This is a genomic window from Leisingera aquaemixtae (assembly GCF_001458395.1).
Taxonomy (GTDB): Bacteria; Pseudomonadota; Alphaproteobacteria; order Rhodobacterales; family Rhodobacteraceae; genus Leisingera; species Leisingera aquaemixtae.
On sequence record NZ_CYSR01000030.1, the window covers coordinates 224,567 to 334,943 of the forward strand.

General features: G+C 63.3%; 106 protein-coding genes and 4 tRNA genes (2 of these 110 cut by a window edge). 64 read left to right on the plus strand and 46 right to left on the minus strand.

The features are described 5' to 3' along the window. Positions 1-267: the final stretch of a cysteine desulfurase gene (locus PHA8399_RS14665; RefSeq protein ID WP_058286866.1), read on the plus strand. The gene continues 954 nt to the left of window position 1, outside the view; 267 of the gene's 1,221 nt are visible here — the last part of the coding sequence; its start codon lies off the left edge, out of view; its stop codon occupies positions 265-267. A 100-nt stretch (positions 268-367) separates the two neighbouring features. On the opposite strand, the gene tmpB is transcribed toward PHA8399_RS14665, so the two are convergent. Together tmpB and tmpA are read right to left on the minus strand one after the other, a co-directional pair. Beyond that, positions 368-973: a (R)-1-hydroxy-2-trimethylaminoethylphosphonate oxygenase gene (tmpB, locus tag PHA8399_RS14670; protein ID WP_058286867.1), complete on the minus strand. Its 606-nt coding sequence runs from the start codon at positions 971-973 to the stop codon at positions 368-370. Between the two features lie 3 nt (positions 974-976). After that, positions 977-2,110, minus strand: a complete 1,134-nt coding sequence (gene tmpA, locus PHA8399_RS14675) for a 2-trimethylaminoethylphosphonate dioxygenase (RefSeq protein ID WP_058286868.1) — start codon at positions 2,108-2,110, stop codon at positions 977-979. A gap of 98 nt (positions 2,111-2,208) precedes the next feature. Between tmpA and PHA8399_RS14680 the strand changes: the two genes are divergently transcribed. Next, complete coding sequence (locus PHA8399_RS14680) at positions 2,209-3,078, plus strand: LysR family transcriptional regulator (RefSeq protein ID WP_058286869.1); 870 nt, start codon at positions 2,209-2,211, stop codon at positions 3,076-3,078. Between the two features lie 36 nt (positions 3,079-3,114). On the opposite strand, the gene PHA8399_RS14685 is transcribed toward PHA8399_RS14680, so the two are convergent. The 3 genes from PHA8399_RS14685 to mepK all read right to left on the minus strand — a co-directional run bounded on the left by PHA8399_RS14685 (position 3,115) and on the right by mepK (position 4,366). Then, positions 3,115-3,447 (minus strand): PilZ domain-containing protein, encoded by a 333-nt coding sequence (locus PHA8399_RS14685; RefSeq protein WP_208856314.1) that lies wholly within the window; start codon positions 3,445-3,447, stop codon positions 3,115-3,117. Between the two features lie 103 nt (positions 3,448-3,550). Further along, positions 3,551-3,627, minus strand: a tRNA-Arg gene (locus PHA8399_RS14690). A 169-nt stretch (positions 3,628-3,796) separates the two neighbouring features. Beyond that, entirely contained in the window at positions 3,797-4,366 is a 570-nt protein-coding gene (mepK, locus tag PHA8399_RS14695) for a peptidoglycan L,D-endopeptidase MepK (RefSeq protein ID WP_058286871.1), read from the minus strand. 348 nt (positions 4,367-4,714) lie between these two features. Between mepK and PHA8399_RS14700 the strand changes: the two genes are divergently transcribed. From PHA8399_RS14700 to PHA8399_RS14715, 4 genes are read left to right on the plus strand one after another with little or no spacing between them, the layout of a single operon-like run. Further along, positions 4,715-6,340 (plus strand): L,D-transpeptidase family protein, encoded by a 1,626-nt coding sequence (locus PHA8399_RS14700; RefSeq protein ID WP_058286872.1) that lies wholly within the window; start codon positions 4,715-4,717, stop codon positions 6,338-6,340. A 39-nt stretch (positions 6,341-6,379) separates the two neighbouring features. Beyond that, a complete protein-coding gene (gene lpxD, locus PHA8399_RS14705; protein ID WP_058286873.1) occupies positions 6,380-7,453 on the plus strand; it encodes a UDP-3-O-(3-hydroxymyristoyl)glucosamine N-acyltransferase in 1,074 nt (357 codons plus the stop codon). A gap of 48 nt (positions 7,454-7,501) precedes the next feature. Next, positions 7,502-7,759: an acyl carrier protein gene (locus tag PHA8399_RS14710; RefSeq protein ID WP_008556312.1), complete on the plus strand. Its 258-nt coding sequence runs from the start codon at positions 7,502-7,504 to the stop codon at positions 7,757-7,759. Between the two features lie 8 nt (positions 7,760-7,767). Beyond that, positions 7,768-8,976, plus strand: a complete 1,209-nt coding sequence (locus PHA8399_RS14715) for a beta-ketoacyl-[acyl-carrier-protein] synthase family protein (RefSeq protein ID WP_058286874.1) — start codon at positions 7,768-7,770, stop codon at positions 8,974-8,976. A 70-nt stretch (positions 8,977-9,046) separates the two neighbouring features. Here the strand turns inward: PHA8399_RS14715 and PHA8399_RS14720 are convergent, their stop codons facing one another. Continuing rightward, positions 9,047-9,721, minus strand: coding sequence for an invasion associated locus B family protein (locus PHA8399_RS14720; RefSeq protein WP_058286875.1), 675 nt, complete (start codon positions 9,719-9,721; stop codon positions 9,047-9,049). Between the two features lie 500 nt (positions 9,722-10,221). Here PHA8399_RS14720 and PHA8399_RS14725 point away from each other — a divergent pair, with 500 nt between their 5' ends. Further along, on the plus strand, positions 10,222-11,766 hold the full coding sequence (locus tag PHA8399_RS14725; RefSeq protein WP_058286876.1) for a helicase HerA-like domain-containing protein: 1,545 nt from the start codon (positions 10,222-10,224) through the stop codon (positions 11,764-11,766). Here the strand turns inward: PHA8399_RS14725 and PHA8399_RS14730 are convergent. The 7 genes from PHA8399_RS14730 to PHA8399_RS14755 form a co-directional block, all read right to left on the minus strand. Continuing rightward, positions 11,753-12,325 carry a DUF2306 domain-containing protein gene (locus tag PHA8399_RS14730; RefSeq protein WP_244270233.1) on the minus strand — a complete coding sequence of 191 codons (573 nt, stop codon included), beginning with the start codon at positions 12,323-12,325 and terminating at the stop codon, positions 11,753-11,755. The two genes, PHA8399_RS14725 and PHA8399_RS14730, sit on opposite strands and share 14 nt — an antisense overlap. Positions 12,326-12,453: 128 nt before the next feature. Then, the gene (locus PHA8399_RS14735; protein WP_058286878.1) at positions 12,454-13,776 is read right to left on the minus strand and encodes a branched-chain amino acid ABC transporter permease; all 1,323 of its coding nucleotides are present in this window, start codon (positions 13,774-13,776) and stop codon (positions 12,454-12,456) included. Further along, positions 13,773-14,783 (minus strand): branched-chain amino acid ABC transporter permease, encoded by a 1,011-nt coding sequence (locus PHA8399_RS14740; protein WP_058286879.1) that lies wholly within the window; start codon positions 14,781-14,783, stop codon positions 13,773-13,775. Before PHA8399_RS14740 ends, PHA8399_RS14735 begins: the two co-directional genes overlap by 4 nt. Then, positions 14,783-15,202 carry a hypothetical protein gene (locus PHA8399_RS22360; protein ID WP_145977045.1) on the minus strand — a complete coding sequence of 140 codons (420 nt, stop codon included), beginning with the start codon at positions 15,200-15,202 and terminating at the stop codon, positions 14,783-14,785. The genes PHA8399_RS14740 and PHA8399_RS22360 overlap by 1 nt, the downstream gene beginning before the upstream one ends. A gap of 3 nt (positions 15,203-15,205) precedes the next feature. After that, positions 15,206-16,036 (minus strand): ABC transporter ATP-binding protein, encoded by an 831-nt coding sequence (locus PHA8399_RS14745; protein ID WP_082649554.1) that lies wholly within the window; start codon positions 16,034-16,036, stop codon positions 15,206-15,208. After that, complete coding sequence (locus PHA8399_RS14750; protein WP_058286880.1) at positions 16,033-16,821, minus strand: ABC transporter ATP-binding protein; 789 nt, start codon at positions 16,819-16,821, stop codon at positions 16,033-16,035. Before PHA8399_RS14750 ends, PHA8399_RS14745 begins: the two co-directional genes overlap by 4 nt. 99 nt (positions 16,822-16,920) lie before the next feature. Continuing rightward, the gene (locus PHA8399_RS14755) at positions 16,921-18,114 is read right to left on the minus strand and encodes an ABC transporter substrate-binding protein (protein ID WP_058286881.1); all 1,194 of its coding nucleotides are present in this window, start codon (positions 18,112-18,114) and stop codon (positions 16,921-16,923) included. Between the two features lie 189 nt (positions 18,115-18,303). Between PHA8399_RS14755 and PHA8399_RS14760 the strand changes: the two genes are divergently transcribed. Further along, positions 18,304-19,407 carry a PQQ-dependent sugar dehydrogenase gene (locus PHA8399_RS14760; protein ID WP_058286882.1) on the plus strand — a complete coding sequence of 368 codons (1,104 nt, stop codon included), beginning with the start codon at positions 18,304-18,306 and terminating at the stop codon, positions 19,405-19,407. Between the two features lie 20 nt (positions 19,408-19,427). On the opposite strand, the gene PHA8399_RS14765 is transcribed toward PHA8399_RS14760, so the two are convergent. Then, positions 19,428-20,432: a GlxA family transcriptional regulator gene (locus tag PHA8399_RS14765; protein ID WP_058286883.1), complete on the minus strand. Its 1,005-nt coding sequence runs from the start codon at positions 20,430-20,432 to the stop codon at positions 19,428-19,430. Positions 20,433-20,612: 180 nt separating this feature from the next. Between PHA8399_RS14765 and PHA8399_RS14770 the strand changes: the two genes are divergently transcribed. Next, on the plus strand, positions 20,613-21,983 hold the full coding sequence (locus tag PHA8399_RS14770; protein ID WP_058286884.1) for a class II 3-deoxy-7-phosphoheptulonate synthase: 1,371 nt from the start codon (positions 20,613-20,615) through the stop codon (positions 21,981-21,983). A gap of 141 nt (positions 21,984-22,124) precedes the next feature. Here the strand turns inward: PHA8399_RS14770 and PHA8399_RS14775 are convergent, their stop codons facing one another. Then, positions 22,125-22,964 carry a PAS domain-containing protein gene (locus PHA8399_RS14775; RefSeq protein WP_058286885.1) on the minus strand — a complete coding sequence of 280 codons (840 nt, stop codon included), beginning with the start codon at positions 22,962-22,964 and terminating at the stop codon, positions 22,125-22,127. A 238-nt stretch (positions 22,965-23,202) separates the two neighbouring features. Here PHA8399_RS14775 and PHA8399_RS14780 point away from each other — a divergent pair, with 238 nt between their 5' ends. The 10 genes from PHA8399_RS14780 (at position 23,203) to phoB (ending at position 32,834) form a co-directional block, all read left to right on the plus strand. Then, a complete protein-coding gene (locus PHA8399_RS14780; RefSeq protein ID WP_058286886.1) occupies positions 23,203-24,099 on the plus strand; it encodes a YicC/YloC family endoribonuclease in 897 nt (298 codons plus the stop codon). Positions 24,100-24,115: 16 nt separating this feature from the next. After that, complete coding sequence (gene gmk / locus PHA8399_RS14785) at positions 24,116-24,757, plus strand: guanylate kinase (protein WP_058286887.1); 642 nt, start codon at positions 24,116-24,118, stop codon at positions 24,755-24,757. Continuing rightward, positions 24,754-25,275, plus strand: a complete 522-nt coding sequence (locus PHA8399_RS14790; RefSeq protein WP_058286888.1) for a gamma carbonic anhydrase family protein — start codon at positions 24,754-24,756, stop codon at positions 25,273-25,275. The genes gmk and PHA8399_RS14790 overlap by 4 nt, the downstream gene beginning before the upstream one ends. Positions 25,276-25,376: 101 nt before the next feature. Then, positions 25,377-26,417 carry a sensor histidine kinase gene (locus PHA8399_RS14795; protein WP_058286889.1) on the plus strand — a complete coding sequence of 347 codons (1,041 nt, stop codon included), beginning with the start codon at positions 25,377-25,379 and terminating at the stop codon, positions 26,415-26,417. A 206-nt stretch (positions 26,418-26,623) separates the two neighbouring features. Further along, positions 26,624-27,664 carry a substrate-binding domain-containing protein gene (locus tag PHA8399_RS14800; RefSeq protein ID WP_058287278.1) on the plus strand — a complete coding sequence of 347 codons (1,041 nt, stop codon included), beginning with the start codon at positions 26,624-26,626 and terminating at the stop codon, positions 27,662-27,664. Between the two features lie 109 nt (positions 27,665-27,773). Further along, positions 27,774-29,243, plus strand: coding sequence for a phosphate ABC transporter permease subunit PstC (gene pstC, locus PHA8399_RS14805; RefSeq protein WP_058286890.1), 1,470 nt, complete (start codon positions 27,774-27,776; stop codon positions 29,241-29,243). Next, a complete protein-coding gene (pstA, locus tag PHA8399_RS14810; RefSeq protein WP_058286891.1) occupies positions 29,243-30,601 on the plus strand; it encodes a phosphate ABC transporter permease PstA in 1,359 nt (452 codons plus the stop codon). The genes pstC and pstA overlap by 1 nt, the downstream gene beginning before the upstream one ends. Before the next feature lie 14 nt (positions 30,602-30,615). Next, on the plus strand, positions 30,616-31,413 hold the full coding sequence (gene pstB / locus PHA8399_RS14815; RefSeq protein ID WP_058286892.1) for a phosphate ABC transporter ATP-binding protein PstB: 798 nt from the start codon (positions 30,616-30,618) through the stop codon (positions 31,411-31,413). A gap of 17 nt (positions 31,414-31,430) precedes the next feature. Further along, positions 31,431-32,141 carry a phosphate signaling complex protein PhoU gene (phoU, locus tag PHA8399_RS14820; RefSeq protein ID WP_058286893.1) on the plus strand — a complete coding sequence of 237 codons (711 nt, stop codon included), beginning with the start codon at positions 31,431-31,433 and terminating at the stop codon, positions 32,139-32,141. Between the two features lie 3 nt (positions 32,142-32,144). Then, a complete protein-coding gene (gene phoB, locus PHA8399_RS14825; protein WP_058286894.1) occupies positions 32,145-32,834 on the plus strand; it encodes a phosphate regulon transcriptional regulator PhoB in 690 nt (229 codons plus the stop codon). A 72-nt stretch (positions 32,835-32,906) separates the two neighbouring features. On the opposite strand, the gene PHA8399_RS14830 is transcribed toward phoB, so the two are convergent. Further along, a complete protein-coding gene (locus PHA8399_RS14830; RefSeq protein WP_058286895.1) occupies positions 32,907-33,818 on the minus strand; it encodes a LysR family transcriptional regulator in 912 nt (303 codons plus the stop codon). Between the two features lie 99 nt (positions 33,819-33,917). Here PHA8399_RS14830 and PHA8399_RS14835 point away from each other — a divergent pair, with 99 nt between their 5' ends. Next, positions 33,918-35,138: an acyl-CoA dehydrogenase gene (locus PHA8399_RS14835; RefSeq protein ID WP_058286896.1), complete on the plus strand. Its 1,221-nt coding sequence runs from the start codon at positions 33,918-33,920 to the stop codon at positions 35,136-35,138. 679 nt (positions 35,139-35,817) lie between these two features. On the opposite strand, the gene PHA8399_RS14840 is transcribed toward PHA8399_RS14835, so the two are convergent. Next, positions 35,818-37,368: a trimethylamine methyltransferase family protein gene (locus PHA8399_RS14840; RefSeq protein ID WP_058286897.1), complete on the minus strand. Its 1,551-nt coding sequence runs from the start codon at positions 37,366-37,368 to the stop codon at positions 35,818-35,820. Positions 37,369-37,862: 494 nt separating this feature from the next. Between PHA8399_RS14840 and PHA8399_RS14845 the strand changes: the two genes are divergently transcribed. The 5 genes from PHA8399_RS14845 to PHA8399_RS14865 all read left to right on the plus strand — a co-directional run bounded on the left by PHA8399_RS14845 (position 37,863) and on the right by PHA8399_RS14865 (position 43,260). After that, on the plus strand, positions 37,863-38,336 hold the full coding sequence (locus tag PHA8399_RS14845; RefSeq protein WP_244270234.1) for a hypothetical protein: 474 nt from the start codon (positions 37,863-37,865) through the stop codon (positions 38,334-38,336). 261 nt (positions 38,337-38,597) lie between these two features. Beyond that, positions 38,598-39,179: an outer membrane protein gene (locus PHA8399_RS14850; protein WP_058286899.1), complete on the plus strand. Its 582-nt coding sequence runs from the start codon at positions 38,598-38,600 to the stop codon at positions 39,177-39,179. Positions 39,180-39,477: 298 nt separating this feature from the next. Then, entirely contained in the window at positions 39,478-40,860 is a 1,383-nt protein-coding gene (cysS, locus tag PHA8399_RS14855) for a cysteine--tRNA ligase (RefSeq protein ID WP_058286900.1), read from the plus strand. Beyond that, positions 40,860-42,494 carry a citramalate synthase gene (cimA, locus tag PHA8399_RS14860; protein ID WP_058286901.1) on the plus strand — a complete coding sequence of 545 codons (1,635 nt, stop codon included), beginning with the start codon at positions 40,860-40,862 and terminating at the stop codon, positions 42,492-42,494. Before cysS ends, cimA begins: the two co-directional genes overlap by 1 nt. After that, positions 42,484-43,260 (plus strand): squalene/phytoene synthase family protein, encoded by a 777-nt coding sequence (locus PHA8399_RS14865; protein WP_058286902.1) that lies wholly within the window; start codon positions 42,484-42,486, stop codon positions 43,258-43,260. The genes cimA and PHA8399_RS14865 overlap by 11 nt, the downstream gene beginning before the upstream one ends. 64 nt (positions 43,261-43,324) lie before the next feature. Here PHA8399_RS14865 and PHA8399_RS14870 read toward each other — a convergent pair whose 3' ends face one another. Beyond that, entirely contained in the window at positions 43,325-44,542 is a 1,218-nt protein-coding gene (locus PHA8399_RS14870; protein WP_058286903.1) for an MFS transporter, read from the minus strand. A 107-nt stretch (positions 44,543-44,649) separates the two neighbouring features. Here PHA8399_RS14870 and PHA8399_RS14875 point away from each other — a divergent pair, with 107 nt between their 5' ends. Together PHA8399_RS14875 and PHA8399_RS14880 are read left to right on the plus strand one after the other, a co-directional pair. Beyond that, complete coding sequence (locus PHA8399_RS14875) at positions 44,650-45,297, plus strand: DNA-3-methyladenine glycosylase family protein (RefSeq protein ID WP_058286904.1); 648 nt, start codon at positions 44,650-44,652, stop codon at positions 45,295-45,297. Then, positions 45,294-45,959 carry an alpha/beta hydrolase gene (locus tag PHA8399_RS14880; protein WP_058286905.1) on the plus strand — a complete coding sequence of 222 codons (666 nt, stop codon included), beginning with the start codon at positions 45,294-45,296 and terminating at the stop codon, positions 45,957-45,959. Before PHA8399_RS14875 ends, PHA8399_RS14880 begins: the two co-directional genes overlap by 4 nt. A 36-nt stretch (positions 45,960-45,995) precedes the next feature. On the opposite strand, the gene PHA8399_RS14885 is transcribed toward PHA8399_RS14880, so the two are convergent. Continuing rightward, positions 45,996-46,418, minus strand: coding sequence for a VOC family protein (locus PHA8399_RS14885; protein WP_058287279.1), 423 nt, complete (start codon positions 46,416-46,418; stop codon positions 45,996-45,998). A gap of 13 nt (positions 46,419-46,431) precedes the next feature. Continuing rightward, positions 46,432-47,085 (minus strand): pseudouridine synthase, encoded by a 654-nt coding sequence (locus tag PHA8399_RS14890; protein WP_058286906.1) that lies wholly within the window; start codon positions 47,083-47,085, stop codon positions 46,432-46,434. A 229-nt stretch (positions 47,086-47,314) separates the two neighbouring features. Here PHA8399_RS14890 and PHA8399_RS14895 point away from each other — a divergent pair, with 229 nt between their 5' ends. Then, complete coding sequence (locus PHA8399_RS14895; RefSeq protein WP_008557943.1) at positions 47,315-47,899, plus strand: HNH endonuclease; 585 nt, start codon at positions 47,315-47,317, stop codon at positions 47,897-47,899. Positions 47,900-48,095: 196 nt separating this feature from the next. Here the strand turns inward: PHA8399_RS14895 and ocd are convergent, their stop codons facing one another. Genes ocd through rocF form a run of 3 tightly spaced genes read right to left on the minus strand, consistent with a single transcriptional unit; the run spans position 48,096 to position 50,991 of the window. Next, a complete protein-coding gene (ocd, locus tag PHA8399_RS14900; RefSeq protein ID WP_058286907.1) occupies positions 48,096-49,142 on the minus strand; it encodes an ornithine cyclodeaminase in 1,047 nt (348 codons plus the stop codon). Beyond that, entirely contained in the window at positions 49,139-50,068 is a 930-nt protein-coding gene (gene ctlX / locus PHA8399_RS14905; protein WP_058286908.1) for a citrulline utilization hydrolase CtlX, read from the minus strand. The genes ocd and ctlX overlap by 4 nt, the downstream gene beginning before the upstream one ends. Further along, positions 50,065-50,991: an arginase gene (gene rocF / locus PHA8399_RS14910; RefSeq protein ID WP_058286909.1), complete on the minus strand. Its 927-nt coding sequence runs from the start codon at positions 50,989-50,991 to the stop codon at positions 50,065-50,067. Before rocF ends, ctlX begins: the two co-directional genes overlap by 4 nt. A gap of 112 nt (positions 50,992-51,103) precedes the next feature. Here rocF and PHA8399_RS14915 point away from each other — a divergent pair, with 112 nt between their 5' ends. Continuing rightward, positions 51,104-51,529, plus strand: a complete 426-nt coding sequence (locus PHA8399_RS14915) for an Lrp/AsnC family transcriptional regulator (protein ID WP_058286910.1) — start codon at positions 51,104-51,106, stop codon at positions 51,527-51,529. 60 nt (positions 51,530-51,589) lie between these two features. Here the strand turns inward: PHA8399_RS14915 and PHA8399_RS14920 are convergent, their stop codons facing one another. Together PHA8399_RS14920 and PHA8399_RS14925 are read right to left on the minus strand one after the other, a co-directional pair. Next, positions 51,590-52,057, minus strand: coding sequence for a disulfide bond formation protein B (locus PHA8399_RS14920; protein ID WP_058286911.1), 468 nt, complete (start codon positions 52,055-52,057; stop codon positions 51,590-51,592). A gap of 2 nt (positions 52,058-52,059) precedes the next feature. Beyond that, positions 52,060-52,638, minus strand: coding sequence for a YqaA family protein (locus PHA8399_RS14925; protein WP_058286912.1), 579 nt, complete (start codon positions 52,636-52,638; stop codon positions 52,060-52,062). A gap of 164 nt (positions 52,639-52,802) precedes the next feature. On the opposite strand from PHA8399_RS14925, the gene PHA8399_RS14930 reads away from it, so the two are divergent. Beyond that, positions 52,803-52,888 (plus strand) — tRNA-Leu (locus PHA8399_RS14930). A gap of 115 nt (positions 52,889-53,003) precedes the next feature. On the opposite strand, the gene PHA8399_RS14935 is transcribed toward PHA8399_RS14930, so the two are convergent. The 3 genes from PHA8399_RS14935 to ypfJ form a co-directional block, all read right to left on the minus strand. Next, on the minus strand, positions 53,004-53,687 hold the full coding sequence (locus tag PHA8399_RS14935; protein WP_058286913.1) for a class II aldolase/adducin family protein: 684 nt from the start codon (positions 53,685-53,687) through the stop codon (positions 53,004-53,006). Beyond that, positions 53,684-54,790: an S-methyl-5-thioribose-1-phosphate isomerase gene (gene mtnA / locus PHA8399_RS14940; RefSeq protein WP_058286914.1), complete on the minus strand. Its 1,107-nt coding sequence runs from the start codon at positions 54,788-54,790 to the stop codon at positions 53,684-53,686. The genes PHA8399_RS14935 and mtnA overlap by 4 nt, the downstream gene beginning before the upstream one ends. A gap of 135 nt (positions 54,791-54,925) precedes the next feature. Then, the gene (gene ypfJ / locus PHA8399_RS14945; RefSeq protein ID WP_058286915.1) at positions 54,926-55,771 is read right to left on the minus strand and encodes a KPN_02809 family neutral zinc metallopeptidase; all 846 of its coding nucleotides are present in this window, start codon (positions 55,769-55,771) and stop codon (positions 54,926-54,928) included. 349 nt (positions 55,772-56,120) lie between these two features. Here ypfJ and PHA8399_RS14950 point away from each other — a divergent pair, with 349 nt between their 5' ends. Both PHA8399_RS14950 and PHA8399_RS14955 read left to right on the plus strand, forming a co-directional pair. Then, complete coding sequence (locus PHA8399_RS14950) at positions 56,121-57,269, plus strand: efflux RND transporter periplasmic adaptor subunit (RefSeq protein WP_058286916.1); 1,149 nt, start codon at positions 56,121-56,123, stop codon at positions 57,267-57,269. Positions 57,270-57,272: 3 nt separating this feature from the next. After that, positions 57,273-60,398 carry an efflux RND transporter permease subunit gene (locus PHA8399_RS14955; protein ID WP_058286917.1) on the plus strand — a complete coding sequence of 1,042 codons (3,126 nt, stop codon included), beginning with the start codon at positions 57,273-57,275 and terminating at the stop codon, positions 60,396-60,398. A 68-nt stretch (positions 60,399-60,466) separates the two neighbouring features. Here the strand turns inward: PHA8399_RS14955 and PHA8399_RS22830 are convergent, their stop codons facing one another. Further along, positions 60,467-60,904: a hypothetical protein gene (locus tag PHA8399_RS22830; RefSeq protein ID WP_244270235.1), complete on the minus strand. Its 438-nt coding sequence runs from the start codon at positions 60,902-60,904 to the stop codon at positions 60,467-60,469. 282 nt (positions 60,905-61,186) lie between these two features. On the opposite strand from PHA8399_RS22830, the gene PHA8399_RS14965 reads away from it, so the two are divergent. The 3 genes from PHA8399_RS14965 to PHA8399_RS14975 all read left to right on the plus strand — a co-directional run bounded on the left by PHA8399_RS14965 (position 61,187) and on the right by PHA8399_RS14975 (position 65,299). After that, positions 61,187-62,152: a TAXI family TRAP transporter solute-binding subunit gene (locus PHA8399_RS14965; RefSeq protein WP_058286919.1), complete on the plus strand. Its 966-nt coding sequence runs from the start codon at positions 61,187-61,189 to the stop codon at positions 62,150-62,152. Between the two features lie 109 nt (positions 62,153-62,261). Beyond that, positions 62,262-64,871 (plus strand): TRAP transporter permease, encoded by a 2,610-nt coding sequence (locus PHA8399_RS14970; RefSeq protein WP_058286920.1) that lies wholly within the window; start codon positions 62,262-62,264, stop codon positions 64,869-64,871. Next, complete coding sequence (locus tag PHA8399_RS14975; RefSeq protein ID WP_058286921.1) at positions 64,868-65,299, plus strand: universal stress protein; 432 nt, start codon at positions 64,868-64,870, stop codon at positions 65,297-65,299. The genes PHA8399_RS14970 and PHA8399_RS14975 overlap by 4 nt, the downstream gene beginning before the upstream one ends. A 27-nt stretch (positions 65,300-65,326) precedes the next feature. Here the strand turns inward: PHA8399_RS14975 and PHA8399_RS14980 are convergent, their stop codons facing one another. The 3 genes from PHA8399_RS14980 to PHA8399_RS14990 are packed head-to-tail and all read right to left on the minus strand — an operon-like array spanning position 65,327 to position 69,436. After that, positions 65,327-66,376: a lipocalin-like domain-containing protein gene (locus tag PHA8399_RS14980; protein WP_058286922.1), complete on the minus strand. Its 1,050-nt coding sequence runs from the start codon at positions 66,374-66,376 to the stop codon at positions 65,327-65,329. After that, entirely contained in the window at positions 66,366-68,783 is a 2,418-nt protein-coding gene (locus PHA8399_RS14985) for an ABC transporter permease (protein ID WP_058286923.1), read from the minus strand. Before PHA8399_RS14985 ends, PHA8399_RS14980 begins: the two co-directional genes overlap by 11 nt. Continuing rightward, complete coding sequence (locus tag PHA8399_RS14990; protein WP_058286924.1) at positions 68,780-69,436, minus strand: ABC transporter ATP-binding protein; 657 nt, start codon at positions 69,434-69,436, stop codon at positions 68,780-68,782. Before PHA8399_RS14990 ends, PHA8399_RS14985 begins: the two co-directional genes overlap by 4 nt. Before the next feature lie 204 nt (positions 69,437-69,640). Between PHA8399_RS14990 and PHA8399_RS14995 the strand changes: the two genes are divergently transcribed. Then, a complete protein-coding gene (locus PHA8399_RS14995) occupies positions 69,641-70,090 on the plus strand; it encodes a potassium channel family protein (RefSeq protein ID WP_058286925.1) in 450 nt (149 codons plus the stop codon). On the opposite strand, the gene cls is transcribed toward PHA8399_RS14995, so the two are convergent. After that, the gene (gene cls / locus PHA8399_RS15000) at positions 70,087-71,502 is read right to left on the minus strand and encodes a cardiolipin synthase (RefSeq protein WP_058286926.1); all 1,416 of its coding nucleotides are present in this window, start codon (positions 71,500-71,502) and stop codon (positions 70,087-70,089) included. The two genes, PHA8399_RS14995 and cls, sit on opposite strands and share 4 nt — an antisense overlap. Before the next feature lie 146 nt (positions 71,503-71,648). Between cls and PHA8399_RS15005 the strand changes: the two genes are divergently transcribed. Together PHA8399_RS15005 and PHA8399_RS15010 are read left to right on the plus strand one after the other, a co-directional pair. Beyond that, positions 71,649-72,515: a YihY/virulence factor BrkB family protein gene (locus PHA8399_RS15005; protein ID WP_058286927.1), complete on the plus strand. Its 867-nt coding sequence runs from the start codon at positions 71,649-71,651 to the stop codon at positions 72,513-72,515. Positions 72,516-72,645: 130 nt separating this feature from the next. Then, on the plus strand, positions 72,646-72,834 hold the full coding sequence (locus tag PHA8399_RS15010) for a hypothetical protein (RefSeq protein WP_058287280.1): 189 nt from the start codon (positions 72,646-72,648) through the stop codon (positions 72,832-72,834). Between the two features lie 6 nt (positions 72,835-72,840). On the opposite strand, the gene PHA8399_RS15015 is transcribed toward PHA8399_RS15010, so the two are convergent. The 3 genes from PHA8399_RS15015 to PHA8399_RS15025 are packed head-to-tail and all read right to left on the minus strand — an operon-like array spanning position 72,841 to position 75,133. Next, positions 72,841-73,557: an RlmE family RNA methyltransferase gene (locus PHA8399_RS15015; RefSeq protein ID WP_058286928.1), complete on the minus strand. Its 717-nt coding sequence runs from the start codon at positions 73,555-73,557 to the stop codon at positions 72,841-72,843. 52 nt (positions 73,558-73,609) lie between these two features. Next, positions 73,610-73,990, minus strand: coding sequence for a hypothetical protein (locus tag PHA8399_RS15020; protein ID WP_058286929.1), 381 nt, complete (start codon positions 73,988-73,990; stop codon positions 73,610-73,612). Positions 73,991-74,020: 30 nt separating this feature from the next. Beyond that, positions 74,021-75,133 (minus strand): Ppx/GppA phosphatase family protein, encoded by a 1,113-nt coding sequence (locus PHA8399_RS15025; RefSeq protein ID WP_058286930.1) that lies wholly within the window; start codon positions 75,131-75,133, stop codon positions 74,021-74,023. Positions 75,134-75,417: 284 nt separating this feature from the next. On the opposite strand from PHA8399_RS15025, the gene PHA8399_RS15030 reads away from it, so the two are divergent. Genes PHA8399_RS15030 through PHA8399_RS15040 form a run of 3 tightly spaced genes read left to right on the plus strand, consistent with a single transcriptional unit; the run spans position 75,418 to position 77,739 of the window. Then, positions 75,418-75,714 (plus strand): virulence factor, encoded by a 297-nt coding sequence (locus tag PHA8399_RS15030; protein ID WP_058286931.1) that lies wholly within the window; start codon positions 75,418-75,420, stop codon positions 75,712-75,714. Between the two features lie 27 nt (positions 75,715-75,741). Next, entirely contained in the window at positions 75,742-76,668 is a 927-nt protein-coding gene (locus PHA8399_RS15035; RefSeq protein WP_058286932.1) for a methylenetetrahydrofolate reductase, read from the plus strand. Between the two features lie 9 nt (positions 76,669-76,677). Beyond that, a complete protein-coding gene (locus PHA8399_RS15040; RefSeq protein ID WP_058286933.1) occupies positions 76,678-77,739 on the plus strand; it encodes a methyltetrahydrofolate cobalamin methyltransferase in 1,062 nt (353 codons plus the stop codon). A 205-nt stretch (positions 77,740-77,944) separates the two neighbouring features. Here the strand turns inward: PHA8399_RS15040 and PHA8399_RS15045 are convergent. After that, positions 77,945-78,034: transfer RNA gene (locus tag PHA8399_RS15045), tRNA-Ser, on the minus strand. A gap of 119 nt (positions 78,035-78,153) precedes the next feature. Between PHA8399_RS15045 and PHA8399_RS15050 the strand changes: the two genes are divergently transcribed. The 7 genes from PHA8399_RS15050 (at position 78,154) to PHA8399_RS15080 (ending at position 84,455) form a co-directional block, all read left to right on the plus strand. Beyond that, on the plus strand, positions 78,154-79,005 hold the full coding sequence (locus tag PHA8399_RS15050) for a DUF2059 domain-containing protein (RefSeq protein ID WP_058286934.1): 852 nt from the start codon (positions 78,154-78,156) through the stop codon (positions 79,003-79,005). A gap of 202 nt (positions 79,006-79,207) precedes the next feature. Beyond that, positions 79,208-79,762 (plus strand): 50S ribosomal protein L21, encoded by a 555-nt coding sequence (gene rplU / locus PHA8399_RS15055; protein WP_058286935.1) that lies wholly within the window; start codon positions 79,208-79,210, stop codon positions 79,760-79,762. Positions 79,763-79,773: 11 nt separating this feature from the next. Then, on the plus strand, positions 79,774-80,043 hold the full coding sequence (rpmA, locus tag PHA8399_RS15060) for a 50S ribosomal protein L27 (RefSeq protein ID WP_008553710.1): 270 nt from the start codon (positions 79,774-79,776) through the stop codon (positions 80,041-80,043). A gap of 284 nt (positions 80,044-80,327) precedes the next feature. Next, positions 80,328-80,864, plus strand: coding sequence for a GNAT family N-acetyltransferase (locus PHA8399_RS15065; RefSeq protein ID WP_058286936.1), 537 nt, complete (start codon positions 80,328-80,330; stop codon positions 80,862-80,864). 121 nt (positions 80,865-80,985) lie between these two features. Beyond that, positions 80,986-82,020 (plus strand): GTPase ObgE, encoded by a 1,035-nt coding sequence (gene obgE, locus PHA8399_RS15070; RefSeq protein ID WP_027243945.1) that lies wholly within the window; start codon positions 80,986-80,988, stop codon positions 82,018-82,020. Next, entirely contained in the window at positions 82,008-83,114 is a 1,107-nt protein-coding gene (gene proB, locus PHA8399_RS15075; RefSeq protein WP_058286937.1) for a glutamate 5-kinase, read from the plus strand. Before obgE ends, proB begins: the two co-directional genes overlap by 13 nt. Positions 83,115-83,189: 75 nt before the next feature. Further along, on the plus strand, positions 83,190-84,455 hold the full coding sequence (locus PHA8399_RS15080; RefSeq protein ID WP_058286938.1) for a glutamate-5-semialdehyde dehydrogenase: 1,266 nt from the start codon (positions 83,190-83,192) through the stop codon (positions 84,453-84,455). 64 nt (positions 84,456-84,519) lie between these two features. Here the strand turns inward: PHA8399_RS15080 and PHA8399_RS15085 are convergent, their stop codons facing one another. Then, on the minus strand, positions 84,520-85,116 hold the full coding sequence (locus tag PHA8399_RS15085; RefSeq protein WP_058286939.1) for a histidine phosphotransferase family protein: 597 nt from the start codon (positions 85,114-85,116) through the stop codon (positions 84,520-84,522). Between the two features lie 34 nt (positions 85,117-85,150). Here PHA8399_RS15085 and PHA8399_RS15090 point away from each other — a divergent pair, with 34 nt between their 5' ends. From PHA8399_RS15090 to tsf, 5 genes are all read left to right on the plus strand, one after another. Then, positions 85,151-85,333, plus strand: coding sequence for a DUF3553 domain-containing protein (locus tag PHA8399_RS15090; RefSeq protein WP_027237671.1), 183 nt, complete (start codon positions 85,151-85,153; stop codon positions 85,331-85,333). A gap of 106 nt (positions 85,334-85,439) precedes the next feature. Continuing rightward, complete coding sequence (gene olsB, locus PHA8399_RS15095) at positions 85,440-86,201, plus strand: L-ornithine N(alpha)-acyltransferase (protein ID WP_058286940.1); 762 nt, start codon at positions 85,440-85,442, stop codon at positions 86,199-86,201. After that, a complete protein-coding gene (olsA, locus tag PHA8399_RS15100) occupies positions 86,198-87,028 on the plus strand; it encodes a lyso-ornithine lipid O-acyltransferase (protein ID WP_058286941.1) in 831 nt (276 codons plus the stop codon). Before olsB ends, olsA begins: the two co-directional genes overlap by 4 nt. Positions 87,029-87,216: 188 nt before the next feature. After that, a complete protein-coding gene (gene rpsB, locus PHA8399_RS15105; RefSeq protein ID WP_058286942.1) occupies positions 87,217-87,990 on the plus strand; it encodes a 30S ribosomal protein S2 in 774 nt (257 codons plus the stop codon). Between the two features lie 78 nt (positions 87,991-88,068). Further along, positions 88,069-88,944, plus strand: coding sequence for a translation elongation factor Ts (gene tsf / locus PHA8399_RS15110; RefSeq protein WP_058286943.1), 876 nt, complete (start codon positions 88,069-88,071; stop codon positions 88,942-88,944). A gap of 477 nt (positions 88,945-89,421) precedes the next feature. Here tsf and PHA8399_RS15115 read toward each other — a convergent pair whose 3' ends face one another. Continuing rightward, positions 89,422-90,177: a helix-turn-helix transcriptional regulator gene (locus tag PHA8399_RS15115; protein ID WP_058286944.1), complete on the minus strand. Its 756-nt coding sequence runs from the start codon at positions 90,175-90,177 to the stop codon at positions 89,422-89,424. After that, entirely contained in the window at positions 90,174-90,623 is a 450-nt protein-coding gene (gene aroQ, locus PHA8399_RS15120) for a type II 3-dehydroquinate dehydratase (protein ID WP_058286945.1), read from the minus strand. The genes PHA8399_RS15115 and aroQ overlap by 4 nt, the downstream gene beginning before the upstream one ends. A gap of 269 nt (positions 90,624-90,892) precedes the next feature. Between aroQ and PHA8399_RS15125 the strand changes: the two genes are divergently transcribed. Both PHA8399_RS15125 and PHA8399_RS15130 read left to right on the plus strand, forming a co-directional pair. Next, entirely contained in the window at positions 90,893-92,104 is a 1,212-nt protein-coding gene (locus PHA8399_RS15125) for a serine hydrolase domain-containing protein (protein ID WP_058286946.1), read from the plus strand. 70 nt (positions 92,105-92,174) lie between these two features. Continuing rightward, complete coding sequence (locus PHA8399_RS15130) at positions 92,175-93,038, plus strand: acyl-CoA thioesterase (protein WP_058286947.1); 864 nt, start codon at positions 92,175-92,177, stop codon at positions 93,036-93,038. 330 nt (positions 93,039-93,368) lie between these two features. On the opposite strand, the gene PHA8399_RS15135 is transcribed toward PHA8399_RS15130, so the two are convergent. From PHA8399_RS15135 to pdxH, 5 genes are all read right to left on the minus strand, one after another. Then, positions 93,369-97,013 (minus strand): vitamin B12-dependent ribonucleotide reductase, encoded by a 3,645-nt coding sequence (locus tag PHA8399_RS15135; RefSeq protein ID WP_058286948.1) that lies wholly within the window; start codon positions 97,011-97,013, stop codon positions 93,369-93,371. A 723-nt stretch (positions 97,014-97,736) separates the two neighbouring features. Then, positions 97,737-97,813 (minus strand) — tRNA-Pro (locus PHA8399_RS15140). A gap of 43 nt (positions 97,814-97,856) precedes the next feature. Then, a complete protein-coding gene (locus PHA8399_RS15145) occupies positions 97,857-98,333 on the minus strand; it encodes a DUF192 domain-containing protein (RefSeq protein ID WP_058286949.1) in 477 nt (158 codons plus the stop codon). 4 nt (positions 98,334-98,337) lie between these two features. Then, complete coding sequence (locus tag PHA8399_RS15150) at positions 98,338-98,877, minus strand: cold-shock protein (RefSeq protein WP_058286950.1); 540 nt, start codon at positions 98,875-98,877, stop codon at positions 98,338-98,340. 133 nt (positions 98,878-99,010) lie between these two features. Next, entirely contained in the window at positions 99,011-99,616 is a 606-nt protein-coding gene (pdxH, locus tag PHA8399_RS15155) for a pyridoxamine 5'-phosphate oxidase (protein ID WP_058286951.1), read from the minus strand. A 135-nt stretch (positions 99,617-99,751) separates the two neighbouring features. On the opposite strand from pdxH, the gene fabI reads away from it, so the two are divergent. The 5 genes from fabI (at position 99,752) to trpE (ending at position 105,961) form a co-directional block, all read left to right on the plus strand. Beyond that, entirely contained in the window at positions 99,752-100,555 is an 804-nt protein-coding gene (fabI, locus tag PHA8399_RS15160; protein ID WP_027237684.1) for an enoyl-ACP reductase FabI, read from the plus strand. Between the two features lie 71 nt (positions 100,556-100,626). After that, a complete protein-coding gene (gene gpt / locus PHA8399_RS15165; RefSeq protein WP_058286952.1) occupies positions 100,627-101,130 on the plus strand; it encodes a xanthine phosphoribosyltransferase in 504 nt (167 codons plus the stop codon). A gap of 168 nt (positions 101,131-101,298) precedes the next feature. Then, entirely contained in the window at positions 101,299-102,474 is a 1,176-nt protein-coding gene (locus PHA8399_RS15170; RefSeq protein ID WP_058286953.1) for an aminotransferase, read from the plus strand. A 118-nt stretch (positions 102,475-102,592) separates the two neighbouring features. Then, entirely contained in the window at positions 102,593-104,434 is a 1,842-nt protein-coding gene (locus PHA8399_RS15175; protein WP_058286954.1) for a peptidyl-prolyl cis-trans isomerase, read from the plus strand. A 15-nt stretch (positions 104,435-104,449) separates the two neighbouring features. Then, positions 104,450-105,961: an anthranilate synthase component I gene (gene trpE / locus PHA8399_RS15180; RefSeq protein WP_058286955.1), complete on the plus strand. Its 1,512-nt coding sequence runs from the start codon at positions 104,450-104,452 to the stop codon at positions 105,959-105,961. Positions 105,962-106,041: 80 nt separating this feature from the next. Here trpE and PHA8399_RS15185 read toward each other — a convergent pair whose 3' ends face one another. After that, positions 106,042-107,619 carry a divergent polysaccharide deacteylase family protein gene (locus PHA8399_RS15185; protein WP_058286956.1) on the minus strand — a complete coding sequence of 526 codons (1,578 nt, stop codon included), beginning with the start codon at positions 107,617-107,619 and terminating at the stop codon, positions 106,042-106,044. Between the two features lie 191 nt (positions 107,620-107,810). Here PHA8399_RS15185 and PHA8399_RS15190 point away from each other — a divergent pair, with 191 nt between their 5' ends. The 4 genes in view from PHA8399_RS15190 to trpC are tightly spaced (each overlapping or abutting the next) and all read left to right on the plus strand, a layout consistent with a single transcriptional unit that may run on beyond the window. After that, positions 107,811-108,392 carry an anthranilate synthase component II gene (locus PHA8399_RS15190; protein ID WP_058286957.1) on the plus strand — a complete coding sequence of 194 codons (582 nt, stop codon included), beginning with the start codon at positions 107,811-107,813 and terminating at the stop codon, positions 108,390-108,392. Further along, positions 108,389-109,408: an anthranilate phosphoribosyltransferase gene (trpD, locus tag PHA8399_RS15195; protein WP_058286958.1), complete on the plus strand. Its 1,020-nt coding sequence runs from the start codon at positions 108,389-108,391 to the stop codon at positions 109,406-109,408. The genes PHA8399_RS15190 and trpD overlap by 4 nt, the downstream gene beginning before the upstream one ends. Beyond that, a complete protein-coding gene (locus PHA8399_RS15200) occupies positions 109,405-110,076 on the plus strand; it encodes a uracil-DNA glycosylase (RefSeq protein ID WP_058286959.1) in 672 nt (223 codons plus the stop codon). The genes trpD and PHA8399_RS15200 overlap by 4 nt, the downstream gene beginning before the upstream one ends. Further along, a protein-coding gene (gene trpC, locus PHA8399_RS15205; RefSeq protein WP_058286960.1) for an indole-3-glycerol phosphate synthase TrpC crosses the window boundary here: on the plus strand, positions 110,073-110,377 show its 5' portion. The gene runs 508 nt beyond the window's last position; the window shows 305 of its 813 coding nt (coding positions 1-305); the start codon lies at positions 110,073-110,075; its stop codon lies off the right edge, out of view. Before PHA8399_RS15200 ends, trpC begins: the two co-directional genes overlap by 4 nt.

Here is a 110,377-nt window from a genome sequence, read left to right on the forward strand (position 1 = left end):
AATTGGATCAACATTCAGGGGCAAGCGCCTGGAAAGGCTGCGATTTTCAGCTTTACTATGGAAGGTGCCGCACACGCCCACGACATCTCCACCATCCTCGACAAGAAAGGCGTGGCGGTGCGTGCCGGCCATCACTGCGCCGGACCGCTGATGGATCATCTGGGGGTCTCTGCGACCTGCCGCGCGTCGTTCGGCCTGTATAACACCAAGGAAGAAGTCGACACGCTGATCAGCGCGCTGGAACTTGCCCACGACCTGTTTGCTTGATCAATACCTCTGATCAACCGGAAACGGCGCCCGATTGGGCGCCGTTTTGCGTTTTCCCGACGGGTGGCAGCCTTGGAACCCCAGGCACCTCAAGACTTGCTCACTTTGCGGACTCTCCCGCGCCCATGTGCTTGTCGACCATTCGTTGCACCATCGGCGCAAAGTGCCAGTAATCCGGGGTCTCCATATCCGCCCGCTTCCCAGCCTCATCCAGATAGCGCACCGCGATGATCTGCTTGAGGTTCGGGTTCTTTTCGAACTCGGTCGCTTCTTGCGGTGTCATCGGCCCGCCTTGCAGGTTCAGCGAATGGATGGAGGCCTCTGACAGCCGATTGAAATATTCCGGTTTAGTGGCGCAGAGGTACCGCTTGGCGGCCACGTGATAGCGCACGCAGTCGGTGATCACTGACGGGAAGAACTGCTCCAGCACTTCGGCGCCGGCCTCTTCATGAAAGCGGTCTTCGGTGTCGTCCATGGAGAACGTCCCGAACTCGCTGGTGAAATGCCCGATGTCATGCAGGAGCGCGCCCACGATGATCTCCTCAGGCTGGCCGTTCTGCTCGGCAATTGCGGCGCCTTGAAGCATGTGTTCCGCCATGGTGACAGGTTCCCCCAGATACTCCTCGCCGCCGCGGCGGTCGAAGATGCCGCCGATGAATTCAACGATAGTATCGCGGGTCAGCTTGCTGGCGTCCGGCTTGCTCATGGCTCAGCCCTCCAGTTGTGCGTTCAGCACGTTCAGGGATGACAGCAGCCCGTCCTTGTCGGCGTAGCAGCCCTGCAGCCAGCGCGTCCCCGCCCCGGAATAGCCTAGCCGCGCGTGCAGGACACGGGTGTTGTCGACGATAAAGCTTTCCCCCGGCTCCAGCTTGAACGAAACGCCCATCGACGGATCGTCGATGATTTCACCCAGACGGCGGTAGGCGGCGTAATAGCCTTCCATCTTCTCAAACGGGATGTCCGTGAAGGGTGCCGAAGACCGGTTATTGAACCGTACCGCAATCAACTCTCCGTCGGGTGACAGCTCAATCATCGGACGGCGCGCGTGCAGATGCACACCGTCAGACCCTTTGTATTCAAACCGCGCAGAGTAGCCTGCCAGCAGCGCAAACCCTTCCGGATTTTCGTCACGCAGACGCCCGGCGGCGCGGAAACCGTCCACCACGATGCTATCGCCGCCCTCAGCCGAGTTTTCGAGGCAATAGAGGATCTGAAGGGAGGGCACCGGATCACGGTAGGGGTTGTCGGTATGCGCCTGCAGGCCCAGGCCGGTATAGGCGAGGTTGGTGGGATTCACCTCGGTGCGCACTTCGAAATACTTGCCGTAATTGGTCTCGCGGACAAAACCGAACATCTCGGCGCAGTCAATCAGCGCGCCTTCCTTGACCGGACCGTTCACCAGCTTGGCAAAGCCGAGCCGGGCAATCGCGTCCAGCCAGCCGCGTTTCGCCTTGGGGTCCGATTGCACGCTGTTCCAGTCAAACGTCGGGGCTGGCTGGCTGCTGTTCCAAGTCTCGACGCCCGGCGCCGTGCGGCCAAATTCAAACTCTTTATCAACGTCATAGGCGTTTGACTTCAACCAATCCCCAGGGAAGGTCACAGTCTTGCCCTCGGGCGCGAACGTCACCGTCAGGCTGCCGTCTTCGACCAGCGCGGTGCTGATCCTGGTGTCATCCGGAATGTCGCCAATGGTGATCAGCCGCTGGCCGTTTCCAGGGGCGCGGGTTTCGGGGTCCAGCGCGTTGTCGCGCAGCCAGATCGCATGAAAACGGCACAACTGGCCGTCGTCGAATGTCAGGGTCAGAAAGCTGCCGGACGCGTCAGCAGTCACGGAACGGGGCATGGGGGTTCTCCGGTTGGCCTTGTTCTCCCTTGTTCTGGTAGCGCGGTTGAGCCATCAAGAGAACGACGGAAACAAGGGTTTTAGAGTTAGGTTTTCTAATGGCTAAGAAAGTCACCAAACAAGGGCTGCCGCCGCTTGATTGGCTCAAGGTGTTTGAGGCAGCGGGGCGGCATGGCAGTTTCACCGCCGCAGCAGAGGAATTCGGCGCCACCCAGGCCGCGGTCAGCCAGCGGATCCGCAATCTCGAGTCCTGGCTGGGCCGTCAGCTCTTCATCCGGTCTGCGCGCGGGGTGTCGCTGACCGTGGACGGCGAAAGCTACCTGCCGCTGGTGCATGAGTCCCTGCGCGCGCTGGAGCAGGGAACCGAGAACCTGTTTGGCCAAACAGTCCGGGAGCTGCGGATTGCGGGCTTGCCGTCGCACCTGGAAATGCTTTTGCTGCCGCGGCTTGCAGCCTTTTCTAAAACCTTTCCGGATTTGCGGCTGGTCACTGAAACCGTGCCCCGGCGGCTGGACTTCGAGGCCGCGGACGGCGCCCTGCAGATCCGCTATGGCCGCGGCGGCTGGGAGGGCCGGCAGGAAGCGCTTCTGGCAAGCGAGGTGCTGCAGCCGATGACCGCGCCGGGCCAGGCCGGGCACTGGCGGCAGCTGCCCGCGATCGAGCTGCGCGGCGAGCGGCCGGGCTGGGCGGAATGGTCGCGTGTGACGGGCGAGGCTGCGCCGGAGGCCGGGTCACTGTCCGTTGATTCCATGGCCCATGCCCTGCGGGCGGCGCGCCTGGGCCTGGGGGTTGTACTGGGGTCCAGGGTGCTGGCGGCAAACTTGCTGCAAACCGGTCAGCTGGACTGCGCCCGGGCGCCGGAACTGCCGACAATCGACGGTTACTGGCTGACCTGGCCGCCCAGCCTGGGCAAGTCCAAGCGTCAAAGCGAAATACTGACCGCTTTGACCTTTGTCTTGCAGGGGTGATTGGCCCGCCGCCTCTGGTGCGGCACGGTCCCCCTTTCAGATCGGGTATTCTCCGGTTCTGGCGAAATAGGCATCCAGCAAAGGTCTCGCCCCGCGTTTGCTGAGAAACGCGAGGCCGATCTTGCCATCTCTGCGCCAGCGCGCTGTTACGGCAAACTCGCCAATTCCGGTAATCGTGACGGATTGCATCTGGGCCAGTTCAAATGGGTCCTGTCCCTCCAGGAGGCGAACGGCAAATCCCTGGTAGCTGATGTTGCAAAGCTGCGCCTCGACCTGTGTGTCCGTCAGATTGATCACGCAGGGCAGGTCAAGCCGTAGACGAGGTGCCGTTGCAATCGCGGGCTGTGAATAAGAACAGATTGTTGCCATGCCATCCTGCCGTAAAATTACCATCAATTTCTTAGGCAGATAGGCAGCTTCCCTTACGAAAGCGTGAAAGGTCCGTGAAAATCAGGCAGCGGAATAAGGGAAATGGCGCACCTGAGAGGATTCGAACCTCTGGCCTCTGCCTTCGGAGGGCAGCGCTCTATCCAGCTGAGCTACAGGTGCGTTGTTACGGCGGGGTATACCCGTGCTTTGCTGCCTCTGCAACGGGAAAAACCGCCTGTTTCCAATTTCATGAGGTTGAGGTGCAATGCCGCGGGCAGTGCCGCTCGCAGAAAATTAAAAAGCCTGCCCCGGGACGGGCAGGCTTGCATTCTTGCAATACCAGCTGCGGTCAGCCGCGCCAGGTGCGGACAACGCCGCAATCCATATGCACAAAATTCGAACGCTGATACTTGCCCACACCGCCGGCCCGGCAGGCTTCGGCGGCTTTGGCCATCTGCGACACCGAACGCGATGCCAGCCGCAGGTCGGCGGCTTGGCCGCGCATGTGCAGCGAATTTTTGGCCACACCGCGCGAGCGGCTGCGCAGCATCGCGTTGGTTTTGGGGCTGCGGTAGCCCGACAGCAGCATGTAGGGCTCGTTCACATCCAGAAGATTGTGCGAGGCCGCCATGATGTCGATGGTGCGAAGGTCGATTTCCTTAACATCATCGGTGCGCCAGTCGCGCATGAAGTGATTGATTTCCTTGACCGCGTCTTTGATGTATTGGCCGTCGATCCAGTAGACCATGTCCACACGCTCGCCGGTGCGGCCGGAGTACATGCGGATGCGCCGGATGTCACCGCCGCCGCGCAGGAAGCCTGCTGCATTTGAGAAAGTTGGGGCTGCTGTTACTGCGGTTGCAGCAAAAACACCCAAAAGAGAACGCCGGGAGATCCCCGTGCCCGTGGTTTCTGCCATTGATACTGCGCCGTCCCGTACGCTGTTAGTCCTGCCTAAATGCCCGATGTTACGGGCTCGTCAACGCTCGTAGTTAACGTGCGGCATGTATGGCACAGTGAGAATCCTGTTCCAACATTTCTTTGCCGCACTGTAACGTATGACCGGTTTTTCGGCGATTTCTTGCGCAAAAGGGGAGGGGCATGGAACTTTTCCCCGCGACTGTTGCAGGCGGGTTTCATAGACGCGGCAACACTGCATCAGGGTTAACTTTTCGCAATTGTGAGTGGACAACGCAGGCTGGCATTTACCAGAATTTCAGATAGGCACTGCCAATATTGGAATAATCGGCACAAGGACCGGAGATTTATGACGCGCGCATCCGCTGGATATGTATTGCCGGGACTTAAGGCGGGGCTGTTCGCCCTGGCCATGAGCGGCTTGGCCGGGAGCATGGCCGGGACCGCGCAGGCGGATATACCGGCGGCGTTCCGGCAGGCAGTGGCAGAGTCGGCCTCCGCCGATGACGCAGTTGCCAGATTTTACCGGGAGAATGGCTATCAGGCGATCTGGACGGGCGCGGATGAGGCCTCGCGCCAGCGCCGCAGCGCGCTGCTGGCCGCACTGAACGACATCCGCGCCCACGGGCTTCCGGACCGCTCGGCTGAGGTCAACGGCCTCCTGCAGCAGATGCAGCAGGCCCGCACCACCCGCGATTTCGGTTTGGTCGAGGCGGCGCTGAGCAAGGCGCTGGTGGATTATGCCACTGATCTGCAGACCGGCCTTCTGGTGCCGTCGCGGATTGATGATGGCATGGTACGCAAGAAGCATACTGTGGACGGCGCCAGCTTCCTGGCCGGTATCCGCGACGCCCAGCCCTTTGCCTATATGCGCAGCCTGGTGCCCGCATCGCCCCAGTACCGCGGCCTGATGCGCGAGAAGCTGCGTCTGGAGCAGGTTCTGGCTGCCGGCGGCTGGGGTCCTGTGGTGCAGGCCAAGGCGCTGGAACCGGGCGAGCAGGGCCCGGCGGTCATTGCCCTGCGCAACCGGCTGATGGCGATGGGCTATCTGCCGCGCAGCGCCGCGCGCAGCTATGACGCCGCGATGGTGCAGGCCGTGCAAAGCTTTCAGGCGGATCATGGTCTTGAAACGGATGGCGTGGCGGGTGCCGGCACCCTGGCAGAGGTCAACAAACCGGTCAGCGACCGCCTGAAATCGGTGATCATCGCGATGGAGCGGGAGCGCTGGCTGACCCCGGACCGGGGCGAGCGCCATATCCTGGTCAACCAGACCGATTTCACCGCCAAGATCGTCGATAACGGCGATGTGACCTTTGAAACCCGCTCGGTCATCGGCAAGAACACCCACGACCGCCGCAGCCCCGAATTCTCAGACGAGATGGAGCATATGGTGATCAATCCGAGCTGGTATGTGCCGCGCTCGATCATCACCAAGGAATATCTGCCCAAGCTTCGGAACAACCCTAACGCCGTCGGCCACATCCAGATCACCGACCGGCGCGGCCGGGTGGTGAACCGCAACTCGGCCAATTTCGCGCAGTACACCGCGCGGAACTTCCCCTATTCCATGCGCCAGCCCCCCAGCCGCAGCAACGCGCTGGGTCTGGTCAAGTTCATGTTCCCGAACAAATACAACATCTACCTGCACGACACCCCGCAAAAGAGCCTGTTTGCCCGCGAAGTGCGCGCCTTCTCGCATGGCTGCATCCGCCTGGCGCAGCCGTTTGAATTTGCCTATGCGCTGCTGGCGCGCCAGACTGAGGATCCCAAGGCCTTTTTCCACCGCATCCTGAACAGCGGCCAGGAAACCAAGGTCGAGCTGGAACAGAAGGTGCCGGTGCATATCATCTACCGGACCGCGGTGGTGTCCAGCAAAGGCCGTGCCGAATTCCGCCGCGATGTCTATGGCCGCGACGCCAAGATCTGGGCTGCACTGGAACGGGCAGGGGTGGTGCTGCCCAGCGTTCAAGGGTAAATACCGGGCCCATACAGGATTATTCTGAAAGGGCCTGCCATGTTCACAATCCGCCAGATCGCCGAGTCCCTGGGCGCCGAAGCCCAGGGCGACCTGGACCTGCAGATTGCAGGCGCGGCTGAACCGCAGGATGCCGAAGCCGGCCAGATTGCCATGGCGATGGCGCCGAAATACGCGGAAGGCCTGAAGGCAGGCAGTGCGCAGGCTGCAGTGCTGTGGGAAGGCGCGGACTGGAAGTCCTTCGGGCTTAAGGCCGCCATCTTTGCCCCGCGCCCGCGGATGACCATGTCCGGCGTGACCGCCATGCTGGACCGCGGCCAGGGGTTTCCCTCCGGCATCCACCCCTCCGCCGTTGTCGATCCCAGCGCCGAACTGGGCGAGGGTGTCTCCGTCGGGCCGCTGACGGTTGTTGCAGCCGGCGCAAAGATCGGCGCGGGGTCCGTGATCGGCCCGCACTGCTATATCGGCGCGGATGCGGTGATCGGCAGGGAGGCCCAGCTGCGGGAGATGGTCTCAATCGGCGCCCGCGCCACCATCGGCGACCGCTTCCGCGCCCAGCCGGGCGCGCGGGTCGGCGGCGACGGGTTCTCCTATGTGACGCCGGAAGTGTCGGGCGCCGAAAACGCCCGCAAGACCCTGGGCGATCAGGGCGAGGCCAAGGCGCAATCCTGGGTCCGCATTCATTCGCTGGGGGCCGTTACCATCGGCGATGATGTGGAGCTAGGCTCCAACTGCACCATCGACAACGGCACCATCCGCGACACCGTGATCGGCCACGGCAGCAAGCTTGATAACCTGGTTCACGTCGGCCACAACACCCGCGTCGGCAACGACTGCCTGCTGTGCGGCCAGACCGGGGTGTCCGGCTCGGTGGATATTGGCAACAACGTTGTGCTGGGCGGCCAGACCGGTGTGGTGGACAATATCTTTATCGGCGACGGCGTGATCGCCGGCGGCGGCACCAAGATTCTGTCGAATGTGCCCGCCGGGCGGGTGGTCATGGGCTACCCGGGCGTCAAGATGGAGACCCACACTGAGATGTATAAAGCACAGCGGCGCCTGCCGCGGCTGATGCGTGACATCGAATTGTTAAAAAAGGCTGTTTTCAAGTAACGGCCGAATACCTACATCAGCGCCAGGCAGAAAATCGGGAATCCCTACATGAGCACGCAGGACAAGGTCATTGCAATCATTGCCGAACAGGCGGTTCTGGAGCCGTCGGATGTGACCCTCGACAGCACCTTGGAGGATCTTGGCATCGACAGCCTGGGGCTGGTCGAAAGCATCTTTGCCATTGAAGAGGAATTCGACATTTCAATTCCCTTCAATGCCAACGAGCCCGGGAAAAGCGATTTCGACATCTCCACTGTGGCGGCCATCGTCGCGGGCATCGACAAGCTGATCCTGGAAAAGGCCTAAGCCCCCTCATGAAGCGCGTTGTCATTACCGGGGCCGGGACCATCAATGCACTGGGCCATTCCGTGCCCGCCACGCTGGAGGCCATGCGCGAAGGCCGCTGCGGCATCGGCGACCTGGAATTCCGCGATGTGGAGCGGCTGGCGATCCGCATCGGCGGCCAGGTCCGCGGGTTCGAGGCGGAAGGCCGGTTCAACCGCCAGCAGATGAGCCTTTACGACCGCTTCACCCAGTTCACCCTGACCGCCGCCAAGGAAGCTATCGAACAATCCGGGCTGGAGTTTCATGGCGAGCTGTCGGCAAAGGCCGGGGTGGTTCTGGGCAACTCCGGCGGCGGTATGCAGACGCTGGATGAAAATTACCGCAGCGTTTACGAGGACGGCAAGAACCGGGTGCATCCCTTTGTGGTGCCCAAGCTGATGAACAATGCCGCGGCCGGCCATGTGTCGATGCAATTCAACCTCAAGGGCCCCAGCTTTACCGTTTCCACCGCGTGCGCGTCCTCCAACCATGCGATGGCGCAGGCGTTTCAGATGGTGCGCTCGGGCATGAGCCCGGTGATGATCACCGGCGGTTCGGAATCGATGCTGTGCTTTGGCGGCGTGAAGGCCTGGGAGGGGCTTCGGGTAATGTCCAAGGACGCCTGCCGCCCGTTCAGCGCCAACCGCAACGGCATGGTTCAGGGCGAAGGGGCCGGCGTGTTCGTGTTCGAGGAATATGACCACGCCAAAGCGCGCGGCGCAGAAATTCTGTGCGAAGTCATCGGTTTCGCCATGTCTTCGGACGCTGCTGATATTGTCATGCCCAGCAAGCAGGGCGCCGCGCGGGCGATTGCCGGGGCGCTGCAGGATGCCCGCGTCAACGCGTCCGAGGTCGGCTATATCAACGCGCATGGCACCGGCACCGCGGCCAACGACAAAACCGAATGCGCCGCGGTTGCGGATGTGTTCGGCCCCCATGCCGACAGCCTGATGATCTCCTCAACCAAATCCATGCACGGCCACCTGATCGGCGGCACCGGCGCAGTGGAGCTGCTGGCCTGCATCATGGCGCTGCGCGACGGGGTGATTGCCCCGACCATCGGCTATGAGGAGCCGGATCCGGAATGCGCCCTGGATGTGGTCCCGAACGAGGCGCGCGAGGCACGGGTCGAGGTGGCGCTGTCCAATGCTTTTGCCTTCGGCGGGCTGAACGCGGTGCTGGCCCTGCGCAGGGTCTGAGGGCCGGCAAACGGAAAACGCCGCGGCCCTAGGGGCGCGCGGCGTTCCGGTTTTTGGGAAGGTGCCAGCGTTACTGCTTGACCACGTCCACCACGTCATATCCTGCGGTGAAGCCGCTCAGCGACAGCTTCATCTCCACCACCTGGTCCGGAGCAGGCGCCGGGCGCAGCGACAGCGTGGCTTGCTTGCCTTTCTTGAAGGCGTCGATATCGCCTTGGGTCAGGCCGATCTGCGCCACGCAGCCCAGCTGGTTGCAGAAGGAATAGTTGTAACGCTTGGCCGGTGCGCCGTCGATCGAGATGGTCAGCGCGGCCGGCAGCAGGGTTTCCAGCGGCACGATCACGGTGGCGCCGGCAACCGCCTGGCCGCCTTGCTGGTCAATCCGGAACAGCGACACCTCTGCAATCGGATTGCCTTGCGGACCCGCCAGAACCTGCAGCAGCGAGCAGGGGTCGGTCTCGCTCTCGGTTTTGATGCAGGCCAGATCCCAGTCGCCGTGCTTTTCTTTGGAATAGCGCTGGCCCAGTTGCGGGTCGGTGCTGACCGGTTCGCCAAGATCCAGAATATCGTCCGCGGACGATTCCGCTTTTTCGCCTTGCTCAGCCTGTTGTTCGGACTGTTGGTCAGCCTGCTCCGCGGTTTCCGCCCCGGCGGTCTCCTCTTCCGCCGCTGTTTCCTGCGCTGCCAGCGGTGCGGTCATGGCCAGCAGTGCGGCCAGCGTGATCGGGGTCAGGGACTTCAACATGAATGCCTCATTTTTCTACAGACGCTGCTTTTGCGTGTAACACGCTGCCCGGGCAGTGTCAGGTTAATATCAGGCGATCTGCGGGGAAAACCGCTCAATCTGCCTCAACCATGGAAGTTGCTGATTAAGAACAAAAAAGGGAACCCGCTGGTTCCCTTTTTCGTATTTGCGTCTCCCCGTCGGACTGGCCGACTTAGTTATTGCGTAGGACGTTACGAAAGGGCTGGCCATCGGTCAACATGCAACTTCAAAAAAATGCAGTGCAGCCCTGATTTGGCGAAAATAGCCGGCGATTGCGGCGGGATGCCGGCCGGGGTGCCTGTTTTACAGGCAGCTGCGCTGGAAAAAAGGAGGCCGTGCACAAGGCACGGCCAGTCTGACAGGGAGGAAATGTCCGCCGCGGCAACCGCAAGTGCAGGGGCGGGCAAGATTGACTATCGCACGGAAAAGTTAACGTTGTATTGTTATCCACAAGCAGACCATACAGGCAGGAGCGAGGCATGACAGAACAGGTCTTTCTGGGCGGCGGCGGCGAGGATTACGGGACGCCGCAGGGGCTGGCCTTGAAATATGCCAACCGCCACGGGCTGATCGCCGGCGCAACCGGCACCGGCAAGACGGTGACGCTGCAGATCCTGGCCGAAGGGTTTTCCAATGCCGGCGTGCCGGTGATCCTGTCGGATGTGAAGGGGGACCTGTCTGGCCTGGCAAAGGCGGGCTCGGACAGCCACAAGCTGCACAGCGCCTTTACGTCCCGTGCGGAGAAGATTGGTTTTACCGGCTATGGCTACCATGCCTGTCCGGTCACGTTCTGGGACCTTTATGGCGCGCAGGGGCACCCGGTGCGCACCACGGTCGCCGAAATGGGCCCGTTGCTGCTGGCGCGCCTCCTGGAGCTGAGCGAGGCGCAGGAAGGCATCCTGAACATCGCTTTCCGGCTGGCCGACGATGAGGGGCTGCCGCTGCTGGACCTGAAGGACTTGCAGGCACTGCTGGTCTGGACCGGCGAGAACCGCAGCCAGCTGTCGCTGCGCTACGGCAATGTCTCGCCCGCGTCGATCGGCGCAATTCAGCGCCGTCTGCTGGTGCTGGAAAACCAGGGCGGCGCGGGCCTGTTCGGGGAACCTGCCCTGGCGCTGAGCGACCTGATGCGCTGCGATGAGGCCGGCAGAGGCATGGTCAATATCCTGGCTGCGGACAAGCTGATGGCGGCGCCGGGCCTCTATGCGACGTTTCTGCTGTGGCTGCTCAGCGAGCTGTTCGAGGAACTGCCGGAGGTCGGGGACCCGGACAAGCCGCGGCTGGTGTTCTTCTTTGACGAGGCGCACCTGCTGTTTGACGACGCGCCCAAGGCGCTGATCGACAAGGTGGAGCAGGTGGCCCGGCTGATCCGCTCCAAGGGTGTGGGGGTGTATTTCATCACCCAGAACCCGGCCGACGTGCCGGAGGATATTCTGGGCCAGCTTGGCAACCGCATCCAGCACGCGCTGCGTGCCTTCACCGCCAAGGACCGGAAGAACCTGCGGCTGGCTGCCGGGACCTACCGCGAGAACCCCCGGTTCCCGACCGAGGACGCCATCCGCGAAGTGGGCGTGGGCGAGGCGGTCACCTCGATGCTGCAAAAGAAGGGGGTGCCCGGCGTGGTGGAGCGGACACTGATCCGCCCGCCCAGCACCCAGCTGGGGCCAATCACGGAACAAGAGCGGGCAGCGATATTGAAAGCGTCCGATATGGCAGGAAAGTACGACACCCCGGTGGACCGCCGTTCGGCCTATGAGATCCTGGCGCAGCGGGCGCAAACAGCCGCGCAGGAGGCCGAAACCTCGGAAAACGAGGCGGAAGAGTCGGCGCAGCCGATGGCGCGGGAATTCAACGCCGCCCGCCGCTATTCGGGAACCCGGGTCAGCCGGTCAACCTCGCGCTCTTACCGCGAGAAAGACACCTTTACCTCGGCGATGTCGGAAGCGGTGATCAAGGAGCTGAAGGGAACGACAGGCCGCCGCATCGTCCGCGGCATCCTCGGCAGCCTGTTCAGGGGGCGCTAGGGCGGCGCCTCAGGATAAGCTCCAGCAGCAGCAGCCAGGGCAGGTAAAAGCCGGCATTCATGAAGAGATCGAACCCGCCGGTGAACTGCGGGTTCGATGCGGCCCCGCCGGTGGCCAGCGCCCACAGCCCGTATTGAACCCGGTACAGCCAGGACCCCATCGCAAGGACCAGCAGCCGCAGCGCCCACCTGCGGTGGCGGGCGGTCTGGCCTTGCCGCGCCAGGCGGGCGGTTTGCAGGGCCGCGGCCAGCAGCAACAGGCCATAGACCGAAAACCCTGTGTCCATCGGCCAGCCGCCAATCGTGCCCTGCCAGGCGGTAAAGGCCAGCCCGCCCGCCGCCGTCACGCAGGCCGCCAGGATAAGCAGGCGGCCCAGCCATCTGTGCAGCGCAGGCAGGCGCCCGCTGAGGCCCAGACCCAGCTGCAGCGGCGCCAGAACTGGCAGGGCGGCCCCGATCAGCATGTGCAAAGAGATGGCGGCATTGGACCAAGCAGCGCCCGGAACGAACAGATAGCTGTCTCTCTGCGGGCCGCCGCCCAGCCCATCGATCCCGAACACGGCGGCGTAATAGCTGAAAGGCGCGGCCAGAAGCGCCAGAAAAACAAGGGCCGCAGCTTTCGCCGCGGCCCCCTTTGCAGTTTTCTTTTGCAGGCTGTGTTGCACAAGAGCGATCCCAAAGCCGTTGCCTATTTCTCCGGGATCAGGCCCCGCGGGCTGAACCTCAACACCAGAAGCAGAATCAGGCCCATTGTGAACAGCCGCATATGCGAGGCGCTCTCCATCAGATGCCCCTTCAGCGCGCTGCCCTCGGCCATGCCAGAGGTCACCAGCTCCATCAGCAGGATACCCATCGGCTCCACTTTGATCCAGAAGAACCAGATCAGCATGCCGCCCAGCACCGCGCCGAAGTTGTTGCCGGAACCGCCGACGATCACCATCACCCAAATCAGGAAGGTGAAGCGCAGCGGGTTGTAGGTGCCCGGAGTCATCTGGCTGTCCAGCGTGGTCATCATCGCGCCGGCAATGCCGCAGATGGCGGAGCCCAGCACGAAGATCTGCAGGTGGCGGCGGGTAACGTCCTTGCCCATCGCTTCTGCTGCCGTCTCGTTGTCGCGGATCGCGCGCATCATCCGGCCCCAGGGGCTTTTCAGCGCCATCTGCGCCATCCACAGAAGCGCCAGCAGCACCACCGCGAACATCACCGCATAACCCGCCTTCACGTAAACGGTCGAGGCGGTGACGGGGTCCATGCCCCAGCTTGCCGCACGCTCCACAAAGGACGGATCGTTTTGCAGATCGACCTCATAGGGCAGCGGACGGGGCAGGCCGACCACGTTCTTCACGCCGCGCGACAGCCAGTCCTCGTTCTTCAGGACTGCGATGATGATCTCGGCAATGCCCAGCGTGGCAATCGCCAAATAGTCGGAGCGCAGGCCCAGGGCGGTCTTGCCGATCAGCCAGGCGGCACCGGCTGCCAGCAGGCCGCCAGCGGGCCAGGCCAGCAGCACCGGCAGGCCCAGGCCGCCGATATTGCCCTGCAGCGCGGGGTTGATCGCCTCGACCGAGCCGACCGCCGGATCGAAGATCGCGCGGTAGACGAAGAAGCCCGCGATCAGCACAACGGCCAGCACCAGCGCACGCAGTTTGCCTGCGGGCATGAACTTAGTGACCATCACCGCGGCCACAACCGTCAGCGCGCCCATCACCAGCGCCATCACGATGCTGACGCCGCCCGACGCCCAGGCCGCCGGGATCACCGGTGTCGACACCAGCACCACGGCCAGCCCGCCAAGCGCGGTAAAGCCCATGATGCCGACGTTGAACAGCCCGGCAAAGCCCCATTGGATGTTCACCCCGATGGCCATGATGGCCGAGATCAGCCCCATGTTCAGGATCACCAGCGCCGAGTTCCAGGAGCCGGAGAAGAACAGGAAGTCGGTCATGCCTTCCAGAAGGATCATCACGCCGACAAAGACGAAAAGAAGGGTATGTTTCATGGTGTCGGTCATACCGCTTTCCCTTTGAAAAGGCCGGTAGGCTTGAACAGGAGGACAACAATCAGGATCGCGAAGGAAACCGCGAACTTGTAGTCGGTGCTGAGGAGCTGAACCAGCCCGTCAGGCGCCAGGCTGTCCGGCAGGCCGTAGGTCAGCACCTTCTTCCAGGCATAGGTGATCGTCACCTCGGAGAAGGCGATGATGAACCCGCCGGCAATCGCGCCGATCGGGTTGCCAAGGCCGCCCACGATGGCGGAGGCAAAGATCGGCAGCAGCAGCTGGAAATAGGTGAACGGCTTGAACGACTTGTCGAGGCCGTAGAGCACGCCCGCAATGGTCGCCAGCGCCGCCACGATCATCCAAGTGTACATCACCACGCGTTCCGGGTTGATGCCCGACAGCAGCGCCAGATCCTCGTTATCCGAATAGGCGCGCATCGACTTGCCGGTGCGGGTCTTGTTCAGGAACCAGAATAGCACCGCCACCACGATCACCGCGGTGACCACGGTCAGCGCTTCGGTGGTCTTGATCGCCAGGCCTTCATCCAGCCCGGTGAGCTTCTTGAAGGTCCGCGCCGAGATCACGAAGCGCTCGCCATCGGTAAAGCGCTGGTCGCCCGGCCCGATGATGAAGCGCACGATGCCGTTCATCATGAACATCACACCCAGCGAGACCATGACGAAGATCACCGGCTTTGCCTTTTGCTGGCGGTAGAACCGGTAAACGGTCTTGTCCGTGAACAGCGCCAGCGCAATGGTGCCCAGAATGCCAAACGGCAGCGCCAGCAGGGCGGTCGGCAGCGGGCCTGCGCTGAGGCCCACCGACTGGAACAGCCAGGTGAACAGGATCGTGACCATTGCGCCGAACGCCATGGTGTCGCCATGGGCAAAGTTCGAGAACCGCAGGATCCCGTAAATCAGTGTCACCCCCAGCGCGCCAAGCGCCAGCTGGCTGCCATAGGCCAGCCCGGGGACAATCACAAAGTTGGTAAGCGCCACGAGGGCGTTGAGAAGATCCATTAGAACACCTTTTCGCAGGGTCCGGTGAATACGCGTCTTGCATTCACGTAGTCGATGTATTTCCGGGGCTGGGTCCACAGTGTTGCCGAAAATCTGTTTTCATCGTTTGTTGTTAAAAACAGGGTTTGGCTGGCGTGTTCGTCTTCAGTACGCGCCGTAAGCATTTTTTGCGGGGACTTGATTGTCCATTCGGCTCCAGACACGTCGATCTTGTCCAGTACTTGGCCAGCTTCGGAAACGTGTTCGACGGCGAAAATTCCAAAATTTGTTTCAACTTTTTGCGGCGGTTGTCCCGAAAATTCCAAACTGAGGCTCTCGTTTGCGCATACAGTTTCGGCTGTACAAACTTCTTTAAGCAAACAGGGCTCGGCGGAAACACCAGAAGACAGCGCGAGGTATATCGGTATAGCGATCTTCATGCCTCACCCCCCCAGAAACGACTTGCGCACTTCGGGATCGGCCAGCAGCTCCTTGCCGGTGCCGGTAAAGGCATTGCGCCCCTGCACCAGGACATAGCCTTTGTCCGCGATCTCAAGCGCTTGCTTGGCGTTCTGCTCCACCATCAGGATCGGCAGCCCGGTGCGGGCGACCTCGATGATGCGGTCGAACAGCTCATCCATCACGATGGGGGACACACCCGCCGTCGGTTCGTCCAGCATCAGCACCTTGGGCTTGGTCATCAACGCGCGGCCCACGGCCACCTGCTGACGCTGGCCGCCGGATAGCTCACCGGCCGGCTGGTTGCGCTTGTCGCGCAGGATCGGGAACAGATCATAGACCTGCTCCATCGTGTCCCGGAAATCATCGGTGCGGATAAACGCGCCCATCTCCAGGTTCTCCTCCACCGTCATCGAGGTGAAGATGTTGCTGGTCTGCGGTACAAAGCCCATGCCCTTGATCACCCGGTCCTGCGGGGTCAGCTGGGTGATGTCCTCGCCATCGAGCCGGACGGAGCCGGAGCGCACGTTCAGCATCCCGAACACAGCCTTCATCGCGGTCGATTTGCCGGCGCCGTTTGGGCCGACGATCACCGCGATCTCGCCCTTGTCGACGGCAATGGTGCAGTCGTGCAGGATGTCCGGACCCTTGCCGTAGCCGCCGGTCATGGTGTCGCCGATCAGGAAGGGGCCACCCTCGACCTTGCGGACAGGGCCGCTTTTCAGATGGGCGGGCTGCATCGTGCCCACGCCTTTCAGGTTGGTGATCGAGGCGTCCTTGTTGCCGTGATCGTCCTGGTAGGGGTTGTCGCTCATGCGTCCGCCTCCAGCTTATCCTTGTTTTTCAGGCCAGTACCCAGATAGGCCTCGATCACATGCTCGTTCGCCTTGATCTCGTCCAGGGTGCCCTCGGCCAGCTTCTTGCCCTCGGCCATGCAGATCACCGGATCGCAAAGGCGGCCGATGAATTCCATGTCGTGCTCGATCACCACGAAGGTGTAGCCGCGCTCCTCATTGAGGCGCTTGATCGCATCGGCGATGGTATAAAGCAGGGTGCGGTTCACGCCGGCGCCAACCTCGTCGAGGAAGACGATCTTGGCGTCCACCATCATGGTGCGGCCCAGCTCCAGCAGCTTTTTCTGGCCGCCGGACACCTGGCCTGCCTTCAGGTCCGCGATGTGGCTGATGGTCAGGAACTCCAGCACCTCGTCGGCCTTAGCCCGCAGCGCGCGTTCCTCGTCAGCGATCCGCTTGCGGCCGAACCAGGTGTTCCACAGGCTCTCCCCCGACTGCGCGCCCGGCACCATCATCAGGTTTTCCCGGCAGGTCATCGAGGAGAACTCATGCGCGATCTGGAAAGTGCGCAGCAGGCCCTTGTGGAACAGCTCATGCGGCGGCAGGCCGGTGATATCCTCACCGTCCATGGTGACCCGGCCTGAGGTCGGTTCCAGAACACCTGCGATTACGTTGAAAAGAGTGGTTTTTCCGGCACCGTTCGGGCCGATCAAACCGGTTATGGACCCCTTAGCGATTTCCAGCGAAGCGCCATCCACCGCGTGGAACCCGCCGAAGTGCTTGTGCAAGTCCTCGACGACGATCATGTCATTACATCCCCTGCCGCAGTTTTTGCGGCGTTTTTAATTTGGAACAGCCCGGGCGAAACCCGGGCTGTTCTTTTTTGGTTGCTTTTCCGTTGCTTATCAGCGGAAGCGAAGGGTTTCGTTTTTGCCGTCCTTCACTTCGATCTCGCGGTAGGAGCCTGCGCTCTCACCCGGGCCGATCAGCTCAACGCCGGTTGCGCCCTGGTAGTCGATCTCACCGCCAGCGGCGAGGATTTCCAGCGCCTTGCCCAGCTCGCCCGGGTTGATCGGCTCGCCCGGCGCGTTTGCCACGTCCAGGATTTTGCCGACATAATCCGCCGGGTTGGTGGAGTTGGCAGCCTGCATCGCCAGCAGGAACAGCGCCGCCGCGTCATAGGATTCAGACGCATAGGCGGAGGTGCCGTCAAAGCCGCGCTCTTTTGCCATTTCGGCAAAGATTTCCGCGCCCTTGCTGTCGGAACCGGCAATCTGGCCGAAGGAGCCGTCCAGATCCGGGCCGACGTTCTGGGGCAGGGTGTCGCCGATCATGCCGCCGGGCAGGCCAAAGGTTTCAAACGCGCCGGAATCCAGCGCGCCCTGGATGATGCCCAGGCCGCCCTGGTCCAGATAGCCCGCAACCACCAGAATGTCGCCGCCAGCCGAGGCCAGCGCGCCGACTTCAGCGGAATAGTCGCCCTTGCCATCTTCATGCGCGGTCACGATGGTGACTTCGCCGCCAACCTCTTCGAAGGAGGTTTTGATCGCGTCAGCCAGGCCCTTGCCATAGTCGTTGTTGGTGTAGGTCAGCGCGATCGAGTTGATGCCGCGCTCCTTCAGGATCTCGGCCATCACCTGGCCTTCGCGCGCGTCCGATGGTGAGGTGCGGAAGAACAGGCCGTTGTCTTCCATGGACGACAGGCCGGGCGAGGTGGCCGACGGCGAGATCATCACCATGCCGTTCGGAATCGCCACGTTCTGCAGGATGGCACCGGTCACACCGGAGCAGTCGCCGCCGATGATGCCGTTCACGCCCTCTGCCACCAGCTTTTCGCCGTTTGCCACTGCCAGGCCGTTGTCGATGCAGCCGGTGTCAGCGCGGACCGGGGTCACGGTGGCGCTGTCCAAAAGCTTGCCTGACTTGGTGACCTCTTCCATGGCCAGATCGGCGCCGGCACCCATGGCCGGGGCCAGCGATTCAATCGGGCCGGTGAAGCCGAACAGCACGCCCAGTTTCACTTCCTTCGCGTGGCCGCCGGCAAATGCGGTGCCAGCGGTCAGCGCAACAGCCGCGGTGGCCATCAGCAGTTTTTTCATTTGAGAACTCCCATTGTTGGAACAAAAATGTTCACATCGGACCCTAGGCAAGCCGGTTGAAAAAGAAAAGTCTTATTGAACCGGAACAATTTTCCTCGGGCCGCCTGTTTCGCGCTGCTCCTCCTCTTGATCCCCGGATGCAGCGCCGGCGTGGATTTACCGCGGAATCAGCAGAAGGAAAAGACCTCAATGTTACAGCTGCTTCGCCCCGTGACGCTTGCCCTGGCGCTGATGGCGGTTTGCACGGCCGCGCGTGCAGAAACTCTCTCCAGCAGCCAGGGAACGCTGCGCGTCACCCGGATGGCTGCGGGGTTTGATGTGCCCTGGGCGTTTGCGTTTCTGCCGGACGGCGGCCTGTTGGTGACAGAGCGGGACGGCCAGCTGTTCCATGTGCAGGGCGGGCAAAAGCAGCGCGTCAGCGGCACGCCGGCAGTGGCCGCCGAGGGGCAGGGCGGGCTGCTGGATGTCATGGTGCCGCGCGACTTTGCCAGCAGCCGCGAGGTTTTCCTGACCTACGCCAAGCGCCAGGGGCGCGGGGCCGGCACCGCCCTGGCCGTTGGCAAGCTCAGCCGGGACACTGCACAGCTGACCGGTGTCAGGCTGCTGTTCGAGGCCGCGCCTGGGTCCCGCGGCGGCCGGCATTTCGGCGCCCGCGTGGTGGAGGCGCGCGACGGCACCCTGTTCCTTTCGCTGGGGGAGCGCGGCGACCGCCCCAGCGCCCAGAACCTGCGGCTGCACCAGGGATCGGTGGTGCGGATCAACCGCGACGGCACGGTGCCCGCCAGCAACCCGTTTACCGGCAGGCAGGACGCCCAGCCGGAAATCTGGTCCTACGGGCACCGGAACCCGCAGGGCATGGCGCTGGACCTGCAAGGCGACCTGTGGGTCGCTGAACACGGCGCCAAGGGCGGTGATGAGGTCAACCGTGTCCGCAAGGGCGCCAATTACGGCTGGCCGGTGATCTCCTACGGGCGCCATTACTCCGGCGCGCGGATCGGCGAGGGCACCGCCAAACCCGGCATGGAGCAGCCGCAGTGGTACTGGGACCCCTCCATCGCGCCCTCCGGCATGATGATATATTCCGGCCGCATGTGGCCTGAGTGGCGCGGCGATGTTTTCGTCGGCTCGCTGAAGTTCGACTACATCGCCCGCCTGTCAGGTGCGCCCCTGAAGGAGGTGGAGCAATTGCAAAGCAGCGAGACAGGCCGCATCCGCGACGTGCAGGAAGCGCCCGATGGCAGCATCTGGTTCGCCTCGGAAACGGAGGGCGCGGTTTTCAGACTGTCCCGTTAGACAGAGCTGTCTGCAGCCGTTCAGGCCTTATACGCCGCCGCCTTGCTGCCGCGCTCGCGGTAGGGGGTGGTGTCGTAATGGGCGCGGTAGCATTTGGAGAAATGCGACGGCGAGGCAAAGCCGCAGGCCAGCGCCACGTTGATCACGCTCATGTCGGTCTGCATCAAGAGGTTGCGCGCCTTCTGCAGCCGCAGCTCCATGTAATAGCGCTTGGGCGAGCGGTTCAGGTAGCGGCGGAACAGCCGCTCCAGCTGGCGGGTCGACATGCCCACGTCCTGCGCCAGGATCGACGGGCTTATCGGCTCTTCGATGTTGGCTTCCATCATCTGGATCACCATCGACAGCTTGGGGTGGCGCACGCCGATCCGGGTCGGGATCGACAGACGCTGGGTGTCCTGGTCGGTGCGGATCGAGGAATAGATCAGCTGGTCCGCCACCGCATTCGCCAGTTCCTCGCCGTGGTCGTTGGCAATCAGCTTAAGCATCAGGTCGATCGACGATGTGCCCCCGGCGGTGGACACCCGGTTGCCGTCGATAACAAACACCGATTTGGTCAGGTCGACTTCGTCGAACTCCTCGGCAAAGCTGTCGGCGTTTTCCCAATGGATGGTGGCCCGTTTGCCGTCCAGCAGCCCGGCTTTGGCCATGGTATAAGAGGCCGTGCACAACCCGCCCACGGTCAGCCCCTTGCGGGCCTCGCGGCGCAGCCAGGCCAGCAGTTTCTTGGTTGTGGCCTCCTGCACGTCAATGCCGGAGCACAGCATCACTACGTCGTCGCGGCGCAGCTCGATCAGATCGTCATCCAGATGAAACGTGGTTCCGGCAGAGCAGGTAACATTCTCGCCGCCTTCGCCCACCAGGGTCCAGGAGTACATGTCCTCGCCATACATCCGGTTTGCGATCCGCAGGCACTCGACAGCCGATGCAAAGGACAGCATCGTGAACTTGTCGAGCAGCACAAAGACAAACCTTCTCGGCTGGCCGGCTTCAAATCCAGAATCAGCAGGCTTGCGTGACGTCTGCATGGCGGGGTCCTTCAAGAAACAAGTCGGGCCGCGGGAGCGGGCTCCGCGGCAGGTCAGAAAACCGTGTTCACAGGATGGACGCCGGGTCAAGTAGGCGCAATTCTAAACTGGCCTCCAAGGTGCGGATTTTGTATAGAGCTTCCAATAATTTCTAAAGTCCTCTGATGCGGAGAAAAAGTCATGAGCGAATGGCAAAAATCGGACTGGCGCAGCAAGCCGCGGGTTCAGATGCCGGACTATACCGATCCGGCAGCGCTGAACGCTGTCGAGGCTCAGCTTTCCAAATATCCTCCGCTGGTGTTCGCCGGTGAAGCGCGCCGCCTCAAGCAGCATCTGGGCGCTGCGGGCCGCGGCGAGGCGTTTCTGCTGCAGGGCGGCGACTGCGCTGAAAGCTTCGACCAGTTCAGCGCCGATGCGATCCGCGACACCTTCAAGGTGATGCTGCAGATGGCGATGGTGCTGACCTATGGCGCCAAGGTGCCGGTGGTGAAGGTGGGCCGCATGGCCGGCCAGTTCGCCAAGCCGCGCAGCGCGCCGACCGAAATCATCGATGGCGTCGAGCTGCCCAGCTACCGCGGCGATATCATCAATGAACTTGCCTTCACGCCCGGCGCCCGCATTCCCGACCCCAGCAAGATGCTGCAGGCCTATACCCAGGCGGCGGCGACGCTGAACCTGCTGCGCGCCTTCTCGACCGGCGGTTTTGCCGATATGAGCCGGGTGCACTCCTGGACTCTGGGCTTTACGGACGAGCAGGAAGTGCAGAAGTACAGCGAGATCGCGACCCGCATTCAGGACACCATCGACTTTATGGCGGCTGCCGGGATCAATGCCGACACCACCCATGAATTCTCCACTGTCGAGTTCTACACCAGCCATGAAAGCCTGCTGCTGGAATATGAAGAGGCGCTGACCCGTCTCGATTCCACCTCCGGCAAATGGCTGGCCGGCTCCGGCCACATGATCTGGATCGGCGACCGCACCCGGCAGCCCGACGGCGCCCATGTGGAATTCTGCCGCGGCGTGCTGAACCCGATCGGCCTCAAATGCGGCCCGAGCACCACCGCCGAGGACCTGAAGGTGCTGATGGCGCGCCTGAACCCCGAGAATGAAGAAGGCAAGCTGACCCTGATCGCCCGTTTCGGCGCCGGCAAGGCAGGCGAGCATCTGCCGCGGCTGATCAAGGCAGTGAAGGAAGAGGGCGCCAAGGTGACCTGGGTCTGCGACCCGATGCACGGCAATACCATCAAGTCCTCCACCGGTTACAAAACCCGCCCCTTCGACAGCGTGCTGCGCGAAGTGCGCGACTTCTTCGGCGTCCACAAGGCCGAGGGCACCGTGCCCGGCGGCGTGCATTTCGAGATGACCGGCCAGGACGTGACCGAATGCACCGGCGGCGTCCGCGCCGTGACCGAGGAAGACCTGAGCGACCGCTACCACACCGCCTGCGATCCGCGCCTGAATGCCAGCCAGTCGCTGGAACTGGCCTTCCTGGTGGCAGAGGAACTGTCCGCCCTGCGCGCTGCCCAGAGCGCCCGTCAGGCCGGCTGACACCGGGCAGGCCGCGCAACCGCGGCCTTCCCGCAAGGTCCGGCAAACAAAAAAAGCGCCCCGGGGGTCTCCCTCGGGGCGCAGTCAATTCAAGTGCTATGACCTTGTACTTGAATGAAAACAGCTATGCGGTGCGGCCTGTCAGTCGCGGCTGACCACCAGGCGCAGATGCGGTGCGCCTTTCGGTTTGGCCGGGGCCGCCGCGGGCGCATCCGCCGGTGCCGCGGGTCTGGCCGCGCGGCTGCGCTCCAGCAGCGCCTTGGCCTCATCCAGAATGGACCGCTCCGGCTTGAACCGCGCCTGGGTCTCGGCAAATCCCGGGTTGGGCCGGTTCACATCGCGGCGCTCTTCCTTGGCGGCAGGCGTGGCGGCATCAGGCCGCGGCTTGGCCTTGAATCCGGCGGTGCCGGTTGCCTTGCCGACCGCGCGCATTTCGATCGAGGAGATCGAAAACCGCTGCGAGGTGACCGTTTCGCCGTCATCCGCCACCAGCACACCCAGAACCCGGCTGATGTCACCCAGATCGCTGCGCAGCGGCAGCATCAGCATCCGGGCCTCGCGCGGGCTGCGCAGGCGCGGCGCTTCGATCTGCAGTTCCAGTTCCACGATTGCGGGCGTTTCGAACATATGCTCCATCGCCGAGCTCAGCTGCTTGCGCGCGTCGGTGGTGAAGAAGGCGGTGATCGGCATGCCGCGCACCTCCATGCCGGCCATGCCGTTCACCAGCGACCCGGCCAGGCGGAACCGGGCAATGCCGGGTGCGATCCGTTCCAGGATAAAGGTGTGGCTCAGGATGTTCTCCAGCCCGCGCGGGTCGATCTGGGACCGGCTCGGCACATCATCGCCGCGCCGCAGGGCCGTCCAATAGGCCTCAGCCTGGCGCAGCGGCGACAGCGGCCCGCCTTTGCGGAACCGGTTCATGGAAACAACCTTGTCCTGACTGCTCGTCATCTCAGTGCCGCTGCGGCTGCCAAAAAACATCTCATATCCCCTTCAACCCCGGCCTGCTTTGCGTCCCCTTCAGCCAGCGGCTGCGTTAACACTTAGGGCCGGTATGGTTACCCTGAAGTTAAGATGCCACAATCTAATTCAAATTTGGACTACTTCTTTAAGCAATGGTTAACGCGCAGGGCTAGCGCCGTTTATGCGATTGCGCTTGCACCCTATACTTTCGAGACAGTAGAGCTGTCCAACCACCAGCGACGAGAGGGCCTTTCCCATGACCATCCGCAGCATGACCGCCTTTGCCTCGGCGCAGGGCAGCACCGGGCAGCACAGCTGGAGCTGGGAGCTCCGCTCGGTCAATGCCAAGGGGCTGGACATCCGCCTGCGGGTGCCGGATTGGCTGGAAGGCCTTGAAAACCATATCCGTTCGGTTTTGTCCAAGGCGCTGGCGCGGGGCAATGTATCATTGACGCTGCGGATCACCCGGACCGAGGACAGCGCCGCGCAGGTCCAGATCAACACTGCGGTCCTGCAGTCGGTGATCAAGGCCCTGGGCGAGGCGCAGTCGATTGCCGAGCAGAACCGGGTGGGCATCCGCCCGGCCTCCGCCGCGGAGGTGCTGGGCTTCAAGGGCGTGCTGGAACAGGCCGCAATTGACGACGATCCGGCGCCGCTGGTGAAAGCGCTGAGCAAGGAACTGGAAACCCTTGTGGCGGAATTCGTGCAGATGCGCGAGGCCGAGGGTGCCGCGCTTGCCGTAATCCTTAACGGCCAGCTGGAGCAGGTCGCCTCGCTGACGGCCCAGGCTGGCGCCCGCGCCGATGAGCGCAAGCTGAAAATGGCCGAGACCTTCAAGGCCAATCTGGCCCGGGTGCTGGACAACGCCGATGGCGCCGATCCGGACCGGGTGGCGCAGGAACTGGCGCTGATTGCGGTCAAGGCGGATGTCACCGAAGAACTGGACCGCCTCGGCGCCCATGTCGGCGCCGCGCGCGATCTGCTGATCAAAGGCGGCGCCGTGGGCCGCAAGCTCGACTTTTTGATGCAGGAGTTCAACCGGGAGGCCAACACGCTCTGTTCAAAAGCGCAGCACAGCGCCTTGACGGCGGTGGGGCTTGAGCTGAAAACCGTGATCGACCAGATGCGCGAGCAGGTGCAGAACATAGAATAAGAAAAGGAGTGCCCAGATGGCGGACCGCCGCGGCCTTTTGATCATCCTCTCATCGCCTTCGGGCGCAGGCAAATCCACACTGGCCCGCCGCCTGATGGCCTGGGACCCGGGCCTCAAATTCTCAGTCTCTGCCACCACCCGCGCCCCGCGCCCGGGCGAGGAGCACGGCCGCGAGTACTTTTTCATGTCCGAGGACGAGTTCCGCCAAAATGTGGCCGAAGGCGGCATGCTGGAGCACGCCCATGTCTTCGGCAATTTCTACGGCTCACCCGCAGGCCCGGTCAGGGACACCATCGAGGCCGGCCAGGACGTGCTGTTCGACGTCGACTGGCAGGGGGAGATCCAGATCCGCAACTCGGACCTCGGCAAGCACGCGCTGTCGATCTTCATCCTGCCGCCCTCGATCCCGGAGCTGCGCCGCCGCCTGGAAACCCGCGCCCAGGACAGCGAAGAGGTGATCGCCAAGCGGATGCAGAAAAGCTGGGATGAGATCAGCCACTGGGGCTATTACGATTACGTGCTGGTCAACGACGACCTGGACCAGACCGAGGCCAAGCTGAAAACCATCGTCGAAGCCGAACGGATGCGCCGGATCCAGCAGCCCAAGCTGCAGGAGCATGTGCGCGCCCTGCAAACCCAATTCGAGGAACAGTCATGACCCTGTACGCACTTGGAGAAGACCAGCCGCAAATTCATGAGGACACCTGGGTTGCCCCCGATGCCAATCTGATCGGCAAGGTGGTGATGGAGGCGGGGTCTTCGGTCTGGTTCGGCGTCACCATCCGCGCCGACCACGAGGAGATCCGCATCTGCGAAGGCACCAACGTGCAGGAAAACGTGGTGATGCACATTGATGCGGGCTATCCGCTGACCATCGGCAAGAACTGCACCATCGGCCACAAGGCGATGCTGCACGGCTGCACCATCGGCGAAAACACCCTTGTCGGCATGGGCGCCACCATCCTCAATGGCGCAAAGATCGGCAAAAACTGCCTGATCGGCGCCGGTGCGCTGGTCACCGAGAACAAGGAAATCCCCGACAACTCGCTGGTCATGGGCAGCCCCGGCAAGGTGGTGCGGGAGGTTGATGCCGCGCTGGCCGCGAAGCTTACCCAAAGCGCGCTCCACTATCAGGACAACATGCGCTGCTTCCGGGCGGAGATGAAACCGCTGTAATCAGCCGCCGCCTGCCGGATTTTGCGCTGGCTGAACGGGGGGGCCACATGCCGTTTACATCGCGGCGCTAGGCAGGCCGGACTCTCAACGACGGGGATCTGATGACGACGGAGCTGATTGACGGATTTCTTGCGGCCATCCCGCTGCCGGCCGTTCTGGTGGACCAGACAGAGCGGTTCATCGCGGTGAATGCCGATGCCGCAGCGCTGCTGGGGCAGGGCGTGAAGGGGCGCCATTTCGCCACCATCCTGCGCCAGCCCAGCGTGGCCGCCGCCATCGAGGGCTGCCTGCGCGACCGCACCCCGCGCGTGGCCAAGCATCTTGCCAATGACGGTGCGCAAGACACCACCTTTGCGGTCACCCTGCGCTATGTGCCCGGCATCGGCGCGGTCGCCGGCGGCGCGGTTCTGGCCTGTTTCGACGACGTCACCGAACGCGAGCAGGCAGGCCAGATGCGGCGCGATTTTGTCGCCAATGTCAGCCACGAATTGCGCACGCCGCTGACCGCGCTGATCGGCTTCATCGAAACCCTGCGCGGCCCGGCTCGGGAGGACGCGAAGGCGCGCGACCGCTTTTTGTCCATCATGGAGGGCGAGGCCAGCCGCATGAACCGCCTGGTGGGCGACCTCCTGTCCCTGAACCGGGTGGAGAGCGAAGAGCGGGTGCGGCCCAAGCAAAAGGTCGATCTGACCGGCCATCTGGCCTCCACCCTCAAGACACTGCAGCCGGTGGCGGAGGCCCGCGGCGTGGCGATGAAACTGGAGGCGCCGGAAGAGGCCGTTTCGGTCACAGGCGATCCGGACCAGTTGCAGCAGGTCTTCACCAACCTGCTTGAAAACGCAGTGAAATACGGCGGCGACGAAGTCAGGGTGGTGCTGAGCCGTTCCGAACGAGACCCGGCGGTGCGTGCCCCCGCCGCCCGCGTTGAGGTGATCGACAACGGGCCGGGAATCGACCCTGTCCACCTGCCGCGCCTGACCGAACGCTTTTATCGCGCCGACAGCCACCGCTCGCGCGAGATGGGCGGCACCGGGCTGGGCCTGGCAATTGTAAAACACATCGTCAACCGCCACCGCGGCCGCCTTCGGGTCGATAGCGAATTGGGGCAAGGGTCTGTTTTTACGGTGATCCTCCCTGAATAACCGCCGCCGTAAATCCTCAAAGTGAAAAGCCGCCGCCGGACATCTCCGGCGGCGGTTTGCTGATTCATGACACATTTTTTGCCGCCGGAACCGGGTTTGTCATGAACCTGTTACACTGGTGTCACAAAAGCCTCATCAGCGGCCTCTAGGTGATGCGCCAAGGTCACCGAGGGGTGATCGAACATTGAAAACTCATGGAGACAAAAATGTCCTTTGTGAAACTGACCGCTTCCGCCCTGGCAATTTCCGCCGTTTCTGCAACCGCAGCAGCCGCGCGCGACCAGGTGCAGGTTGCCGGTTCGTCGACCGTTCTGCCCTATGCCTCGATCGTGGCTGAGGCCTTTGGCGAGAACTTCGACTTCCCGACCCCGGTTGTGGAATCCGGCGGCTCCTCCGCGGGCCTGAAGCGGTTCTGCGAAGGTGTCGGCGAAAACACCATCGACGTCGCCAATGCGTCGCGCAAGATCAAGGACAAGGAAATCGCCGCCTGTGCCGAAAACGGCGTGACCGACATCATCGAGGTCCGCATCGGTTATGACGGCATCGTGTTTGCCTCCGACAGCAGCGCCGACGCCTTCGAATTCACCCCGTCCGACTGGTTCCTGGCGCTGTCCGACAAGATCCTGGTCGATGGCGAACTGGCCAATAACCCGAACACCACCTGGGCCGACGTGAACCCGGATTTCCCGGCTGTTGATATCCAGGCCTTTGTTCCGGGCACCAAGCACGGCACCCGCGAAGTGTTCGAAGACAAGGTGATCCTGGCGGGCTGCGAGGAAACCGGTGCCTTTGAAGCCTTCAAGGAAGCCAATGGCGGCGACAAGAAAGCTGCTGAAAAGGCCTGTATCGCCCTGCGCACCGACGGCAAGTCGGTCGACATCGACGGCGACTACACCGAGACCCTGGCCCGGATTGAGTCCAACAAGGACGGCATCGGCGTCTTCGGCCTGGCCTTCTATGAAAACAACACCGACAAGCTGCAGGTTGCGACCATGTCCGGCGTTGTGCCCTCGACCGAGAGCATCGCATCCGGCGAATACCCGGTTTCCCGCCCGCTGTTCTTCTACGTGAAGAAAGCCCACATCGGCGTGATCCCGGGCCTGAAGGAATACGCTGAGTTCTTCGTTGCCGACGAAGTCGCAGGCGAAGACGGCCCGCTGGCCGAATACGGCCTGGTCGCGGACCCGGAACTGGCCGAGACTCAGGAAACCGTCGCAAACGAAGCCGTCATGGGCGGCAACTCCTAAGGCTTCGCGCTGATCTGAGATTTGCCGGGGCGGAGCCTTCTGCCCCGGCGCTGTTTTTCCCGGTCCCCGACGCTGTTTCCCTTTCCGTCACCGCCTAACGGAGCCCTCCATGCCCACTTTCTGGCTCGTTGTTCTCCTGCTTGCGCTGTCCGCAGCGGGTTTCTACCTAGGGCGCAGCCGCGCGCTCAGAACCGCCGGGGGCGATGCAAGAGACCTGCATTCGCTGCCGTCCTATTATGGCTACCACGTTGCGCTGGCCGCGTTTGTGCCCGCCATCGCGGTGCTGGCTGTCTGGCTGCTGGCCCAGCCGCTGATTATCGAAAACCGCGTCTCGAACCTGATCCCGGCAGAGGCCGTGCCGGAAAACACCACTATCGGCCTGGTGATGAGCGACGTGCGCCGGGTTGCCGAAGGGCTGGATCTGGCGGTGGAGCAGGGCCTCTTGACCCGCCGTGAGGCGCGGGATGCCGCCGGCGGGCAGGACCTGCGCGCCCTGATGGGCGAGGTTGGCGTTGCCCTCGGCTCTGACGTGCGGCCCGAGGTGCTGAGTGCCGCCCAGTCCTACCGCAACCTGTCCCACACCGGCAAAACTGCAATGACCGTGGTTGTCGCGCTGCTGGCGCTTGGCGGCTTTGTCTGGGCCTACGGCCGCACGCACAAGGACTTCCGCGCCCGCAACGTGGTGGAGCGCGGCGTGCTGGCGCTGCTGATCCTGGCGGCCTCGCTGGCGGCCCTGACCACCGTCGGCATCGTCCTGTCGATGCTGTTTGAGACCAAGAACTTCTTCGGCCTGCACTCCTGGACCGACTTCTTCTTTGGCTCCACTTGGGCCCCTAACTTCCGCGGCGGCAGCGACCTGTCGATCCTGCCGCTGTTGTGGGGGACGCTTTACATTTCCTTCATCGCGCTGCTGGTGGCGGTGCCGGTGGGCCTGTTTGCTGCAATCTACCTGTCCGAATACGCCAGCGGCACGGTGCGTTCCTTCGCCAAGCCGCTGCTGGAGATCCTAGCAGGTATCCCGACCATCGTTTACGGCCTGTTTGCGCTGCTGACCGTGGGCCCGGCGCTGGCGAACCTGTTTGCCAAGGGCGGACTGCTGGGCGTCGAATGGATGGCCGGTGCCACCTCGGTGCTGACGGCTGGGCTGGTGATGGGCGTTATGCTGATCCCCTTCGTCTCCTCGCTGTCCGATGACATCATCAACGCGGTGCCGCAGGCGCTGCGCGATGGCTCGCTGGGGCTGGGCGCCACAAAATCCGAAACCGTGCGCCAGGTGGTGATGCCGGCCGCGCTGCCGGGCATTGTCGGCGCGGTGCTGCTGGCCGCGTCGCGCGCCATTGGCGAAACCATGATCGTGGTGATGGGGGCAGGGGCGATTGCCAAGTTCTCTGCCAACCCGCTGGAGTCGATGACCACCATCACCACCCGCATCGTCAGCCAGCTGACCGGCGACACCGACTTTGCCAGCCCCGAAACCCTTGTTGCCTTTGCCCTGGGCCTGACCCTGTTTGTCCTGACCCTCGGCCTGAACGTCCTGGCGCTCTATATCGTGCGCAAATACCGGGAGCAGTATGAATAATGACTGACCTCAGCCAATCCCCCGCAGGCGCCGCGCCCCGCAAACACGGCGGGTCGCTGCTGCAGCAGACCCCGCGCACCAGGAAGCGCAACGCAGCCGAAGCACGGTTCCGCGGCTATGGCATCGCCGCCATCACCGCAGGCCTGGTCATGCTGCTGGTCCTTGTGACCACCATTGTCAGCAAGGGCACCGGCGCGTTCCAGCAAACCTTTGTGACACTCAATGTGGAGCTGCTGGAAAGCAAGCTCGACAAGAAAGGCAACCGCAACATCGAGGACATCAAGAAGGTCACCACCTTCGGCTATGCCCCGATCATCAAGGGCGCGATGGAGGCCACGGTTGAGGAACTGGGCATCGAGACCAGCCTTAAGGCCAAGGAACTGGCCGGCGTGCTGTCCAAGGACGTGGCCGCGCAGCTGCGCGACTACGTGATCGCCAACCCGGACCAGATCGGCCAGACGGTGGAGTTCCGCTTTCTCGCCTCCAGCCGCGTGGACGGCTACCTGAAGGGGCGCGTCACCCGCGACAGCATCGTCAACGACAAGAACATCTCTGCCGAACAGCTTGATCTTGTTGATGCTTTGGCCGCCGCCGGTGTGCTGGAGAAGACCTTCAACCTCGACTTCATCACCGGCGCCGACGCCTCTGACGCCCGCCCCGAAGCGGCAGGCATCGGCGTCTCCATGCTGGGCTCGCTGTTCATGATGTTTGTGGTGCTCGCGCTGGCGCTGCCGATCGGCGTTGCGGCTTCGATCTATCTGGAGGAGTTCGCGCCGCAGAACTGGCTCACCGACATGATCGAGGTGAACATCTCCAACCTCGCCGCGGTGCCGTCGATTGTGTTCGGCATCTTGGGCCTTGCGGTCTTCATCAACTACATGCACCTGCCGACCTCGGCGCCGCTGGTGGGCGGTCTGGTGCTGACGCTGATGACCCTGCCGACCATCATCATCTCCACCCGCGCCTCGCTGAAATCGGTGCCGCCGTCGATCCGCGACGCCGCTCTGGGCGTCGGGGCGTCGAAAATGCAGGCGGTGTTCCACCATGTGCTGCCGCTGGCCGCGCCCGGCATCCTGACCGGCACCATCATCGGCCTGGCGCAGGCGCTGGGGGAAACCGCGCCGCTGCTGCTCATCGGCATGGTCGGCTTCATCGCCTCCAACGCGCCGGAAACCATTGCCGACGGTCTGCTGGCGCCGAACTCGGCGATGCCTGCGCAAATCTACGAATGGGCCAAACGCGCCGACCCGGCCTTCTATGAACGCGCCTGGGGCGGCATCATCATCCTTCTTCTCTTCCTGGTGACCATGAACACGCTTGCCGTGATCCTGCGCCGCCGCTTTGAACGCCGCTGGTAAGGGGGCATAGTGCAATGAACGACATGACCTTGATGGATAACACCGTGGACACTCAGAACATCAAAATCGCCGCCAAGGACGTGAACGTCTTTTACGGCGACACCCACGCAATCAAAGACGTGAACGTCGAGATCGAGGACAACACCGTCACCGCCTTCATCGGTCCCTCCGGCTGCGGCAAGTCCACCTTCCTGCGCTGCCTGAACCGGATGAACGACACCATCGGCACCTGCAAGGTGACGGGCGATATCCTGCTGGATGGCGAGGATATTTACGACAAGCGCGTCGATCCGGTGCAGCTGCGCGCCAAGGTCGGCATGGTGTTTCAGAAGCCGAACCCGTTCCCCAAGTCGATCTACGACAATGTGGCCTATGGCCCGCGCATCCACGGCTTGGCGAGAAACAAGGCGGAACTTGATGAAATCGTGGAGAAATCCCTGCGCCGCGGAGCAATCTGGGATGAGGTGAAGGACCGTCTGGACGCCCCCGGCACCGGTCTTTCGGGCGGCCAGCAGCAGCGCCTGTGCATTGCCCGCGCCGTCGCGACGGAGCCTGAAGTGCTGCTGATGGACGAACCCTGCTCGGCGCTGGATCCGATTGCGACCGCCCAGGTCGAAGAGCTGATTGACGAGCTGCGCGCCAGCTACTCGGTGGTGATCGTCACCCACTCGATGCAGCAGGCCGCGCGCGTCAGTCAGAAAACCGCCTTCTTCCACCTCGGCAACCTGGTGGAATTCGGCCCCACCGGCCAGATCTTCACCAACCCCGAAGATCCGCGCACGGAAAGCTACATCACCGGCCGGATCGGCTGATCTATAGGAATTTCAACATGGCAGAGCAGCATATTGCATCGGCATTCGACCGCGACCTGGAGGCAATTCAGGCCCGGATCATGAAAATGGGCGGCCTGGTCGAGGACGCCATCCGCGAGGCGGCCCGCGCGCTGGAAACCCGCGACGAGGAACTGGCGCTGACGGTGCGTCAGGGCGACAAGGCCATCGACGGGCTGGAAGAGCTGATCAACGAGGAAACCGCCCGTCTGATCGCGCTGCGCGCGCCTGCGGCCTCTGACCTGCGTCTGGTGCTGTCGGTGATGAAGATCGCCGGCAACCTGGAACGCATTGGCGACTATGCCAAAAACATGGCCAAGCGCACCGCCGTGCTGGCCCAGGGCCCCAACATCAGCGAAGGCGCCGCCGCCCTGCGCCGGATGGCGCGCGAGGTTGAGCGGATGCTCAAGGATGCGCTTGATTCCTACATCCAGCGCGACGTGGAGCTGGCCCGTGACGTGATCGAGCGCGACCGCGATGTGGACCAGATGTACAACGCCCTGTTCCGCGAATTCCTGACCCATATGATGGAAGATCCGCGCAACATTTCGGCCTGTATGCACTTGCATTTCATCGCAAAAAACACCGAACGCATGGGCGACCACGTGACCGCGATTGCGGAGCAGGTGATCTATCTTGTGACCGGCGAGAAGCCGGAGGAAGACCGCAAGAAAGCCGACACCACCTCGACAACACCGCAGGAGATCTGACCGATGGCTGCCGATCAGCCCACCGTTCTTGTTGTTGAAGATGAAATGGCCCAGCGGGAAGTGCTGGCCTACAACCTCGAAGCCGACGGCTTTCGCGTGCTGCGCGCCGAACATGGCGAGGAAGCGCTGCTGGTGGTCGAGGAGGACATGCCCGATATCATCATCCTGGACTGGATGATGCCCAACCTCAGCGGCATCGAAGTGTGCCGCCGGCTGAAGACCCGTCCGGAAACCCGCAACATTCCGGTGATCATGCTGTCGGCCCGCTCGGAAGAGGTCGACAAGGTGCGCGGGCTGGAAACCGGCGCCGATGATTACGTGGTGAAACCCTATTCGGTGATTGAGCTGATGGCCCGGGTGCGCACCCAGCTGCGCCGGGTGCGGCCCTCCACGGTCGGCGTGCGGCTGGAATACGACGACATCGTGCTGGACGCGGAAACCCACAAGGTCAGCCGCGCCGACAATCCGCTGAAGCTGGGGCCGACGGAATTCCGCCTGCTCTCCACCTTCATGGAGAAGCCGGGCCGGGTGTGGAGCCGCGAGCAGCTCTTGGACCGGGTCTGGGGCCGCGACATCTATGTCGACACCCGCACTGTTGACGTTCACATCGGGCGGCTGCGCAAGGCGCTGACTCAGCATGGCGGCAGCGACCCGGTGCGCACGGTGCGCGGCGCTGGCTACGCGCTCGGCTAAAGCGGCATCAGGGGGTGTACAGGCGGTGCACAGGGGGTGCACGCAAGTCACCCCCTTGTTTCTGGCCGCCGGTCAGCGCGGCAGCGGATCTTCCGGTTGCGCCTGTCCCGCCAGCCACTCCCGGAATTTCATCAGCGCCGCCGCGCCTGACTTCCGCTCCGGCCAGACCAGGTAATAAGCACCGGCTGACTCCAGCGGCTCCGGGTGCAGCGCCACCAGGCGGCCTGTCGCCAGGTCCTGTTCCACCAGATAATCCGGCATCAGCGCCACGCCCAGGCCATGCAGAGCAGCCTGGGTGATGGTTGCGAATTGGTCATAGATCGTGCCGCTCAACCCGTCATCGGCAGTGATCCTTTGCCGGTTGAACCAGTCCCGCCAGGCGGTGGTCCGGGTTTGAATGTGCAGCAGCGGCAGCTTCAGGATATCCTTGGGGCCTGAGACGGTACGACCATCCAGAAGCTGCGGCGCACAGACCGGCAGCAGCTGTTCGTGCTTCAACAGCAGGGATTGCGTGCCGGGCCACTCGGCATTTCCAAAATGAATAGCCGCATCAAAGGGTTCCGTGGCGAAATTAAAAGGCTCCAGCCGGGTGGACATGTTGATCGTGACATCCGGGTGCAGCCGGGCAAAGTCCGGCAGCCGCGGCATCAGCCAGCGCATTCCGAAGGCGGGCAGAATGGCCAGGTTCAGCGTCCCGGCCAGCGGAGCGGCCTGCAAACGCAGGGTGGATTGCACGATCTGGTTCAAGGCCTGCCGGATCTCCGCCGCGTAATCCTGCGCCTCAGTGGTCAGCATCAGCCGCTTCTGGTCCCGCTGCACCAGCTCCATCCCCAATTGCCGTTCCAAGGTCTGCAATTGGCGGCTGACGGCGCCCTGCGTCAGCGCCAGTTCGTCGGCCGCGGCGGAGGCGCTGCCCAGCCGGTCAAGCGCTTCCAGCGCGCGCAGGGAGGGGATGGAAGGCAGGAATTTTCGAGGTACGGACATATATGAGTGATTGTCATAATTTCTTGCGAAAGTCTCGCTGTTTTTTCCGTTCACCTGCCGTTAGGGTTTGTCCAAACCGCGAACCATTGAGGTGACAAAATGACCGACAAACCCGCGCTGCGCGCCAAAGACGCCCCGGATCTGGGCCGTTTCAACTGGGAGGACCCGCTGCGGCTGGAGGACCAGCTGACCGAAGATGAACGGATGATCTCCGCCTCGGCCCGCGCCTACGCTCAGGAGAAGCTTCAGCCGCGCGTGCTAAATGCTTATGAAAACGAGGAAACAGATCCCGAAATCTTCCGCGAGATGGGGGAGATGGGCCTGCTCGGCACCACCATCCCGGAAGAATACGGCGGCCTCGGCGGCGGCTATGTCTCCTATGGCCTGGTCGCGCGCGAGGTGGAGCGCGTCGACAGCGGTTACCGGTCGATGATGTCGGTGCAAAGCTCTCTGGTGATGTATCCCATCTACGCATACGGCAGCGAGGAGCAGCGCCAGAAATACCTGCCGAAACTTGCCTCCGGTGAATGGATCGGCTGCTTTGGCCTGACCGAGCCGGATGCCGGCTCCGACCCTGCCAGCATGAAGACCCGGGCCGAGAAAACGGAAGGCGGCTACCGGCTGACCGGCTCCAAGATGTGGATCTCCAACGCGCCGATTGCAGATGTTTTTGTGGTCTGGGCCAAGTCTGAAGCCCATGGCGGCAAAATTCGCGGCTTCGTGCTGGACAAGGGCCTGAAAGGCCTGAGTGCGCCGAAGATCCAGAACAAGGCCTCTTTGCGCGCTTCCATCACCGGTGAGATCGTAATGGACGGGGTTGAAGTTGGAGAAGATGCACTTTTGCCGCATGTTCAAGGGCTTAAAGGGCCGTTCGGATGTCTGAACCGGGCCCGCTACGGCATCAGCTGGGGCGCCATGGGCGCGGCAGAAGCGTGCTGGCACGCGGCGCGCCAGTACGGGCTGGACCGGACCCAATTCGGCCGGCCGCTCGCCAACACCCAGCTGTTTCAGCTGAAACTCGCCAATATGCAGACCGAAATCACCCTGGGTTTGCAAGCGTCCCTGCGGGTCGGGCGGCTGATGGATGACGCCAATGCGGCGCCGGAGATGATCTCGATCGTCAAGCGCAACAACTGCGGCAAGGCGCTGGAGATTGCCCGGATGGCCCGCGACATGCACGGCGGCAATGGCATCAGCCTGGAGTTCAACGTGATCCGCCACATGGTGAATCTGGAAACCGTGAACACCTATGAGGGCACCCACGACGTTCACGCTCTGATCCTGGGCCGCGCCCAGACCGGTTTGCAGGCCTTCTTCTGAAGATCAAACGCAGCGCGGGGAACCGTCTCGCGCTGCGTTTTTGCATTCCAGTCTTGCAAACTTGCAATACCGGTCTGCCCGGTGAATTCCGCAAAGGTTAGTGGCCTGGCTTGACGGGTCTGCTGCCGGGCTATCGGATCCAAAAATCTTACTAAAACACCGGTGACCGCCCCATGGATTAAGGCCTTTTGGCCTTGCAGCAGATTTCTTGGTTAATGTCCTGGGATTGACATTGCAGCAGTTCTGGCCCCGCCAGCTGAATCCGCCCCTTGCCTTGCGTTTTTCCGTGCTAACATTTTCGCGCCTGTCTGGCGCAGGCGTCTTGCGTTCTTCAAGGTATCCGCAGCAGTTTCGTGCAGCGCACGTGGCTCGCTTTGCAATAACGCAATTTCAAATTGCGCAATTGCACTGGAAAACTTGCAAGGCCGCGCCCGCCAGACCTCACGCCTCATTGCAAATATCAGCCTATTAACAAAAGGTTATCACGGGTTTTGCGGATGTAAAAGCCGATAATGCGAGGCCTGATGAGTTTCTGATGATGCGCCCGGCGAAGCGCGAGGGGGCGGGCGAAATCGCCAGCGAGGTTATCCGGCAAGCTGCGGGTGTGGACCGTTACGGACAGGCCGGCACAAAAAAAACGGGCCGGAATTTCCGGCCCGTTTGCAAGCGGTACTGGCGGTTATGCCGGCAGGTGGATGTTGAACTTCGCGCGGATTGCCATGTCGGTGGCGGCGTCAAACCGGGCGGCGGCGCGCTCAGACAGGATCTTCTCCTTTTTGGCAATCGCCTTCTCAATCAGGTCGGGCTTGTCGCGCTCCGCCCATTCCTTGGGCGAGGTCCGGTCGCCCAGGTCTGGATAGACATAGTCCATCTGCATCCGGCTGAGCGTCTGATCGGTGCCCAGATAGTGTCCGGGCCCGCCCAGGCAGGTCGCGCGCATCTGGTCCAGGGCCAAGGTTTCCTCGTTCACTTCGATGCCGCGCACGCAGCGCTGCGCCTGGCCCAGCAGGTCGTTATCCAGGATCAGCGATTCATGACAGAAGCCCAGCAGCGAGGCATGCATGCCCGCGGCCTCATACACCATATTGAGGCCAGACAGGCCTGCCATCACGGCAGAACACATCTGCTCCCATCCTGCCTGCATGTCCGGCAGTTTAGAATCCGAGGCCCCCGCGGCGGCTCCGCCGGGCAGGTCATAGAACTTGTGCATCTGGGCGCAGCCCGCGCTTAGCAGGGCCTGTTCGCCGGAGCCGACGGACATTGCCCCGGTTCGCAGATCCAGGCCAAAGGGCCACGTGCCAAAAATCGCGGGAGCGCCGGGCGTTACGGCGTTTACGTAAACCAGTCCGGCAAGGCATTCCGCCACCGCCTGCGCGATTGCGCCGGCAATGCTCGAGGGGGCGGTAGCTCCCGCCATGCCGGCCGACAGCAGCAGCACCGGCATGCCGCCCTTGATGCATTCCTCCATCACCTGGCAGGATTCCGTGGCGAATTTCATCGGCGGAACCACAAAGCAGTTGGAGTTCGACACAAAGGGGCGTTCGCGCCACTTGTCTTCGCCGCCGGCAATCATGTGCAGCAGCTCCAGCCCGGGTTTCACGAAATCGGGTTCGGTAAACGAAACGCCCACATGTTTGGTGGTCCCCGCAGTGGTCGCATAGATCGAGTTCAGATCCATCTCGCAGTTATCGGCAATGTCCCGGCACACCATCGGGCGCTGCACAAAGTGGATGTTGTCGAGCTGGTCGCAGATGCGCGCGGCGTCGTGCAGGTCCTGCACGGTGGAATCGCGGTAGGTCTTGCCATGCACATCCACCATGCTGACCGCGGCGCCCGCGGTTCCGTAATGGACGCGGCCGCCGGACAGTTGCAGGTCGGACTTGCCGTCCCGGCTGCAAAGGGTGATGGACCGGTTTGCTTTTGCAATCGTGTCCTCGACCAGCGCGCGGGGGAAGCGGATGCGGCCGTCGCCGCCCAGGGTGCAGCCCGCTGCGGTCAGGTAGCTGATGCCGCTTTGCGGGGCGTCGGCGAGGCCGATTTCTTCCAGCGCGGTCAGCGCAGTTTGGTGGATCTGCTCCATGTCCCGCTGGCTGAGCAGTTTGAGGGCGGTGCTTTCCATCCCCGGGCGCACGGGGCGCAGATGATCCGGCAATGCGGCAGCCCGGGCTGCGCGGCGCGCGTTGCGCCCGCCGCTGCGGCTGGCGCGGGTGGAGGAGGCTTGGTCGTTCATAAATGGGAGCCTTTCAGGTGGATGAGCAGGAATTGCGTGACTTCCGGCTCAGCTCGGCCGCCCTCTGGCCGCACGCCCGCGCGCCGCCCCGATGGTGCGGCAGATCAGGCTGACAAGGCAGCGTTCACCCTGCATGCAGTTTCCCCCTGTTTTGCCGCAGAGTGCCAGTCCTGGGCGGGGTTTCTAGCCTGTTAGCGACCAGGGTGAAAAAAGCGACATGAATTTCACCGGGTGCGGAGGCGGCCTCTGCGGATCCTTGAAGCGGCAGCTTTAAGTAAATGTTTCTACTTTTAATGGTGTGGCTTCGATTTTTGACGCTATGCGGGGCAGGCGGATGTTGGCAGGATGCGCTTGGGAACCGAATATTAAGCATTAATGGCGATACTGGAGGTTCCGGGGACGGCGCGCTGAAACGGCGCATTTCGAGAAGGCAAAGCGACATGCCGATGGTTAGGAAAACCGCACTCTCTCAGGCCTTTGCAGCGGGCCTTGCGATGGCGCTGGCTGTTGGCCAGCCGGGGTCGGCGGAAGAGTGGGCCCGGCCGCTGTTCAGCAACCAAATTCGTGCCGTATCCGGCATAGGAACTGGCACCGGCGCCGCGGAGCCGCAGGCGTTTCAGCTGGCCTTCCTTCATGAATTCGGCAGCTTACTCCTGGGCGGCACGGTTTCGTCCAACCGGTCCGGCATTTTAACACGGGCCGTTCAAGCGGAAGAGACGCACCAGCTGCGCCTGCACGCCGGCTACGACTTTGGACCGGCGACAGGTGTTGTCACCCTTGGCGGGGTGCAGGCCGAAGGCTCCCGGGGCAGGCGGCAGGGAACGCTGTTTGGCTTGGGGATGCGCGTTTCTCTCAACCGGGCGCTGCAGCTGCGGGGCGAAGTGCTGCATCACGAAGCGGGGCCCAGGGACGGAAGCGGCCGCCCGCGCGGCGAGACGCTGTCTGTAAGCGCAGCCTTCCGGTTCTGACGGGCACTGCCGCTCAGGCTGGCCAAAAGCCGGGTGAACCGCGCCAGTCCGCCGCTAGGTGCGCGCAGGTTAATTTCAATGGCTTAGTGAAATTCCGTTCGCCGCCGCCGGCGGAAAAGCGCACGCGGCAGGGGAATTTCGGCCAGTCATTGCCAATTCAAGAGAACGTGAGCCGGAGGCACTGGAAGTTCGGGTGCGAAGACCTTTTGTAAGCTGCAACGGCGCACAACCTGCGCCGGGACTGCAAAAGGAGAAGTCTGAATGACTCGTTTCGTAGCTATGACAGCCATCGCAGCCGTAATGGGCAGTGCAGCGTTTGCCGGCAACATCAGTGAACCGGTGGTGGAACCCGCGCCGGCACCGGCCCCCGTGCCAGTGGCCAATGATGGCGGCGACTGGACCGGTTTCTACCTGGGTGGTCAGATCGGCCAGCTGGATGTGGACGCAACCAACGGAGCCTCGGGTGATGATGCCGCTTATGGTGTTCACGCAGGCTACAACTATGACTTTGGCCGTTTCGTCCTGGGTGGCGAACTGGACTATGACACCACCGACGTCGATCTGGGCGGCGGCGCAACCGTTGACTCGGTCGCACGTGCCAAGGTGAAAGCCGGTTACGACTTCGGCAACGTCCTCGCTTATGTCACCGGCGGTGTGGCTGAGGCTGACAGCTCGCTGGGCAGCGAAACCGGTGAGTTCTACGGCGTCGGCCTGGCCTATCAGGTCACCGACCAGTGGCAGATCGGCGGCGAAGTGCTGGAGCATGAATTCGACGATTTCGGCAACTCCGGCGTTGGCGCAGATGCCACCTCGGTTTCGCTGCGCGCGTCGTTCAAGTTCTAATCTGACGCACACGCTGGCGCGGCGATGCTTTTCCGCCGCGCCGCTGGCCGCCCGGTCTGTACCCAAGGCAGACGGGGCGGCCTTTGCCGTCTGAGGCAAAAGACTTGGCGGGGCCGGCGGCCCGTGCTAAGCAGCTTTCATGAACCAGAAATGCGCCACCATCATTTGCTGCATTACCTGCTGACATATCAGCGGGCTGGTTTCTGTCGTTTTCATTTCCCTGACAACTTGCTAAGCCCGCGCTGCGCGCAAAGGGTGATGCCGGCCGTGTTGAGCTGGGCATGGGAAAGGAACGGGCATGGGAACCAAGGACATAGTGATCAAGCTGCACAATACAAAGACCCGCAAGAAAGAGGTCTTTGAGCCGATCGACGCCAGCAACGTGCGGATGTATGTCTGCGGCCCCACGGTGTATGACCGGGCGCATCTGGGAAATGCCCGGCCGGTGGTGGTCTTTGATGTGCTTTACCGGTTGCTGCGCGAGGTTTATGGCGCGGATCACGTGACTTACGCCCGAAACTTCACCGACGTTGACGACAAGATCAACGCCCGCGCCGCCGAAAGCGGCCGCCCGATCGGCGCCATCACCGCGGAAACCACCCAATGGTTCCTGTATGATATGGGCGAACTCGGCGCGCTGGAGCCCAGCCATATGCCGCGGGCAACGGAGTACATCCCGCAGATGGTGGCCATGATCGAGGATCTGATCGCCAAGGGTCACGCCTATGCCGCGGAAGGCCATGTGCTGTTCGCCGTCGACAGCTGGAAGGACCGCTACGGAAGTCTGTCAGGCCGGTCCGTCGATGACATGATCGCCGGCGCGCGGGTCGAGGTTGCGCCCTACAAGAAGAACCCGATGGATTTTGTGCTGTGGAAGCCCTCCAACGATGATCTGCCGGGCTGGGACAGCCCCTGGGGCCGCGGCCGGCCGGGCTGGCACATCGAATGCTCGGCGATGTCCTATGAACTGCTGGGCGAGACCTTCGACATTCACGGCGGCGGCAACGACCTGATGTTCCCGCACCATGAGAATGAAATTGCGCAAAGCTGCTGCGCCCATCCGGAGGGTGACTTTGCACGGTTCTGGCTGCACAACGAGATGCTGCAGGTGGAAGGCAAGAAAATGTCCAAATCCCTGGGCAACTTCTTCACCGTGCGGGATCTGCTCGACCAGGGCTACCCGGGCGAGGTGATCCGGCTGGTGTTCCTGCAGACCCACTACCGCAAGCCGATGGACTGGACCGACAAGAAGGCCAAGGAGGCCGAGGCGACGCTGCGCAAGTGGCGGGCGCTGACCGCGGGCATCGAACGCGCGTCCAGCGCTGCTGCCGCGGTCCTGGAGGCGCTGGCGGATGACCTCAATTCCGCGGGCGCCATTGCAGAGCTGCACAAGCTGGCAGCGGCCGGCGATGCGGCGGGCCTGCTGGCCTCGGCACAGATGCTGGGACTGTTGACCGATGAACTGGGCGCCTGGGCGTCCGCGCCCTCGATTGACCTGTCGGCCTTTGCGGAGAAGCTGTTTGAGACGCGCCAGAAGGCTATGGAAAGCAAGGACTTTTCTGAGGTTGATAGGTTGAAGGCGGCCTATGTTGAGGCAGGGCTTGAAGTGCGGATGAGCAAGACCGGCGTTGAATTGGTGCCGGGTGCAGGGTTTGACCCCGCTAAGCTGGAGGCGCTTTGATGGCCAGGGAACGGCTCTATCTTTACGACACCACCCTGCGCGACGGGCAGCAGACCCAGGGCGTTCAATTCTCCACCGCGGAAAAGAAGCAAATCGCGCAGGCGCTGGACAAGCTGGGTGTCGACTATATCGAAGGCGGCTGGCCGGGCGCGAACCCGACCGACAGTGCGTTTTTCGGCGAAGCGCCGGAAACCCGCGCCACCATGACTGCCTTTGGCATGACCAAACGGGCCGGGCGTTCGGCGGAAAACGACGATGTGCTGGCAGCGGTGATGAATGCCGGCACCCCTGCGGTCTGTCTGGTCGGCAAAAGCCACGACTACCACGTGACCCACGCGCTGGGGATCACGCTGGAAGAGAACCTCAGCAACATCCGGGCCTCGGTGGCCCATATCGTGGCGCAAGGGCGCGAGGCGCTGTTTGACGCCGAGCATTTCTTTGACGGCTACAAGGACAACCCGGAGTATGCGCTGGCGGCGTGCCGGGCCGCGCTGGAGGCCGGGGCGCGCTGGGTGGTGCTGTGCGACACCAATGGCGGCGCGCTGCCGGCCGAGGTGAGCCGCATCGTCACAGAGGTTGTAGGCGCCGGAATTCCGGGTGAGAAACTGGGCATACATACCCATAACGACACGGAAAATGCTGTGGCGTGCTCCTTGGCTGCGGTGGACGCCGGGGCGCGGCAGATCCAAGGCACCTTAAACGGCCTGGGCGAACGCTGCGGCAATGCCAACCTGACCGCGCTGATCCCGACGCTGTTGCTGAAGGAGCCCTATGCCAGCCGGTTTGAGACCGGCGTGAGCCTGAAGGCGCTGGCTGGCGTCACCCGGATCAGCCGGATGCTGGATGATATCCTGAACCGGGTTCCGGTGCGGCAGGCGGCCTATGTGGGGGCGTCGGCCTTTGCCCACAAGGCGGGGCTGCATGCCAGCGCGATCCTCAAGGATCCCTCGACCTATGAGCATATCGAGCCGGGCAAGGTCGGCAACGCGCGGGTGATCCCGATGTCGAACCAGGCCGGGCAGTCGAACCTGCGCAAGCGGCTGACCGATGCAGGCCTGATCGTCGAAAAGGGCAACCCGGCGCTGGCGCGGATCCTGGAGCGCATCAAGGAGCGCGAGGCGGAAGGCTATTCCTACGACACCGCGCAGGCCTCGTTTGAGCTGCTGGCGCGCGCAGAGCTGAACCAGTTGCCGGACTTCTTTGAGGTAAAGCGCTACAAGGTCACGGTCGAGCGGCGCAAGAACAAGTACAACCGGATGGTCAGCCTGTCCGAAGCGGTTGTGGTGGTCAAGGTTGATGGCGAAAAACGCCTGTCCGTGAGTGAATCGTTGGACGAGACCGGCAGCGACCGCGGCCCGGTGAACGCGCTGGCCAAGGCGCTGATCAAGGATCTGGGGCGCTACTCGGCACAGCTGGAGGACATGCGGCTGGTCGACTTCAAGGTGCGGATCACCCAGGGCGGCACCGAAGCTGTGACCCGCGTCATCATCGACAGCGAGGACAGCCAGGGCCGCCGGTGGTCCACGGTGGGCGTCAGCCCGAACATCATCGACGCCTCGTTCGAGGCGCTGCTGGACGCCATCCGCTGGAAGCTGGCGCACGACTGCACGGCCGGGCAGGCGGATGCAGTTTGACGCCGACCTGACGGCCTGCGCGGAGCTGGTGCAGAAAAGCGATCCGGACCGGTTCCTGGCCGCCATGGCCGCACCGGTCCAGGCGCGGCCGCTGCTGTTTGCGCTTTATGCGTTTAATATCGAGCTGGCCCGGGCGCCTTGGGCCAGCCAGGAAAGCATGATTGCCGAAATGCGGGTGCAATGGTGGCGCGACGCCGGGGCGGAGATCGCGGATGGCAAGCCCGTCCGGCGGCACTACGTTGCGACCCCGCTGGCCCGGTGTCTGAAGCCGGACTTGGCGGCCTGTATCGACGGTATGGCAGAGGCGCGGCGCTGGGACATCTACAAGGACCCGTTCGAGGATCAGGCCGCCTTTGACAGCTATATTGACCGCACCAGCGGGTCGCTGATGTGGATGGCAGCGGCGTCTCTGGGGCAGGCGGATGAGGCCGTGGTGCGTGATTTTGCCTATGGCGCCGGTGTCGCCAATTGGCTGCGTGCGATTCCGCAGCTGGAGGCCCAGAAGCGGATCCCGCTGCTGGACGGCACCCTTGAAGGCGTGCAAGCTTTGGCGCGTAAGGGGCTGGAAAAGATATACAAATCCCGTATGGGTGGCGCGAAGGTTTCGAAACAGTCGGGCGCTGCGCTGCTAGCGGGCTGGCAGGCGGAGGGCCTGCTGAAACAGGCGATCCGGCAGCCGGAACGGGTGGCTCAGGGCGCGCTTGGGCAGAGCGAGTTCCGGCGCAGGGCCGGCTTGATGTGGCGCACCGCCCTGGGGCGCTGGTAGAAAAGGCCGTATCCAAAGAAAAAGGCGCCTCCCGGGGCGCCTTTTTGGTTTTAAGGATACGTTGTCAGGCCTCTTTGGGCCGCAAGATCAGCCACATCAGAGCGCCGCCTGCCAGCACCAGGAAGGGGGCCATGGCCATGTTCACCGCGTTCCAGCCATCCACCGGGCTGCCGCCCGAGCAGTTCATCAGCCCGCCAGACGCCAGCGAGGCCATAGTGACACCGCCAAAGACCAGCAGGTCGTTAAGCCCCTGCATCCGGCCGCGCTCATAGCTTTCATGGGCGCCGGCCAGCATGGTGGTGGCGCCGATGAAGCCGAAGTTCCAGCCGATACCCAAGAGCACCAGCGCAATGAAGAAATTTTCCAGCTCAACACCTTGCAGCGCGACGGCACCGGCGCCTGCGAGGATCACCAGACCGGCGGAGACGATTTTCTCTACGCCGAAACGGGCAATCAGGTGGCCGGTAAAGAAGGACGGCACATACATCGCCAGCACATGCCAGGTGACCACGTCCGCGGCGTTGCCCTCAGTGAAGCCGCAGCCGACCACGGCCAGAGGTGTCGAGGTCATCACCAGGTTCATCAGCGCATAGGAGACCATCGCGCAGATCACCGCCACAGCGATCACCGGGGTTTTCAGAAGCTCCAGCCGGCTGCGGCCCTTGGGGCTGTCCGCGGTGGGGGCTGGCGGTTTCGGGATGTCGAGGAACAGGAACAGCGAAGCGCCCAGCACGTTGACCGCAATCACTGCCAGGTAGGTGCCAAGGAACGGAATGACAAAGGCTTGGCTGGTGGCCTTGACGAGCTGCGGGCCGATGATGGCCGCTGCCAGACCGCCCGCCATGACGTAGGAAATCGCCTTGGGCCGGAAGGCATCGGAGGCGGTATCGGCTGCGGCAAACCGGTAGAACCCGTGCGCGCTCATGTAAACGCCGGTCAGCAGGCTGCCGAACAGGAAGATGGGGAAGGACCCCAGGTACAGACCGTAGGCGCCGACCAGCCCGCCAATAGCGCCAAAGGCTGCGCCGGTGAAGAACCCCGCCCGGCGGCCCCAGCGCTGCATGATTGCCGAAATCGGCGTCGCGGCCAGCATCGAGCCGCCGACAATCAGCGAAATCGGCAGTGTCGCAAAGCAGGGGTTCGAGGCCAGCGACTGCCCCGCAAGGCCGCCGATGGTGAAAATCATCGGCATCTGCGCGCCAAGGATCGCCTGCGCCAGCACCAGGATGGCGACGTTTTTCTTGGCGACGGTGTCGCTGGGGGTGGTCATGCTCATGGTCATATGGGATGCGTAACTGTGAATATGTCGATGGGCAAGCCAGCGGAAATGGATTGGCGTTCACGCTTTCTTTCAACAGCGGTCAATCAGGGGGTGACGTGGCGTCAGAAATGCAAACCTTTCATCCGGGCGCGGGCCGGATCATCCAGTATGATGCCTGCGTGTCCGAAGGCGCGGACTGGCTGGCGGCGCAGGACAGCCGGTTTGCCGATGCGCTGGAACTGACTGGCGCCCTTCCGCTCAGGCGCAGGCCGGACGGCTTTGCGGAACTGCTGAGCGCGATTGTCAGCCAGCAGGTCAGCGTGGCCTCGGCCAATGCGATCTGGACGCGGATGAAAGAGGCAAAGCTCACCGGGCCGCGCAAGATTCTTTGGGCCGCGGATGACGATCTGCGCGCCGCCGGCCTCAGCCGCCAGAAAATCCGGTATGCCCGGGCACTGGCGGAGGCGCGCATTGATTACAAAGCCTTGCGCAGCGCCCCTGATGCAGAGGTGATTGCCACGCTGGTCCAGGTTCCTGGGATTGGCCAGTGGACGGCAGAGATTTATGCGATGTTTTCGCTGGGCCGGGCGGATGTGTTTGCCCATGGTGATCTGGCCTTGCAGGAGGCGGCCCGGGTGCTGTTTGATCTGCCCGCCCGCCCCAAGGAACGGGAGATGCGGCAGATGGCCGAAGCCTGGTCGCCGTGGCGGTCGGTTGCGGCGCGCATTCTCTGGGCCTATTACCGGGTGGCGAAGGACAGGGAAGGGATCCGATGACTCGTGTATTGACTGCCGGCCGCAAGGAGCCGGTTTCCGGCGAAATCCGCTCGATTGTTGTGTTCCTGCATGGCTATGGCGCCAACGGGGCCGACCTGCTGGGGCTGGCCGATCCTCTGGGGGAGCATCTGCCGGATACGCTGTTTGTGGCCCCCGATGCGCCTGAGGCCTGCGCCGGCGCGCCCTTTGGGTTCCAATGGTTCCCGATTCCCTGGATCGACGGCTCCTCGGAGGAGGAGAGCATGCGCGGAATGCAGTCCGCGATCGAAGACCTGAACGCCTTTCTGGATGCGCTGATGGTGGATGAGGATGTGCTGCCGGAACAGGTCGTGCTGTTCGGGTTCAGCCAGGGCACCATGATGAGCCTGCATGTGGCACCCCGCCGCGAGGACGCAGTGGCGGGGATCGTCGCATTCTCCGGCCGGCTGCTGGAGCCGGAACTGCTGAAAGATGAAGCCGTCTCCAGGATGCCGGTGCTGCTGGTGCATGGCGATCAGGATGACGTGGTGCCCGTGCAATCGTTGCCCGAGGCCGCAGAAGCACTGCAGGAGGCGGGCTTCCAGGACGTCTTTGCCCATATCCAGAAAGGCACCGCCCATGGCATCGCGCCGGACGGGCTGAGCGTGGCACTGGCGTTCATGCGCGATAAGCTTGGCCTTTAAGGTGCTGATAAATCTGGCCTTCCGGTTTTTGGGAGGTCAGGGTTCCCAAAGGTGCGGTTCGGCGATTTCAAGTGAATTGCCGGCCGGATCGCGGAAATAGATGGACCGGGCGCCGCTTGGCCAGTCGAACTCCGCCTCAATCGCGATGCCCGCCGCCAGGAGCCGCGCGCGCATGAGAAGCAGGCTTTCTCTTGGCTGAGCAAAGCACACATGCCCCGGACCGCGGGCGCCATGCGGCGGCACTGGCAGACGCGGGTTTCCCGGTGGTTTTACCGTTTCGTCAGCGTTGAACAGCAGAAGAACAGACGCGCCGCAGCGGTAAAAGACATGCCGGTTGGCAACCCGCTGGATGCGCTCCAGCCCCAGGATTTCGCCATAGAACGCTTCGGCTGCATCGAGGTCGCCGACGTAGAGCGAGGCTTCGAGAATGGCGTCGGGGGCGGGGGCGGGCGGCAGCATGGCTGAAAGGCTATCAGCGGCGGCGGGGCCTGTCACCTTTTGGCGGCCGCGCAACGGATGGCTTGGGTCTGCGGGGCGGCTTTTGCGAAGGCTTCGGCGGGCCGGGAACACGCGGCGGCTCCACGTCCTCCCAAGCGCCCTGCGCCAGCCCGTCCAGGGTCCAGGCACCGATGCTGTAGCGGATCAGGCGCAGCGTCGGATGCCCAACCGCAGCTGTCATCCGGCGCACCTGCCGGTTGCGGCCCTCGCGGAGGGTCAGCGCGATCCAGCTGTCGGGAACCGTCTTGCGCACCCGCACCGGCGGGGTGCGCGCCCACAGGCCCGGCGGCTCCGGGATCAGCCGAACCTTGGCGGGTCTGGTTATTCCGTCTTTCAGTTCAACACCTTCCGCCAGGTTTTTCAGGGCGTCGGGGTCCGGGATACCCTCCACCTGCACCCAATAGGTCTTGTCCATCTTGTGCTTTGGGTCGGTGATCCAGGCCTGCAAACGGCCGTTGTCGGTCAGCAGCATGAGCCCCTCGCTGTCGCGGTCCAGGCGGCCGGCCGCATAGACACCCGGGCAGTCGATATACTTGCTCAGCGTCGCCCGCGGGCTGTCCTGGCTGCCGCTGTCGGTGAACTGGGGCAGAACATCATAGGGTTTGTTGAAACGGATCAGACGGGTCATGGCACGGCAATAGGCGGGCTGCGGCCGCAGGGCAAGTGGGCCAAGGCCGGACCCCTGTGGATAAGTGTCACGGTGCTGTCACGGAATCAGCGCAGATTGCTCCCGACATATTGTGGGTCATCAGGGCTTGTCAGGCGCTAACCACGATATATAGTCAAAGTCAGGCTGGGGCGGGTTCCCCGCTCTGGTTCCGCAACACGGAAGATCAGGGCGAGGAAGACGTTCAACAATGGATGGCGATTTCAGAGCAGAGTTTGTCAGATCTCCGGGCGCGCTGAAACAGCACCCGGCGCTGGTGCTGAACGCGGATTACCGGCCGCTCTCGTATTACCCTTTGTCTTTGTGGACCTGGCAGGACGCGGTCAAGGCCGCCTGGCTGGACCGGGTGGCCATCGTCGCCGAATATGACGAGGTGGTGCACAGTCCGAGTACCGAGATCCGAATACCGTCCGTGGTGGTCCTGAAAGACTATGTAAAACCTCAAAAGCGCGTGGCCTTCACGCGCTTTAATTTGTTTTTGCGGGACGAATTCCGCTGCCAGTACTGCGGCAGCAAGGGCGATCTCACCTTTGACCACGTGGTGCCGCGCGCGTCCGGAGGGGTGACCAGCTGGGAAAACGTGGTCGCGGCCTGCAGTCCCTGCAATCTTAGGAAAGGGTCCAAGTCGCTGCACCGGGCCGGCATGTCGCTGCGCAAGCCGCCGCGGCGGCCAGGGGCGGAGGAGCTGCGCAACACCGGGCGCAAATTCCCGCCTAACCACCTGCATGAAAGCTGGATGGACTTCCTGTATTGGGATACCGAGCTGGACGCTTAAGCGAAACAGCTCAACGTTCCGGGACAAGGGGTCCGGCCTCGTTGCCTGAGTGTCTGCTTTAGGTGAGGCAGCTGCTCAGATCCCCATAAGCAGTGCCGGCAGATGCCGCAGGCTGCGGCAAACAGGCAAGGAGGCCGGAGGTGCCGGCGGCCTCAGTTCAGCGGGCCGCCTTTGCAGGGTGTGAGGGTGCGGCCTGTCAGGGCTTGGCGCGCTGAAGCATTCCGAACAGATCGCGCGGATCGTCCGGGTCAGCAAGCATGTCGAGATCGATGAAATAATCGGTGCCCTTGATGCGGTCGCGGATATACCGCAGCGCCGAGAAATCCTCGATGGCAAAGCCGACGCTGTCGAACAGGGTAATCTGACGCTCGCCGGTGCGGCCCGGTTTCTTGCCCGCGATCACTTCCCACAATTCGGTCACGGCGAAGTCTTCCGGCATCTGCTGGATTTCGCCCTCGATCCGGGTTTGCGGCGGGTATTCGACAAAGACGTCGGAGCGGCTGAGGATGCCGGGCGCCAGTTCGGTCTTGCCGGGGCAATCTCCGCCGATCGCGTTGATGTGGACGCCGCTGCCGACCATGTTGTCGGTCAGGATGGTCGCATACTGCTTGTCCGCGGTGCAGGTGGTGAGGATCTGCGCGCCTTCGATCGCTTCTTCCGGCGTCTTGCAGGAGACAACCTCTATGCCCATTCCCTGCAGATTGCGGGCGCATTTTTCGGTTGCGGCTTGGTCGTTGTCATAGAGACGCACGGACTTCAGGCCGATGATCGCCTTCATCGCCAGCGTCTGGAATTCGGACTGGGCCCCGTTGCCGATCATGGCCATCGTAGTTGATCCTTTGGGCGCCAGATACTTGGCGGCCATTGCTGAGGTGGCGGCGGTCCGCAGAGCAGTCAGAATGGTCATTTCCGTCAGCAGCACCGGATAGCCGGTGTAAACATCCGCCAGCAGCCCAAAGGCCGTGACGGTCTGCAGCCCTTCAGAGGTGTTCTTGGGGTGGCCGTTCACATATTTGAAGCCATAAGCCTCGCCATCGGAGGTCGGCATCAGTTCGATCACCCCGACGTCGGAATGGCTGGCGACGCGCGGGGTCTTGTCAAACAGCTCCCAGCGCTTGAAGTCTTCTTCCACATACTCCGCCAGATCGCGCATCATCTGCTCGATTCCGACGTGATGAATGAGGCGCATCATGTTGTCGACGCTGACAAAAGGCACCAGTGCCTTGTCTGAAGGCTGTGTCATGCGGTTTTCCTTTCACGGGGGCTGAGGTGGATGCCTGCCAGCATGCAGCGCACCGACCCGCCTGCGGTTTCGATGGTGGGAATGGTCAGCGGCAGCAGCTCTGCGCTCTGCTCGATGACCGAAATCTGATCGGGGCGCAGCGCCGCCAGCGCCGTGGCGGAGAGCGCCAGAAGCCGCTTGCGGCCGGTAAGCTCCAGGGCGTTGCCCGCAAAACTGGTGATCTGGCCGGGCGTGAGGTCAATCACCCGGCGGCCGGTTTCCTCTAGCCGCGCAGCGACTTCGGCGCGGCGCGCTGGATCGACGATCATGTCCAGGCAAATCAGCGCGTATTCGGTGCCGATCCCCATCAGAACATTGGTGTGATAAACGTCGCGGCCTGCTTCATCTTTGGCTTCGAACACCATGGGTTCAAAGTTGAAATGGGTGCAGAAGCGTTCCAGCAGAACCGGATCGGCGCGGTTGGACTTCACGGTGTAGGCAATGCGGCCGATGTGGTCCAGCACCATGGCGCCGGTGCCTTCCAGCGACAGCCCGTCCTGCTCCAGACCGGAATAGTCGATAACATCCTGAACCCGGTAGTCCCGTTTCAGCAGCTCAATCACATCCCAGCGCCGCTCCTTGCGCCGGTTTTTCGCAAACATCGGATAGACTGCGACATGGCCGCCGGCATGGGTGGAGAACCAGTTATTGGGAAACACGCTGTCCGGGGTTTCGGTGCCTGTGTCGTCAAACACATGCACCGCAACGCCCGCGCCGCGCAGGGCTTCGACGGCGCCGTCGAATTCCGCCAGCGCTTGCGCCGCCGTCGCCGTGGCCGAGGTGTTTGCCAGAGTTTGAAAGGCGTTATCGCCTTTGGTTTCAGGGTTGGAGCAGAAGTGATGCGGCCGGATCATCACCACCGCGGAGGGGGCTTGCAGGCTGCTCACTGATAGCTCCGGGTCGGGCGGTCGAACACGCGGCGTCCCAGGGCAGAGGCGCAGAGGTCCACCATCAGATGCGCCGTGCGGCCGCGCTCATCCAGGAACGGGTTCAGCTCGACCAGATCCAGCGAGGTCATCAGGCCGGAATCATGCAGAATTTCGCAGACCAGATGCGCCTCACGCACGGTGGCGCCGCCGGGAACGGTGGTGCCGACAGCCGGGGCGACGGAGGGATCCAGAAAATCCACGTCGAGCGAGACGTGCAGCATGCCATTGGCCTCGGCGACATGATCCAGGAACCGGTTCAGCGGTCCGGCGATGCCGTTTTCATCAATATGGCGCATGTCATGGGTGCGGATGGCGCTGTCTTCCAGCGCAAGCCGTTCCTGGGTGTCCACAGACCGCAGGCCGATCATGCAGACATTTTCCTCCGGCACCGGGTTCAGAACTTCAGGAAAGCCGTCGAACCCCCTGCGCCCAGTGAAATATCCGACCGGCGTGCCGTGCAGGTTGCCGCTGTCCGAGGTTTCCGGCGTGTGGAAGTCGGTATGCGCGTCCAGCCACAGCACAAACAGCGGGCGGCCTGCCTTGGCGGCAAAGTTTGCGGCGCCGGCCACGGATCCGAGCGACAGCGAGTGATCGCCGCCCAGGAACACCGGCAGGCCGCATTCCAGCGCGTCCTCGGCGGCTTGGGCCAGGCGCGAGGTCCAGCCGATAGTTTCGTTGCGGGCATAGACGAGGCCGTCATTGGTGTCGGCGGGATGGGCCTCCGGCGCCAGGTTGCCAAGATCTTCGACCGTGTGCCCAAGGCTCTCCAGGGCAGCGGCAATTCCCGCGGTCCGGTAGGCGTCCGGGCCCATCAGGCAGCCGGCACGGCGCTTGCCGCTGTCGACCGGGGCTCCAATCAGGATGCAATGTTGTGAAGTCACGGTTTTGCTCTCTCAAAAAGTCAGCTTTCCTTCTATAGACTTCCGAAATGCGATGGAAACCAGCTAGCATTTTGCTCATAATGGGTGCTGATTGTTCGATTTGAGGTGGGATATGGACAAAACGGATGAGCGTCTGATCTCTGCGTTGCGCCACAATGCGCGGGCGTCGCTGTCAGATCTGGCGTTGGAATTGAACCTGTCGCGGACAACGGTGCGGGCCAGGATCGAGCGGCTGCAGGCCCGCGGCGACATTCTGGGGTTCACGGTGGTGCTGAAGGAGGATGTGCTGCGCGATCCGGTGCGCGGTCTGATGATGATCGGGATCGAGGGCCGCGGCACCAGCCGGATCACCCGGCAGTTGCAGGGGCTGCCGGAAGTGCGGGCGATTCACACGACCAATGGCCGCTGGGATCTGATTGTGGAACTCGGCACTGAAACCCTGGAAACGCTGGATGCAGCGCTGGCCAAGATCCGCACCTTCGAAGGGGTGGTGAGCAGTGAAACCAATCTCCTGCTGGCCACCAAAAAGGACACCTGATCCCAAAAGACCGCCAAAAGTGTCAAAGGGTTAGCGGCCGGATCTCAGCTTGCCAGCCCGTTAACCCTGCTTGCGGGCATGGTTGGCGGCAGCAATCCAGACCAGCGCCAGGCCAAGGGAAGCGATTGCGTTCCAGTTGGCCATGGAAAGGGAAAACAGCTCCCACGGCACCTCGTCGCAGCGCACCAGCGGCGCGGCCATGATCTGCTCCATCAGCTGATCGTGCGACAGACCGCCGACCGGTCCGGACGTGCAGGTGGAGGGGCCTTCCCACCAGCCGCGCTCAACACCGGTATGATACGCCCCAACCCCGGCAGTGGACAGCGCCGCAAGCGCCCCAAGATACGGTAGCACCGCACCGGGAATGATCAGCGCCAGAACGCCGATCCCGACCGCCGCCGCATGCGGGTAGCGCTGCCAGTAGCACAGTTTGCAAGGGGGCATGTCACCAATGTACTGAAACCCCAGCGCCCCGAGCAGCAGCGCGGCAGAACCCAGGGCGGCGATAACGATCAATAAACGGTGCATGATCAGATGAACCTCACCATCAGGAAGCCGCCGAACAGGACCACCATAAAAGCCGAGAAGACCAGCCCCAGGCGGCGTTCAATGAAGTTGCGGACCGGAGCCCCGAACTGCCACAGCAGACCCGCGACAATGAAAAAACGCAATGCGCGCGCAAGGATAGAGGTGGCAATGAAAGTGCCGAGCGGCATACCCGTCCAACCCGACATGATGGTTATCACCTTGTAGGGGAACGGCGTGATCCCGGCGCCCAGAACCGCCCAGAATCCGAAGTCGTTGAACCGGGCGTTGAACTCCGCCATGGAATCGCCCTTGCCCATCGCCTCCAACACAGGCTGGCCGATGCTGTCGTAAAAGAAGGCGCCGATGGCATAGCCAAGCATACCGCCCGCGACAGAGGCCGCCAAAGCCACCAGAGCAACCAGCCAGGCCCGCGACGGGCGGGCCAGGATCATCGGGATCATCAGAACGTCCGGGGGAATCGGAAACACCGAGCTTTCGACAAAAGCCACGGCGGCCAGACACCAGAGCGCCTTGGGGTGATCGGCCAAGGCCATTGTCCGGTCATATAGCGGTTTCAGCATGCTGCGCCCTGCGTCCTCAACGGCGTTTGCCAAGGGAGGTGGCACGTGCGCCGGCCTCCGTCAACCTTTGCTGCGGATGATTTTGCAACGGGGTGCGTTTTCGGCGCAGAGGGGCCGATTTGCCTCTGGACCTTGGCGGCAGCCTTGGCTAGGAACAGGGCGTGGCCCAAGTGGCGGAATGGTAGACGCAGGGGATTCAAAATCCCCCGATGGCAACATCGTGAGAGTTCGAGTCTCTCCTTGGGCACCACAGATTTCCGCGAAATATCAAACAGATACCCAAGATCCTTAAGCCTGACAGGCTGATGCGGCAAGACCAGCCTGCCGCGGGCGGTTTCCCCGGCTGCACTTTAAAACCTCCAAAATCAGCGGCTGTCCTTCAGGCCGTAATCCGCAAAGGCTGCGATCACCTCCGCCATCTCATCCTCGCTCAGGATATGCGGTTTTCCCAAGGTGAGACTGGCCGCGTAAGCCTTTGCCAGTGTTTCAAGCTCCACCATCCGCCAGAGGGCACGGGGAAGGCTTTCTCCCGTGGTAACCGCGCCATGGTTGGCCATCAGGCAGGCACTGCGGGTCTGCAAAGCGCGGGTGATATTTTCCGACAGCTGGCGGCTGCCGAACAGGGCGTAGTCCGCCACCGGAACGTCGCTGCCGCCAAAGGCCGCCACCATATAGTGGCAGGCGGGGATCGCCTGGCGGTTCATCGCCAGCGCGCTGCAATAGACCGGGTGAGCATGAACGACAGCGTTAACGGCGGGTTTGGCCTGCAGGATCGCCAGGTGAAACGGCCACTCCGTAGAGGGTTTCAGCTGGCCCGCCGGAGCGGCGCTGCCGTCGAGGGGCATCTTCACCAGCATCTCTGGCGCCATCTGGTCATACGGCACGCCGGAGGGGGTGATCAGCATGTGATCCCCCGCACGGACGGATATATTGCCGGATGTGCCCTGGTTGATGCCAGCGGCATTCATCTCCAGGCAGGCACCGATCACCGCCTGCCGCAAAGAGGTGCTGTCCTGATAGGGAGGTTTCACCTGAGACGCCCCGGTCATGCGGACTTGGCGGCGGCCATATCCGGGAACAGGCCGGCCAGGCCGTCTTCGCTGGCGTCGCAGATGCCGCGTTCAGTGATCAGGCCTGTCACCAGCCGGTTGGGCGTCACGTCAAAGGCCGGGTTGCCGCCAGGCGTGCCATCGGGCGTGACCTGAACCACATCGATGCTGCCGCTCTCCGTCTTGCCCTGGACGTGGGTTATCTCGCGCGCGCTGCGTTCTTCGATCGGGATTTCTGCGACGCCGTCGGAGACGGTCCAGTCAATCGTCGGCGAGGGCAGGGCGACATAGAAGGGCACGCCGTTGTCCTTGGCCGCCAGCGCCTTGAGGTAGGTTCCGATCTTGTTGCAGACGTCGCCGCGGCGGGTGGTGCGGTCGGTGCCGGTGATCACCAAGTCGACCTGGCCGTGCTGCATCAGATGGCCGCCGGCGTTGTCGGTGATATAGCTGTGGCTGATCCCGTGGCTGCCCAGCTCCCACGAGGTCAGTGCGCCCTGATTGCGCGGGCGGGTCTCATCGACCCAGACGTGGATCGGAATGCCGGCGTCATGGGCCTGGTACATCGGGCTGGTGGCGGTGCCCCAGTCGACGGTCGCAATCCAGCCGGCGTTGCAATGGGTCAGCAGACGAACCGGCTCGCCCTCCGGCTTGCCGGCAGCGATTTGTTTGATCAGCTCCAGGCCATGCGCGCCGATGCTGCGGTTGATTTCCACATCTTCATCCGCGATCTCGTGGGCCAGCGCCAGGGCCGCCGCGGCCCGCTCGCCTTCGGCCAGCGGGCGCAGGTGGTTGCGGCAGCGGTCCAGCGCCCAGCGCAGGTTGATGGCGGTGGGGCGGGTTGCGTTCAGAAAGCTCCAGGCCTGATCCATCCCGGCGTCCGAGGGGTTCAGCCGCATCGCCAGCGCCATCCCGTATGCGGCGGTGGCGCCAATGAGCGGCGCGCCGCGCACCCGCATTTCGACAATCGCGTCGGCAAACTCCTGCAGGGTGCTGACCTGCTGGACGCGGAAATCATGCGGCAGCCAGCGCTGATCAATGATCTGCAGCGCGTCCTTGTCATGATCCCACCACAGGGACCGGTAATGTGTACCGTCAACTTTCATCTGGCTGTCTCCCTAGTCCGGTCGCGATGGGCGCGGCGCCGGAATCGATCCGGTTTCCGGCTCCGGCCTAGCGCCGCCTGTGGGGTTAGACAACCACCAACACCAGCAGAATTCAATGAACCCGCAGCCGCCGGATCAGAGCGAGTTGGCCGAGAAGGTGTCGCAGGTGCTGATGTCCCCGGTCTCATACCCGCGCGCAAACCAGGCCTGCCGCTGGGCGCTGGTGCCGTGCGAGAAGGTGTGCGGCTGCGGCACCTGGCCCGCGTTGCGCTGCAGCGTGTCGTCACCGATCTGTTTGGCAGCATTCATCGCTTCGCTGATGTCTCCCGGCTCCAGCGTGCCCAGCTGATCCCGGGCATAGCGGGCCCAGATGCCGGAGAAGCAATCGGCCTGCAGTTCGGTGCGCACAGAAATTGCGTTGGACTCGACCTCGCTGACCTGGGCGCGGATGCGCTGGGTTTGACCCAGGATGCCAAGTTCATTCTGAACATGATGGGCAACCTCATGCGCCACCACATAGGCGGCTGCGAAATCGCCGCTGGCGCCCAGCCGCTGGCTGAGCGTGGTGAAAAAGGCGGTGTCGAGATAGACCTTCTCATCGAGCGGGCAATAGAACGGGCCGGTTGCGCCAGAGGCCCCGCCGCAGGGTGATTGCGTCACGCCCTTGTAAAGCACCAGAACCGCAGGGTCATAGGCCCGTCCCAGCTGCTGGTCGAAAATCGTGGTCCAGACGTCTTCGGTATCGGCCAGGGCGACGCTGACGAATTCGGCTGCGGCCTGGTCGGCCTCGGTGACCGGCGCAGATTGGCTGCTTTGCGGTGCGGTGCCTTGCAGCAGCGGCGTCAGGTCCACCCCCAGGAAGGCGCCGACGACGATAATCAATATTGCCCCCGCGCCGCCGATCCCGGCGGTTCTGCCGGTGAAACCCCGGCCCCTCCGGTCTTCAATGTTGCTGCTTCCGCGGCGACCTCTCCAACGCATGGTATCCTCCTGGCATCCTGGCCTGCCGGCATCTGCGGGATCAGATAGCGGCGCGGCGGCAGCTATCAATGCATGCCCGCCCGGCGGCCTGTCCGCAGGGCTCCCGTGGTGATAACCCCTGGCCGCTGCCTGCGGTTCCCGCCTTGCAGTGATTAAACCGCGCGCTGGGGGAATAACGGGGCAGTTGCCCGGCCCCTGCAGCAAGAGAAACGCGTAAGACGCACAACGGCTCTTGCGGTTAAGGTTAGCAAATTATTGAATGGAGGAAATTTCGTTACCGCAAAGGCGGCTGTCACAGCCGTTGCTGCAATTATTCCCAATTTACTTCCAATACTCGAAAGGGCACAGCATGGCACGATTTTGGACTGCAGGCCTGTCTGGTGGAACCAGTCTTGCGATGGTTGCAGCGGCAGGGCTGATGTTTGCAGGGCCTGCACCCGCCCAGCAAGGCGCGGCGCCGAAGGTGTCCGTTGCGCAGGCTGTCGTCAAACAGATCAAGGACACCGCAACATTCATCGGCCGGGGCGAGGCGATTGACAAGGCCGACATCATGGCCCGTGTCAGCGGCTACCTGGAAGAGGTGATGGTGGAAGACGGCGCCGAGGTGGAGCGGGGCGATGTGCTGTTCCGTATAGAGCGCAGCGCCTATGAGGCGGTCCTGGAAAGCCGCAGCGCGGAACTGGCGCAGGCGGAGGCCAACTTGGAACTGGCTTCTCTGGATCTGGCCCGCAAACAGGAACTGTTCGAACGCGGCTCTGTGCCGGAGGCGGACCGCGACACCGCGCGCGCTAATGAGCTGGTGGCCGAGGCCCAGGTGCGGGCCGCCAAGGCCGCGATCCGGCAGGCGGAACTGGACCTGAGCTACACGGAAGTCAGCGCGCCGTTCTCAGGCCGCCTCGGCCGGGTCCAGGTCAGCATCGGCGATGTCGTGAGCCCCGGCGGCTCACCCCTGGTCAACATCGTGCGGGAAGCGCCGGTTTACGTCTCCTTCTCACTGAACGAGAAGCAGTTTGTCGAGATCCTGCAGGAGCTTGAAGCCAACGGCCGCGACCGGGCTGATACCGAAACTGCCCCAGAAGTGTTCGTTGTGCTTCCCAATGGCGAAGAGCTGGAGGAAAAGGGCCGGATCGCCTTTGCCGGCAACCGGGTCGACCCCGACACCGGCGCCGTCACCGTGCGGGCGAAATTCGAAAATGATAACCGGCTGATCCTGGACGGCGCCTTCCTGACCGTTGGCTTGCAGTCGCAAGAGGCGGTAGACCGGATCATTATCAGCCAGGCCGCAATCCAGCGCGATCAGCAAGGCCCGTTTGTGCTGGTTGTCGATGGCCAGAATCAGGTGCAGCAGCGCTATATCGCGACCGGGGATGTGCAGGGCACCGGCATTGTTGTGCTGGACGGGCTGACGCAGGGCGAAACCGTTGTGGTCCAGGGCCTGCAAAAGATCCGCCCCGGCGTCGAGGTGGAACCCGTCCCGGCGGCGCAGGCTGGAGAGTAAGCGATGTTTTCCTCTCTCTTTATCTCACGCCCCAAATTCGCAATTGTCATTTCCTTGGTGCTGACGGTCATGGGGGTGATCGGGTATTTCGTCCTACCTGTCGCCCAGTTCCCGGAAATCACCCCGCCAGTGGTGAACGTCACCGCCAGCTACCCGGGCGCCAACGCGGAAACCGTTGAAAAAAGCGTCGCCGCGCCGATTGAGGCGCAGGTGAACGGGGTGGATGGAATGCTTTATATGTCCTCCAACTCCGCCGACAACGGCAGCTATTCGCTGTCGGTGACCTTCGAAGTCGGCACGGATCCGGACATTGCCTCTGTCAACGTGCAGAACCGGGTGGCGCAGGCGGTGGCAGCGCTGCCTGCCGAGGTCACCGCCAATGGCGTGGTGACGCAGAAAAGCTCCTCCAACATGCTGCTGGTGACGGCGCTCACCTCACCCGACCGGACGTATGACAGCGTGTTTCTGTCGAACTATGCCGCCATCAACATCAAAGATGCGCTGGCGCGGGTGGCCGGCGTCGGCAAGGCGGACATCCTGACAAACTTTGAATACGCCATGCGCGTCTGGCTGGACCCCAACAAGATGGCCGGCCTTGGCATTTCACCCGGCGACGTGATCAACGCGGTGCGGGAGCAGAATATCGAGGTCTCGGCGGGGCAGGTGGGCGCACCGCCGGTGCCCGGCGACCAGGTGTTCCAGTACACCATCAAATCCAAGGGCCGCCTGACCGAAGTCAGCGAGTTCGAGGACATCGTGATCCGCACCGGCGATGGCGGCAGCACCGTGCGGCTGAGCGACATCGCGCGGGTGGAGCTGGGTGCCTCCAACTACAGCGCTTCGGGCTTTTACGACGGCGTGCCGGCCACCATTCTGGCCGTCTACCAGGCTCCTGGCGCCAATGCGCTGGCCGTTTCCGAAGCGGTGCTGGCAGAGATGGAGAGGCTGTCGCAGGACTTCCCCGCAGACGTCGCCTATTCCGTGCCCTTCAACACCACCGATTTTGTCGAGCAATCACTGAACGATGTGATCTCCACCCTGATGATGACCTTTGTGCTGGTGATCTCGGTGGTGTTCATCTTCCTGGGCTCGCTGCGGGCAACCGTTATCCCAGCGGTGGCTATCCCGGTGTCGCTGATCGGGACGTTTGCGTTTCTGCTGGCGCTTGGCATGTCGCTCAACACCATCTCGCTGTTTGCGCTGGTGCTGGCGATCGGCATCGTGGTGGATGACGCCATCGTGGTGGTGGAGAACGTCGAACGGATCATCGCCGAGGAGGGGCTGCCCCCTGCAGAGGCCACCCGCAAGGCGATGGGCCAGATCACCGGACCGGTCATCGCGACCACGCTGGTGCTGCTGGCGGTGTTTGTGCCGGTCACCTTCATGCCCGGGATCACCGGCAAGCTGTACTCCCAGTTTGCCGTCACCATTTCGGTTGCGGTGGTGATCTCCTCCATCAACGCATTGACGCTGTCGCCGGCGCTTTGCGCCATCGTGCTGAAAGCCCGCTCTGGCCCGCCCAAAGGGCTGCTGGCGGTGTTTGAAAACATGATCGGCGGAGTGCGCAGCGGCTACCTGAGCGTTGTCACGCGCCTGCTGCGCCTGCCGGTGATCGGGCTGGCGATTATCGCGGCTTTTGCCTTCGGCACCGGAACGGTGTTTACCGCGACATCCAAGGGCTTCCTGCCGTCCGAGGACAACGGGTATCTGTTTGTTGATGTGCAGCTGCCCGATGCGGCTGCTTTGGGGCGGACGGAGACCGTGACCAGCCGGATTGACGAACAGATCCGCCAGATCCCCGGCGTCCAGGGCACTGTCCTGGTCAATGGCTTCAGCCTGCTGAACGGGGCCGGGGCCAACGGTGCGATGATCATCGCCAACCTGGCGCCATGGAACGAGCGGCAAAGCGAACCCCTGCAGCCAAACGCCATCCTCGGCCAGATCTACGGCATCGCCAACGCCGAGGCGGCAGCCAGTATCGTAGCCTTCAACCCGCCGCCGATCTCCGGCCTGGGCATGTCGGCCGGTGTGGAGATGGCGGTGCAGCAGACCGCAGGCGGCACGCCGCAGGATCTGGCGCAATCCGTCGGATCGCTGGTCTATTCCGCCAATCAGCGGCCGGAGATCGCCCAGTCCTACACCACCTTCCGGGCCAACGTGCCGCAGGTTTTTGTCGATCTGGACCGGGAGAAGGCCAAGACGCTGAACGTGCCGATTGCCGAGGTCTTCCAGACCATGCAGACGTACCTGGGGTCTTACTATGTCAACGATTTCAACCTGTTCGGGCGCGTCTACAAGGTAATGCTGCAGGCCGAGGGCTCCTATCGCGACAAGATCGAGGACATTGGCGGCCTGTATGTGCGGGCGCAGTCCGGCGAGATGGTGCCGCTGTCGACCCTGATAGATGTGGAGAACGTCTTGGGGCCGGTGCTGCTCAAGCGGCACAACATCTTCCGCTCGGCCACCGTGACGGCAGTGCCCGCGCCCGGGCTGTCAACCGGCGATGCCATCCGGGTGATGCAGGAGGAGGCCGCGACGGCGCTGCCGCCGGGCTATGCCTTTGAATGGACCGGCACCGCGCAGCAGCAGCTCGACTCCGCCGGGCTGGTGACGGTGATCCTGGCGATGGCGGTGCTGTTCGGCTACCTGTTCCTGGTGGCGCAGTACGAAAGCTGGAGCATGCCGGTGGCGATCCTGCTGTCCGTGATCGTCGCATTGTTCGGGGCCGTGGCCGCAGTGGCCATCGCGGGCAACGACATCAACCTCTACACCCAGATCGGGATGATCATGCTGATCGGCCTGGCGTCGAAAAATGCCATTCTCATTGTCGAATTCGCAATGGAGCGGCGCGCCGCGGGGCTGAGCATCCGCGACGCCGCGCAAGAGGCGGCCAAGCAGCGGTTCCGCGCCGTGATGATGACGGCGCTGTCCTTCCTGCTGGGAGTGGTGCCGCTGATGGCGGCCTCCGGCGCGGGTGCTGCCAGCCAGCGCGCAATCGGCATCGCGGTCTTTGGCGGCATGCTGGCAGCGACGGTGGTCGGGGTGATCGTGGTGCCGGTGCTTTATGCGATGATGCAGGGCGTGCGCGAACGCATCAAGGGCACCCCGGCAGCCAGCCCGGCGGAATAACACCAACGCGGCCCCGCGCGCCTGCGGGCGGGGCCGACCGCGCCTTCAAATACTTGATTGCAGAGAAATCAGCGCTGGCGGGCCCGCAGCCCGCGGTCATGGGCCGCCGACAGGATCAGGTCCCATTTTCGCGGCGTGCAGCGGAATTCCGGCTCCACATCGCAGGTCAGCGGGGCACTGGCTTCCTGCGGTATCTTGCGGGCCTCGGCGGAGACGCAGCGCTCCAAAGCCCAGAAATCCGTCAGCGACGGGTTATCGTGAATTACTTGGCTCAGCAGCATTGCCGCAAGCTCCCTGACTTGGTGCCCGCAGCTACGATTCTTGAACAGCGGATCAATTTTTGTGTGACGCGTATTAGCGCCATCTGCCGGATTTGTCACCATGGCAATCCCCGGCCTGCCGCAATTCAGCGCAAAAAGCGGTTGCTGCCAGCGCTCCGGCCAATGACCGCCCAAGCGCTTTTTCCGCAGTGCAAGAATCGCCGGGCCGAAGATTTCCCCTTGCAATTAAATTCTTTGTATGCCGGCAACCGGAAACCGCCGCACACTGACGGGGAAATTTATCTAACTGTTGTCATTACAGAAAAAAAATCGGCTTTAGGGGGTGCGTCAATAGATAGCACTCTTGACTTGGGAGGCCCCCGGTGGAACCCTTGCGGGCGTGCAAAAAATATCCGCACACGCCTTGCTTGGGGGCCAAATTCTCTGGCCGTGCGTGGAGCATAACACCGCTTTCGCGAATTTCCGGGCCGGGCTGCAAATCATAAGACAAGTGGGAGAGACTTGATCATGAAACACACCAAGCTGGCGATCGGTGCTTTGGTGACCGCAGCCTTTATGGCTCCGGCAGCATCTGCGCAGGAATTCATCACCATCGGCACCGGCGGCGTTACCGGCGTGTATTACCCGACCGGGGGCGCCATTTGCCGTCTGGTGAACAAGGGCCGCAAGGAGCACGGCTTCAAGTGCGCCGTCGAATCCACCGGCGGCTCGGTCTACAACATCAACACCATCCGCGAAGGCGAACTGCAGTTCGGCGTCGCCCAGTCGGACTGGCAGTACCACGCTTACAACGGCTCCTCCAAGTTCGAGGAAGCGGGTCCGTTCGAAGGCCTGCGCGCCGTGTTCTCGGTGCATCCGGAACCCTTCACCGTAGTGGCGCGCGCCGATGCCGGCATCTCCACCTTTGACGACCTCAAGGGCAAGCGCGTCAACATCGGCAACCCGGGCTCCGGCCAGCGCGGCACCATGGAAGTGCTGATGGAAGCCAAGGGCTGGGGAATGGAAGATTTCGCCCTGGCGACTGAGCTGAAGGCAGCGGAACAGTCCGCGGCGCTGTGCGACAACCAGATCGACGCAATGATCTACACTGTCGGCCACCCGTCCGGCTCGATCCAGGAAGCCACCACTGCCTGTGACTCGGTTCTGGTCACCGTGGACGGCGAAGCGGTTGAGAAACTGGTTGGCGACAACTCCTTCTACCGCACCGCCACCATTCCGGGCGGCATGTACCGCGGCACCGACGAGGACGTGAACACCTTTGGTGTCGGCGCGACCTTCGTGACCTCGGCAGACGTTTCCGAGGATGCGGTTTATGCAGTCGTCAGCTCGGTGTTCGAAAACTTCGAAGCCTTCCAGAAGCTGCACCCGGCGTTCACCAATCTGAAACCGGAAGAAATGATCGCGGACGGCCTGTCGGCACCGCTGCATCCTGGCGCAGAAAAATACTACAAAGAAAAAGGCTGGATCGAGTAATCCGCCGGAACAATGGGGCGGGGCGCATCAGCGCCCCGTTTCTGCCCCCGTGCCGGGGGAGTAAATTTGAGGCCGTGCCGCTCCACGCCGGCCCAAGGGGAGATTATCCATGACATCCGATGCTCAGGGAAATCGACCGCTCAGCGAAGAAGAGCTTCAGGAACTGGTCGCGTCCTCCGACGCCGGCGCCCGCAACCCGGTGGGGAGTGTAGGGGTGTTCCTGGCCATCGTCGCAGTCATCTGGTCGGTTTTCCAAGTCGTGCTGGCCTCGCCGCTGGCCAACCTGCTGCTGCCCGGCAGCGTGATCAACAATTCGCGGCAAATCCATCTGGCGTTTGCCATTTTCCTGGCTTTTGCCGCCTATCCTGCCTTGAAATCCAGCCCCCGCGGCTATGTCCCGGTCCAGGACTGGATCTTTGCCATCGCGGGCACCGGCATCGCGCTCTATGGCTATATTTTCTATCAGAAAATCGTCGATTCCGGCGGCCTTGCAGATGACGTGGACAAATGGTTCGCGCTGGCAGGCCTGCTGTTGCTGTTCGAGGCCGCCCGCCGCGCGCTGGGTCCGGCAATGGCGATCATCGCGACGATCTTCCTGCTTTATGTTTTCTTCGGCTCATCGGACTACGTGCCCGAGGTGATCCGCTGGAAAGGCGCAAGCCTGAAAAAGGCGATGAGCCATATGTGGATCACGTCTGAGGGCGTGTTCGGCATCGCCCTGGGGGTGTCGACCAAGTTCGTATTCCTGTTTGTGCTGTTCGGTGCGCTGCTGGATAAGGCGGGCGCCGGCAACTACTTCATCAAGATGGCGTTTGGCGCGCTTGGCCACCTGCGCGGCGGCCCGGCCAAGGCGGCCGTTGTGGGCTCTGCCGCAACCGGCCTGATCTCCGGCTCCTCGATTGCCAACGTTGTCACCACCGGCACCTTCACCATTCCGCTGATGAAACGCGTGGGCTTCACGTCAGAACAGGCCGGCTCGGTTGAGGTTGCGTCCTCCGTGAACGGCCAGATCATGCCGCCGGTGATGGGGGCTGCGGCCTTCCTGATGGTGGAATACGTGGGCATCTCTTATGTCGAGGTGATCACCCATGCCTTCCTGCCGGCTGCGATTTCCTACATCGCGCTGGTCTACATCGTGCACCTGGAAGCGGTGAAACGGAACATGCCGACGCTAGGCAACCGCGTGGTGTCCATGGGCCGCACCATTGGCGGCATGGCACTGTTCTTCGCGGGCTTCGCAGCGCTTTGCTACGGCGTGCAGTATCCGGTGAAATGGATTGTCGCCGCGATGCCGGGTGCCTCCGGTTTGACACTGTCAGCACTGGTGGTGGCCGCCTATGTCGCCCTGCTGTGGCTGGCCTCCGGCGTGGAGGATCTGGTGCCGGACGACCCCAACGCCGAAGAGGTCGAGCTGCCGGTGGTGGGCGAGATCTACAAGGCGGGTCTGCATTACCTGCTGCCGATCATCGTGCTGGTCTACTTCCTGATGATCGAACAAAAGTCGCCCGGCCTGTCCGCCTTCTGGGCCACGGCGCTGCTGTTTGTGATCCTGCTGACCCAGAAACCGCTCAAGGCCATTTTCCGCGGCCAGAGCGATATGGCCAATGCCTTCATGCAGGGCGTCAGCGACCTGTGGCACGGGCTGATCGACGGTGCCCGCAACATGATCGGCATCGCGCTGGCCACGGCCACCGCGGGGGTGATCGTGGGCACCGTGACCCTGACAGGTGTCGGGCAGGTGATGTCTGAGCTGGTCGAGTTCATCTCGGGCGGCAACCTGATCCTGATGCTGGTGATGGTGGGCATTCTGTCGCTGGTTTTGGGCATGGGCCTGCCGACCACGGCGAACTACATCGTCGTCAGTTCGCTGATGGCCGGTGTCGTGGTCGAGCTGGGCGCCCAGTCCGGCCTGATCGTGCCGCTGATCGCCGTGCACCTGTTTGTGTTCTACTTTGGCATCATGGCCGATGTGACACCGCCGGTGGGTCTTGCCAGCTTTGCTGCGGCTGCTGTCTCGGGGGGCGATGCGATCCGCACCGGATTCACCGCCTTCTTCTACAGCTTGCGGACCGTGGCGCTGCCGTTTGTGTTCATCTTCAACACCGATCTCCTGCTGATTGATGTGAACTGGATACAGGGAATCCTGGTCGCCATATCGGCCACCATCGCGATCCTGGTCTTTACTGCGGGCACCATGGGCTATTTCCTCAGCCGCAACCGCTTCTATGAAGGCATCCTGCTGATCTTTGCCGCCTTCGCGCTGTTCCGGCCGGACTTCTTCATGGACCGCATCATGCCGCCCTTTGCCCAAGTGCCGCCGGCGCAGCTGGTGCAGGCGCTGGATGAGGCTGAGCCGGGGGCGGAGCTGCGGATCACGGTGGAAGGCCCGGATTTCGACACGTCCGGAACCAAGAGCACCACAATGATCCTGACGGCTGACGGCTCCGGCGGCCAGTCGGCAGTGGATGCCTATGGCCTGCTGCTGCTGGAGGAAGACGGCGTAGTGAAGCTGGAAGAGCCGATGTTCGGCACCCCGGCGGCGCCCAATCTGGAGAGCTTTGATTTCTACGCCGACGCGCCGGTGCAGATCACTTCCATCCAGGCCCCGGCCAGCCAGCTGCCCAAGGAGCTGATCTTCATCCCGGCGCTGCTGCTGGTGGCGCTGGTGGCGTTTCTGCAGCGCGGACGCGCGCGTGAACAGGAAGGAGTACCGGCATGAGCAGACCCGTTCTTTGCGCCCTGGAACTGAGCGACCGAGCCCTGGACGAAAAAGTCCTGACCGAGGCCGCCCGGCTGGCGGAGCTTGACGGCGCCCAGCTGGACGTCGTCAACGTCCTGCCCAACTTCGGCGAGACCTGGGTGTCCGGCTTTTTCGAGGAACACCACCACGAAAAGGCAGTGGAGGACGCGACCAAGCGGCTCCAGGACCTGTGCAGCAAAGTGCTGGGCGAAGAGCGCAACGCCAAGGTGCGCCACCTGGTCGCTACCGGCACCGCCTATCAGGAGATCCTCAAAGTGGCCGAAACGGCCGGCAGCGGTCTGATCGTGATCGGCGCGCATAAACCGGACTTGAAAGATTATCTGCTCGGGCCGAATGCGGCCCGGGTGATCCGGCACTCGGATTGTTCGGTCTTTGTGATCCGCTGAAACCTTTAGGGGCGCCTTCGGGCGCCCTTATTCGTAGCCGGTCATCTCAAGATAGCCCGTGCCGCTGTGGCTGCCGGTGACAGTGACAGGCCCCTCCCAATACGGAAACGAGGTGCCCATCCAGCTTTGCGGGTTCAGCGCCTCAACCTCGACTGAAACGCTTTTGCCGGGCAGGGCGGCGCGCCAGCGTGTCGGGATGCTGCGGCCCTCCACCATGGTGTAATCCAAGGGATCGGCCTGAAAAGCCCCAGGCTCCAGCGGCTCCGCCGTGCCGTCGGCGGAAATCCAGGTGCCAGAGGTGAAATCTCCGCTTTCCGCCCGCAGGACAAACCCCATCAGCTTGGCGCCGCTTTCAAAGCTGAGCGAGAACCAGTCCCAGCCGCTTTGATCCTCAGCCAGCGGCTGGCTGGACCATTCCCGGTCAAGCCAGCCGTGCCCCGTGACCTCAACCGCGCCGCCGGGCAGCGTGACTGTGCCGCTGACTTGGTAATGCGGCTGGGAGTAGTAATAGCTGGCCTGGCCGCCGGCGGATTTGACGGAATACCCATCCTCTCCATGCAGCACTAATGGTCCGTCCGCGCTGAGCAGCAGATCATAGGAAAAACTTTCACCCGCAGCGGTAAGCGTCAGATTTTCCAGGTTATCTTGGGCCGATGCCATCTGCCAGTTGTCGATCCAGGCCATAAAGGGCTGCGATGTCACGCCCGCCTGGCCGATGCCGCCGCGGGCGATGCGTTCGGCAAACAGATGCTGATCGGATGCGGTCACCGCCGCATGGGCCATCCAGACCTGCGGGCTTTGCCAGCCGTCTCCTTCGCCCGGGGCAAGGGCCGAGCGGAACAGCGTCCATTGGATGCCATAGTCCCGCCCGTCCGCCCCTTCAAGGTTGGCAGTCAAGTACCACCATTCAATGCGGAAATCCGGGTGCGGGCCGTGATCCTGCGGGAAGGACAACCGCTGGCCGCGCTGCGGCATGGCAAAGCCTTCCGCGTCGCTGCCTAGACCCGCGAACCCCTGCGGAAAAGCGGACGAGGCCCATGCGGTGAAAACCAAAGCAAGGACAGGTCTAACGTTCATTGGCAAACACCTTGAGCAATTCGGCCGGATCCAGGCGGCTGAGCCGGCGCGCGGGCAGGGCGGCGGCCACCACGGCGGCCAGCAGCGCCAGCAGGAACAGCCGCAGCCAGTCGCCCGGAAACACATGCATCGGAAGCTTCCAGCCAAAAGCTTCGACATTGATCACTGCCAGCAGCGCCCAGGCCAGAACCAGCCCCAGCGGCAGCGCCAGCACAGCGGTGATGGCGGCCAGCATAAGGCTGCGCAGCACCTCGGTTGCGGCCAGCTGGCGGCGGCTGAGCCCCATCGCCCAGACCGGTGCCAGCTGCGGCAGGCGCTGGCTCCACAGGGTCAGCAGGCTGGTCAGCATGGCAAAGGCCGCCACTCCGAGCGTCAGCAGATTCAGCGCCGCGGTTATGACAAACGTCCGGTCGAACACCGCCAGCGAACGCGCCTTGAGGCTGGCCTGGTCAATAATGTTTTCCCTTGGGATTTCAAATCTCTGCCGGATTGATTTGATGAGGTCCGGAACCTCCTGCGGCGGCAGCCGCAGGCCAAACTGCCGGTTGGGCACATCGGGCGCGCGGGCCAGCAGCCGGTCAAGCGCAACAATCGCCTGGCCGTTGGGGTTGCCGTAGTCGGAATAGATCCCGCCAATGGCCAGAACCCAGCCCGGCTCCAGCTGGAAGCTGCCGCCGGGCGACAGATCATAGCGGCGGGCAAGCTGTTCGTTGATCAGCACCGCTTCTCCGGCAGCCACCCGGTCCCAGATCTGCGGCAGGGCGTCCAGCAGCGGCCAGTGCTGGCGGTAGGTCGCATCGTCCGCCACGCCATAGATCCGCAGCGGCGCACCCTTAAACCGCACATCACTGCTGCGGATGGGCAGCACCGTAACCCCCTTGCTGCCCAGCCACTGGGCAAGCTCTGCACCTTGGGTGTCGCTGCGGGCGGTGACATAAACCTCCGACGCCAGGCGCTGATCCAGCCAGCCCACGAAGGTGAGCCTGAAGCTGGAAACCATTGTTCCGACGCCGATATTTGTCGCGAGCGCCAGCAGCAGCGCCATCAGGGCAAGCGACATGCCCGGCAGTTGCGCGCGGGTGTCGGCCCACAGCCATTCCGCATAGGGACGCCGGGCCAGCCGCGCCCCCAGCCGCAGGCCCGTGGCAATCAGCAACGGCAGCAGCAAAGCCGCCCCCAGCATCAGCCCGCCAAGGAAGACAAACCCGGCAACAAGTCCTTGGAAAATCGAAATAACAGCGGTTCCAGCCAGGATGCAGGCGATGCCGCCGGCGGCAGACAGAAGATGCGACCGGCCAGCCTGCTGCCCGCGGGCGCGCGTCGCAGGGGCCGCCAGCAGTGGCATCCGCCACAGTGCAAAAAGCGCTTTTGCCCCGGCCAGGAAGGTGCCGCCAAGCGCCATTGCCAGACCGGACAGAACCCAGCCCGGACGCAGCGATAGGCTGCCATCGACCGGCGCCCCGTACAGCCCGGCGAGCGTGGCGCTGACATCCGGCAAAAGCGCCGCCGCAACCAGATAGCCGCCTGCCAGTCCCGCTGCGCCGGCGATCACCGCCACCGCCGCCAGTTCCGCGGCGAACAGGCCGACCAGAAGCTGCATCGGCACGCCCAGACCGCGCAGGGTTCGGATCAGGCCCCGGCGCTGCTCCAGGCTGAGCGTGATGGCGCCCTGTACGATGAAAAGCCCGACGGCAAAGGACAGCAGGCCAAAAGCTGTCAGGTTAAGGTGGAAACTGTCCGTCAGCCGCGCCGTATCCGCTGCCGCGCTTTTGGCGGCAACGCGGGTCAGCTCCGGAGCAAGCTGTGCCAGCGGTGCGAGGTCCGGGGTCTGGCCGGGCAGGATGAGCAGGTAGCTCAGCGTTCCGGGCTGCCTCAGCAGGCGGCTGGCCAGGCTCAGGTCGGCCACCAGCACCCCGCGGGGCAAGGCGCTGGTCCGGGTGACCGGGTGCTGCTGCTGGACAGCAGCAAGCTCCGCAGCGGTGTCCGGATGCGCAAAAAACCGGCCCGGCGGCAGCAGCGCGTCCATCGGCGCCGCTCCGTCCTGATCCGACGCGTCTGCCAGGTTTGCCGCCAGCGGATGGCTAAGCAGGTCAATTCCCATGATATCAAAGCTTTGCCGGCCAAACCTGACAGTGCCTTCCAGAACCGGTGCCAGCGTCCAGCCTGCCCGCCGCAGGGCGGCATAGCGGGACAGCGCGATGCTGCCGCTGGCGGGCACCAGCCGGTCCGCCCCGGAGGTGCCCAGCTGCTCTGCGGCGCGGGCATAGCTGGCCCGCGCCTCGCCGTTGATCGCCTGCACCGCCGACCACAGGCCGGTGGCCAGCGCCAGCCCGATAATCAGTGTTGCCAGTTGCAGCGGGTGGCGCCGCCAATGGGACAGGATGGCTGCCGCCGCGGCGCGGGTCATGCGGCCTTGCCGTGCTTCAAGTGCAGTTGGCGGTCCAGCATCTGCGCAATCGCGGAGGAATGGGTGACCAGAAACAGCGCGGCACCGCTTTCCCGCACCAGCTCCAGCATCAGCTCCATCACTGCAGCGCTGGCGGTTTCATCCAGGTTGCCGGTCGGCTCATCTGCCAGCAGCAGTTTGGGGCGCAGGGCTAGGGCGCGGCCGATCGCAACCCTCTGCTGCTGACCGCCCGACAGCTGCTCCGGGTAGCGGTCAAGCAGCCCGGACAGGCCAAGCCGGTCTGCCAGCTGCTGCCCCCACACCGCGTCCCAGCGGCCGCCAAGCCGCGCGTGAAGCGAGATGTTTTGCCGGACAGTCAGGGAGGGGATCAAATTAAACTGCTGGAAAACCAGGGAAACCTCTTGCCTGCGCAGCGCCGCGCGCTGGCGGTCGCCAAGCCTGGAAAGCTGCGTGGCGCCGATCTCGATCTCGCCGCTGTCGAAATGGTCCAGCGCCCCCGCCAGGTGCAAAAGGGTACTTTTGCCGGAGCCGCTGTCGCCGGTCAGCGCCAGGCTGGTGCCCGCTGCCAGGTCCAGCGAGACGCCGCGCAGAACCGCATCGTCTGCGGTCTGGCCGGGATAAGACTTGGTCACGTTGCGGATTTTCAGAACCATCCTGCGGCACCTCCGGCGTTTGGCCGTCCTTTCCTGCAACTGCACTCAATACCGCTGGCCGGGGGAAGTCCAGTGCGGCACAAAGTCAAGGACGGGCTCCCGCGGCTGGCGATCCTTAATGGAAGTGTTTAAGAACGAAAGCCAATTGCACGGCCAGGTGAGGCCAGGCTGCCGACAAACACGCCGACGAACACGAGGGCCGGAATGACACTGTGGAACCAACTGCTGTGGGGCTCAATCTACCTGAGCTTTTGCCTGATCCTGGAAATTATGGTTCTGGTCTGGTGCGCGTCGGTGCTGAACAAATTGTCGGCCCGGTTCTCCAAACCCTACCGCCGGTGGCAGATCGGCCTGATGCTGGTCGCCGCGATTTTCATCATTCTCGGCGGCCATACCGCGCAGGTCTGGATCTGGTCCTCGGCCTTTGTTCTGGTTGGCGCGATCGGGGACTGGAACACCTCCGTCTACTTCTCGCTCGCGACCTATACCACGCTGGGTTACGGCGATGTGGTGCTGGGGCCGGCGCTGCGGATTTTCGCGGCGTTCGCCGCCGTGACCGGGCTGTTCGGGTTCGGCATCAGCACCGCCTTCCTGGTCAGCGCCATGGGACGCCTGTTTTCCCTGAACGGCCAGTCATATGACGGCAAGGATTAAAGCACTGGCGCCAGCAGCCGGGCCACCGGGGCCAGCAGCCGGATACTCAGCTTTTGCTGGTCCAGCGGCAGGCTGAGCTCCGTCGAACGCTGAAAATCCTGCTGCAGCATCTCTGCAATTTCCCCGGCAGAGGCGCGGTCGAAAAACAGCGCCATCGTCTCAAAGTTCAGCCGGAACGAGCGGTTGTCGAGGTTGGCGGTGCCAACCGCGGAGATCGTGTCATCAATGACGAAACATTTCTGATGCATAAAGCCGCCCTGATAGCGCAGGATGCGGACGCCAGCGTCCCGCAGTTCATCGAAATAGGCAAAGGCCGCCAGCCAGGGCAGCACGTGGTCGGCGTATTCCGGCAGCAGGATCCGCACATCAAGCCCGCGCAGCGCCGCGTGCTTCAGAACGGCAAACACATCCTGATCCGGCACAAAATAGGGCGAGGCCAGCCAAACGCGGTCCTGCGCGGCGGAAATGGCGGAGAAATACAGCATCGAGCCGTTGCCGGTGGTGTCGCCAGGCCCGGTGGCGGCAATCAGCGCCGGGCGGTCCTGCGGTGAAGCTTCGGCTTCCCAGTTCAGCAGGTCCAGAATAGGTTCCTGGGTGCGCCAGTGCCAGTCTTCGGCAAATGACAGCTGAAGCTGCTGAACCACCGGACCGGTCAGCCGCACATGGGTGTCGCGCCACGGGCCGGCGGCGGGGTCCAGCCCCATATACTCATCCCCGACGTTCAGGCCGCCGGTAAACCCGATGCGGCCATCCACGACGACGGTTTTCCGGTGGTTGCGGAAATTGATCCGCAGCCGGTGCCAGGGACCGCGCTGAACTGCCGGGTCGATGAGGTTGACACCGGCGTCCTCCAGTGCGCTGGTGTAGGCGCGCGGCAGCTTGCGGCTGCCGATGCTGTCGGTCATCAGCCAGATGGTCACGCCGCGGTGTGCCGCAGCGATCAGACGCTTCTGCAGCGCCAGGCCCAGATCGTCCGCATGCAGAATGTAGTATTGCACAAGGATGTATTCCTGTGCATTTTCAATAGCCTCAAAGATGGCGTTGAAGGTTTCCTTGCCGTCAATCAGCAGCGTCATGCCATTGCCGCGGCACACGTTCGTGCCGGCAATCGCCTCAAACGGGCTGGTGTTGACCGGCAGTTCCTGCGCGTCCTCGGAATGGGCGCTGGTATAATTGCGGGTGGCAATCACTGCCTGTTCCGCGCGGCGGCGGGCCTTCCAGTAGCCTCTGAACCTGTGATGCCCGAAGATGACATAGGCGGGCAGGGCAATGACAGGGGCGGACAGCAGGAACACAACCCAGCCGATTGCCCCCTGGGGCGTGCGGGCCGTGCGGGCCGCGCTGAGCGCAGCCAGTCCGGCCGCCGTCCAGGTTGCGGCGATCGCGCCCGTGCTGACAATAAACCAGAACATTCCACAGCCCCGAATTTGCACCTTTGCACTTACCTAATATGCGCATCGTCCGCACACCATAGGCGGTTATGCTACACGCAACGCTAAAACCGCATAAAGGGCCATTGATACTGGATATTTGCGGGCGGCTGTGGAACCTTGCCTGCATGCCGATCCTGCCCCCTCTGAGCCGCTGGCCCGCAGCGCTTCTGACCGCCGCCCGCCGGTTCAACCGGAAGAACGGCTGGGTCATGAGCAGCCACATCGCCATGTCGATGATGCTGGCGCTGTTCCCGTTTGTTCTGTTCACGGTTGCGCTGGCCGGCACCGTGGCCAGCCTGCTGTCGCAAGAGGTGGAAATGGACCTCATGACCGAGCAGGTGTTCAGTGTCTGGCCCGACGCCGTGGCGCGGCCGATTCTGACTGAGCTGAAGTCGGTGCTGCAGACGTCGAACACCCAGCTTGTGACCCTGGGCGGCCTGTTCGCGCTGTATTTTGCCTCCAACGGGGTCGATGCGGTGCGGGTGGCGATGGTGCAGGCCTACCACGATACCGACACCCGGCCGTTCTGGCGCGCCCGCGCGCTCTGCATCGGGCTGGTCATCATGGGCGGGGCGGGCATTCTGGCGGTGGCCTTCTTTGAGGTGTTTCTGCCGCTTTACGTGCGCCACATCACCAAGCTGCTGCCGTTTGCCAGCGTTCCGCAGGGGTGGGAGCAGGGGCTGAGCGGCCTTCTGGCGCTGGCGTTGCCCATTGGCGCGGTGCTGGCGTTTCACATCCTGCTGCCGGGACGGATCCACCGGTTCCGGCGGATTTTGCCGGGGGCGGTTCTGACCCTGCTCCTGTGGCTGGCCTGCGGCAGCGGATTTGCGGTGTATGTCGGCTCATTCGCCCGCTACTCCGCCACATATGCCGGGCTTGCGGGGGCGATGGCGGCGATGATCTTCCTCTATCTGAATTCCGCAATCCTGATCCTGGGCGCGGAATTCAACGGCGCCTTAAGCGACATGGCCGACAGCATGGGCCGGACATGACGGCTGCGGCTTTCGCGCAACTGTTTCCGTATTTGCAACAATAAGGCAGGCTTTGCCACAATTGAGCCCCGGTTGCGGCCTAATCCCTGTCTAAACCTGCATGAAAGCAGCGGAACCAGAAGGGGCCATCATGACAAAACTGCAAAGCAAACTGCGCCACATGCGGCTGTTCGAACTGATGCGCCAGCGCGAGATGGCCAGCCATGTCAGCCGCAAGCTGCGGGTGTCCCGGCTGACCGATGACGACGGTGCGGAGGCAATCCTGCTGCGCACCCTGGCCAGCCGGTCGCTGACAACCCCGCACAACCGGCCGGTCTGAGACCGCTTAGCCGCGGAACCCCATGGCGACGACGAATTTCTCGGAGCTGTCCGACCGCGAGGAGGGCGGCTTCATGTTCATCACCTTGGTGAACTTCTGCTTCAGCAGCTTCTGAAGCTCTCCCTCGGCGCCGCCCGCCAGAACCTTGGCCACAAAGGTGCCGCCCTCTTCCAGCACGTCAAAGGCGAAATAGGCCGCGGCTTCGCACAGCGAGATAATCCGCAAATGGTCGGTCTGCTTATGGCCTGAACTGGCCGCCGCCATGTCCGACATCACCACATCGGCCTTGCCGCCCAGCCATTCCTTGACCTTGTCGTCGGCGCCCTCATCCATGAAATCAAGCTGATGGAATTCGGCCCCGGCCAGCGGCTCCACCTCCTGCAGGTCCACACCGATGATGCGGCCCACGGCCTTGCCCGGCTTTTCCCCCAGCGCGTTGATGCGCTTGACCGCAACCTGCGCCCAGCCGCCGGGCGCGCAGCCCAGGTCGACAACACGCGCACCATTTACCAGGAACTGGTACTTGTCGTCCAACTCCATGATCTTGTAGGCGGCACGACCGCGATACCCCTCGGCCTGCGCCCTTCTGACATAGGGGTCATTCAGCTGCCGCTGCAGCCAGCGGGTCGAGCTGAGCTTGCGGCCGCGGGCGGTCTTCACCTTGACCTTCAGATCCCGCTGGCCGCGGCCGGATGTGTTTTTACCAGTGGGGGTCTTTGCCATGAGTGTTTTCTCCGAAAGTAAGGGCTGCAGATAACCTCTTGCACCCGCCGGATCAAGGCGATGCTTTTTCCCCGGATAGCGCAAGCTCAGGCCAGGGAGCGGATATGCCGAACAGCACATATCCTAAAAGGTTTGCACCCTTGTTCCAAAGGCTGTTCTTCTCTGGCAGGGCGGGCAGCGGATCAGCTTCGCAGTCTTCCGTTTCCAAAGGGCTTAGATGCCCGCTGTGAATTGCGCAGAGAAACTCAGAGGCCTCCGCTGCATTTTCGGCCGGAACACTGACCGGAACCCCGCCGAATGCCAGGCTGTAATGGGGCAGCAGCGCCATGGTGTTGATCCAGGGGCAAAATACCTTGAACCCCGCTGCCTCCAGTGCAGAAACCGTTACCGAGACGGTGCTTAGCCGGTAAGCTATGGCAATGACCGTATACATGCATGGAACCTTCCGGATGCTTCTGATCTGTCAGTAGGGGCCGTCCTCCAGAACGCCATCCGCGCTCATCTGCGCATAGAGCAGGCCTTCGCGCAGGCCGCGGTCCGCAACCGACAGCCGGTCGGTCGGCCAGCAGCGCAGCAGCGCCTGCAGGATCGCGGATCCGGACATGATCAGCGCCTGCCGGTCCTCGCCGATGCGGGGGTCGCGGCGGCGGCCCTGGGGCCCGAGTTCAAGATACCCCCGGATCACCTTGTCAATCTGATCGCTGGTCATCCGCAGCCCGTCCACCTTGGTGCGGTCATACCGCTTAAGCCCCAGGTGCGACGCGGCCACTGTGGTCACGGTGCCGGAGGTGCCGACGATCTGAAACCCTGCGCGCGCCTGCTCATTCTTGTAGGGGGCGAAATCCGCCAGGTTCTCCTCAAAGAACCAGCTCATCAGTGCAAAGCGGGCGGCGTCATCCTCCACATCGTTGAACTGATCGCGCAAAGTGGCGACCCCCAGCGGCACGGAAATCCAATCCACAACCTTGGCAGCGGGGAAGGGGCTTTCGCTCAGCTGGAAGCCGTTGTGCAGCCGCATGATCGCCGACGGGCGGTCGCGCCGCGGGACGGAGGAAATGTCGATCCACACCAGTTCCGTCGAGCCGCCGCCGATATCGACCACCAGCAGCTGTTCCGTCTTGGTCGAAACCAGCGGCGCGCAGGAGATGACCGCCAGCCGCGCCTCCTCCTCCGGCTGGATGATTTCCAGCGTCAGCCCGGTCTCGCGCTTGACCTGACGAATGAAGTCGCGGGCGTTCTTGGCCCGGCGGCAAGCCTCGGTCGCGACCAGCCGCATTCGCCGGACCCTGTTGCGCTTGAGCTTTTGCTGACAGATGCGCAGCGCCTGGATGGTGCGCGCCATCGAGGACCGCGACAGCCGTCCGGTCCGCTCCAGCCCGGCGCCCAGTTGCACCGACTTGGAGAAACTGTCCACCACATGTATGCCGCTGCCCTTGGGCTGGGCAATCAGCATACGGCAGCTGTTTGTTCCCAAATCCAATGCAGCATAAAGCGCATCTGGATCGGGACGGGCCGGTGCAGGGGTTTCAACCGCTTGGGGAAACGCGCCCGCACCTTTCGAGCGCCTGGGCGCCATGATTCACGCCCTCCGATTATCGTGTTAACTGTGACAATAGGTGCGCAGCTGCGGCGGCGCAAGCTCCAGCCGCCAGAAGCGAAGCAATTTCCGCTGCCTAGCGGGTTCCTCATAATCCATATGAATATTTTGGCGGTACACCGCTGTGGCATTCGAAGGTGCACAAAGCTAGGGTCGCAACAGCAAAACGTCGCTCAATCCCATCGTGTTGTCGAAATTCGACCAACTTGCCGAGCGCCGCCGCTCTAGAACGTGGTCTATCCAGGTTAGGAGGAAATCAGGGCATGCCCGACGTTACGATCGTTTACTGGCGCGACATTCCTGCGCAGGTCATCGTTGGCAAGGGCCGCGGCGGCGCCAAGCGCCAGCTCGAAGAACGGTTCGAGCAGGCCATCGACCGTGCGGCCATGAAGGTGAACGCCAAGGACGCGGACGCCTATCTTGCCGAGTGGCGCAAGGCAGCCCCGTTTTCCGCCGAAGGCGAGGCAGCCGATGTTGCCGAAGCCGAGGCCAGACGCCTGGAAGCTGAGTATGATCAGGACCGCCTGAAGGCGCTGATTGCAAATGACGGATGGGCTTGACCCGCAGACCACTCTTGGGAGGCCGTGATGGCTTTGCTGAACTTTAAGAAACGTGACACTGGCGCTGCCCAGACCGTCAACCCGCAGGTCGAAGCCTTCCTGCAGGACTACTCGATCGAAGTCATGCCGCGCACCGCGGAAAAGGTCGAGAACTTCCGCGACCTGCTGCCGGCCGGCACCCGCGTCTACATCGCGCACATCGAAGGCACCCCGATCGAGGATATGGTCGCCACCGCCAAGCGCCTGAACGCCGAAGGCTTCCCGGTGATGCCGCACTTCCCGGCGCGGATCATCAAGGACGAGGCCACCCTGGCCGACTGGATCGCCCGCTACCAGGGCGAGGCGGACGTCAAGCAGGCGCTGATGCTGGCCGGCGGTGTTGCCAAGCCGCATGGCGACTTCCACAGCTCCATGCAGCTGCTGGAAACCGGCCTGTTCGACAAGGCGGGCTTCACCAGCCTGCACGTTGCCGGCCACCCGGAAGGCAACAAGGATATCGACCCGGACGGCTCTACCAAAAACGTCTCCGAAGCGCTTCAGTGGAAACAGAAATTCTCTGAGCGCACCGACGCCAAAATGGCGCTGGCCACCCAGTTCGCGTTTGAGGCCAAGCCGATCATCGAATGGGCAAACGGCCTGAAGGCTGCGGGCGTCGACCTGCCGATCCACATCGGCATCGCGGGCCCGGCCAAGCTGCAGACCCTGATCAAATTCGCTATTGCTTGCGGTGTTGGCCCGTCGCTGAAGGTGCTGCAGAAACGCGCGATGGACGTCTCCAAGCTGCTGCTGCCCTACGAGCCGAACGATGTCGTTGCCGAGCTGGCCGCCTACAAAGCCGAGAACCCGGATTTCAACATCACCAACGTCCATTTCTTCCCGCTGGGCGGCATCAAGACCAATGCCACCTGGGCCATCAACAACGGCGGCGCCTCGGCGAAGCCGGTCAACTCCTAAGGATCAACAATGACCCGTACAGTCGTAGAATCAAAAACCAAAACCGCGATCCTGGGCTTTGATGAGCCGTTCTGCGTGATCGGGGAGCGCATCAACCCGACCGGCCGCAAGAAACTGGCCGCCGAACTGGAAGCCGGCGATTTCTCCACTGTCGAGAAGGACGCTGTGGCACAGGTTCTGGCCGGCGCAACCGTCCTCGATATCAATGCGGGTGTGGTCTACAACTCCAATCCGAACCCGAACGAGACCGAGCCGCCGCTGATGAGGAAAATCATCGAGCTGGTGCAGGGACTGGTCGATGTGCCGCTGTGCATCGACTCTTCGGTGCCGGGCGCGCTGGAGGCCGGCCTGGAAGTCTGTGAAGGCCGTCCGCTGCTGAACTCCGTCACTGGCGAAGAAGAGCGTCTGGAGCAGATCTTGCCGCTGGTCAAAAAGTATAATGTCCCGGTTGTGGCGATCTCCAACGATGACACCGGCATTTCGGAAGACCCCGATGTGCGCTTTGCCGTCGCCAAGAAGATCGTTGAGCGCGCTGCCGATTTCGGCATCCCGGCGCATGACATCGTGGTGGACCCGCTGGTGATGCCGGTTGGCGCAATGGCGACCGCCGGCCTTCAGGTGTTTGCCCTAGTCCGCCGCCTGCGCGAAGAACTGGGCGTGAACACCACCTGCGGCGCCTCCAACATCTCCTTCGGACTGCCGAACCGCCACGGCATCAACAACGCCTTCCTGCCGATGGCCATGGGCGCGGGCATGACCTCCGCGATCATGAACCCGGTGGCACTGCCGGTGACCCAAAAGGCCATTGCCGAGAAGAAGGCCATGGTCGAAGCGGCTGGCATCATCCTGCCGGAAGGGATGGACGATGAGACCTTTGTCACCATGTTCGGCCTGGGCTCCACCAAGCCGCGCGCCGGTAAGGAAATGGAAGCCATCCGCGCTGCCAACTTCCTGACCAACAACGACCCGCACGGCGGTGAGTGGATCAAGTTCAACAAGCCGCCGGCTGCCGAAGGCGAAGAGGGCCGCGGCCGTGGCGGCCGCGCCGGCGGACGCCGCCGCCGCGCCTGATCCGCGCAGCTTGAAACACATAAGGCCGGGCAAAAATGTCCGGCCTTTTTCGTTTGATGCCAGGAGGTTGTGGCGCTCTCTTTGGATGGATGGCTGCAGGCCGTCCGGACTGATGAAAGCACAGCCAATCGGACAAACCCGAAGGCGGCTCGTCATTTTGACGCACGCCGTTCGTCTTGTTCGGGAAGCGGTCTGTAAGGGAAAGTGGCGGAGAGACAGGGATTCGAACCCTGGGTGGGCTTGCACCCACAACGGTTTTCGAGACCGCCCCGTTCGACCACTCCGGCACCTCTCCGCGGGGGGTGAGGCGCGGTTTAATGTTGATTCCGGACTGGCGCAAGGGGCGAAATGCGCCTTTGACAAAAAAAGCCGGAAATCCGTTGCCAGCCAAAGGTTTTTGCCTAGATTTGCCCTATGCAGATGATCGCCCCAACCCCCGCTGTGCTTGTCCGTGTCCTCGCCGTGCTGTGTTTCGCCATCGCCGCCGTGCCGCTGGCGGCCCGGGCCGCAGACCGCGAACGGGTGGAGGCGTTTCTGGAAGTGACCGGATTTGATGTGGCGCTCGACAGCATTGCGCTCTCCGCCTCCAGCGCGCCGGAAATGCTGGGCTTTGACACCGGCGCCTTCGGCAGCCAGTGGACCGACTTGTCGCAAGATGTGTTCGACACCCGCGAAATGCGCGGGCTTGCCGTGGAGATTCTGGAGAACACGCTGGATGACGAGGCGCTGGATCACGCCTCAGCCTTTTATGCCAGCGATCTGGGCAAGCGGCTGGTGCGGGCGGAAAACGCCTCTCATCTGATTGAGGATGACGAGGTGAAGCAACTGGCCGGCAACCGGATCATTTCCGGTCTGGTGAAGGAGGGCAGCGAGCGCGTCGCCATGTACCAGCGGATGGGATCGGCCATCGATGCGGCCGGCACCGGCGTGCGGGCGCTGCAGCAGATCCAGTTCCGCTTCCTGATGGCCGCAGCCGCCGCGGGCGTGATTGAGCTGGAGCTGGACGCCGAAGGCCTGCGCGCGCTGATGAAGGAGCAGGAAGGCGACTTGCGCCTCAGCCTGCAGGCCTCCAGCCTGGCGGCCTCTGCCTATACCTATCAGGAATTCACCGACGCTGAGGTCCAGGCCTATGTCGAGGCGCTGGAGGAGGCGCCGATGCAGCGGGTTTACGAGCTGTTGAATGCGGTGCAGTATGAAATCACCGCCAACCGCTTTGAGGAGCTGGCGCACCGCATGGCCGAGCTGACACCGGGGCAGGATATCTGACCCGGCAAACCGTTGATGCCGCCTGTGGAAAAACGGTTGACAGCCCCGGCATTCCGAACCATAAGCCCGCATCCCGGCCCGGAATCCGCGTGCCGGGATTTACTTGTAATCCGCCCTGCACAGGGGCGCGCTGTTCGAGGCGGCATCAGCCGGAACGCCCGCAAGGGGGCCGTAGGACGCGGTAAGAAAAGGAAAGACGCACATGTTTGCGGTCCTCAAGACTGGCGGCAAGCAGTACAAGGTTCAGGCGGGCGACGTGCTCCGCGTTGAAAAACTTGCTGCAGATGCTGGCGACACCATCCAGTTCGACGAAATTCTGATGCTTGGCGGCGACGCACCCGTTGTGGGCGCTCCGCTGGTGGAAGGCGCTGCCGTGAAGGCAGAAGTGATCGACCAGATCAAAGGCGATAAGCTGATCAACTTTGTGAAGCGCCGCCGGAAGCACTCCTCCAAGCGCACCAAAGGCCACCGTCAGAAACTGACCCTGGTCCGGATCACCGAGATCCTGGCATCGGGTGCAACCAAATCCGCTCCGAAAGCTGCTGCCAAAGCTGCCCCGGCTGCTGACGCTGCTGCCTCGGACGACCTCACCCAGCTGACCGGCGTCGGCCCCGCAGCTGCCAAGAAACTGGCAGAAGCAGGCTTCACCAGCTTTGCCCAGATCGCAGCCTTGTCCGAAGACGACATTGCTGGTATCGAAGCAGTCAAAGTGAAGCCCGAGTGGGTTGAGCAGGCCAAAGAGCTGGCCAAAGGCTAAGGAGAGAGAGAATGGCACATAAAAAAGCTGGCGGTTCCTCCCGTAACGGCCGCGACTCTGCTGGTCGCCGCCTTGGCGTGAAACTCTTCGGTGGCCAGGCGGCCATCGCAGGCAACATCATCGTGCGTCAGCGCGGCACCAAATTCTGGGCCGGCGAAGGCGTGGGCATGGGCAAAGACCACACTCTGTTTGCCACTGCTGACGGTGCTGTAAGCTTCCGCAAAGGCCTGAAAGGCCGCACCTTTGTATCGGTTCTCCCAGTGGCGGAGGCCGCTGAGTAAGCCGACCCGAAGGGTAAAGAAATCTTTAGGGGGATCGGCTATAAGGCCGGTCCCTCTTTCTGTTTTTGAGTATGCGAGTGTATGATGATTTTCCCAGCACAGGCCAAGCCCCCCAGCGCAGCGCCGCGGCTCCCGGGTGTTCACGCCCGGCCAACGGGAAGTTTTGCGCAATTTGAACAGCGCGTGCCTTGCCGCAGGGGCAGGGCGTGCACATCTGATTTTGGCCGCCACAATAATGAGGGCCTTGTGAGCCCGCAAAAACACGGCAGAGGAGGAGCACATCCATGAATCTGGATCAAATCGTGTGCCAGCAGGTCATTGAAACCGAACGTTTCATACTGCGCCCGGTGCGGAAATCCGATGCCGGGCTGATTGAGCATTACGTCAGCGACGAGCGCGTTGCCCGCATGACCCGGTCGATCCCGCACCCGCTGCCGCCCGGCGCGGCAGAGGCTTTTGTGGCGCGTGCCATGGCGGATGAGCGGGATGAGGATGTCTGGGTGATTGATGGCACCGCCGATGGCGATGCCGAGATGAAGGGCGTGATCGGCCTGAAACGGATGGACCGGAACCAGTCTGAAGTGTCGTACTGGACCGCACCGCCGTTTTGGAATACCGGGCTTGCCTCTGCGGCGCTCAAGGCGCTGGTCGATGCAAATCCGCAGAACAACGCGGCGATGTTTGCCTGCGTGTTCCAGGACAACCCGGCCTCTGCGCGGGTGCTGATCCATTGCGGTTTTGACTACCTGGGCGACGCCGAAAGCTTTTCTGTCGCGCGTGACGCCACTGTTCCAACCTGGACCTACAGCCGAAAACTGTGATTGGCGCGGCGCGCGCTTTGCGGTAAGGCAAACGAAACACTCCCGTCAAAGCTCCGCGCCTTGGCGGGACACTTGTACTGCGCGGGCAGGCCGTAAGATCCTGCCGCATTAAGGAGCTGTCATGAAATTCCTCGATCTGGCAAAAGTCTACATCCGCTCGGGCGCCGGCGGGAACGGCTGCGTCAGCTTCCGGCGTGAAAAGTACATCGAATTCGGCGGCCCCGACGGCGGCGACGGCGGCAAGGGCGGCTCGGTCTGGGCCGAGGTCACCGAGGGGCTGAACACCCTGATCGACTTCCGCTATCAGCAGCATTTCTTTGCCAAAAACGGCCAGTCCGGCATGGGCCGCCAGCGCACCGGCAAGGACGGCGACGACATCATCCTGCGGGTTCCGGTGGGGACCGAGATCCTCGACGAGGATCAGGAAACCGTGCTGGCCGACCTGACCGAACCGGGCCAGCGCGTGTTGCTGGCCAAGGGCGGCAACGGCGGCTTTGGCAACCTGCATTTCAAATCTTCCACCAACCAGGCACCGCGCCGCGCCAACCCGGGGCAGGAGGGCGTCGACCGCACCATCTGGCTGCGGCTCAAGCTGATTGCCGATGCGGGTCTGCTGGGCCTGCCGAACGCGGGCAAGTCCACCTTCCTGGCGGCGACCTCGAACGCGCGGCCCAAAATCGCCGACTACCCCTTTACCACCCTGCACCCGAATTTGGGCGTGGTGGGCATCGACAACACCGAATTTGTGGTGGCGGACATCCCCGGCCTGATCGAAGGCGCGCATGAGGGGCGCGGCATTGGCGACCGCTTCCTGGGCCATGTCGAACGCTGTGCGGTGCTGCTGCACCTTGTGGACGGCACCTCGGAAACGGTGGTCGAAGACTACGAAACCATCATCGGCGAGCTTGAGGCCTATGGCGGCGAGCTTGCCACCAAACCCCGCATCACCGCGCTGAACAAGGTCGACGCGCTCGACCCCGAAGAGCGGGAGGAGAAACGCGCCGCGCTGGAGGCCGCCGTGGGCGGGCCTGTAATGATGATGTCCGGCGTCAGCCGCGAAGGCCTGAACGAGGTGCTGCGCGCCGTGCGGGCCGAAATCGACGATGACCGCGTCCGGATGAAACCCGCCGAGGAGGAACAGCCTTGGCAGCCCTGACCTCGGCAAAACGGATCGTCGTCAAGATCGGCTCGGCGCTGCTGGTCGACCGGGGCACCGGCGAGCTGCGGGCAGGCTGGCTGCATTCGCTGGCCAATGACGTCGCCTGGCTGAAATCCCGCGGCACCGATGTGGTGCTGGTTTCCTCCGGCTCCATCGCCCTGGGCCGGGGCGTGCTGGGGCTGCCCCGCGCAGATCTGCCGCTGGAGAAATCCCAGGCCGCCGCCGCCGTTGGCCAGATCCGCCTGGCCCGCGCCTATGAGGAGGCGCTGGCGCCGCACCGGATCACCACTGCGCAGGTGCTGGTGACGCTGGAAGACAGCGAAAACCGCCGCCGCTACCTGAATTCCCGCGCGACGCTGGAAACGCTGCTGAGCATGGGCGCGGTGCCGATCGTCAACGAAAACGACACCATCGCAACCGACGAAATCCGCTATGGCGACAATGACCGCCTGGCCGCGCAGGTGGCGGTGACGGTCGGGGCCGACTGCCTGATCCTGCTGTCCGATGTTGATGGCTTTTACAGCGCCAACCCGGCGCTGGACCCGGATGCCAAACGCTATGACCGGATTGACGAGATAACGCCCGAGATCGAGGCGATGGCGGGCGATGGTGTCTCCGGCCTGTCCAAGGGTGGGATGATCACAAAACTGCTGGCTGCGAAAATGGCGACAGCGGCGGGATGTGAGATGGCGATCACCGAAGGTTCGCCTCTGAACCCTCTGAAAAATCTCGAAGATGGCGCCGCTTGCACCTGGTTCACCGGGCAGGGCGATCCGCAAACTGCGCGCAAACGCTGGATCAGCGCGATGAAGACGCGCGGCGTCCTGACCATCGACGAGGGCGCCGCCCGCGCGCTGATGTCCGGCAACAGCCTGCTGCCCGCAGGCGTCCGTCATGTGGAGGGTGACTTTGGCCGCGGCGATCCGCTGGCCATCCTCGGCCCAGACGGGCGCAAACTGGGGCAGGGGCTGTCGCGCTACACCGCCGAAGAGGCCCGTGCCATTCAGGGGCGCCGCTCGCATGATATCGAGGCCACGCTGGGCTATCCCGCCCGCGCTGCGCTGATTCACCGCGATGATATGGCGCTTTGATCAGACAACCTGATAGGGTATTCCAGCCGGCAAGCACGGAAGTGCCAGACAGGGACCGGCAAAGGCGCGAGACACATGAAAGATAACGAGAATATTCCCGCCGTGATGGCGGAGCTTGGCAAACGTGCAAAGCAAGCGGCGCAAATCCTGGCGACAGCCAGCGCTGAGCGCAAAGAAGCGGCCCTGACCGCCGCCGCAGACGCGGTCTGGAGCCGCCGGGCGGAGATCATCGCGGCAAATGCCAAGGATCTGGAGTTCGGCCGCGGCAAGGGCCTGACGGACGCGATGATGGACCGGCTGATGCTGGACGAGGCCCGGATCCAGGGCATCGTCGACGGCCTGCGTGCGGTGGGCGGGCAGCGCGACCCGGTTGGCGAGGTGATGGAGGAATGGGAGCAGCCCTCCGGCCTGAAAATCCAGCGCGTGCGCACCCCGCTGGGGGTGATCGGCGTGATCTATGAAAGCCGCCCCAATGTGACGGCTGATGCCGGCGCGCTGTGCCTCAAATCGGGCAATGCGGTCATCCTGCGCGGCGGCTCCGAAAGCTTCCACTCGTCTCAGGCCATCCATGCCTGCCTGGCAGAGGGCCTGAAATCCGCTGGCCTGCCCGAGGACGCCGTGCATCTGGTGCCGACCCGCGACCGCGCGGCGGTGCAGGAGCTGCTGACCATGACAGACTATGTCGATGTCATCGTGCCCCGCGGCGGCAAGGGGCTGGTCGGGCTGGTCCAGCGCGAGGCCCGGGTGCCGGTTTTTGCCCACCTCGAAGGCATCGTGCATATCTACCTCGACAAAGCCGCCGACCCGCAAAAGGCGCTGGACGTGGTGGTGAACGCGAAGACCCGGCGGACGGGTATCTGCGGCGCCGCCGAATGCCTGCTGATCCACCAGGACATTGCGCCGACGCTGGGCAAGGCGGTTTTGGAAGCGCTGGCCGCTGCCGGCGTGGAAATCCGCGCCGGGGAAGGTCTGCCCGGACCGGACGGCATGACCGCCGCAACGGCGGATGACTGGGGCAAGGAGTATCTGGATTCCATCATCGCTGCCAAGCAGGTAGCGGGCATTGATGACGCCATCCAGCACATCCGCACGCATCACTCCCAGCACACCGACTGCATCATCACCGAGGACGAGGCCGCAGTTCAGAAGTTCTTTGCCGAGCTGGACAGCGCCATCCTGATGCACAATGCCTCGACCCAGTTTGCCGACGGCGGCGAGTTCGGCATGGGGGCAGAGATCGGCATTGCCACCGGCAAGATGCACGCCCGCGGTCCGGTGGGCGCGGCGCAGCTCACCAGTTTCAAATACCTGGTGCGCGGCAACGGCACGACCCGCGCCTGACACCCCTGAAAACGCAAAACGCCGGGCGCAAGGCCCGGCGTTTCTTTGTGAAGGTGCCGCCCGGTCAGAACTGCAGCGTGATCTTTTCCAGGTTCTGCTCCAGCCGGACTGTGCGGTTCGCCTCTTTGGCGGCTTCGGGCAGCAGCGCGAATTGGACCAGTGCCGGGGTGATTTCGGCGTTGGATGTGCCGCCGCTGACCCGCGCCCACAACTCATCATCCACATTCAGCTTGCTGCCTTCGCCCATCACCGTCCATTTGCCGTCGGCGCAGAAGATCTTGACCGTGCCGCCATAGGGCAGCGCCGTTTCAAGGCACAGCGCCGAAAGCAGGGCCAGCCGGGCCTCGCTGCGGGTGCAGCCCTCCAGCGGCGACCACTGGTACTTGATGCGCCCGCCCTTGCTGATGTCTTCCAGCACCGAGACGATTTCGGCCCGCGCCATCTGCTGGTCGCCGGCCGCGCCAAAGGCGACGCGGAAGAAGCGGATGCGCGCATTGGCGTTGGCGACGCTGTCGGAGATCAGCTCCAGCTCCGGGCCCGACATGCTGCCGGCCATGCCCAGCAGTTCCAGACCGTTGTTGATGGCGCCGACCGGGCTGATCAGATCATGGCAGATCCGGGACCCTACCAATGCTGCCAGATTGGCGTTATCTACACCCATAACTTATACTTCCTCCGAACTGGGCCACCCGCAAATGAATGACCTCAACGCTATTTTAGCCCCCGGCATGTTCGTCCGGCACCCGGATCACCCCGAATGGGGAGTCGGTCAGGTGCAGTCGAACGCTGGCGGCAAGATCACCGTGAATTTTCCCGATCAAGGAAAGCTCGTGATTGACGGAGCGCGCGTCTCCCTTATTCCCGTCTTTGAGCCATAACGGTTTATGAAGGGTTAACGAACTCCCTCGAATTAGCCTTAATTGCCGCGCACTCTTTGCCCCAAGGGCAAGCTGCGCTCAAGCCTGAAACATGCAAGGAATGCGAATGCAACACCGCGCCCCGGAGTTTTCCGTCAAAATCGCCGGCACGGAGGCAGAGCTGCGCGCTGCCCAGGCCCTGCGGTACGAGGTGTTCGTGCGGGAACTGGGCGGTGGCGGCGCGATGGTGGATCACGCGGCCGGGCTGGAGCAAGACCGGTTCGACCCGTTCTTTGACCATATGCTGGTCACCGATACCGCCACGGGCACGGTCGCCGGCGTCTACCGGCTGCTGCGGGACGATCAGGCGGCAAAGGCCGGGCAGTTCTACTCCGAAGACGAATATGATCTGAGCGTTCTGAAATCCTCCGGCCGCCGCCTGCTGGAGCTGGGGCGGTCCTGCCTGCACCCCGATTACCGCGGCGGGATGGCGATGTTCCACCTCTGGTCCGGGCTGGCGGATTATGTTGCGGCGCACGGGATCGAGGTTCTGTTCGGGGTCGCGAGCTTTCACGGAACCGATCCGCACCAGCTGGCCAGCCCGCTGGCCATGCTGCACCACAGCCACCTTGCCCCGCCGGAGCTGCGCGTGCGGTCTAAATCCTTTCAACCCATGGACTTGGTGGCCAAAGCTGACCTGGACCGCAAGCGCGCGATGCTGGAGACGCCCGCGCTGATCAAGGCCTACCTGCGGCTTGGCGGCTTTGTCGGCGAAGGCGCCTGTATCGACCATGCGTTCAACACCACCGATGTCTGCCTGATCCTGGACACCGCCCGGATGAATGAGCGCCAGCGCAAGATCTATGCCGGAGGCCGCGCCCGCCCATGAGCATCAGCTGGCACAGCGAGGAAGCCCCGGACCGGGTCCGCATCACCGCCCTGGGCTGGTGCCTGGTGCTGCTGCGCGGGGTGCCGCTGGCGCTGCTGGTGTTCGGCGGCCTGCTGCTGCTGCTGGCCGTGCGGCTGGTGGAGCGGCCGCTGTTCGGGCTCCAGCGGCCGGTGACGCCGTTCATCACCCAGTTTGTCTGCCGCAACGCGTTCCGCCTGATGGGGATCCGTTACATAACCCGCGGCACCCTGATGCGGCAGCGCGGCCCGGTTGTTGCCAATCATTCCTCCTGGCTGGATATCTTCGCGCTGAACGCGCGCAAGCGGATCTATTTCGTCTCCAAGGCAGAGGTCGCCGGATGGCCCGGCATCGGCTGGCTGGCGCGGGCCACCGGCACCGTGTTCATCGAGCGCAACCCCAAGAAAGCCAGAGAGCAGGCGGACCTGTTCGAGCAGCGCCTGCGCGCCGGGCATAAGCTGTTGTTTTTCCCGGAAGGCACGTCAACCGACGGGTTGCGTGTTTTGCGTTTTAAAACAACACTCTTTGCCGCTTTCTTCAATGACCATCTGCGCAATGGCCTGCACGTTCAGCCGGTGTCCGTAGTGTATCATGCACCCAAAGGGGCGCCCGCCCGGTTTTACGGCTGGTGGGGTGATATGGACTTCGGCCCGCATCTGCTCAAGGTGCTGGCCGCCCCGCGCCAGGGCGCGGTGGAGCTGATCTATCACCCGGCGTTGAAAGTGTCGGATTTCCCCGACCGCAAGGCGCTGGCCGCCCGGGCCGAGGATTTGGTGCGCAGCGGCCATCAGAAAGCCTTGCAAAGCTGAAAAATCGCGCCGGCTGCCGATTTCTGCGGCCGGACACTTGTCAGCTGACAATATCTGATCTATAGGCGCGGCTACGAACCCGCAGGCGGGGTTTGGCCTGATCAGGGGAGACATCCCTGACGGACCCCCGGTTGGAGCTTCTGCTCTGAACCCCCGCCGAGGATAGAAACCGGAAAGGAAAGAATAGCATGGCTCTTCCCGAGTTCACCATGCGTCAGCTGCTGGAAGCTGGCGTTCACTTCGGCCACCAGACTCAGCGCTGGAACCCGCGCATGTCGCCGTTCATCTACGGCTCGCGCAACGGCATCCACATCATGGACCTGACCCAGACTGTTCCGATGCTGGACCAGGCGCTGCAGGTTGTCCGTGACACCGTCGCCAAAGGCGGCCGCGTGCTGTTCGTCGGCACCAAGCGCCAGGCAGCCGGCCCGGTCGCCGAAGCCGCTGAGAAATCCGCTCAGTACTATATGAACCACCGCTGGCTGGGCGGCACCCTGACCAACTGGAAAACCGTTTCCCAGTCGATCAACCGCCTGAAGGAAATCGACGAGAAGATGTCCGGTGGCGCCGAAGGCCTGACCAAGAAAGAGCGTCTGGGCATGGAACGCGACCAGGAGAAGCTGCAGGCCTCCCTGGGCGGCATCCGCGAAATGGGCGGTGTGCCGGACCTGCTGTTCGTCATCGACGTGAAAAAAGAAGCGCTGGCCATCGCCGAAGCCAAGAAACTGGGCATCCCGGTTGTGGCTGTTGTCGACACCAACTGCTCGCCCGACGGCGTGGACTACATCATCCCGGGCAACGACGACGCATCGCGCGCCATCTCGCTGTACTGCGACCTGGTGGCCCGTGCGGCTCTGGACGGCATGTCGGCTCAGCTGGGCGCTGCAGGCGTTGACCTGGGCGCGCTGGAAGAAGCACCGGCAGAAGAAGCCGTGGCTGAAGAAGCCGCCGCCGAAGCCTGATCCGTCCTGTCACGGAATTGACATGCGGGGCAGGGTATTTCCTGCCCCAAATCCGTTTTTGAACTGAGGGAGCCTAACATGGCAATCACTGCAGCAATGGTGAAAGAACTGCGCGAATCCACCGGCGCAGGCATGATGGACGCGAAGAAAGCACTGGTCGAAAACAACGGCGACATGGAAGCCGCTGTTGACTGGCTGCGCACCAAGGGCCTGGCGAAAGCCGCCAAGAAATCCGGCCGTACCGCTGCTGAAGGCCTGGTGGCCGTGGTCGTCGAAGGCGGCAAAGGCGTTGCGGTTGAAGTGAACTCCGAAACCGACTTCGTTGCCAAGAACAGCGAATTCCAGGAAATGGTCGCAGCCATCGCCAAGGCCGCTCTGAACGCAGACGACGTCGAAGCGCTGAAAGCAGCCGACCTGGGCGGCAAGACCGTCGAGGCGACCCTGACCGACAAGATCGCCACCATCGGCGAGAACATGTCGCTGCGTCGCCTGGAGAAGCTGGAAGGCGAGACTGTCGTGTCTTACATCCACAACGCTGCCACCGCGGGCATGGGCAAGATCGGCGTTCTGGTTGCGATGAACGGCGGCGACCAAGCGATCGGCAAGCAGGTTGCGATGCACATCGCGGCTGTGAACCCCGCCGCGCTGTCCGAAGCTGAGCTGGACGCCTCCATCGTCGAGAAGGAAAAGCAGGTTCAGATCGACATCGCCCGCGAATCCGGCAAGCCGGAGCAGGTGATCGAGAAGATGATCGAAGGCCGCATGAAGAAATTCGTGGCTGAATCGACCCTGCTGAACCAGCAGTTCGTGGTGAACCCGGACCTGACCGTGGAAGCCGCTGCCAAGGAAGCTGGCGCCACCATCACCGGCTTTGTCCGCGTGGAAGTTGGCGAAGGCATCGAAGTCGAGAAAGAAGACTTCGCAGCAGAAGTGGCAAAAGCCGCTCAGGGCTGATCAGCACCGCTGATAGTTTGCGAATTGACCGGCGGGTGGCGTTGTCCACTCGCCGGTTTTTTTGTGCCGGCAGTCGGCCGTGGGCTGCGGCGGGAGCAAGGACGCGGCCGGGCAGCAGGCTGAAGCGGCTTGGAAGGTTGAGGGGCCCCACTGATGGGGATGGATGGAGCCCCTCCGGTATCCGGGATAGACGCGGACCAATACGCGCCTATACCCGACCAGGTAGGAGAGCCTTGAAATCGCAAGGGTCGTTACCCAAAGTTCCTAGGCCAAAGCCACCACTCACGGAACACGTGCAACATGCAGCGAATTACCCTATAACGGTAGTACTGAATTCCATACTTTTTGATGCCGATTGGCGTCGCCCCCTGGCGCGGCAGACACTTTCCCAGCCCGCGCAGCGGACCGGGAGCTTTCGGATAAACAAGAGAATTCAAAACTCTGGCAGCTGCGCTTCGGATCCGCCCCGGGTCCGGTTCAGGCCTCGACGACGTACATCTGATTGTGCAGCGCAGCCTTCAGAACGGCTTGCGCAGTGGTCTCCACCGCCAGGGACTCCCGGGCAAGACGCAGGTGTTTTTCAATCGTAGCGGGAGTGAGCCCCATCAGCAGCGCGATATCCTGCGTGGTCTTGCCGTCGCCGACCCATTGCAGAACCTCCCGCTGCCGCTTGGTCAAGTTGCGCTTGGGCGAGGCATAGGGCAGGGTGAGGATCTTCAGGTGCGCCACATTGTTCATCAGCACGATATCCTCGCCGTGGTCCGCCCACAGCGTGTCGACGTCGTCTTGGCTCATGCCAGGTTTTGCAGCCAGCGAGATCGCACCCTTGTACCGGTTCGACACGGAATGAAAGCTGATCGTATAGCCGGCGGTCATGTCCAGCTTCTGATTGAACTCCTGCACTTTTCTGGCCTCTGGCGTCAGCGTGCCGGTGGCGGCCATGTCCGCGGCAATGCGCCAGCTGCCGGCGCCTTCGTTTTCCAGTGCCCAGCGGAGCATGGGCGCCGACAAATACAGCCCCTCTTTCAGAAACCCGTTCAGGTACTCGTTCGGGTGATTGGACAGGATGACGAAATCTTCAGGATCGCCCAGCGAGGTCTCCGTCCTGAAACGGGTGTGCCCGTAAATCAGCCGGTCAAATCCAAAGGCGGCCATTTGTTTTACATGCTCGCACCACAGCTCCTCGGTGCTTTGGACGCCGCACAGGAAGCTCAAATAATCCTTTAACTTCATGACGGTGCAGCCTCATCCAGATGCGCTGCCAAGGCATCCAGCGCCAGCAGGTAGCCCTTTGCGCCAAAGCCGCAGATCTGACCCAGCGCCGCCTTGGCGATATAGGACGTGTGGCGGAACGTCTCGCGCGCGTGAATGTTTGAAAGATGCACCTCAACCGCCGGGATTTCCACGGAAATCAAGGCATCCATCAGCGCGATGGAGGTATGGGTATAGGCCCCGGCATTCAGGATAATCCCCTGATGCACGCCTTTGGCGGCGTGAATGGCGTCGATCAGCGCGCCCTCGTGATTGGATTGCAGGCATTCCACGTCAAAGCCCAGCGTTGCGCCATGCGCTTTGCATTCCTTCTCCACCATCGCCAAAGTGACAGATCCGTAGACCTCCGGCTGCCGGGTGCCGAGCAGGTTCAGATTGGGGCCGTTCAACACCAGAATACTCGCCATCAGATGTAATTCCTTGCTGTCCTTCTTCTTGAAGTTCTAAGACAATTCCCTTGGGAATGCGAATACACAAAAGGATGTGAATATGAAAAAACATCGTAAGCTGTAAATGCCCGGATCCCGGTTTGGATTGCGCGGAAGACTGGCAATTGGGTTTCATTTCTCCGCTTGCCAATGCATACCGGCTTGCGCGGCCTGTGCCCGGGCGGTTCCGGCGGCACAACCGGCTGCGCAGAACCTGAATAAAACTGGCACAAGACGGGAGAGCAGAGATGCAGGCTGACCGGTTCAGCAGGATTAAATCCTGGCAGCAACGCTATGTAGATGAACAAAAATACCCCGGAAGCGCGCTGCTGGTGAAGCGCGGCGGCGAGGAGTTGTTCTTTCACGCTGCAGGCCTGCGCAACATCGAAGAGCAGCTGCCGTTCAGCCGCGACACCCTGGTGCGGCTTTATTCGATGACCAAGCCGGTGACGTCGCTGGCGATGATGATCCTGCTGGAACGGGGGCTGTTCCACCTGGACGCGCCGGTCAGCGATTTTCTCCCGGAATTCAGTAACGTGCAGGCCCTGGTTCCAGGTGCCACTGCGATCAGCCAGACAGAACCGTGCCCGGTTCCAACGCTGCACCAGCTGCTGACCCACACCAGCGGGCTGAGTTACGCCTTCAACCCCGGCCTGGTGCCGGAGGCGATGGAGACAGCGGAAGTGCTGTTCAAGCCCGGTCAGGGCAGCCTGGCCTCGATGGTGGCGCGCCTGGCGGAATTGCCGCTGGCCTTCCAGCCGGGCACCCGCTGGGAATATTCGGTAGCCACAGATGTGCTGGGCCGTGTCGTCGAAGCGGTGTCCGGCAAACCCCTGGGCCAATTTTTCGCTGAGGAAATTTTCGCGCCGCTCGGGATGCGCGAAACCGGTTTCCGGGTGCCGGCCGGGGCAGGGAACCGCTTCGCCTCGCTGTATACGCCGCTGGCCGGCGATGCCATGGCATTGAATTCTGCCGAAACCGGCGCAGATCCGCTGCGGCTGACCGACAGCTGGCAGACCTCGCCGTTTCAGCAGGCGGACATGCACTCCGGCGGCGGCGGCCTGGTCGGAACGCTGGACGACTACATGGCATTCGCTGAGATGCTGCGGCACCGCGGGCGCTGCGGCGACGGCTTTATCATAAGCCCGCAAACCGCTGATTTCATGATGCAAAACCATCTTCCGGGTGAGATTGCCTCGTTGGGCCCGCAAAGCTTTGCAGAACAGCCGATGGAAGGTATGGGCTTTGGGCTTGGCGGTGCTGTGGTGCTGAATCCGGCCCGCGCGCGCTGCCCGGGATCGGTTGGCGACTTCAGCTGGGGCGGCATTGCCTCGACGTTCTTCTGGATCGACCGCAAACTGGACCTTTCCGTTGTCTTCCTGACCCAGCTGGCGCCGTCCAGTTCGTACCCGTCGCGCCCCGAGCTCAAAGCCCTTGTGCATGGCGCGCTGACAGCGTGACTTCCACGCACTGCGTTTCCGGGTATGATGACGAGCCTGTAAAAGACCTGACCATAGAAAGCCGCTTCTTATGACCGATACCGCCAAGGTGCTTCTCGATCTGCTGGATCTGGAGACATTGGACACCAATCTTTACCGCGGCTCCGGGTCCGGCGGCGAAACACCGACGCGCATCTATGGCGGCCAGGTGATCGCACAGGCACTGGCGGCGGCATATGCTTCTGTTTCCGGGCGGTTGTGCCATTCGCTTCATGCGTATTTCATCCGTCCGGGCGATCCGTCCAGGCCCGTTATTTACGAGGTCGATCCGTCCCGCGACGGCCGCAGCTTCACCACGCGCCGGGTTGTCGCGATGCAAAACGGCAAGCAGATCCTGAACCTGGCGGCATCCTTCCATGGCCAGGAAGACGGCTGGCAGCACCAGCATCCGATGCCGCAAGTTTCCGGGCCCGAGGGTTTGGAGCCGCGCCATGAAATCCTGCTGCGCAATGCGTTCCGGGTTGATCCGGCCAAGCGGGGTGAATTCACGCGCCCGCGGCCCTTTGAAATCCGCGAGGTTGCGCCGCGCGATCCGCTGGCGCCCGAAAAAACCAGTGACGTCAATCATATGTGGATCAGGATGGAGGCCGCCAAAGGCGCCGGGCCGGAACTGCAACATATCCTGATGGCCTATGCGTCGGATTTCGGTCTGCTGGGATCCTCGATGCGGCCGCACGGGCTGACGTTCCACAAACCCGGCGCCATGACCGCCAGCCTGGACCATGCCATGTGGTTCCACGCGCCGGTGCATTTCGAGAACTGGCATCTTTACACGATGGACGCGCCATTCACAGGCAATGGCCGCGGTTTCAACCGGGGCGCCATTTATACCGAGGACGGCCAACTGGTCGCCAGCGTTGCGCAGGAAGGGTTGCTCAGGCCGCTAAATTCTTGAATTTTCAAAGCTTTAGGGGTTCAAGTTAGACCGCATCTCTGCCAACTTCACATCTGTAATTAACATAATTCTGATTATAAGGCTGCTGTACAGCCCAAATCCGCCTTCTGCGTCAGGCAAAGAAAATGGCTTCCTCTGCATCAGAGGAAGCCAGTTATCACCGGTCAGGCTCCTTCATTGACTGCCCGAAAGTATTTTCTTACCTGGGCCATCCCGGTGTTCAGAACGGGCGCACCCGTTCCGGATTTCGTCCAAAGCAGGCTTTGTCCTGCTTCCGGCTATTTGTTTGCGGCGCCGTCGGGGGTATGCCGGCGCCGCAGGCAGAGGTCCTCAGCTGCAGCCGGAGGTGCCCCCGCAGGTGTTGCATTTCATGCAGGTGCCGTTGCGCACCAGCGTGTAGTTGCCGCATTCGCCGCAGGCTTCGCCCTCGTAGCCTTGCATTTTTGCCTTGGTGCGCGCGTCCATCCCGCCTGTGGTTTGCGCTGGTGCTTCTGTCGTTTCCGGGACCAGCGCTTGCAGCGCTGCCACCGGATCTGTTCCGGTGCCCAGCAAACCCGCGTCCAGCTGGCCGCCCTGCAGCACCACCAGTTCCTGCGGCAGACGCTTGCGCAGATAGCCGGTTGAGGAGATCTGCTTCAGCACTTCCAGCGACCGCGTTGCAGCGCTTTCGCTCAGCTCCGAAAGGTTCGACACGCCTTCCTCCTCGCCGCGGCCCAGATCGTCAAAGGTCGCGCCTTCGGGCTTCACATGCGCCAGATCGGTGCGGTCCAGATAGCTGACCGCCAGTTCACGGAATACATAGTCAAGGATCGAGGTCGCGTTCTTGATCGAGTCATTGCCCTGGACCATGCCCGCGGGCTCGAACTTGGTGAAGGTGAAGGCGTCGACAAACTCCTCCAGCGGCACGCCGTATTGCAGCCCGACCGACACCGCGATGGCGAAGTTGTTCATCATCGCCCGAAAGCCTGCGCCTTCCTTGTGCATGTCGATGAAGATTTCGCCCAGGTTGCCGTCCTCATATTCGCCTGTGCGCAGGTAAACCTTGTGGCCGCCGACAACCGCCTTCTGGGTATAGCCCTTGCGCCGCTGCGGCATCTTGGTGCGGTGCGATTTCAGCACCTCCTTGATGACCACTTTCTCGACAATCTTCTCGGCCAGCACCGCGGCCTTTTCGTGGGTCGAGCCGCTTTCCAGCACCTCCGCCGCGTCGTCGTCGTCCTCGACCAGCGCCGCCGCCAGCGGCTGGCTCAGCTTGGATCCGTCGCGGTACAGCGCGTTGGCTTTCACCCCCAGGCTCCAGCTCAGCTCATAGGCTTTCTGGCAGTCCTCGATGGTGGCCGAGTTCGGCATGTTGATGGTCTTGGAGATTGCACCGGAGATAAAGCTCTGGGCCGCTGCCATCATGTAGATATGGCTGTCAACACTCAGGAAACGCTTGCCTTTTTTACCGCAGGGGTTCGCGCAGTCAAAGATCGCGTAATGCTCTTCCTTCAGGTGCGGCGCGCCCTCCAGGGTCATGGTGCCGCAAACGTGGTCATTGGCCGCGTCGATGTCCTTCTTAGTGAAGCCCAGGTGGCGCAGCAGGTCGAAGGTCGGATCGCTCAGCTTAGGGCCCGGGATCCCCAGCACGCCGGTGCAGAAATCCTCGCCCAGGGTCCACTGGTTGAACACGAAGCGGATGTCAAAGGCCGACTCCAGTGCCGCGTCCACCTTGGCCAGCTCATTGGGGCCAAAGCCGTGACCGGCCAGCGACGTGTGGTTGATCGCAGGCGCATTGCCGATGGAGCCGTGGCCCACCGCGTAGGAGACGATCTCCTCGATCTGGGCAGAGCTGTAGCCCAGCCCCTCCAGCGCCGACGGCACCGAGCGGTTGATGATCTTGAAGTAGCCGCCGCCCGCAAGTTTCTTGAACTTCACCAGGGCAAAGTCCGGCTCAATCCCGGTGGTGTCGCAATCCATCACCAAACCGATGGTGCCGGTGGGTGCAATCACCGTGGTCTGCGCGTTGCGGTAGCCGTGTTTCTCACCCAGCTCCAGCGCCTCGTCCCAGGCGCTGGCGGCCAGATCGGTCAGCAGCGCGTCCGGGCAGCTGGCGATGTCCAGCGGCACCGGCTTCACCGACAGCGCCTCATAGCCGTCCGCGTTGCCCTTTGCGGCGTTGCGGTGGTTGCGGATCACCCGCAGCATGTGATCTGCGTTTTTTGCATAACCCGAGAAGGCGCCCAGCTCCGCCGCGATCTCGGCCGAGGTGGCATAGGCGACGCCGGTCATCAGCGCGGTAAGCGCGCCGCAAAGCGCCCTGCCCTCGTCCGAGTCATAGCCGTAGCCCATGTTCATCAGCAGGCCGCCGATGTTGGCATAGCCCAGACCCAGGGTGCGGAAGTCATAGGAGCGCTGCGCGATTTCCTTGGACGGGAACTGCGCCATCATCACCGAGATTTCCAGCGTCAGCGTCCACAGGCGGCAGGAATGCATGAACTCATCCGCCTGGAACAGCCCGTCCTTCAGGAAGCTCAGCAGGTTCAGAGACGCCAGGTTACAGGCGGTGTCGTCCAGGAACATGTATTCCGAACAAGGGTTTGAGCCGCGAATTTCACCGTCTTCCGGGCAGGTGTGCCACTCGTTCACGGTGTCGTGGAACTGGATGCCCGGATCGGCGCAGGCCCAGGCCGCATGGCCGACCTTCTCCCACAGATCCCGCGCCTTCACCACCTTGGCAACCTTGCCGTCGGTGCGGTTGATCAGCTCCCAGTCGGCGTTCTTTTCGACCGCGTGCAGGAAGGCGTTGGTCACCCGGATCGAGTTGTTGGAGTTCTGCCCGGAAACCGAGCTGTAGGCTTCCGAATCCCAGTCGGTGTCATAGGTCGGAAACTCGATCGCGGTGTGGCCCTGCTTGGCGTAGTCCAGCACCCGCTTGATATAGGTTTCCGGGATCGCCACCTTCTTGGCTTCGCGGATCGCGGATTTCAGCCCGCCGTTCACCGCCGGGTCATAGGCATCGGCTTCAGCGCCGTCCCAGCTGCGGATCGCCTCGAAAAGACCGTTCAGCATCTTCTCGTGCATCTTCGAACCGGCAACGATCGAGGCGACCTTCTGCTCTTCAATCACCTTCCACTGGATGAACTGCTCGATATCCGGGTGATCGGCGTCGACGATCACCATTTTTGCTGCCCGACGGGTTGTGCCGCCTGATTTGATGGCGCCCGCCGCGCGGTCGCCGATTTTGAGGAAACCCATCAGGCCCGAGGATTTGCCGCCGCCGGACAGCGGCTCGCCTTCGGCGCGCAGATGGGAGAAATTGGTGCCGGTGCCGGAGCCGTATTTGAACAGCCGTGCCTCGCGCACCCACAGGTCCATGATGCCGCCGTCCTTGACCAGGTCATCGGAGACCGACTGGATGAAGCAGGCGTGCGGCTGGGGATGCTCATAGGCGCTGTCCGACTTGGTCAGCTTGCCGGTCTTGTAGTCGACATAGTGGTGGCCCTGCGCCGGGCCGTCGATGCCATAGGCCCAATGCAGGCCGGTGTTGAACCACTGGGGCGAGTTCGGCGCCGAACGCTGGGTCGCCAGCATGTAGCGCATCTCGTCGTAGTAGGCGCGCGCATCCTCCTCGGAGGAGAAATAACCGCCCTTCCAGCCCCAGTAGGCCCAGGCGCCCGCCAGACGGTCGAATACCTGCTTGGAGGAGGTCTCACCGCCCGTTTCCGCGCCCTCTTCGGGGACAGAGCGCCACAGGAATTCCGGCACGCCCTTTTCGCGGACCTTCTTCAGGCGCGAGGGCACGCCGGCCTTGCGGAAATACTTCTGGGCGATGACATCGCTGGCCACCTGGCTCCAGGACGCGGGGATTTCGATGTTGTCGAGACGGAAAACGATGGTCCCGTCCGGGTTGCGGATTTCCGAAGTGGCCGAGACAAAGGCCAGATCGGCATAGGCATCCTGTCCGGGTTTGGTGAATTTCCGTTCGATCTTCATGCTTTGCCCCTTCTCAAGCACTCGTCGTTCATGTGTCGCGGTGCCCCCGCACCATCCAGCCCCGGCCGCAGACCGCACAAACACTCCTGCGCCCGCAGCATTTGGCGCACCCGAGGCCCTCGCCGGCCATTCTTCCAGGACTGTGTGCTGTTTTTCAGCGTTGTTGCTGCGGCTCCGAAATCCACCAGATTTAGTACCGTCGCAACCGGTGAACACAATTTGGCGTATTCCGACACAAGGGGTCAACGCTAAATTTACGTCTTGGAAAGGATCTTTGCTGTTGACGCTTTCTGCGGTTTGCAGGGTCCGTCAAGGCGTCTCGATTCATCCACAGGCCATCTTTCTTTCCGCGCCATCCGGACATCCTGCAAAGACCCGGATTTTGTAGTGTCAGGCGAGTGACTTGCCGCCTTCCGGGCGAAACGCGGCGGCCTGAAGATCCGGGCCGTGACAGGGTTTTTTCAACACCGCCCAGGGCGGTAACAGTAAAACCCGTTTACGGTGGCCTTGCCGTACCGTCACGCAGCCCGCGGCAACGCATCCCTGCTGCAATTAACCTTTTGACGCGCCTCCGCAGCAGATCATTAAAGAAGCCTTAACAGGAGGTTAAGGAAGTATTAACACCCCTGATTGCAGTAGCGCTAAATTGCTCCTCAAATACGCGAAACGATTCCCGCAGGGCGGACTGCCCTGCAAAGATTCGCCGCAACATATGGTGTGAAGTGGTCGGGGCGGCGAGATTCGAACTCACGACCCCCTGTACCCAAAACAGGTGCGCTACCAGACTGCGCCACGCCCCGGACCGTGCGCCTTCCTATCTGCGCCGGATGGATTTGAAAACCCCTAACAGGGCCAAACTGCCCCGCTGCCGGAAAAAATTTCGTGCCGCATCTGGGTGCCCGCGGAAATGCCATAGCGGCGCGCCAGCCCGCCGTTGATTTCCAGCACCGCAAACACCTGGTCGCCGCCCGGGATCGGGGTCAGGTCGCCCGGCACAGCGTTGCTGTGAACCGAGGTCACCCGGCCCTGCTGATCCAGGAAAATGATGTCGAGCGGGATCAGGGTGTTCTTCATCCAGAACGCGGCCGGCTGCGGCTGGCCATACACAAACAGCATCCCGGCCCCGCGCGGCAGGTCCTCGCGGAACATCAGGCCCTGCGCCCGTTCGGCTTCGCTGTCGGCAATCTCAACATGAAAGGCGGTCTGCCCCCAGGCGCCGCGCAGGTCGACCCGGTCCGGCGCGCAGTCCGCGGCCAGCGCCGGGGCGGCCCAAAACACTGCAGCGGCACACCAGCTCAAAGGAACCAGGCGCCGCCCCATGGTCTCAGTCCGTGCTGCCGGGCATCAGCGCGGCTTCCCAGGCCAGCACTTCCACCGCCATGCGGCCGCGTTTGCCGTCGATCACCCGCATCGCCAGCGCTTCGCCGGGCTGCAGGTCGGCAAGCCCGGACTGGCGCAGAACCTCTACATGCAGGAACACATCCTCGCCGCGGCCGAACACATTGGCAAAACCGAAGCCCTTGCCCTTGTCGAACCACTTGACCCGTGCCGGCTCCAGCGGCTCGCTTTGCAGGCTGTCCATGTCCAGCTCGGCAAAATCGCTCAGCACCGGGGTGTCGTCGCGTTCGGGCGGCATGATGGACAGCACTTCAACCGCCTGCACGCCGCGGCCGGTCTGATGCGTCACAATCTCGATCCGGGCCCCGTCCGCAACAGAGCTTTGGCCGAAGTTGCGCAGCACATTAACGTGGAGAAGAATGTCCGGGCCGCCCTCGTCAGATACGACAAACCCGTACCCTTTGGCCGGGTCGAACCACTTCACCAGCCCCTGAATCTGCTGCAAGCTGCTGAGATCTTCTGCCACTTACTTCACCCACCGCGTTTTTTTATTTTTGATGCAGCCCTGATGCGCGATTCTGACCTTGGATTTCAAGCTAAAAAGTCGCGAAATTGTCATGAAACTGCTATTGACCCTAGGTAAACCTTAACCAATTCTATCAAGGATTAAGCCGGAGAATTTCCCATTCTCCGGCGCTGTCTTCACGGCGCCAGCGGAAGCGGTCGTGCAGCCGGAATGCGCCATCTGCCCAGAATTCGATTTCCACCGGCGTCAGCCGGTAACCGCCCCAGAACGGCGGCCGCGGCGGGTTCGGACCCTTGGCGGCCGTCACCTTTGCCACCCCCGCCATCAGCGCGCCGCGGCTGTCCAGCGGCTGCGACTGCTTCGAGGCCCAGGCGCCCAGCCGGCTCTTGAGCGAGCGGGACTTGTAGTATTCATCTGCCTGCGGGCCGTCTTCGCGGCTGATCGTGCCGCGCACGCGGATCTGGCGGCGCAGCGATTTCCAGTGCATCACAAAGGCCGCCTTGCCGGCCTGTTCCAGCTCCTGCGCCTTGGCGCTTTCGTAGTTGGTGTAAAACACAAACGCCCCGTCCTCGATGTCCTTCAGCAGAACCATCCGGGTGTTCGGCAGCCCCGAGCTGTCGACCGTGGCCAGCGCAATGGCATTGGGATCATTGGGTTCGGTCTGCTCCGCCTCTGCCAGCCAGGCGCGGGCAATGGCAAACGGATCCTCGCCCGCGAAAATTCCAGATCGGTCAGACATTTCTGCACCTCTTCATGGGGTTTCGCAGCAACCTATGCAGCTTCCTGCCCGGCGGCAAGAGCGTGAACCCTTGAAGCGGCCCGCGCGGCATACTAAACACCGTCTAATTCAAGAGATCACAGGCGGAGAACCTGCATGTCTAGTCAACTGATGGCCGGTAAGCGCGGCCTTATCATGGGCCTGGCCAACGACAAATCCATTGCTTGGGGGATCGCCAAGGCCTGCGCCGATGCCGGCGCCGAGCTTGCCTTTTCCTATCAGGGCGAAGCGCTGAAGAAGCGTGTCGGCCCGCTGGCCGAACAGCTGGGCAGCGATATCGTGCTGCCGTGCGATGTATCGGACGAGGCCTCGATCGACGGCCTGTTCGCAGAGCTGGAAGCCAAATGGGGCAAGCTGGACTTCGTCGTTCACGCCATCGGCTTTTCCGACAAGAACGAGCTGCGCGGCCGCTATGTCGACACCAGCCGCAGCAATTTCCAGATGACCATGGACATCTCGGTCTTTTCCTTCACCGCGGTTGCGAAACGCGCCGAAAAGCTGATGGGCGAAGGCGGCTCGCTGCTGACCCTGACCTATTACGGTGCTGAGCAGGTGATGCCTCACTATAATGTGATGGGTGTGGCCAAGGCCGCGCTGGAGGCCTCGGTGAAATACCTGGCCGAGGATCTGGGCAAGGACGGCATCCGCGTCAACGCGATCTCTGCCGGCCCGATCAAGACCCTGGCTGCGTCAGGCATCGGCGATTTTCGCTACATCATGAAGTGGAACGAGTACAACTCGCCGCTGCGCCGCAACGTGACCATCGGCGATGTCGGCAATTCGGCGCTGTACCTGCTGTCCGACCTCAGCTCCGGCGTGACCGGCGAGAACCTGCATGTCGATGCCGGCTATCATGTGGTGGGCATGAAGGCGGTGGATGCACCGGACATTTCGAAGTAAAAACACATACCGGGCCCGGACAGCACACCGGGCGCCGGCAAGCTGACGCGATCTCGCGGGGAGCAAGAAATATGACTGACCGTTTGCCGCACGAAAAAGGCTTTCACATCAGCTGGGATCAAATCCACCGCGACAGCCGCGCGCTCGCCTGGCGGCTGGACGGGCAAGGCCCCGACAGCGGCGCCTGGCGCGCCGTGGTGGCGATCACCCGCGGCGGCATGGCGCCGGCCATGATCGTCAGCCGCGAGCTGGACATCCGCACCGTCGACACCATCTCGGTGCGCTCCTACCACCACCAGGCCCAGGGTGAGGCCGAGGTGCTGAAAGCCCCGGATGAGAACCTGATGGGCGACGGCGAGGGCGTGCTGATCATCGACGATCTGGTCGACAGCGGCAGAACCCTGGAACTGGTGCGCGAGATGTACCCCAAGGCGCATTTCGCCACCGTCTATGCCAAGCCAAAGGGCCGTCCGATGGTGGACACCTTCATCACCGAGGTAAGCCAGGACACCTGGATCTTCTTCCCCTGGGACATGGCGCTGCAATATGTGGAGCCTTACCGCGGCAAGGACTGATCCGGCCCCGGCGGACAAACCTGCAAAGGCGCGCGTCACAGCGCGCCTTTTTCTTTGGCCCTGCCCGCACCGGCCGTTACCGCTTGAGCTGCCTAGGCGGCCGTGCCAGACATAGGCCGGCGCCCGGTCCCGCGCGCCCGTCACCTCAGCCGCAGCCCGGAGCCGCTCATGCCCCTGCCCCGCACCCAAGCCACCTTTGTCTCGCCCATCGTCGAATCGCGCCGCTGGGTGGCCGGGGCCGCATTTCCGCCGGACCGCCCGCTGCTGAACGTGAGCCAGGCCGCCCCGGCCGAAGCCCCGCCGGAAGGGCTGCGGCAGGCGCTGGCCGATGCGGCGCTGAACGACGTCTCGGCCCATCTCTATGGCCCGGTGCTGGGCAATGAGCCGCTGCGCCGGGCGCTGGCGCAGCAGATCTCCACCCATTACCAGGCGCAGGTGCAGACAGAGCAGGTTGCCATCACCTCCGGCTGCAACCAGGCCTTTGCCGCCGCCATCGCCGCCCTCTGCGGTGAAGGGGATGAGGTGATCCTTCCGGTGCCCTGGTACTTCAATCATAAAATGTGGCTGGACATGGCGGGCGTCACCGCCGTGCCGCTGCACGTGGGCGACGGTATGCTGCCCGCCCCGGCAGCTGCCGAAGCGCTGATCACGGACCGCACCCGCGCCATCGTTCTGGTGACGCCCAACAACCCCTGCGGCGTGGAATACCCCGATGGCCTGGTGCAGGCCTTCTTCCGCCTCGCCCGCGACCGCGGACTGGCGCTCATTGTGGATGAGACCTACCGCGATTTCGACAGCCGCGCGGGCGCGCCGCACGGTCTGTTCCAGATGCCGGACTGGGACCGCACGCTGATCCATCTCTACTCCTTTTCCAAGGCCTACCGGCTGACCGGCCACCGGGTTGGGGCCATCGCAGCCTCTGCCGCGCGAATGTTCGAATTGGAGAAGTTTCTGGACACCGTCACAATCTGCCCCTCGCAGCTCGGCCAGGCCGGCGCGCTTTGGGGAATTGAAAACCTGCAGGGCTGGCTGGCAGGCGAACGGCAGGAGATCCTGAACCGCCGCGCCGCGATCGAAGACGGCTTCCCGGTGCTGGCCGCCAAAGGCTGGAAACTGCTCGGATGCGGCGCCTACTTTGCTTATGTGGAGCATCCCTTCGGCGCCCCGGCGGAGGAGATCGCGAAGCAGCTGGTGGCCGAGGCCTCGATCCTGATGCTGCCGGGCTCGATGTTCATGCCGGCAGGCGACCCCGACGGCGACCGCCAGTTCCGCATCGCCTTTGCCAATGTGGACAGGACGGGTATCGGCACGCTGTTTGACCGCCTTGCGGCCTTTAACCCCTGATCACCCGGCAGTTTGATCCGCAACCGTCTTGCCCCTCTGCGGGCAGCCGCGTATTCAGTCAGCGGCATTTCCCGCTGCCAGGCAAACGCTTGCGCAGCAGAACACTTAAGAGGGCATCATGGCCGCAGGCATGAAAAAGCTATCCAAAACCTTTGTCTGGATCCTGATGGGGATGCTGATCGTCGGCCTTGCCGGATTTGGCGCGGTGAATTTCACCAGCTCCTCCTCCTCCGTTGCCCAGGTCGGCGATGAGGAAGTCAGCATCGGCAACTATGTGCGGGAACTGCAGCGCGAACAGCGCGCCCTGCAGGCGCAGACCGGCCAGGCGGTGACCATGGCGCAGATGAGCGCCTTTGGCATGGACCGGATGGTTCTGGGGCGGCTGATTTCCCTGGCGGCGCTGGACCACGAATCCAGGCAGCTGGGCCTGTCGATCGGCGATGACAACCTGATCGAGGAACTGTCGGCCATTGACGCCTTTAAGAACGTCAGCGGAGACTTCGACCGCGAGGCCTACCGGTTCGCCCTGCGCAATGCCGGCCTGACCGAGAAAGAATTCGAAGACGACCTGCGCCGCGAGGCGGCCCGCACCCTGGTGCAGAATGCGGTGCTGTCCGGCAGCAAAATGCCGGCAACCCTGACCGAGACGCTGACCAGCTTCATCGGCGCCCGCCGCAGCTTCTCTTACGTGCAGCTCAATGCCGCCGATCTTGCCCTGACCGCCGAGGCGCCGTCCGATGAGGACCTGAAAACCTTCTACGAGGCCAATCAGGACCAGTTCATGCTGCCGGAAACCAAGGTCATCACCTACGCCGCCCTGCGCCCCTCCACGCTGCTGGATGAGATCGAGGTGGACGAGGCCCAGCTTCAGCGCCTGTTCGAGGACCGCGCCGATCAGTACCAGGTGCCCGAACGCCGTCTGGTCGAACGTCTGGTCTTCGCCAGTGAGGACGCCGCCGCCAGCGCCAAGGCGCAGCTCGAAACCGGCGGTGCCACCTTCGAAAGCCTGGTCGAGGCCCGCGGCCTGACGCTGCAGGATGCCGACATGGGCGACGTCACCATGGGCGATCTCGGCGCCGCAGGCACTGAGGTGTTTGCCGCGCAGGTTGGCGATGTGGCAGGCCCCCTGCCCTCCGATCTCGGCCCGGCGCTCTACCGCGTGAACGGCCGTCTGGAGGCGCAGATCACCACCTTCGAGGACGCCAAACCGGACCTGATCGAGGAGCTCGCCTCCGACCGCGCCCGCCGTCTGGTGGAAACTCAGGCTGAGGATATTGACGACATGCTGGCCGGCGGCGCCACGCTGGAGGAGCTGGCCACCGAAAGCGGCCTGGAGCTGGCCCAGATCAACTGGACCGCAGACACCAGCGACGGCATCGCCGCCTATGAGGGCTTCCGCACGGCCGCCGCCGCCGTCACTGCCGAAGACTTCCCGGAAGCCGGCTTCCTGGAGGACGGCAGCCTGTTCGCCCTGCGCCTCGATGACGTCCTGCCGGAACGCCCGGAACCCTTTGCCGATGCCAAGGACAAGGTCCTAGCGGCCTGGCAGGCGGACCGTCTGGCCAAGGCGCTGAAGGATCAGGGCGAGGCCATGCTGGCCCAGGCTGAACAGGCCGGCAGCTTTGCCGAAGGCACTGATGTCAAATCCGAAACCGGCCTGACCCGCACCGCCTATATCGACACCGTGCCGGAGGCGCTGGTCTCCCGGGTCTTCACCATGGAGGTCGGCGATTTCCGCCTGGTGCAGGACGCGGAGTCGGCTGTGGTGGTGCGTCTCGATGCCATCCTGCCGCCGGAGCAGAGCGATGATATGACCCTGCTCACCCAGGCGCTGCAGGCACAGCTGGACCAGTCCCTGGCCGAGGAGCTGTTCGAGGCCTATGTGCAGGACGTTCAGGCCCGCGCCGAACCCCGTGTCGACCAGCAGGCGCTGAACGCGGCGCAGGCAAACTTCCAGTAATCAAGGCAAGCACCCATGGCCCTGACCCCCGATTTCGACACCTTCGCCAAGGCTTACGAGGCCGGTGAAAACCAGGTCGTCTACACCCGCCTTGCCGCCGATCTCGACACACCGGTGTCGCTGATGCTCAAGCTGACCGGCGCCCAGAAGGACGCCTTCATGCTGGAGTCGGTGACCGGCGGCGAGGTGCGCGGGCGCTATTCGATCATCGGCATGAAGCCGGACCTGGTCTGGCGCTGCCACGGGGAGCAATCTGCGCTGAACCGCTCGGCGCGGTTCGATGCGGATGACTTCACAGCCCAGGACGGCAACCCGCTGGACAACCTGCGGGCGCTGATTGCCGAAAGCAAAATTCCCCTGCCCGACGATCTGCCGCAGGCCGCGGCCGGCCTCTTCGGCTACCTTGGCTATGACATGATCCGTCTGGTGGAGCATCTGCCGGACGTCAACCCCGACCCGCTCGGCCTGCCCGACGCGCTGATGCTGCGCCCCTCGGTCATTGCCGTTCTGGACGGGGTCAAGGGCGAGGTCACCGTGGTTTCCCCTGCCTGGGCCAGCGACGGCCAGACCGCCAAGGCAGCCTATGCCCAGGCGGCGGAACGGGTGATGGACGCGGTGCGCGACCTGGAACGCGCCATGCCAGCCGAAAGCCGCGACCTTGGCGACGCCGATGAAGTCGCGCCGCCCCAGTCGAACTTCACCAAGGCGGGCTACATGGCCGCGGTGGAGAAGGCCAAGGACTACATCCGCGCAGGCGACATCTTCCAGGTGGTGCCGGCGCAGCGCTGGACGCAAGCGTTCCGCCAGCCGCCCTTCGCGCTCTACCGCTCGCTGAGGCGCACCAACCCGTCGCCCTTCATGTTCTACTTCAACTTCGGCGGCTTCCAGGTGGTGGGCGCTAGCCCTGAAATCCTGGTCCGCGTCTTCGGGCAGGAGGTGACCATCCGCCCGATCGCCGGCACCCGCCCCCGCGGCGCCACCCCGGAGGAAGACAAGGCGCTGGAGGCCGATCTGCTCGCCGACAAGAAGGAGCTGGCAGAGCACCTGATGCTGCTGGACCTCGGGCGCAACGACACCGGCCGGGTGTCCAAAATCGGCACCGTCCGCCCGACCGAAAAATTCATCATCGAGCGCTACAGCCACGTGATGCACATCGTCTCCAACGTCGTGGGCGAGCTGGCAGAGGACAAGGACGCGCTGGACGCCTTCTTTGCCGGGATGCCCGCAGGCACCGTCTCCGGCGCCCCCAAGGTGCGCGCGATGGAAATCATCGACGAGCTGGAGCCGGAAAAGCGCGGCATCTACGGCGGCGGGGTCGGTTATTTCTCGGCAGGCGGCGACATGGACATGTGCATCGCGCTGCGCACCGCCATCGTCAAGGACCAGACCCTTTACATCCAGGCCGGCGGCGGCGTGGTCTATGACAGCGACCCGGAAGCGGAATATATGGAGACGGTCCACAAATCCAACGCCATCCGCCGCGCCGCGGCAGATGCGGCCCGCTTCACCGGCAACGGCAACCGCTAACGCGTTAGAGGCCCCGCCGCCGCTTCATCTTTCCCGAAGTACTCCCGCCGGAGGCAACGGCGCCCGCTCAGGGCACCGTTTCATTTGGGCGGCAGCTGCGCCTCCAGACTGGCAGAGACAGGCGCCAGCGCCACGCGGGCAGCCCGGTCCTCCAGGCCCCAGATCAGCAGCGCCGAGATCGTGTCGGGGCGCAGCCGGCCCAGCATGATCACCGATCCCTCCTGCCCGGCCCGGAACGCGGCCTGATCCAGAAAGCGGCGGATCGCTCTGGGGGTTTGGCCCGCTCCGTCGAAATCGCGGAACACCACGCCGGCAGGCACGCCATCGCGCAGCGCCAGCCGCTGCACCGTGTTCAGGCCGCTGTTCTGCGTCACCAGGCCATAGCCGGCCGAGGCCGCCATCGCCGCCACCTGGTCCGCCAGCGGCCGGTTGCCCTGCACGCCGGTCTCCACCCCCTCAAGGATCGCAACCGCTTCGGGCACCCTGCTGCGCCAGACCTCCAGCGCCATCTCGGCATCCTGCGGCGTGGCCGCGCGCGGCAGATCCGCCAGCATCAGCACCTCAAAGCCGGCCGCCCGGCGCGCCGCCATCTTCGCCGCCGCATCCGGATCGCCGGGGTCGATGGCAAAGCTCAGCGGGTAGGGAAACGCCGCCAGCGCCTCGGCACCGACAGCGCCTGCGTCATCAATCAGCACGATCGACATCAGCGGCCGGTTTTCCGGGTTGTAAAACGGTTCGGAAAACGCCTGGAACGGCGGCTTGTCCAAAGGCTGCGCCGCGGCCAGCGCGATCTCCTGCGCGTCGTCCCGGTCGGTCAGCGGAACCACCGGCGTGCCGATCCGGGGCGCCAGCGCCTCCTGCTGCGGCGCGTCAGCTGCCGGCGCGTCTTTTGCCGGCACGGCGTCATCATCGGCGCTTTCGTCCGGCACGGACGGCGCCGCGCCGATCACCGGCAGCGTGGTCGCCTGCGGCGCCGCGCCGATATCGGGGGCCAGCACCGACGCCGCGGCCTGCGGATCCGGCGCGCGCCCCACTGCAGGCAGCGGCGCGGCATCCTGCGGCTGCGCGGCGGCGGTGGTATCGGGCTCCTGCGCGGGCTGTTCCGGTTCCGGCGCCGGATCTGTTGCCGCTATGACAGCAGCCTCGCCGCCGGGCGCCTGCGGCGGCTCCGGCTGGGCGGCCTGCGGCTGGCCTTCGGGGCCGCCAGGATCCAGCCCCGGGGCGGCTGCCGGCGCCGGGCTGCTGCCCTCCAGCGTTGTGGCCGCAAGGCCGACCTCCGGCTTGCCGGCTGGCGCGGTATCCGCCCCGGCAAGCGCGCTCAGATCGTCGCTGCTGCCGGTTGCGGCCGGCCCTGCGGGCTGCGCCTCCACCAGATCGGCATCCCGCCCCTGGCCGTTGCCGGGAACCTCTGCAGTTTCACTGACGCCATCCTGCATCTGCGGCGCATCGCCCGGATCATGCACTGCCGGCTCCGGCTGGGCCGCTGCGCGATCCTCTGCGGGCTGCGCCTCAGCAGGTTGCGGCACTGCCGCCATCGTGTCTTCGCCCGGCTGGCCCTCCGGCCCGCTGACCGGCAGCGGCACCGACAAAGACAGCATCGCCAGCCCGCCTGCGGCCAGCAAAGCCCCGACACTCACGCCGCCCAGAAATCCACGCATGCCTGTTTTGCCTCTCAATCCGTATGATCGTGCTGCGCCGTTCCGGCTTGCCTGGATGGAGCCCGTTACCGGCCCTCTCCCGCAATCGCCTATCCTGCCCTTGACGCTGCCCCGTATCCCTGAACATGTATGTTTCGACCACTATACTGCGGCGCGCCCCCGGCCCGCCACCCTTAAAAGAGTCCGCTACGATGCTGCTGCTGATCGACAACTACGATTCCTTTACCTACAATCTCGTGCATTATCTGGGCGAGCTTGGCGCGGAAATGGAAGTGCACCGCAACGACGCCATCAACGTGCAGGAAGCCATGGCGATGAAGCCCGCGGGCATCCTGCTGTCGCCCGGCCCGTGCGATCCGGATCAGGCCGGCATCTGCCTGGCGCTGACCGAAGCCGCGGCCGAGACCGGCACGCCGCTGCTGGGGGTTTGCCTCGGCCATCAGACCATCGGCCAGGCCTTCGGCGGCAAGGTGGTGCGCTGCCACGAGATCGTGCACGGCAAGATGGGCAAGATGCACCACAATAACACAGGCGTTTTCAAGGGCTTGCCATCGCCTTTTGAAGCGACGCGCTATCACTCCCTGGTGGTGGAGCGCGACAGCCTGCCGGACTGCCTGGAGATCACCGCAGAACTGGAAGACGGCACCATCATGGGCCTGCAGCACAAAGACCTGCCGATTCACGGTGTCCAGTTCCACCCCGAATCCATCGCGTCCGAACACGGCCACGCGCTGCTGAAAAACTTCCTGGACGTGATGAGGGTGCCCGCATGAGTGACCGCCTGAAGCCGCTGATCGGGGCCGCGGCCGAACGCGCCCTGACGCGCGAGGAGGCGGAAACCGCCTTTACCCTGCTGTTTGAGGGCGAGGCCACGCCCAGCCAGATCGGCGGCCTGCTGATGGCGATGCGCACCCGCGGCGAAAGCGTTGACGAATACGCCGCCGCCGCCGCGGTGATGCGCGCCAAATGCAACCCGGTGACGGCGCCCGCCGGCGCGATGGACATCGTCGGCACCGGCGGCGACGGCAAGAACACCCTGAACATCTCCACCGCGACCGCCTTTGTGGTTGCGGGCGCGGGCGTTGTGGTGGCCAAGCACGGCAACCGCAACCTCAGCTCCAAATCCGGCACCGCCGACCTGCAGTCCCAGATGGGCATCAACGTGATGGTCGGCCCGCAAGTGGTTGAAAAAGCGATCAATGAGGCCGGGATTGGTTTCATGATGGCGCCGATGCACCATCCTGCGGTGGCGCATGTTATGCCCACCCGGCAAGAGTTGGGCACCCGCACGATCTTCAACATCCTCGGCCCGCTCACCAACCCGGCCGGCGTCAAGCGCCAGCTGACCGGCGCCTTCCGCCGCGAATTGATCCGCCCGATGGCCGAGACGCTCAAAACCCTGGGGTCCGAGCGCGCCTGGCTGGTGCACGGCTCTGACGGCACCGACGAGCTGACCATCACCGGCATCAGCTGGGTCTCCGCGCTGGAGGAAGACGGCAGCATCCGCGACGTTGAACTCCACCCGGAGGACGCGGGCCTGCCGGTGCATGGTTTCGATATGATCGTCGGCGGCACGCCTGCGGAAAACGCCATGGCCTTCCGGGCGCTGCTGCAGGGCACGCCCTCGGCGTACCGCGACGCGGTGCTGCTGAACGCGGCCGCAGCGCTGGTGGTGGCCGGCAAGGCCGCTGACCTCAAGGACGGCGTGGCCCGTGCCGCCGAGTCGATCGACAGCGGCGCCGCCAAGGCCAAGGTCGAGGCGCTGGCCCGCATCACCTCAGCCGCATGACAGGTCTGCCATCAGGGCTGGGCCGCTGGGCCGGCCTGCCCTTTTTCACGGAGCACTGGCCCGGTATCGCAGCCGCCCTGCAGGCGGACCCGCACGAAGTCCTGCCGCCCGCGCCTCAGCGGTTCGCCGCGCTGGAGATGACACAGCCGGAGAACACCCGCGTGGTGATCCTCGGCCAGGACCCCTATCCGACGCCCGGCCATGCCCACGGGCTGGCCTTCTCGGCGGACCCCGGCGTGCGCCCGCTGCCCCGGTCCTTATCCAATATTTACAAGGAGCTGGAGGCCGATCTTGGGGTGTCCCGCCCGAACGGCGACCTGCGCGGCTGGGCCCGTCAGGGCGTGCTCTTGCTGAACACCGCGCTGTCGGTCCCGGCCGGCAGCGCCAATGGCCACAAGCATCTTGGCTGGCACCACCTGGTGCATCAGGTGCTGGCGCTGACCTCGGCACGCCCCACCGCTTACATTCTCTGGGGCAATGCGGCGCAGAAGCTTGAAAAACATATTAAAACGGGCGATCACCTGATCTTGAAAACCGCACATCCCTCGCCCCTGTCGGCGCGGCGCGGCTTTTTTGGGTCCCGGCCCTTCTCAAAAGTGAACAATTGGCTCGCCGCCCGCGGTGAAGCCGGCATAGACTGGAACGCAGGAACGGAGGCACCGGTATGACCCAAAACGTGCTGGACAGGATCAAGGCCTACAAGCTGGAGGAAGTTGCCGCGGACAAGGCCGCCAAACCGCTGGAGGCGGTGGAGGCCGAGGCGCGCGAAGCCTCCCCTGTGCGCGGCTTTGCCGACAGCCTGATGAAGGCCAGCCGCCAAGGGTACGGGCTGATCGCAGAGATCAAAAAGGCGAGTCCCTCCAAGGGTTTGATCCGCCCGGATTTCGAACCGGCAGAGCTGGCCAAGGCGTATGAGGCCGGCGGCGCCACCTGCTTGTCGGTGCTGACAGATACCCCCAGCTTTCAGGG

Bases quoted from the DNA above. Each gene is read 5' to 3' on its own strand.
- PHA8399_RS14835 (WP_058286896.1), top strand. From the start codon at position 33,918: ATGACCGACAAACCCGCGCTGCGCGCCAAAGACGCCCCGGATCTGGGC.
- PHA8399_RS14975 (WP_058286921.1), top strand. From the start codon at position 64,868: ATGAGCAGACCCGTTCTTTGCGCCCTGGAACTGAGCGACCGAGCCCTG.
- gmk (WP_058286887.1), top strand. From the start codon at position 24,116: ATGGCGGACCGCCGCGGCCTTTTGATCATCCTCTCATCGCCTTCGGGC.
- lpxD (WP_058286873.1), top strand. From the start codon at position 6,380: ATGTTCACAATCCGCCAGATCGCCGAGTCCCTGGGCGCCGAAGCCCAG.
- PHA8399_RS14740 (WP_058286879.1), bottom strand. From the start codon at position 14,783: ATGGATCTTCTCAACGCCCTCGTGGCGCTTACCAACTTTGTGATTGTC.
- PHA8399_RS14995 (WP_058286925.1), top strand. From the start codon at position 69,641: ATGACACTGTGGAACCAACTGCTGTGGGGCTCAATCTACCTGAGCTTT.
- PHA8399_RS14935 (WP_058286913.1), bottom strand. From the start codon at position 53,687: ATGACCGGGGCGTCTCAGGTGAAACCTCCCTATCAGGACAGCACCTCT.
- PHA8399_RS15050 (WP_058286934.1), top strand. From the start codon at position 78,154: ATGCAGATGATCGCCCCAACCCCCGCTGTGCTTGTCCGTGTCCTCGCC.
- PHA8399_RS15015 (WP_058286928.1), bottom strand. From the start codon at position 73,557: ATGGCAAAGACCCCCACTGGTAAAAACACATCCGGCCGCGGCCAGCGG.
- rpmA (WP_008553710.1), top strand. From the start codon at position 79,774: ATGGCACATAAAAAAGCTGGCGGTTCCTCCCGTAACGGCCGCGACTCT.
- PHA8399_RS14890 (WP_058286906.1), bottom strand. From the start codon at position 47,085: ATGACCCGTCTGATCCGTTTCAACAAACCCTATGATGTTCTGCCCCAG.
- cimA (WP_058286901.1), top strand. From the start codon at position 40,860: ATGGCCAGGGAACGGCTCTATCTTTACGACACCACCCTGCGCGACGGG.
- PHA8399_RS14700 (WP_058286872.1), top strand. From the start codon at position 4,715: ATGACGCGCGCATCCGCTGGATATGTATTGCCGGGACTTAAGGCGGGG.
- PHA8399_RS14680 (WP_058286869.1), top strand. From the start codon at position 2,209: ATGGCTAAGAAAGTCACCAAACAAGGGCTGCCGCCGCTTGATTGGCTC.
- PHA8399_RS14765 (WP_058286883.1), bottom strand. From the start codon at position 20,432: ATGCAGACGTCACGCAAGCCTGCTGATTCTGGATTTGAAGCCGGCCAG.
- PHA8399_RS15190 (WP_058286957.1), top strand. From the start codon at position 107,811: ATGCTGCTGCTGATCGACAACTACGATTCCTTTACCTACAATCTCGTG.
- trpD (WP_058286958.1), top strand. From the start codon at position 108,389: ATGAGTGACCGCCTGAAGCCGCTGATCGGGGCCGCGGCCGAACGCGCC.
- PHA8399_RS15090 (WP_027237671.1), top strand. From the start codon at position 85,151: ATGAATGACCTCAACGCTATTTTAGCCCCCGGCATGTTCGTCCGGCAC.
- pdxH (WP_058286951.1), bottom strand. From the start codon at position 99,616: ATGTCTGACCGATCTGGAATTTTCGCGGGCGAGGATCCGTTTGCCATT.
- PHA8399_RS15080 (WP_058286938.1), top strand. From the start codon at position 83,190: ATGAAAGATAACGAGAATATTCCCGCCGTGATGGCGGAGCTTGGCAAA.
- PHA8399_RS14925 (WP_058286912.1), bottom strand. From the start codon at position 52,638: ATGCTGAAACCGCTATATGACCGGACAATGGCCTTGGCCGATCACCCC.
- PHA8399_RS14920 (WP_058286911.1), bottom strand. From the start codon at position 52,057: ATGCACCGTTTATTGATCGTTATCGCCGCCCTGGGTTCTGCCGCGCTG.
- PHA8399_RS14830 (WP_058286895.1), bottom strand. From the start codon at position 33,818: ATGTCCGTACCTCGAAAATTCCTGCCTTCCATCCCCTCCCTGCGCGCG.
- pstB (WP_058286892.1), top strand. From the start codon at position 30,616: ATGAACGACATGACCTTGATGGATAACACCGTGGACACTCAGAACATC.
- PHA8399_RS15170 (WP_058286953.1), top strand. From the start codon at position 101,299: ATGCCCCTGCCCCGCACCCAAGCCACCTTTGTCTCGCCCATCGTCGAA.
- PHA8399_RS22360 (WP_145977045.1), bottom strand. From the start codon at position 15,202: ATGAAGATCGCTATACCGATATACCTCGCGCTGTCTTCTGGTGTTTCC.
- PHA8399_RS15030 (WP_058286931.1), top strand. From the start codon at position 75,418: ATGCCCGACGTTACGATCGTTTACTGGCGCGACATTCCTGCGCAGGTC.
- PHA8399_RS15025 (WP_058286930.1), bottom strand. From the start codon at position 75,133: ATGGCGCCCAGGCGCTCGAAAGGTGCGGGCGCGTTTCCCCAAGCGGTT.
- cysS (WP_058286900.1), top strand. From the start codon at position 39,478: ATGGGAACCAAGGACATAGTGATCAAGCTGCACAATACAAAGACCCGC.
- phoU (WP_058286893.1), top strand. From the start codon at position 31,431: ATGGCAGAGCAGCATATTGCATCGGCATTCGACCGCGACCTGGAGGCA.
- PHA8399_RS14710 (WP_008556312.1), top strand. From the start codon at position 7,502: ATGAGCACGCAGGACAAGGTCATTGCAATCATTGCCGAACAGGCGGTT.
- gpt (WP_058286952.1), top strand. From the start codon at position 100,627: ATGACTGACCGTTTGCCGCACGAAAAAGGCTTTCACATCAGCTGGGAT.
- PHA8399_RS14755 (WP_058286881.1), bottom strand. From the start codon at position 18,114: ATGAAAAAACTGCTGATGGCCACCGCGGCTGTTGCGCTGACCGCTGGC.
- PHA8399_RS14760 (WP_058286882.1), top strand. From the start codon at position 18,304: ATGTTACAGCTGCTTCGCCCCGTGACGCTTGCCCTGGCGCTGATGGCG.
- PHA8399_RS14725 (WP_058286876.1), top strand. From the start codon at position 10,222: ATGACAGAACAGGTCTTTCTGGGCGGCGGCGGCGAGGATTACGGGACG.
- PHA8399_RS14745 (WP_082649554.1), bottom strand. From the start codon at position 16,036: ATGAGCGACAACCCCTACCAGGACGATCACGGCAACAAGGACGCCTCG.
- PHA8399_RS15010 (WP_058287280.1), top strand. From the start codon at position 72,646: ATGACAAAACTGCAAAGCAAACTGCGCCACATGCGGCTGTTCGAACTG.
- phoB (WP_058286894.1), top strand. From the start codon at position 32,145: ATGGCTGCCGATCAGCCCACCGTTCTTGTTGTTGAAGATGAAATGGCC.
- PHA8399_RS14950 (WP_058286916.1), top strand. From the start codon at position 56,121: ATGGCACGATTTTGGACTGCAGGCCTGTCTGGTGGAACCAGTCTTGCG.
- PHA8399_RS14770 (WP_058286884.1), top strand. From the start codon at position 20,613: ATGAGCGAATGGCAAAAATCGGACTGGCGCAGCAAGCCGCGGGTTCAG.
- aroQ (WP_058286945.1), bottom strand. From the start codon at position 90,623: ATGGCGAGTATTCTGGTGTTGAACGGCCCCAATCTGAACCTGCTCGGC.
- PHA8399_RS15035 (WP_058286932.1), top strand. From the start codon at position 75,742: ATGGCTTTGCTGAACTTTAAGAAACGTGACACTGGCGCTGCCCAGACC.
- PHA8399_RS14845 (WP_244270234.1), top strand. From the start codon at position 37,863: ATGGCGCTGGCTGTTGGCCAGCCGGGGTCGGCGGAAGAGTGGGCCCGG.
- PHA8399_RS14775 (WP_058286885.1), bottom strand. From the start codon at position 22,964: ATGTTTTTTGGCAGCCGCAGCGGCACTGAGATGACGAGCAGTCAGGAC.
- PHA8399_RS15005 (WP_058286927.1), top strand. From the start codon at position 71,649: ATGCCGATCCTGCCCCCTCTGAGCCGCTGGCCCGCAGCGCTTCTGACC.
- PHA8399_RS15065 (WP_058286936.1), top strand. From the start codon at position 80,328: ATGAATCTGGATCAAATCGTGTGCCAGCAGGTCATTGAAACCGAACGT.
- PHA8399_RS14720 (WP_058286875.1), bottom strand. From the start codon at position 9,721: ATGTTGAAGTCCCTGACCCCGATCACGCTGGCCGCACTGCTGGCCATG.
- PHA8399_RS14965 (WP_058286919.1), top strand. From the start codon at position 61,187: ATGAAACACACCAAGCTGGCGATCGGTGCTTTGGTGACCGCAGCCTTT.
- rplU (WP_058286935.1), top strand. From the start codon at position 79,208: ATGTTTGCGGTCCTCAAGACTGGCGGCAAGCAGTACAAGGTTCAGGCG.
- PHA8399_RS14850 (WP_058286899.1), top strand. From the start codon at position 38,598: ATGACTCGTTTCGTAGCTATGACAGCCATCGCAGCCGTAATGGGCAGT.
- PHA8399_RS14750 (WP_058286880.1), bottom strand. From the start codon at position 16,821: ATGATCGTCGTCGAGGACTTGCACAAGCACTTCGGCGGGTTCCACGCG.
- PHA8399_RS14780 (WP_058286886.1), top strand. From the start codon at position 23,203: ATGACCATCCGCAGCATGACCGCCTTTGCCTCGGCGCAGGGCAGCACC.
- PHA8399_RS14990 (WP_058286924.1), bottom strand. From the start codon at position 69,436: ATGGTTCTGAAAATCCGCAACGTGACCAAGTCTTATCCCGGCCAGACC.
- PHA8399_RS15130 (WP_058286947.1), top strand. From the start codon at position 92,175: ATGACCGATACCGCCAAGGTGCTTCTCGATCTGCTGGATCTGGAGACA.
- PHA8399_RS14715 (WP_058286874.1), top strand. From the start codon at position 7,768: ATGAAGCGCGTTGTCATTACCGGGGCCGGGACCATCAATGCACTGGGC.
- PHA8399_RS15175 (WP_058286954.1), top strand. From the start codon at position 102,593: ATGGCCGCAGGCATGAAAAAGCTATCCAAAACCTTTGTCTGGATCCTG.
- PHA8399_RS14970 (WP_058286920.1), top strand. From the start codon at position 62,262: ATGACATCCGATGCTCAGGGAAATCGACCGCTCAGCGAAGAAGAGCTT.
- fabI (WP_027237684.1), top strand. From the start codon at position 99,752: ATGTCTAGTCAACTGATGGCCGGTAAGCGCGGCCTTATCATGGGCCTG.
- PHA8399_RS14870 (WP_058286903.1), bottom strand. From the start codon at position 44,542: ATGACCATGAGCATGACCACCCCCAGCGACACCGTCGCCAAGAAAAAC.
- PHA8399_RS15115 (WP_058286944.1), bottom strand. From the start codon at position 90,177: ATGAAGTTAAAGGATTATTTGAGCTTCCTGTGCGGCGTCCAAAGCACC.
- PHA8399_RS14875 (WP_058286904.1), top strand. From the start codon at position 44,650: ATGCAAACCTTTCATCCGGGCGCGGGCCGGATCATCCAGTATGATGCC.
- olsB (WP_058286940.1), top strand. From the start codon at position 85,440: ATGCAACACCGCGCCCCGGAGTTTTCCGTCAAAATCGCCGGCACGGAG.
- PHA8399_RS14735 (WP_058286878.1), bottom strand. From the start codon at position 13,776: ATGACCGACACCATGAAACATACCCTTCTTTTCGTCTTTGTCGGCGTG.
- tmpA (WP_058286868.1), bottom strand. From the start codon at position 2,110: ATGCCCCGTTCCGTGACTGCTGACGCGTCCGGCAGCTTTCTGACCCTG.
- PHA8399_RS15020 (WP_058286929.1), bottom strand. From the start codon at position 73,990: ATGTATACGGTCATTGCCATAGCTTACCGGCTAAGCACCGTCTCGGTA.
- mepK (WP_058286871.1), bottom strand. From the start codon at position 4,366: ATGGCAGAAACCACGGGCACGGGGATCTCCCGGCGTTCTCTTTTGGGT.
- PHA8399_RS14985 (WP_058286923.1), bottom strand. From the start codon at position 68,783: ATGACCCGCGCCGCGGCGGCAGCCATCCTGTCCCATTGGCGGCGCCAC.
- obgE (WP_027243945.1), top strand. From the start codon at position 80,986: ATGAAATTCCTCGATCTGGCAAAAGTCTACATCCGCTCGGGCGCCGGC.
- cls (WP_058286926.1), bottom strand. From the start codon at position 71,502: ATGTTCTGGTTTATTGTCAGCACGGGCGCGATCGCCGCAACCTGGACG.
- PHA8399_RS15200 (WP_058286959.1), top strand. From the start codon at position 109,405: ATGACAGGTCTGCCATCAGGGCTGGGCCGCTGGGCCGGCCTGCCCTTT.
- tsf (WP_058286943.1), top strand. From the start codon at position 88,069: ATGGCAATCACTGCAGCAATGGTGAAAGAACTGCGCGAATCCACCGGC.
- PHA8399_RS14795 (WP_058286889.1), top strand. From the start codon at position 25,377: ATGACGACGGAGCTGATTGACGGATTTCTTGCGGCCATCCCGCTGCCG.
- trpE (WP_058286955.1), top strand. From the start codon at position 104,450: ATGGCCCTGACCCCCGATTTCGACACCTTCGCCAAGGCTTACGAGGCC.
- PHA8399_RS14895 (WP_008557943.1), top strand. From the start codon at position 47,315: ATGGATGGCGATTTCAGAGCAGAGTTTGTCAGATCTCCGGGCGCGCTG.
- PHA8399_RS14685 (WP_208856314.1), bottom strand. From the start codon at position 3,447: ATGGCAACAATCTGTTCTTATTCACAGCCCGCGATTGCAACGGCACCT.
- PHA8399_RS15185 (WP_058286956.1), bottom strand. From the start codon at position 107,619: ATGCGTGGATTTCTGGGCGGCGTGAGTGTCGGGGCTTTGCTGGCCGCA.
- PHA8399_RS14790 (WP_058286888.1), top strand. From the start codon at position 24,754: ATGACCCTGTACGCACTTGGAGAAGACCAGCCGCAAATTCATGAGGAC.
- PHA8399_RS14955 (WP_058286917.1), top strand. From the start codon at position 57,273: ATGTTTTCCTCTCTCTTTATCTCACGCCCCAAATTCGCAATTGTCATT.
- mtnA (WP_058286914.1), bottom strand. From the start codon at position 54,790: ATGAAAGTTGACGGTACACATTACCGGTCCCTGTGGTGGGATCATGAC.
- PHA8399_RS14800 (WP_058287278.1), top strand. From the start codon at position 26,624: ATGTCCTTTGTGAAACTGACCGCTTCCGCCCTGGCAATTTCCGCCGTT.
- PHA8399_RS14865 (WP_058286902.1), top strand. From the start codon at position 42,484: ATGCAGTTTGACGCCGACCTGACGGCCTGCGCGGAGCTGGTGCAGAAA.
- PHA8399_RS14885 (WP_058287279.1), bottom strand. From the start codon at position 46,418: ATGCTGCCGCCCGCCCCCGCCCCCGACGCCATTCTCGAAGCCTCGCTC.
- tmpB (WP_058286867.1), bottom strand. From the start codon at position 973: ATGAGCAAGCCGGACGCCAGCAAGCTGACCCGCGATACTATCGTTGAA.
- ypfJ (WP_058286915.1), bottom strand. From the start codon at position 55,771: ATGCGTTGGAGAGGTCGCCGCGGAAGCAGCAACATTGAAGACCGGAGG.
- PHA8399_RS15040 (WP_058286933.1), top strand. From the start codon at position 76,678: ATGACCCGTACAGTCGTAGAATCAAAAACCAAAACCGCGATCCTGGGC.
- PHA8399_RS14840 (WP_058286897.1), bottom strand. From the start codon at position 37,368: ATGAACGACCAAGCCTCCTCCACCCGCGCCAGCCGCAGCGGCGGGCGC.
- PHA8399_RS15145 (WP_058286949.1), bottom strand. From the start codon at position 98,333: ATGGGGCGGCGCCTGGTTCCTTTGAGCTGGTGTGCCGCTGCAGTGTTT.
- PHA8399_RS15135 (WP_058286948.1), bottom strand. From the start codon at position 97,013: ATGAAGATCGAACGGAAATTCACCAAACCCGGACAGGATGCCTATGCC.
- olsA (WP_058286941.1), top strand. From the start codon at position 86,198: ATGAGCATCAGCTGGCACAGCGAGGAAGCCCCGGACCGGGTCCGCATC.
- PHA8399_RS15125 (WP_058286946.1), top strand. From the start codon at position 90,893: ATGCAGGCTGACCGGTTCAGCAGGATTAAATCCTGGCAGCAACGCTAT.
- PHA8399_RS14915 (WP_058286910.1), top strand. From the start codon at position 51,104: ATGGACAAAACGGATGAGCGTCTGATCTCTGCGTTGCGCCACAATGCG.
- rpsB (WP_058286942.1), top strand. From the start codon at position 87,217: ATGGCTCTTCCCGAGTTCACCATGCGTCAGCTGCTGGAAGCTGGCGTT.
- pstA (WP_058286891.1), top strand. From the start codon at position 29,243: ATGACTGACCTCAGCCAATCCCCCGCAGGCGCCGCGCCCCGCAAACAC.
- PHA8399_RS14980 (WP_058286922.1), bottom strand. From the start codon at position 66,376: ATGAACGTTAGACCTGTCCTTGCTTTGGTTTTCACCGCATGGGCCTCG.
- pstC (WP_058286890.1), top strand. From the start codon at position 27,774: ATGCCCACTTTCTGGCTCGTTGTTCTCCTGCTTGCGCTGTCCGCAGCG.
- PHA8399_RS14880 (WP_058286905.1), top strand. From the start codon at position 45,294: ATGACTCGTGTATTGACTGCCGGCCGCAAGGAGCCGGTTTCCGGCGAA.
- PHA8399_RS15085 (WP_058286939.1), bottom strand. From the start codon at position 85,116: ATGGGTGTAGATAACGCCAATCTGGCAGCATTGGTAGGGTCCCGGATC.
- ocd (WP_058286907.1), bottom strand. From the start codon at position 49,142: ATGACACAGCCTTCAGACAAGGCACTGGTGCCTTTTGTCAGCGTCGAC.